We start from the raw sequence: 81,954 nt of genomic DNA, 5'->3' as shown, positions 1-81,954 counted from the left end.
TCGGCGCTCCGTCGCTCCTTCGTCGCTCCGTCGCTTCTCCCTTTCGGCACCGGCGCGGCCCTTCGGCTCGGGGCGGGTTCGGTGCGGGGCTGGGGTCACTACGGGTGGGACGGGGTTGGGGCCTCGGGGCGGGGTTCCGGCTCGCTCGGGGTGTGTTCGGGTCAGACGCTGAGGCGGCGCAGGGCCTCCGCGTGCAGCAGGCCGTTGCTGGCCACGGCGTCGGCGCCGCCCGGGCCGGGGACGCCGTCCAGGCCGGTGAACCGGCCACCGGCCTCCTCGACGATGATGCAGTTCGCGGCCATGTCCCAGAGCGACAGCTCCGGTTCGGCGGCGATGTCCACCGCGCCCTCGGCGACCATCATGTAGGACCAGAAGTCCCCGTAGGCGCGGGTGCGCCAGCAGGCCCGGGTGAGGTCCAGGAACGAATCGAGCCGGCCGCGCTCCTCCCAGCCGGAGAGCGAGGAGTAGGAGAACGAGGCGTCCTCCAGTCGGGAGACGCCGGAGACGTGGATCCGAGCGGCCTTGGTCAGGCTGCGGCCCGCGAAGGCGCCGAGGTCCTTGGCCGCCCACCAGCGGCGGTTCAGCGCGGGGGCGGAGACGATGCCGACCACCGGGCGCTCCACGCCGTCCGGGCCGTCCTCCAGCAGCGCGATCAGGGTGGCCCAGACCGGTACGCCGCGGATGTAGTTCTTGGTGCCGTCGATCGGGTCGATCACCCAGCGGCGGGGGCCGGTGCCCTGCAGGCCGAACTCCTCGCCGAGCACCGCGTCACGCGGCCGGGCGCGCTGGAGCACGCTGCGCACCAGTTCCTCGGCGGCCTTGTCGGCGTCGCTGACGGGGGTGAGGTCGGGCTTGGTCTCGACCTTCAGGTCGAGGGCGCGGAAGCGCTCCAGGGTGACCGAGTCGGCCGAGTCGGCGAGGACATGGGCGAGTCGGAGATCGTCGTGGTAATCGGCCATGGTCGAAACCCTAGCGAGCCCCACCCGATCGGGACAGTCGGGCTCGCGGAGCGGACCCCGCCCGAACCGCACCCCCGCCCCGAGCCGGAACCTTGCCCCGAAGCCCCACCCCCGCGCCACCCGTAGTGAACCCCGGCCCCGCGCCAATCCGCCCCGAGCCGAAGGGCCGCGCCGGTGCCGAAAGGGAGAAGCGCGGGAGCGACGAAGGAGCGACGGAGCGCCGACCGTCGGCGCCGGATCAAGCGGCCCGGAGGCGAGCGGGCGAAGAAACAGCCCGGAGGCGAGCGGGCGACAAACAGGGCGACAAACAGGGCGACAATTCAGTGCGCCGAGCCGCTCAGTTGGAGCCCGATCACACCGGCGATCACCAGCGAGATCGAGACCAGCTTGAGCACCGAGCTGGTCTCGTCCAGGAAGAGCATGCCGTAGATCGCGGTGCCGGCCGCGCCGATGCCGGTCCAGACCGCGTAGGCCGGACCGACCGGCAGGCTCTTCAGGGAGAGGGTGAGCAGGCCGAAGCTGCTGAGGGCGAAGACGCAGAAGCTGATGGTGGGCCAGAGCTTGGTGAAGCCTTCACTGAGCTTGAGGTTGATCGCGAAGCCGGTCTCCAGGAGGCCGGCCAGGATCACCAGGGCCCATGCCATCGCGTGCCCTCCCTGTCGATCGACGGGCCGGGCCGTGATCCGGCCCGACTTTCCTATGATCACCAGGCTGGCCCGCTCCGACACCTCGAACGCGCGAAAACGGCCGGGGCCGCGCCGTCAGTCGCCCTCGCGGGTCTCCTTGCTCGCCAGCAGACGGCGCAGCGAGTACAGCCGGGCCTGCTCCGCGTGGCCGTCCGTGACCCAGGCGTCCAGCGCGCAGTCCGGCTCGTCGTGGCTGCACGCGCGCGGGCAGTCGGCGGTACCGGGCTCCAGGTCGGGGAAGGCGTGGATGACCCGGGACGGGTCGATGTGCGAGAGGCCGAAGGAGCGGAAGCCCGGGGTGTCGATCACCCAGCCCGGGTCGAGCGCCTTCTTCGAGCCCGGCTTGACGCCCGGTGGCGGCGGCAGTCGCAGCGCCAGCGCCGAGACGGTGGTGTGCCGGCCGCGGCCGGTCACCGCGTTGACCACCCCGGTGGTCCGCTGGTGCAGCGGTACGAGGGCGTTGACCAGGGTGGTCTTTCCGACGCCGGAGTGTCCGATGAACACCGTCGAGCGGCCGCGCAGGTGCGCCCGGACGGCCTCGGCGCCCTCGGTGGCCAGCTCGTCCCGGCGGGTCACCACGTAGTTGATGCCGAGCGGCGCGTAGGACTCCAGCAGCGGCTCGGCCGGGGCCAGGTCGGACTTGGTGAGCACCAGGAGCGGCTCCATCCCGGCGTCGTACGCGGCCACCAGGCAGCGGTCGATCAGCCGGGGCCGGGGCTCGGGGTCGGCCAGCGCGGTGACGATGGCCAGCTGGTGGGCGTTGGCGACGACGATCCGCTCGAACGGGTCGTCGTCGTCCGCGGTCCGGCGCAGCACCGAGGTGCGCTCCTCGACCCGGACGATCCGGGCCAGGGTGTCGGCGTCCCCCGAGAGGTCGCCGACGATGTTGACGATGTCGCCGACGACGACGCCCTTGCGGCCCAGCTCACGGGCCTTCATGGCGACGATCTCGCGTTCCTGCTTCGTTCCCGCGTCCAGCAGGCAGGTCAGCCGGCCGCGGTCGACGGTGAGCACCATCGCCTCGGCCGCGTCCTCGTGCTTGGGCCGGATCCTGGTCCGCGGCCGGGATCCCCGACGTGCGGGGCGGTTGCGGATGTCGTCCTCGTCGGAGTCCTTGCCGTAGCGGCGCATGTGCCCAGTCTCCCGCTCAGCCGCCCACCACTGTTCCGCCGAGCAGCTCGTCCCACATCTTCGGGAAGTCCGGCAGGGTCTTGGCGGTGGTGGCCACGTTCTCCACCTGGACGCCGTCGACCGCCAGGCCGATCACCGCGGCGGCGGTGGCCAGGCGGTGGTCCTCGTAGGTGTGGAAGACGCCGCCGTGCAGCTTGCGCGGGCGGATCCGCAGGCCGTCCTCGGTCTCGGTGACCTCGCCGCCGAGGTCGTTGATCTCCTTGGCCAGCGCGGCCAGCCGGTCCGTCTCGTGCATCCGCAGGTGCGCGATGCCGTACAGGTGGGACTCCGAGTCGGCGAGCGCGGCGACGGCGGCGATCACCGGGGTCAGCTCGCCGACGTCGTGCAGGTCCGCCTCGATGCCGTGGATCCGGCCGGTGCCGGTGAACTGCAGGCCCTCGTCGGTGAACTCGCAGACGCCGCCCATCTGCGTGTAGATGTCGCGCAACTGGTCGCCGGGCTGGGTGGTGTGCTTCGGCCAGTCGCGGACGGTCACCCGGCCGCCGGTGACCAGGGCGGCGGCGAAGAACGGCGCCGCGTTGGAGAGGTCCGGCTCGACCACCATGTCGCGGCCGAGCAGCGCGCCCGGCGTGACCCGCCAGACGTCCTTCTCGCCGCCGTCCTCCGGGGCGTCCACCTGGGCGCCGGCCAGCCGGAGCATCTCGACCGTCATCCGGATGTGCGGCAGCGAGGGGACCGGCCCGCCGACGTGGCGGACCTCGACGCCCTGGTTGTACCGGGCGCCGGAGAGCAGCAGGGCGGAGACGAACTGCGAGGAGGAGGAGGCGTCCAGCTCCACCACGCCGCCGTCCAGCGCGCCGGTGCCGTGCACGGTGAGCGGGAAGGCACCGCGGCCGCCGTCGTCGATCCGGGCGCCGAGCGCGCGCAGGGCGTTGATCACGCCGTGCTGGGGGCGCTCGTAGCTGCGCGGGTCGCCGTCGAAGTGCACCGGGCCGTCGGCGAGGACGGCGAGCGGGGGAAGGAAGCGCATGACCGTGCCGGCGTTGCCGACGTCGACGGAGGCCGGGCCGCGCAGCGCGGGCGCGGGGATGACCCGCCAGGCCTCGCCGCCGCCGACGCCACCGGAGTCGTTGTTGACCTGCTCCTCGATGCCGACACCGAGCGCGCGCAGGCCGTCGGCCATCAGCTGGGAGTCCCGGCTGCGCAGCGGGCGCCGCACCCAGCCGGGTTCGGTGGAGAGGGCGGCCAGCACCAGAGCCCGGTTGGTGACCGACTTGGAGCCGGGGATGGTGACGGTGGCGTCAACGGGGGCGGTCGCGACGGGGGCGGGCCACAGGGTCTCGGTCATGGGGCAAGTTTAGGGGCCGTACGGGAACTGTCCGCTCGGGTAGGCGCGGGGCGGCCCTTCGGCGCGGGGTGGGGGCTCAGGGAGCGGGCAGCAGCCAGCTCGCGCCGAGGGCCAGGCAGGCGAGTGCGGTGATCAGGAAGAGGGCGACCCAGGCCAGGCCGGGTACGCCGGTGAGCCTGGCCAGCTGGTCGGCGTCGGAATCCCGGGCCTGGTCGCGCCGGCGCTGGTGCTGCAGCTCCAGCACCGGGCGGACGGCGCCGAGCAGCAGGAACCAGCTGCCGAGGCAGGCGAAGCCGGCCTGGACGTCGGTGCTGCCGAACCAGGAGACCAGGAAGAAGGCGGCGCCGGCGAGCAGGACGGTGAGGAAGCCGAAGGCGTTGCGGATCCGGACCAGCAGTGCCAGCAGCAGGGCGATCGCCAGCCAGAGCAGCAGGGTGATCCGGTCGGCCGCGAGCAGCGCGGCGCAGCTGAGGCCGAGCAGGGCGGGGGCGGTGTAGCCGGCGGCGGCGGTGAGCACCATGCCCGGGCCGGTCGGGCGGCCGTAGGAGAGGGTGAGGCCGGAGGTGTCCGAGTGCAGCCGGATCCCCGCGAGCTTGCGGTTGGTGGCGACGGCGGCCAGGCCGTGGCCGCCCTCGTGGGCGATTGTGATCGCGTTGCGGGCGAATCGCCACAGGGGGCGGGCGGTCACCACGAGCAGCGCGACGGCGCCGGTGGCCAGGGTCAGCCAGCCGGGCGGGGCGGGCTGGGTGCCGGTCACGCGGTCCCACACCTCGCCGATGCTCTGTGCGTCCATGCCTGCTCCCCGCTTTCGTCCGGCCCTGCCCGGGGTGCCCGTGTCGGCCCCGTCCGGGGTGGCAGCCTCCCATGCGGGGACGAGCGGGCGGGAGGGGGTGGTTCGCACTTCGGGATGAGGAAGTGCTGAGAGCGGCGGTCGTGGCAAGCTGACGGCATGTGCGGTCGCTTCGCCTCCAGCAGCCAGCCCGAGGACATCGTCGAGCTCTTCGGAGTCCAGCAGTGGGACCCGGCCGAGACGCTGGCCCCCAGCTGGAACGTCGCACCGACCGAGCGGGCCTTCGTGGTGCTGGAGCGGCAGCGCAGGGGGGAGCCGGCGCCGGTCCGGCAGCTGCGGGTGCTGCGCTGGGGTCTGGTGCCGCAGTGGGCGAAGTCCCCCGAGACCGCGGTGAAGATGATCAATGCCCGCTCGGACACGGTGCACGAGAAGCCGTCGTACCGGCAGGCCTTCGCCTCCCGGCGGTGCATCCTGCCGGTCGACGGCTACTTCGAGTGGCAGACCCTGCCGGGCGAACGCGGCAAGCCCCGGAAGAAGCCGTTCTTCGTCTCCCGGGCGGACGGCGCCCCGCTGGCACTGGCCGGGTTGTACGAGTTCTGGCGCAATCGGGCGGTGCCCGCCGACCACCCGGAGGCCTGGCTGGTGACCTTCACCGTCGTCACCACCGAGGCGGAGGAGCTGCTCGCCCCGATCCACGAGCGGATGCCGCTCTTCCTGGACCGGGAGACCTTCGACGACTGGCTGGACCCGGGGCTGGACGACCCGGACGGGATACGCCGGCTGCTCGTCCCCCCGCCGCCCGGCGCGCTGGTGGCCACGCCCGTCTCGCCGGCCGTCGGCAGCATCCGCAACAACGGTCCGGAGCTGACCCGGCCGTGGGTCGAGGTCGAGCACGAGACCACCCTGTTCTGAGCACCGCCCTTCCGAGTACTGGAGCCCACGCCGTGACGCAGGAACTCGTCCCCACGCCCGCCGGGGACGCCCGGATCAGCTACCACCGGGCGGCCGCCCCGAAGGCGGTGCTGGCGCTCGGCCACGGCGCCGGCGGCGGGACCGGGGCACGCGACCTGGTGGCACTGGCGGGCGCGCTGCCTGAGCGGGGGATCACGGTGGCGCTGGTCGAGCAGCCCTGGCGGGTGGCCGGGAAGCGGCTGGGGCCGGCGCCCAGGACGCTGGACACCGGGTGGACGCCGGTCGCCGAGCGGCTCGCCGGGCAGGGCCTGCCGCTGGTGGTCGGCGGGCGCAGCGCCGGGGCCCGGGTTGCCTGCCGGACGGGCGCCGCCACCGGCGCGGTCGGGGTGGTGGCGCTGGCCTTCCCGCTGCACCCGCCGGGCAAGCCGGAGAAGAGCCGGGCCGAGGAGCTGCTGGAGTCGGGGCTGCCGACGCTGGTGGTGCAGAGCGTGGCGGACCCGTTCGGCGGGCCGGAGGAGTTCCCGGCGCTGCCGGCCGGGCACGAGCTGGTGTCGGTGCCGTACGGCAGCCACGGCTTCGAGGTGCCCAAGCGGGCGCCGATGGGACAGGACGAGGTGCTGGAACTGATCACCGGTGCGGTCGGCGACTGGCTCCTCGGCCTGCTCTGACCCGCTCGGGAACGGGCTGTCCCGGTCCGCTCACCCGGGCGAGTGAAAACCTGCCGGGGGCCGGGAATGCGGGCGCCGTCGGCATGGTTGAGATGGTCGTCAGCTTGAGTCCCGGGTGGAAGGCAGCACAGATGGGTTCGATCGCGTGCCCCGAGCGGCCTGAGGAGCGCGAGGCCGCCACGGCATTCGCCCCCTCTTGGTCGGACTGGCTTGTCGCGGGCGAGAAGCCCGTCAGCCCGATATCCTCCATTTCGGGGCCGCCCGTGGTGGGCAGCCATGCCGAGGAGGTGGGTCCGGTCGTCGGGACCGAGCACGAGGCCGAGCCGGGCCGGGGCCCGGAGGAGAGCCTGCCCGCGGGTGAGGCGCTCACCGGTGAGGAGCTGGCCGAGGCGATCGGTGAGGACACCTTCCGCGTGTCCGCACAAGAGAGCGAGGAGGCCCGGCGGGAGCGCTTCGAGCGCGACGCCCTGGGCTTCCTGGATCCGATGTACTCGGCGGCGCTGCGGATGACCCGCAACCCGGCCGACGCGGAGGACCTGCTCCAGGAGGCGTTCGCGAAGGCGTACGCGTCCTTCCACCAGTTCCGCGAGGGCACCAACCTCAAGGCCTGGTTGTACCGCATCCTCACCAACACGTTCATCAACTCGTACCGCAAGAAGCAGCGCGAGCCCCAGCGGACCGCCGCGGAGGAGATCGAGGACTGGCAGCTGGCCCGGGCCGAGTCGCACATGTCGACCGGTCTGCGCTCGGCCGAGACCCAGGCGCTCGACCACCTCCCCGACAGTGACGTGAAGGACGCCCTCCAAGCCATCCCGGAGGAATTCCGAATCGCCGTGTATCTCGCGGACGTAGAGGGCTTTGCGTACAAGGAGATCGCGGACATCATGGGTACTCCCATCGGTACGGTGATGTCCCGACTGCACCGTGGCCGCCGTCAGCTGCGCGGCATGCTGGAGGACTACGCCCGGGAGCGCGGGCTGGTTCCGGCCGGCAGCGGGGCAGGGCAGGAAGCGAAGGGCTCGGGCTCATGAGCTGCGGCGATCCGCACGACACCGAGTGTGGCGAGGTCCTCGACCACCTCTACGAATTCCTCGACAACGAGATGGCCGAGGGCGACTACGCCAAGTTGCGGGTGCACTTCGAGGAGTGCTCGCCGTGCCTGGAGAAGTACGGTCTGGAGCAGGCCATCAAGGCGCTGATCAAGCGGTGCTGCGGGTGCGACGACACCCCGGCCGACCTGCGGGGCAAGGTCCTGGCCAGGATCGACTCGATCCGGGCCGGGCAGCGCTCCGGCGAGGCGGTGGGGGTCGCCGTCGACCCCACGGCCGAGGCACACGGCGAGGTCTCCGATCAGGGCCGGAAGTCGGCGAAGGCCTCCGCCGAGTCGGTGGCCAGGCCGGGTACGCCGGTCGAGGCGGGCGCACCGGCGGATTGAGCGGGCTGCCCTCCCACGGCGGGCCGCCCACCTGAGGACTCAGCGGCCCCCGGAGCATGTGCTCCGGGGGTCGCTCCCTTTCTGCTTACGTGCGCCGTCACTCGTTCGAGTGAGTTGGTGGTGCGCCAACTGCGGCATTCCGCGATCATGCGTCCCCACGCGGGGACGGCGGCCTATCCTCCTGACGGACACTCACCGCCGGTAGCCCGGCGGGCTGAGCGCGGAGCGGGCCAGGACGGCGGGGAGGTCGAGATCGCTACCGACAGTGGAGACACGGACCTGCCGACCGGCGCGGTGTGCTACCTCGTGGCCGTTCCGGTGGCGGCGTTCTGCTGCCTGCTGCCACTGCTGCCCGTACCGGCCCCGGCGGGCGTGCCGCGCTGGCTCGGCGCCCCCGTGGACTGGCCCAAGGTCGGTCTGCTGGCCTTCCTCCACGGCTGCTGGGAGTCGCTCGCGCAGGGGCAGCCGACACCCTGCCGACGGCTGCTGCGCGCCCTGCTGCGCCGGCCGTCGCCGCCCGCCCGGCCGCCGGCCCGGCCGTTGGCCAACGCCTTCTTCCCGGTGCTGTTCGCCGGGGTGCTGATGCTGGCACCGGCCGCCGCCGCGCTGGTCGCGGTGCCGATCGCCCTGCTGGGCGACACCCGGCCGGAGTGCCGTCGGCGGCAGGTGTGGAACGGCGCGCAGCTCGCCCTCTCCGCCTTCGCCGCCTCGGCGGTCTTCCACCTGCTCGCCGGACCGCAGCTGCTGCTCGGCTCCCGCTTCCCGGCCGCCCTGCTGCCCGGATTCGCCGCCCTGGCCGCGTTCTGCCTGGCCAACGGGGTACTGGTGGGCGGCATGCTGGTGCTGGCCGAGGGTCGGCGGGCGACCGTCCTGCTGCGCGGCCCGGCCGCCGCGCTCGGCCTGCCGGTGCTGGTGCACGCGGCCGGCGGCCTGATGGTCGCGGTGCTCTGGCAGGGCCCGTACGGCGCCTTCGCGGCGCTGCTGGCGCTGCTGCCGCTCTCCATCTCGGCCTGGGTCTTCGCCCAGGGCCACCGCGAGCGGGACGCCCACCAGGCCACCGTCCAGGCGCTGGTCCAGGCGGTCGAGATCAAGGACGCCTACACCCGCGGGCACAGCGAACGGGTCGGCAAGGCGGCGGTGTTGATCGCCGGTCAGCTGGGCATGGAGGCCGAACGGCTGCGCACCCTGCGGTTCGCGGGCATCCTGCACGATGTCGGCAAGCTCGGTGTCGCCACCGAACTGCTGCGCAGAAACGGTCCCCTGGACGAGGCCGAGCGGCGGGCCGTCGAGGTGCACCCGGTGCACGGGTACGAGCTGGTGCGGGAGATCGCCTTCCTCGGCGAGGCGCACGCCGCGATCCTGCACCACCACGAGCGGATGGACGGCCGCGGCTATCCGAGCGGGCTGGCGGGTGAGCAGATCCCGGAGTTCGCGCGGATCATCTCGGTCGCCGACGCCTTCGACTCGATGACCTCCACCCGGTCCTACCGGCGCGGGCGGCCGGTCACGGAGGCGGTGGCGGAGCTGGAACGCTGTTCGGGCAGCCAGTTCGACCCGGTGATGGTCCGGGCGCTGGTCGAGGCGCTCGCCGTGCACGACTGGCAGCCGGTGCTGCCGCCGTCCGACGACTGCATCCGGGCGGTGCCCGACATTCCGCTCGGCGTGCCCGAACCGGTGCGGTCGAGCCCGCGCCGGGTACCCGCCCAGGGCGGCAACGTGCCGACGGCCGGACCGTCGTGAGCGGCGGCCCGCCGGTGGGCGGGGTGGCCGCGGTGCACGCCGGGGCCGTCGTCCTGCTGGCGTTCGCGTTCGGCGCGGTGGCGGTCCGCGGGATGGCCGAGCCCGGGGTGGCCCTGGCCTTCACCGTGCTGATCGCGCTCGGCGAGTGCGTCCGGATCACTCTGCCGGGCGATCGCGAGCAGGCACCGATCGGTGCCGCCGGTGCGCTGGCGTACGCGCTGCTGGGGCCGCTGCGCGGGCTGCCCACCGCGCACGGCGTGCTCCAGGCGGTCGCGGTGACCGGCGCGGGCCTGCTGCTCGCCCTGCTGCCGGCGGTCGCGCTGCCCCGGGGCGTCCGGCGCCGTTCCCGGGCGCCGTGGCGGGACCGGGCCCGGCTCGACGGCGCCGCCCGGCGGCTGCTCGGGGCGGGGTTCGCGGCGGCGATCTTCCAGCCGCTCTACAACAGCGGACTGGTGGACCGGTTCTCGGCCGACGGCCCCGCGTACGGGGTGTTCCTCACGGTGGTGGCCGCGCTGGCCGCCCTGTGCGACGCCACCCTGGCGGCGGTACTGCGGCGGGCCCGGAGCGGCCTGCGGTTCCCGGCGGCGCTGGAGGACGAGCTGCGGTCACTGTTCGGGATCGGCTCGGCGATCGCCGCCACCGGGATGCTGGTCAGCCTCGCGGCGGGCGAGGTCGGGCTCTGGGCGCTGCCGCTGTTCTGCACGCCGCTGCTGCTGGCACAGGTGTCGTTCCGGCGGGCCGCCGCCGTCCGGGCCACCACCGGGCAGACCATCGCCAGCCTGGCCAAGGCCACCGAGGTGGCCGGCTACACCCCGCGCGGCCACGCCCGCCGGGTCGCCGACACGGCGTGCGCGGTCGGGCGCGAGCTGGGCCTGAGCACCCGCGAGCTCGCCCTGCTGGAGTACGCGGCGCTGATGCACGACGTCGGGCAGCTGTCGCTGGTCGAACCGGTGCCGGACGGGGCGACGGCGCTGCTCCCGGAGGAGGAGCAGCGGCGGATCGCCCGGCTGGGCAGCGAGGTGATCCGGAGGACGGGAGTACCGCGACAGGTGGCCGAACAGGTCGCCCGGCTGGCGGACCCCTGGCACGGGCGGCCGAAAGCGGACGAGCCGGCGGTGCCGCTCGCCGCGCGGATCATCCGGGTGGCGAACGCGCACGACGACCTGCTGACGGCGGCGCGGGGGCGCGGGGTGGGAGAGGCGGTCGGGCGCTTGGAGGTGCTGGAGGTGCTGCGACTGGGGCGGGGGAGGGTCTATGACGGGCGGGTGGTGGATGCGTTGGTGAGGGTGCGGGGGTAGTTGCCGGCCGGGGGTGGCGGGGGGTTGGGGTTGAGGTGGGGCGTCGGGGCGGGCAGGCTGGGTAGGGGTGGGGGTCGGGAGCGGGTCGAACCGTGCTTGTGGGAGGCGCGGGCGGTGGCGGGCGTGGTTGGATGCGGTCGTAGCGTGGAACACCGACCCGGGGCACCGGGCCCGTGGCGCGGGAGCGGCTACGGGACTTGAGCGGACGACGACGGCAGGGACGAACGTGAGGATCTTCCACCGGGCACGGCACCGGCCGTCCGCCACCTGGCGGCAGACGACCGATCGGGCTTTCACGCTGATCGGCGACGGCCGGTACGAGGACGCGGGCGCCCTGCTGGTGATGGCGGCCGATCTGGAGCCGTGGCTGTCGGACTCGTGGTTCAACCTCGCGCTGCTGCACAAGTTCCGCCGGGACTGGGAGCAGGCGCGGGCCGCCGGGCTGCGGGCGGTGGCGCTGCTGGACCGGGAGCAGGGTGCCCCCGACTGGTGGAACCTGGGGATCACGGCGACGGCCCTGCAGGACTGGCCGCTGGCGCGGCGGGCCTGGCAGGCGTACGGGCTGCGGCTGCCGGGCGGGGCCGGGGCCCGGTCGGACGGCCCGGTCAGCCTCGACCTGGGGACGACGCCGGTGCGGCTGTCGCCGGACGGGGAGTCCGAGGTGGTGTGGGGGCGGCGGCTGGATCCCGCGCGGATCGAGGTGCTGTCCATCCCGCTGCCGTCGTCGGGCCGCCGCTGGGGCGAGGTGGTGCTGCACGACGGCGCCCCGCACGGCGAGCGGGTGACCGACGGGGTGGCGTACCCGGTGTTCGACGAGATCGAGCTGTGGGCGCCGTCCCCGGTGCCGACCTACGTGGTGCTGCTGCAGGCCGCCACGGCGGGTGACCGGGACGCCCTGGAGCGGCTGGTCGCGGACGCGGGGTACGCGGCGGAGGACTGGACGTCGTCGGTGCGGCTGCTCTGCCGGGCGTGTTCGGAGAGCCGGATGGCGTCCGACGACGGGCACACCGCGCACCACGACCCGCACGACGACGGGGACGCGGCCCACCCGGGGCACCTGAGCCATCTGAGTCAGGGCGCGGGCGGGATGTCCTGGCTGGTGGAGCGGGAGTGCGGGATCGCGGCTCCGGCGGTGCTGGTGCGGACGCTGCTGGACCGCTGGGTGGCGGCGGCCCCGGGGACCAGGGCGTATCGGGATCTCGAAGAAGTCTGCTGAGCGGGCGGCTTACCCTTGATCGGTATACCTCGGTAGTCCACGGAATCGGAAGATAAGCAGCGATGGCGGAGCAGCACGACCACCAGCACGACCACGACCACGAGCCCGAGCAGGGCGAGGCCCAGCCGGTGAAGGTGGTCGGCGAGGAGCCGGACCTCTCGAAGGGCACCGCGCGTCCGATCACCGTGTACGGCAACCCGGTGCTGCACCGGGAGGTCAAGACCGTCACGGCCTTCGACGGCGAGCTGTCGGCGTTGATCGACGACATGTTCCAGTCGATGTACGCGGCCGAGGGCGTCGGCCTGGCCGCGAACCAGGTCGGCGTGGACCTCAAGGTCTTCGTCTACGACTGCCCGGACGACGAGGGCGTGCGTCACATCGGCCACGTCGTCAACCCCGTCCTGGAGGAGCTGCCGGCCGGCGGCAAGCGGGTGCTGGACGACGGCAACGAGGGCTGCCTCTCGGTGCCGACCGCGTACGCCGAGCTGCCCCGGCCGGACTACGCCGCGGTGACCGGGCAGGACAAGGACGGCAACCCGATCCGGGTCGAGGGCACCGGCTTCTTCGCGCGCTGCCTGCAGCACGAGACCGACCACCTGTACGGGTTCCTGTACATCGACAAGCTGTCGAAGCGGGACCGCAAGGACGCGCTGCGGCAGATGGCCGAGGGCACCCCGCGGTACGCGACGGTGTCGAACGACTGACGTCCGACGGCGTGTTGAAGGCCGGTGCGGCGGGTCGCACCGGCCTTCGTCGTACCGGGACGCGGGCTGCTACTGGACGAGCAGCCACTCCGGGCCGTAGGTGAAGCGGGGGTTGGAGGGCAGCTTGACGCCGTTGATCTGCTGGGCGGTGCGGCGCATCGAGCCCATCAGGCCGATGGCCGGGCCGATCGAGTCGGCGCCTGCGTCGCCCCAGGCGTCCTGGAGGGCGTGCAGCATGTCGCTGTAGTGCTGGTTGAAGGTGTGCAGGAGGGCGGCGGTGGTCTGGTCGGGCTCGTTCCCGGGGGAGTTGGCCCAGCCGCCGGCGGGGACGCGGGCGACCGGGGAGGTGTCCGGCAGCGGGACGTCGGGGCCGGTGAACTCGTACTCCCGCGTCTGGTCGTTGCGGACCAGCTTCCTGCCGACGGCGATCTCCTTGAAGGCGTAGTAGTGGGCGAGTTCGTCCGGGGAGCCGGGGAAGGGGTTCAGCGGGGAGGCCGTGGTGCCCTCGCCCTGTTCCTGGATGATGTTGATCGCCTTCAGGACGTCGTCGATGGTGTTCATCGGGACGATGTCATTGCCGGCGCCGTGGCTCGACCCGAGCTGGAAGCTCACCTGTCGCTGCCCGGTGAGCAGGTGCGCGAACCTGGGGAAGACGTTGGCGATCCGCTGGTAGAAGGCGCCGATGGTGTTGCCGTCGGCGGCGAAGGCGAGCGGGTGCTCGGGCTTCTCGATGTCGGAGAACAGGCAGGCCGACTCGCGGGTCAGCCCGCTGAGGAAGACCTCCAGGCCGGGGTTGACGCCGCCGGGGAGTTCGCCAGGGTACTTCGGGACGGTGGCGGGGTCGGTGAGGACGACGGTGCCTCCGATGCTGGTGAGCATGTTGCAGACCAGGCCGAAGTGCGACATCTCGTCGAAGACGATCTCGCGGATGGTGTGGCGGACCGGCTTGCTGTTGTCCGCGTCGGTGATCGACCAGAGCGCGGTGGCGTACGGCGGGATCGTGGAGAGCTCAAGCATGATGGCCCGCTGGAGGGCGTCCTTGAGTTCCTGCTCGGTCCACTCCTCCTCCGCCATGTTCATGAGCTGGACGATGGCGTCGCTCTGGTAGTCGAGGATTCCGGTCGTCACGGTGGGCCCCTTTCGTTCGGCTGTGCGCCGGACCGTAGCCGGGGGCGGATCGTGCACGGAGGTGTCTCGCCGGTGTGGCCCGGGAGTTCATCCGAACGGGCGGGGCGCACCGGGCCCGGGGTGGATCTCGACGACACCCGGCTGATCGGCCGGGCACCCCGCCGCGCCCGCGCAGGAAGTCGGCCTGTCCGACTTCCTGCGTAGGGGCCGCCTCCCCCCGCAGGGGGAGTGGGATCGTGCGGCGGCCGGATTCTCCGCAGGTGCTCACCCCGGAAGACTCGGATCACCTCGCCGAACCCGACGATCCCCGGAGAACCCCATGGCCGCCGTGACCGCCCTCCCGCTGCTCGACCGGACCGACCGCCCTTCCGGGTGGGCCGGTTACGCGGCCGCCGGGGCCGCGCTCGCCTATGCGGCACCGCACTTCTGGTGGGGCGCCGGCGTCGCGGCGACCTTCCCGGGCGACTTCGCTTCGGCGCCGCACGGCACGTGGGCGGCGGCGATCGGATACTGGGGGATGGGGCTGGTCGCCGTATTCGGCGCGGTGCTCTCGCTCGCCCTGGTACGCCCGTGGGGCCGGCGGATCCCAGCCCGCCTGATCGCCGTTCCGGCGGCGGTCGCCTCCGTCGGCATGACGCTCTGGGGCTTCACCTACTTCGCCATGCAGTACCTGCTCGCCGCCGACCGCGTGGTCCCGGCGCCCGCCTTCGCCGCGAAGGACGCCCACCCGCAGGCCGCTTGGGGTCTCTTCTGGTACGGCCTCTTCCTCGCCTGGGGCCTCGCTCTGGGCCTGGCCGCCCGCCACCGCCTTCGCCGTACGACCTGCGCGAACTGCGCGACCTGCGCGGGAGCCTGAGCAGCCGCCACCACGCATGAGAAGTCGGACCGGCCGACCTCCGGGGGAGGCAGTGATGCACCGGAACCGCCTCAGCGGCGGGCACCTACGCGGTGATCCCCCCGGCGCGAACGCCGGGCGGGGCGGAGGAGTTCAGGGCCGGCGCTGCTGTTCGCCGCCGAGGCGTGGGCGGCCTTCCTGACAGGGGTCGGGTGCGGCGAGTTCTGAAGCAACGCGGAGGTGCCCCGCACGGGCCGTGGCCGTGCGGGGCACCTCCGTCGTGTCCGTCTTCCTAGAAGTCGTCGTCGAAGGCGACCGAGCCCTCGACCGCGACCTGGTACGCCGACACCCGGCGCTCGAAGAAGTTGGTCAGCTCCTGGACGTTCTGGAGCTCCATGAACCCGAACGGGTTGGTCGAGCCGTACCGGATCGGCATGCCGAGGCGGGCGAGCCGCTGGTCGGCGACGGCCTGGAGGTACTCGCGCATCGACGCGGTGTTCATGCCGGGCAGGCCCTCGCCGCAGAGGTCCTGGGCGAACTGGAGCTCGGCCTCGACGGCCTCCTCCAGCATCTCGGTGACCTGCTTGGCCATCGTCTCGTCGAAGAGGTCGGGCTCCTCCTCACGGACGGTGTCCACGACCGACATCGCGAAGTCCATGTGCATGGACTCGTCGCGGAACACCCAGTTCGTCCCCGTCGCCAGGCCGTGCAGCAGGCCGCGCGAGCGGAACCAGTACACGTACGCGAACGCGCCGTAGAAGAACAGGCCCTCGACGCAGGCCGCGAAGCAGATCAGGTTCAGGAGGAACGCGCGGCGGTCGTCCTTGGTCCGCAGCGAGTCGATGTGGTCGACCGCGTTCATGTACTTGAAGCAGAACTGGGCCTTCTGGTGGATGGAGGGGATGTTCTCCACCGCGGCGAAGGCCGCGTTGCGGTCCTCCGGGTCCGGAAGGTAGGTGTCGAGCAGCGTCAGGTAGAACTGGACGTGCACGGCCTCCTCGAACAGCTGGCGCGACAGGTACAGCCGCGCCTCCGGGGAGTTGATGTGCTTGTAGAGGCTCAGCACCACGTTGTTGGAGACGATCGAGTCACCGGTGGCGAAGAAGGCGACCAGCCGGCCGATCATGTGCCGCTCGCCCTCGCTCAGCTTGGCGAGGTCGGCGACGTCGGAGTGCAGGTCCACCTCCTCGACGGTCCAGGTGTTCTTGATCGCGTCGCGGTAGCGGTCGTAGAACGACGGGTAGCGCATCGGGCGAAGGGTCAGCTCGAACCCGGGGTCGAGCAGCATCTTCTCGCGGTCGTCGGACATTACTGGCAGGCCTCGCAGGACTCGGGGTTCTCCAGGGAGCAGGCCAGCGCGGCCTCCTCCTCCGGGCTGAGGGTCGGGGACGCCACCGGCACCGGGGCGGCGGCGCGGGCGGTGCCCGACGCGGCCTGCGCGATCCGGGTCGCCGGGCGCGAGCGCAGGTAGTAGGTGGTCTTCAGACCGACCTTCCACGCGTACGCGTACATCGAGCTGAGCTTGCCGATGGTGGGCGCGGCCATGAAGAGGTTCAGCGACTGGCTCTGGTCGATGTACGGCATCCGGGCGGCGGCCAGGTCGATCAGCGCGCGCTGGGGCAGCTCCCACGCCGTGCGGTAGAGCGAACGGACCTCGGCGGGCAGCCAGTTGAGGTCCTGGACGGAGCCGTTGGCGTCGCGCAGCGCGTCCCGGGTCACCTGGTCCCAGACGCCGAGCTCCTTCAGCTCGCGCACCAGGTACGGGTTGACCTGGAGGAACTCGCCGGAGAGGGTCTCGCGCTTGAACAGGTTGGAGACCTGCGGCTCGATGCACTCGTAGACACCGGCGATCGAGGCGATCGTGGCGGTGGGCGCGATCGCGAGCAGCAGCGAGTTGCGCAGACCGGTCTCGGCGATCCGGACGCGCAGCGCCTCCCAGCGGCCGGCCCACTGCGGGGTGGCCGAGCCGAAGTGGTCGATGTGCAGCTCGCCGCGGGCGGCGCGGGTCTCGCCGTAGGCCTCGTGGCGGCCCAGCTGCTCGGCCAGGTCGGCGGAGCGCTCGTACGCGGTGAGCATGATGCGCTCGGCGATGAGGGTGGAGAGGGTCTTCGCCTCGGCGGAGTCGAAGTCCAGGCGGAGCTGGAAGAAGACGTCCTGAAGGCCCATCACGCCGAGGCCGACCGGCCGCCAGCGGGAGTTGGAGGCGCCGGCCTCGGGGGTCGGGTAGAAGTTGATGTCCACCACACGGTCGAGGAAGGTGACGGCGGTGCGGACGGTGGCGTCCAGGCGGTCCCAGTCCATCGCGTTCAGCAGGTCGGCGGCGGTGGCACCGGCGGCGACGTGGGCGCCGAGGTTGACCGAGCCGAGGTTGCAGACGGCGGTCTCGGAGTCGTCCGTGACCTCCAGGATCTCGGTGCAGAGGTTGGAGCTGTGCACCGTGCGGCCGGGCAGCGCGGTCTGGTTGGCGGCGCGGTTGGAGGCGTCCTTGAAGGTCATCCAGCCGTTGCCGGTCTGCGCCAGGGTGCGCATCATCCGGGCGTACAGGGTCTGCGCGGGGATGGTGCGGACGGCCTTGCCGGCCTGCTCGGCCTTCAGGTACGCCTCGTCGAAGTCGGCGCCCCAGAGGTCGACCAGCTCGGGCACGTCGGCGGGGGAGAACAGCGACCAGTCGGCGTTGGCGTTGACCCGGCGCATGAACTCGTCCGGGATCCAGTGCGCCAGGTTCAGGTTGTGGGTGCGGCGCGCCTCCTCACCGGTGTTGTCGCGCAGCTCCAGGAACTCCTCGATGTCCGCGTGCCAGGTCTCCAGGTAGACGCAGGCCGCGCCCTTGCGCCGGCCGCCCTGGTTGACCGCGGCGACCGACGAGTCGAGGGTGCGCAGGAACGGCACGATGCCGTTGGACTTGCCGTTGGTGCCCCGGATCAGGCTCCCGCGCGAGCGGATCCGCGAGTAGGACAGGCCGATGCCGCCGGCGTGCTTGGAGAGGCGGGCGATCTGGGCGTACCGGGAGTAGATCGAGTCCAGGTTGTCCAGCGGCGAGTCCAGCAGGTAGCAGCTCGACATCTGCGGGTGCTTCGTGCCGGAGTTGAAGAGGGTCGGCGAGGAGGTCAGGTACTCCAGCCGGCTCATCAGGCCGTACAGCTCGGAGACCTCGCGCACCGACTGCTCGTTGTCGCCGACCGCCAGGCCGCAGGCGACGCGGAGCAGGAACTGCTGCGGGGTCTCGACGACCTTGCGGGTGATCGGGTGGCGCAGCAGGTAGCGGGACTGCACGGTGCGCAGGCCGAAGTACTCGAAGCGGTCGTCGCCCTCGGGGTCGATCAGCGCGTTCAGGGCGACGGCGTGCTTGCCGACGAAGTCGGCGGTGGCGTCGCCGATCAGGCCCTCGGCGTGGCCGACCGCGATCGAGTCCGAGAAGGTGACCGAGCCCTGGCTGTTCGCCTCGTCGACGATCTCCAGCGCCAGCAGGCGCGCGGCCAGCTTCGAGTACTGCGGGTCCTCGGCGATCATCGACGCTGCGGCGTCCACGGCCAGCCCGCGCAGCTCGGCGAAGTCCGAACCGGCGTGGCGGCCGCGCAGCGCGGCGGCGGCGACATGGCCGGGGTCCACCTGGGGGAGGTCGGTGCTGCGGTCGGTCAGCAGCCGGAGCAGCGTGCCACCGGGGTCGGACACCGTCGGGTCGACGGGGGCGGAGCTGGAACCCTGGGCGGGCAGGGTGACTGAGGCAGCGGTGGTCAAGGCGCTCTCTCCTGGCGGCGATCGGCGTCGGTGGCTCGGGGCCGGGCCGTTCGGGGCAGGGGAGCACGGCGCGACGGCCGGACGGCGTCGCGCGACGGTGGCATCCCCGGCCCGCCCGCGAGGCCCGGAAGTAGTACTGGTGCGAAAGGCCTCTGCGGGGAGGCCAGGCAGCACGCCGTTGGCAGGTACTCGGACTCGCGGGCTCTGTCGGAGCCGCCCGCACACCGCTGCGGGGCAGTCCCGGACTCGCACCGGGTTCCCCTGCGTCGACAGCAGGGTCGAGCATACATCTAGTGGTGTCTGCTCGATGCGACACCACATGTTGTGCGGCATCGCGTGTCGACGTGATGGCCGGTGGTACCGGCAAGGGGCTGTTCCCGGGCTGTTCCGGGGCCGTGTCGGGGCTTTCGCGGCTCTGGCGGCGGGCTGTCCGCGAAGGCTGTTCCGGGGCCGTTTCGGGCCCGTTCCGGGGCCTTCGCGACGCCCTGTGACGGTCGTCGCAGGCGTCCGGGAGCCCGCCGGGTGTTCGGATTCGGAAACGGAACGGCCACCGGGCGGACCCTCCGTCAGGGGCATGCCCTACGATCTCGGCTCATGAGCGAGCGGAGCGAGCGAATCATCAACATCAGCGCGATTCGCGAAGCGACCGCCGAGCGCAGTGAGGTGGGCGCATGAGCGACGGAACGGGCACGCCCGGGGAGTGGGCCGACCGGCCCGCCTCGCCGGGGCAGCAGCCGCCCCCTCCCGCCGGGCCGGGGGGCGCACAGAACCAGCAGCAGCCGGGCACACCCGGACAGGCACCGCAGGGCCCGCCGCCCGGCGGTGGACCTGTCGTGCCCCCGCCCGCGCCGGTGCCGCCGGCTCCCGCGCCGTACCCCGGCGCGCCGCAGCCGGTGCCGCCGGCCCCGGGCGGGTTCGGGCCGCCGCCGGCCTCGTACGGGCCGCCGGTGCCCGCGCCGCAGCCGGCCGTCCCGCCGGTGCCCACGGTGCCTCAGCCGCCCGTGCCTCAGCCGCCGGTGCCGCAGCCTCAGCCACCGGTGCACGTGCAGCCGCCGGCGCCGCAGCCGGTCCAGCACCAGCACCCGCCGGTCCAGCCGCAGCCCCCGGTGCACCCGCAGCCTGTCCAGCCGCAGCCGCAGCCGCAGCCGCAGCCGCCGCAGCACCAGTGGCAGCCGCAGCCCCCGCAGCCCCAGCCCCCGGTGCAGCACGCCGAGCCGGACTGGGCCGCTCTCGCGGACCGCAACGAGGCGGAGGCCAGGCGCAAGGGCCGGACCCGGATCATCGGCGCGGCCGTCGCCCTGCTGGTGGTCGGCGGCCTGGTCGCCGGCGGCCTGCTGTTCATGAACAAGAAGGGCGACGACAAGAAGCCGGTCGCCGAGCCCACGTCCAGCGGTACGGCGGCCACCCAGCTGCCGGCGCCCACGCCCTCCGGCAAGGCGTCCCCGACGGCCACCGCGAGCGCCACGCCCGAGGACCCGTCGAAGCCGCTCTGGGAGGCCACCACCGACCCGGCGCCGCAGGACGCGGCGGCGCTCTTCTCGGCGCTCACCGTGACGGTCAACGGCACCACCTGGAACCGCACCGTGGTCTCGCTCGACTCGCCCTGCTGGGACGGCAACTCCACGGTCGGCGGCCTCGGCAAGGTCCTCGGTGACCAGGGCTGCCGCCAGGTGCTCCGGGCCACCTACGTCTCCGGCGACAGCGCGGTGACGGTCGGCGTCGCGGTCTTCGACCACAAGCAGCAGGCCGAGACCGCGGTGAAGAACTACGTCGGTCACCTCAAGGGCGCCGCCGCCCCCGGCTCCCCGGCGTTCTGCACCACCCCGGGCTGCACCAACACCAAGGGCACCCTGGGCCGGTACGGCTTCTTCACCGTCGAGGGCTCCGCCAAGGGCGGCAACACCGCGGACGCCGCCGCCACGGCGGCCGCCGTGGGCTTCGACGAGCACGTGAAGAACCAGCTGCTCCAGCGCACCAAGGCGGCGGGCGGCGCACCGGCCGCCACCCCGGTGGGCTGACGCCCCGCCCGGACCGGCAGGAGACACGCCCCGGCCCACGGCCGGGGCGTGTCCGCTCGCGCGGGCGCCGGGGAATGTGGCAGGCTCACCGGCTGTCAGTCGTACATGTGTTCCGGTTGTGACGGCGCAGGCCGGTGCCGGTGAGCATCCGGAGGAGTGTCCGTGGCCCTGCCCCGTGCGCTGCGTGCCAGGCCGGCCGTGCTGGCCGCGGCCGGTGTGGTACTCGCCGCCGGCGCGGTGGTGCTGGTCGGCCGGGCTGACGGCGACCGCCGGGACGACGCGCCCACCCGCAGCGTGCTCACGATGAACGGTGCCGGGCGCACCCTGCCGCCGGAGGTCGGCCGCGAGCTGCTGGCCCGCGACCCCGAGGCCTCGCCCAACGCGCGGGCCGTCCAGCAGCTCCTCGCCGACCTGGAGCGCGAGGCCCGCGCCGGCCGCTCCGGCGGGACGGTGATCGGCCAGCACGTCGAGGCGCACAACGAGCTCTACAACCCCGAGTACGGGGACTACCGGGGGACCAAGCCGGTCGGCTACTACTACAAGAAGGCCGCCGACATCACCGGCAAGCTGCCCGGCTTCGTCGAGACCGACCTCGGTCCCGGCTACGGCCAGAGCGGGTGGGGCGTCGGGAACCCGCGCTCCTACTCGGCGGGCCGGTGGCCCGCCTGCGCGGTCGGCTGGCAGTACACCGATGACGCCGTCGACCTGATGACCGCCGTCTGGTCCGGCCACCCGCGCCCGGACGACGGCACCTACGGGGCGTCGGGCACCGGGAAGAACTGCGACGGCACCACCACCGAGCTGCCCGACAACGGCGGCGGCCCGGCCGGGCTGGTCGGGATGTCCTTCCACCAGCCGTACCCGGGGTCGGACGTCAAGTCCTTCGACCGGGTGCTCTGCTCGGCCTCACCCGGGGCGAAGGACCCGGGCTGGTTCGCCCGGGTCGTCGACGGCGCCGGCAACACCCCCGAGTACCGCGCGCTGCTGAAGGACCTCTCCTTCCTGGCGGACCACCTGGAGTACCTCGCGGCCCACGACGTGCCGGTGCTGCTGCGCCCGTACCACGAGATGAACGCGGCCGACTGCGCCCGGGGCTTCTGGTGGTCGGGCCGCAAGCCCGCCGACTACCAGGCGCTCTGGCGGATCACCTACCACTACCTGGTGGAGACCAGGGGTCTGCACAACCTGCTGTTCGCCTGGACCCCGGTCTCCTGGGACGGCGCCCCGGGCGTCGACCCGTGGGACTACTACCCGGGGGCGCGGTACGTCGACGTGGTCGGGGTGGACGACTACAGCGGCAGCCCGGCGCACCCGATCGGCACCGGCGAGGTGTGGACCAAGCGCTACTACGACGGCCTGGCCGGCTACGACAAGCCGCGGATCCTGGCCGAGTCCTTCGCCGTCCCGGTCAACTCCCGCCAGCCGGACACCCTGCGGCGGACGCCGTGGACGATCTGGACGGTCTGGGGGCAGTCGCTGACGGCGGACAACCTGACCCCGGACCAGCCCCGCAACTCCAACGCCGACGTCAAGGCCACCTACGGCAACGGCCTGGCGCTCACCGGCGGCTCCGGTCCGTTCGGCGCGGACGTCGACTGGAGCGGTCTGCACGTCCGTTGAGCCGGCCGGCGCTCCGCAGTGACATCGGCAACATGTCCGCATCGCCTGAACCTGCGGAATTCCGGGTCCGTTCGCGCGTGTGGCATCCTGTGCCCCGGTATCGAACGGGTTGAAGCCGGGTGCGCCCGGCAGGGGCGGGGGTACGGGAGATGACACAGGCGCGTCCTGACCGCCTGGCCGGTGGCCTCGCGTTGGCCTGGGGGGCGGTGCTGCTCGGATGGGCGGTCTACAACTGCTTCTGGCAGGCCGGCTTCACCACCTTCGCCAAGGGGATCTTCTACTACGGCGGCTCCTCGGTGGCCGCCGAGACCGGCAGCCTCAACTTCGGCGTCCTGTACCTGGCTTCCGGCATCCTGCTGCTGCGCGGGCGGGACTGGGCGCGCGGCGTGGCGGTCGGGGTGGCGCTGGTCGAGGGCTACAACCGGGTGCGCAGCCTGACCGGCGCGCTGCTGGACGAGCCGCAGCGCCGCTGGTTCACCGGCACCACGGAGGGGTGGCTGAAGCTGGTGACCTTCGGGCTCGGCGTGGCCGTCACCGCGGCGCTGGCGGTGCTGCTGATCGGCTCGCTGCGGCGGTCCGGATCGCGCTGGGCGCCGGCCCCGGGCCCGTGGGCGGCCGGCGCGCAGCCGTCGCCGTTCCAGCCCCTGCCGGCCCAGCAGCCCGGTCAGCTGCACTGGTCGCTGCTGCAGACGCTCCCGCACGACCAGCCGGCCGGCCACCCGCAGGCCCAGCCCCCGCAGACCTGGCCGCAGCCCCAGCAGCAGCAGCCCGTCCCGCACGCCCGGACGGAGCCCGGCTGGGCCCCGCAGCCGGCCGCCGCACCGCAGCCGCAGCAGCAGCCCCAGTCACACCCCCAGCAGCCCTGGCCGGCCCCGCCGGTGACGCCCGGACCGGTACCGCCGGCCCCGGGGACGCCGCCCTACCAGGGGTAGCGCGCAGGACCCGCCGGCCCGGCCGGCAGGGTGAACGGACAGACGCAACAGACGAGGAACGACTTTCGCCATGACAGCACCAGCACCCGCGCGGACGGTACTCACCACGTCCCGCGAGGCCGCTCGGCTCGCCGACCGGCAGATGTCGTGGAAGCCGCGCATCGTCCCGTTCTACCTCTCCTTCCTGATCATCTTCTGCTTCTCGCTCTGGGCGTACGTGCCCAACCCGACCGCGCTCGGCTGGGCGATCACGATCCTCTGGGGCATGCCGGTCTTCGGCGTGCTGATCGGCTTCCAGGGCGTGCTGATGGTCCGCCGCCGGCTGCGCAAGGCGGACCGGATGACCCCGGCGGCGCCGGTCGACGACGACTACCTGATCGTGCTGGTGCCGACGATCGGCCGGCACGACACCTACCCGGCGCTGGAGCGCTCGGTGCTGTCGTACGTCGACCACCTGCCGGCCTATTTCCCGTGGATGCGGGTGGACATCCTCACCGAGGAGGGCTGCGCGGCCGGCGAGAAGATCGACGAGCTGGCCGGCCGCAACCCGCTGATCCGGGTGGTGACCGTCCCGAAGGCGTACCAGACGCCCAACGGCACCAAGTTCAAGGCCCGCGCCAACCACTACTCGCACGAGCTGCGGATCGAGGAGGGCGAGGCCGAGGACGACGTCTGGGTGCTGCACATGGACGACGACACCGGTGTCGGGCCCGACACCGCCGCCGCGGTGGCGCAGTTCATCAACCGGCAGCGCCGGGCCGGGGACGACGCCAAGCACATGGCGCAGGGCATCCTGACGTACCCCCGGGAGAACGCCGTCTCCACCTTCACCTGGCTCGCCGACGCGATCCGCCCGGCCGACGACATCGCCCGCTTCCGCGCGATGACCGGCACCGGGACGCCGATCGCCGGGGTGCACGGCGAACTGCTGCTGGTGCGTTCCTCGGTGGAGGCCACCATCGGCTGGGACTTCGGCCCCGACACCATCGTCGAGGACGCCCAGATGGCGCTCAACTTCTGTGTGCGCTACCCCGGGCGCAGCGACTGGTTCAACGGCCGCTGCTACGGCGCCTCGCCGGCCGGCCTCAAGGACTTCCTCAAGCAGCGCGAGCGCTGGGCCTGGGGCCTGGTGGCGCTCTGCTTCAACAAGAGCATCCCGCTGCGGTTCCGGCTGTTCATCGGGATGGGCATGGTCAGCTGGGTTCTGGGACCGCTCCAGCACGTCGGCCTGGTGCTGCTGATCGCCTGGTTCACCGGGACGATGAACACCTCGCCGGTGACCCAGTCGGTGGTGCTGGTCTGGTCGATCAACTTCGCCTACGTGATCTGGACGTACTGGGAGGGGCTGCGCCTGAACGTGGTGGGCTCGGCCGACCACCGGCGCAAGTGGTGGGAACCGATGGCGGTGGTCGCGGCCATTCCGCTGTTCTCCCTGCTGGAGGGCTGGGGCGGCATGCGGGGGCTGATCAAGTTCCTGCGCCGCGAGGAGAACAAGTTCGTCGTCATCGCCAAGCCGGCCTGACCGGCGACCAGGGACTGCTGAACCATGAAACGTTTCGTCATCTTCATCCTGCCGACCGCCGTACTCGGTCTCACCGTGGGCGTGCCGATCATCTGGGGCGACCACCCGATCAAGTTCGACCACAAGCGCCCGACCGAGGTGCACTGGGCCGGGGCCGCCAACGAGCAGGGCCGGGTCTGGGGCTTCGGCAAGGACGCGCCGCCGGAGAACACCGGGCCCAAGGTGGCCCGGCCGTGGGCGAAGGGCAGCCCGGAGTGGGGCGTCCAGGTGTACTGGCTGGACGACCCGGCCGACCCGGAGAGCTTCGTCCAGGGCAAGGCGGACCGCATCGTCAAGTACGTGGTCGGCCTGAACGCCAACGCGCTCTCGGTGTCGTTCCCGTTCTACACGGTGGGCAGCAAGTCCAACGCGGTCGCCGCCCGGCCGACCACGCCGAGCCCGGACCGGCTGGCGATCCTGCTGGACACCGCGCACCGGGCGGGCCTGCGCACGACCGTCCGGCCGATCCTGGACGAGGAGTCGCTGAAGCCTGCCAACAACGGCTGGCGCGGCAACATCGCCCCCGGCGACCGGGAGGCCTGGTTCGCCAGCTACTCGGCCTTCCTGGCGCCCTACCTGAAGTCGGCGCAGGAGCACGACGCGACCGAGTTCACCATCGGTACCGAGTTCAACTCGCTGGAGGGCGACCCGCACTGGGCCCCGCTGGTGGAGCAGGCGAAGAAGGCCTTCCACGGCGAGGTCGTGTACGACGCCAACTGGGACAACTGGTCCAAGGGCGCCGTCCCGGTGCCCACCGCGAGCACCGGCGTCGACGCCTACTTCCCGGCCAGGTCGGCCGGGGACGACGCCTCACCGGCCGACCTGGCGGCCAGCTGGAACACCTGGCTGGACAAGCGCGGCAAGGGCCCGCAGCCGACCACCAAGCTGACCGAGGTGGGCATCCCGGCGCAGAAGGGCGCGTACAAGACGCCCGGCGACTTCTACACCAAGCGCGAGCTCAACGAGGCCGTGCAGGCCACCTGGTTCACCGCGGTCTGCCAGGTGGCGCAGGAGCGCAAGCTGGCCGGTGTGTACTTCTGGTCGCTCTACTTCGGCATCGACCCGACCCTGCCCACCAACCAGGACACCCCGCGGATGGACTTCGCCGGGCGCCCGGCCTCCGAGCAGGCGATCCGCGGCTGCTTCGCGCAGACCTACGCCGTCCCGGAGGTCGCGGCCGGCTGAGTGGTCGCCGCCCGGCCGCTCGGGCTCGTGCCGGGCTTGCGGGTCGGCGTGGTGGTGGGCTTGCGGCTCGGGGTGGCGGAGTGGCCGGGGGACGGCTGGTCGGTCGGGGTGGCCGGCTCGGTGGGCACGGCCGGGGCGGTCGGCGTCACCGGCGCGGTCGGGGTGACCTGGGGAGCCGGAGCGGCGTCCGGCGGCCGGACCCCGGCCAGGGCGTCCGCGATCTGCTGCTCCAGCCAGGGCGTCACCAGCCGCATGCCGGCCGGCGTGAGGTGCACGCCGTCGGTGGCGGGGGAGACCAGGTGGCCGTCCCGGTCCTTCCACAGGCAGCTGCCGTCGGGGCAGTAGAAGGCGTTCAGGTCGACCAGCTGGACGGCGCCGCCGGAGGCCTTCACGAAGTCGCCGACCTGCTGGTTGTAGCAGGCGCCCCAGGTCTTGTTGATCGCACCGTTCTGCACCCGCTCGTTCATCAGCAGCACCCGGGCGCCGTGCGCGCGCTCCCGGACCAGGTCCATCGCCTGGGTGAGCTGGCCGGTGTACCGGGTGCGGTAGTCCTCGTCGCAGGGGTTGAGCCAGCTGCCGTCCAGGTACTGCTCGGCGGCGTCCCAGCCGAGGTGCAGGACGACCGCCTGGGCCTGGACGCCGTCCAGGCGCTTCGCCCAGAGCGCGGCGCGGTCGCGGCACTCGTCGGTGGTGTCGAACTCCACCCGGGAGGTGCCGCGGACCTTCTCGGAGCCGAACACGCCGCAGCCGCTGATACCGCCGTCGATCACCCGGAAGCGGTCGCCGTGCCGGTACAGGCCGGTGGCCAGGTCCTCGGAGAAGGAGTCGCCGAGCGCGAGCACCAGCGGCTTGTCGGTGGACCCGGAGCGCATGTCGTGCTCGACCCAGGCAGGCAGGTACCAGGCGCCGGCGGTGGCCGTCAGCGCGGCGGCGGCCAGCAGCGGGATGGTCGGGAACGGCCGCCAGCGCAGCACCCGCAGCCGCTCGGTGCCGGTGTGCAGCAGCCAGGCCAGCACCCAGGAGACGGGCGCGCCGATGGCCAGCAGCAGCGCCGGCGAGATGTCGTCGACGAACCGCTGGAGCAGCCAGTAGACCGGCAGGTGCAGCAGGTAGAGGCTGTACGAGATGGTGCCGGTGAGGCGCAGCGGGGGCAGCGAGAGCAGCCGGACCAGCGGGCCGCGGTCGTGGCAGAGCGAGGCGGCGAGGACCGCCGAGAGCACCGCGACACCGGCCAGCCCGCCCTGGTAGAGCCAGGGCTGGTGGTAGCTGTCCACGCTCAGACTGGCCCAGACCAGCCCGCCCAGCGCGACGGTGCCGAGCAGGGTGAGCACCACGGTGCTCGCCGGGCCCGAGCGGGTCAGCGAGCGCCGCTGGGAGCGGGGCCCCGCGTCCGCGCCGTCCTCGGCCCTGCGGCGCAGCCGTAGGTAGACCACGAAGGCGGCGGCGGCGCCGGCCGCGAAGCCGACCGCGCGGGACTCGGTGCCCAGGTAGAGCCGGTCGCTGTTGGAGCCGTTCCACATCAGCGGGGCGACGGCGGCGGCGCCGGCGAACAGCACCCCGGTCACGATGCCGGCGGCGGTGAGCGAGCGGCGGCAGGCGGCGTAGATGAGCAGCAGGAGCAGCGGCCAGACCACGTAGAACTGCTCGGTGATGCTGAGCGACCACATCGCGGCCAGCGGGTCGATGCCGGCGAAGTGCTGCCAGTAGGCGTCACCGCGCTCCAGCTGCGCCCAGTTGGCGACCTGGGCCAGCGCGGCCAGCGCCTGCGGGCGCAGCTCCTTCACGTCCTTGAGCGGGCTGAGCAGCGCCGAGACGAGGACCACCAGGAGCACGGTGACCAGCAGGCCGGGCAGCAGCCGCTTGGCGCGGCGGCGGTAGAAGACGCCGAGGGCGATGCCGTCGGTGCGGTCCAGCTCGCGGATCAGGACCAGCGTGACCAGGAAGCCGGAGAGGACGAAGAAGGCGTCGACGCCGAACAGGCCGTTCTGGAACCAGTTGGTGTGGTAGAGCAGGACGGACGCGATGGCGAGGCCGCGGAGTCCGTCCACCGCCTTGAAGCGCACCGACGGCGGCAGCGGGCGCGGGGGCGGCGGGGGCTCCGCGGGTATCGCGTACCGGCTGCCGCGGGGGGCGGGGATCCCGCGTGCCTCGCGCATGTCCTGCAGGGTGGGTCCGCCCGCCGCGGAGGGCGCGCCGATGCCGGGCCCGTCGTACATGAGGTGCTGCTCCCCGAATCGATGGGCTACCACGACGTGTCTCGATCAGAGGTTTATATCAAAAGCGCGCTTTGATCGTCCGTCGGCCACCGGAGCAGCCGCCCGACCCGGTCCCTGACCGGTTCCTCTGCGTGGAGGCCGACCGGCTACCGTGCCGGTCGGCTCCCCGTCAGAAGACCATGCTGTAGACCATCAGGTCCATTCCCGGGTACGGCGCCCAGTCGCGTTCCGGCGTCCGGCGGAAGCCGATGCGCTCGTAGATGCGGTGGGCGGCCTTCATGTCGGGGCGGGTGGAGAAGGCCATCCCGGCCAGGCCGAGCTCGCGGCTGCGGGCGAGGGCGGCGCGGACCAGGGCCTCGCCGACGCCCCGTCCGCGGGCGGCCGCCGCGGTGGCGAGCATCCGGATCTCGCCCTCGCCCGGGGCGGCGATATCGGCCCACTCGGTGCCGCCCACCGCGAAGGTCACGCAGCCGAGGACCCGCCCCTGGGCCGCGTCGACCGCGACGAGGAGCTCGGCCTCCCGGGACCGGCGGCCGGCGTCGCGCAGGAGGTCGACGTACTGGCTCTCGGGCGAGGTGTAGCCGTCGCCGACGAAGGCCTCGACGGTGACGCGGCCGGCTGCTTCGAGGTCCGCCTCACCGGCCGGGCGGATGACGATGTCCATCCGGTCAGTGTGCCGGAGTCGCCCTCGGCGACCGGCGCCGGGGCGGTGTCGGGGAGGCCGGCGGTGGCGGCCGCCGCGGGGAGGCCGTTGGCCGGGGCGAGGGAGGTGGTGGCCGGGTCGGCGGCGGGGCGGAGCGAGGCGGCCGGCATGGTGCCGTGGAGCCGGTCGGGCAGGGCCGGGTCGACGGGGTAGCCGCCGGGCCGGTGCCAGTTGTCGCGGCCGGTGGCGGCGTTGCGGGCCACGTCGCGCCCGATCAGGGTGCCGAGCAGGCCGAAGCCGCCGACGGCGCCGACCAGGGCGAGTGCGCTTGCGAGCGTGTCGGAGTCCATGGCTCCACTCTCGCGGCGCCGCGGGCCGGCCACGAGTGGCAGGAATGCCCGATCACATCGAAATCCTGCCATCCGGGCCCTTCCCCGCGAGCACCCCCGGAAGGCATCCTGGGCGGCATGCTGAAGAACGTGGTCGCCGTGGTGCTGGAGGAGATCCACCCCTTCGAACTCGGGGTGGCCTGCGAGGTCTTCGGCCTGGACCGCAGCGAGGAGGGCCTGCCCCGGTACGACTTCGCCATCGCCGGCGCCCACCCCGGCCCGCACCGCACCCACGCGGGCTTCTCCGTGGACGTCCCGCACGGTCCGGAGCGGCTCGCCGAGGCGGACCTCGTCGTCGTCACGGCCACCGGGGTGCGCCCGCAGTACCCGGAGCCGCTGGTGGACGCCCTGCGGGCCGCCGTGGCGGGCGGCGCCAAGGTCCTCTCCATCTGCAGCGGCGCCTTCGTACTCGGCGCCGCCGGGCTGCTGGACGGCCGCCGCTCGACCACGCACTGGCGGCACGCCGCGGAGCTGGCCGCCCGCTTCCCGCGGACCACCGTCGAGCCGGACGTGCTCTACGTGGACGAGGACCCGGTGATCACTTCGGCCGGCACGGCGGCGGGCATCGACGCCTGCCTGCACCTGGTCCGCAAGTTCCAGGGGGCCGAGGTGGCACGGGGGATCGCCCGCCGGATGGTGGTGGCCCCGCACCGGGAGGGCGGGCAGGCGCAGTTCGTCGCCCGGCCGCTGCCCGAGGGGGACGGCGAGTCCCTCGCGCCGCTGCTCGACTGGATGCGCCACCACCTGGACGAGGAGTCCACCGTCGAGCAGTTGGCGGCCCGGGTCCACCTGTCGCCGCGCACCTTCGCCCGCCGCTTCCAGCAGGAGACCGGCACCACGCCGCACCGCTGGCTCACCGGGCAGCGGCTGCTGCTCGCCCAGCGGTTGCTGGAGTCCACCGCCGAGCCGGTCGACGCGATCGCCGCCCGTTGCGGCTTCGGCAACGCCGCCACCCTGCGGCACCACTTCGGCCGCCGCCTCGGCACGACTCCGCTGGCCTACCGGCGTTGCTTCGCCGAACCGGTCGTCGGCTGACGGCCCGCCCGCCCGGCGGACCGGTCGGGCGGGCAGGTGCGCGGGCCGCCCCGGCCGTCAGCCGAGGGCCAGGTGCCCGGTGTCGTTCCAGTGCGCCGGGAGCAGCCGCCCGCCCTCGGCCCGCCAGAGGCTGGTGGAGCAGTTGCGGACCGGCTCCAGGGCCGTCAACTGGGCCTCGGTGAGCCGGTCCAGCGCGTAGCGGAGCATCAGCACCGTACAGTCGTGCGCGACCAGCAGGACCGGCCGCCCGGCCTCCTCCGCGCAGATGTCGCGCAGCACGCTGCGCACCCGCAGGGCCACGTCGGCCCAGGACTCGCCGCCGGGCGGGCGGTAGTACAGCTCGCCCATCTTGCGGCGTCTCGCCGCCTCCTCCGGGTGCTTGGCCTCGATCGCGGCCTTGGGCAGCATCTCCAGGACACCCAGCTCGCGGTCGCGCAGCCGCTCGTCGTAGCGGACGGCGAGCGAGACCGGCACCGCGCCCAGTCCGGCGGCCTGGGCCAGCGCGATCCGGGCGGTCTCGGCGGTGCGTTCGTAGGGGGAGCACCAGACGCTGCGCGGGCGGTCGGCGCTGGGCAGGCCGGCCCACCAGCGGCCGAGTGCCTGGGCCTGCTGCCGGCCGTGCAGCGACAGCGGGATGTCCGCGTCCCGGCAGCTGATCGGCACGCTCAGTGCGCCGGCCGCCTCGGCCAGCTGGAATTCGACGTTGGCGGTGGACTCGCCGTGCCGGGTGGCGATCAGCACGGACGGCAGCGGGCCGGGTACCGCCGCCGGCGCGGTGTGCGGGGCGGGAGACGCCGGGTGGGGCGCCGTGGTGGCCGGCGGTCCGGGCCGGTGGGTGGACTGGTGCTGACCGTTGAGCGTGGTGCCGAGATCTGCCATCGCCGCTGCTCCCCGTGGGTCGATCGGGTGCCGGCCGGACGCCGGTCCGGTCCGGTGGTGCCCTGTGTGTGCGGCCGTTCATACATATGATCGCGCCGCCTCCTCCAGTGTTCACGGAGGAGGCGGCGCGGTCACAGGGCGCGCGGGGGGCGAATCAGTGCGCCGCCACGGGCTCCGGCGCGTTCTTCAGCTCTTCGTCGCCCGCTTCGGCGCTGTAGTCACCGGGCCGGGTCTCGTCCGGGCTCTCCGGTGCCTTGAACGCCTTCAGCGCCAGCGTGAGCACCACCGAGACCACCAGGTTGAGCACGAAGGCGGTCAGACCGATGTAGCCGAGCTCGCCGATGCCGGGGATCTCGGCGGCGTTGCCGCCGAAGTGCTTGGTGGCCGGGCTGGCGATGTCGTAGGCCTCCCAGGTGCCGTAGATCATGCCGACCGCCCAGCCGGCGAACAGCGCCCAGTGGTGGAACCACCGGGTGAACAGGCCGCCGACGATCGAGACGAAGGTCTGCAGGATCCAGAGCCCGCCGAGCAGCTGCAGGTTGATCGCCGCCTGCTTGTCCATGGTGAGCACGAAGGCCAGCGCGCCGACCTTGACCAGCAGCGAGGCGAGCTTGGCGACCCTGGTCTCGTCGGCGGGGGTGGCGGTCGGCTTCAGGAACTCCTTGTAGACGTTGCGGGTGAAGAGGTTGGCCGCGGCGATCGACATGATGGCGGCCGGCACCAGCGCGCCGATCCCGATCGCCGCGAAGGCCACGCCGGTGAACCAGTCCGGGAACATGTTCTCGAACAGCTGCGGCACCGAGAGCTGGGCGTTGAACTTCTTGTCGCCCTTGCCGATGCCGGCCGCGATCGCCATGAAGCCGAGCAGCGCCAGCAGGCCCAGCATCAGCGAGTACGCGGGCATGATCGCCATGTTGCGGCGGACCGTGTTGCGGGACTTCGAGGCCAGCACGCCGGTCACCGAGTGCGGGTACATGAAGAGCGCCATCGCCGAGCCGAGGGCCAGCGTGGCGTACGTCCACTGCTTGTTCTCCGGCACCGTGAGCGAGCCGGCCGCCTTGGGGGCGCTGAACTTCTGGCCGACCGCGTCGAAGATGTGCCCGTAGCCGCCGAGCCGCATCGGGATGTAGATCACCGCGACGATGATCACGATGTAGATCAGGGTGTCCTTGACGAAGGCGATCAGCGCCGGCGCCCGCAGCCCGGAGGAGTAGGTGTAGGCGGCCAGCACGCCGAAGGCGAGGAAGAGCGGCAGGTCCTTGACGAACCAGTTGGCGTTCTCCCCGCCGCCCACGCCCAGGACGTCCAGCACCGCCTGGATGCCGACCAGCTGCAGCGCGATGTAGGGCATCGTGGCCAGGATGCCGGTCAGCGCGACCACCAGGGAGAGCGGCTTGGAACCGTACCGCCCGCGCACGAAGTCGGCCGGGGTGACGTACCCGTGCACCCGGGAGACCGACCAGAGCCGGGGCAGGAAGAGGAAGACCAGCGGGTACGCGATGATCGTGTACGGGACGGCGAAGAAGCCGGCCGCGCCGGTCGCGTACACCGCCGCCGGGACGGCGACGAAGGTGTAGGCGGTGTAGAGGTCGCCGCCGAGCAGGAACCAGGTGACCCAGGTCCCGAAGCTGCGGCCGCCCAGGCCCCACTCGTCCAGGTGCTGGGCGTCGTCCGCCCGGCGCCAGCGCGAGGCGAGGAAGCCCATCACGGTGACCAGGACGAAGAAGAGGACGAAGACGGTCAGGGCCGGGACGTTGACGCCGTTCATCGTGCGCCACCCGCCTTCCGGGCGCCCTTGCGGGCCTTCTCGTCGCGGTTGATCAGCAGGTACGCGGCCACCGTGAAGACGGCCGAGACCGGCACCCAGAGCAGCTGGTACCAGTAGAAGAACGGCACGCCGCCCGTCTCGGGGCCGGTCTTGTCGTACGAGGACACCCAGAGCATCGCGACGATCGGCACGAGCAGGGCGAGCCCGGCGAGCACCCGTTCCGGTGTCACCGCCGGAACGGCGGCCGGACCTGGCGGCTCGGGCACGACGGGTCCGGTGGCAGCAGCATCTGACGACATGGTTCGGCTCCGCTCCAGAGGGCTCACCCCGACGGCGCCGCAGCCCGGAGGTACCGCACGGCCTCCGGAGCCCGCCGAGCAGCACCACTGGTGATCGACAGTCAGTACGGCTGCGAAATCTAGAGCATGGAGTGATCTGTGTCACCGGAAACGACGGAACTTCCCGCATTCCGGACGCGTCGCGTCTTCGCCCGCTCGCCTCCGGGCCGCTCGGGGCGGGTCCGGGGCGGGGCCGGGGCGGGTTCGGGGGAGCGGCCGGAGGCCTACTCGGGGCGCTTGAGCCTGGTGATGAACTTGTACCGGTCGCCGCGGTAGATGGACCGCACCCACTCGACCGGGTCGCCGTCAGCGTCGAAGGAGTGCCGGGCGAGCTGGAGCATCGGCAGGCCGAGGTCGGAGCCGAGCAGTCCGGCCTCGCGCGGGGTGGCCAGGGTGGTCTCGATGGTCTCCTCGGCCTCGGCCACGGTGACGCCGTACACCTCGCGCAGGGCCGTGTACAGCGAGTTGTGCTTTGCGAGGTTGCGCCGCAGGGCCGGGAAGCGCTTGGCGGAGAGGTGGGCGACCTCGATGGCCATCGGGTCGCCGTTGGCCAGCCGCAGGCGCTCGATCCGCAGCACCCGCCCGCCGGGCTTGATGTCCAGCAGCGGGGCCAGCCGGTCGTCGGCGGTGATGTAGCCGATCTCGATCAGCCGGGAGGTGGGCTCCAGGCCCTGGGCGCGCATGTCCTCGGTGTAGGAGGTCAGCTGGAGGGCCTGGGCGACCTTGGGCTTGGCGACGAAGGTGCCCTTGCCCTGGATGCGCTCCAGCCGCCCCTCGACCACCAGTTCCTGGAGAGCCTGGCGGACGGTGGTGCGCGAGGTGTCGAACTGGGCGGCGAGCGCCCGCTCGGGCGGGACGGGGGTGCCGGCCGGCTGGGTCTCGGTGAGCTGCAGCAGGTGGCGCTTGAGGCCGTAGTACTTGGGCACCCGCGCGGTGGCGTCCGCCCCGGTCTGCACGGGGTGGTTCTTCACCTGGGGGTCGTTGACCTGGGCCGTGCTGCCCCCGTCGCTGCTCATCGGACCTGTCTCCCGCTTCTCGCGGGGCCTTTGGGGGCCCCGCCGCATCGTTAACAACTCACATCGTTGCATGTATGGCTACGGAACGAATACCTCATCACGCGATGAACGATGTGCGGTGTCGGCTTGATAACGGGTGGTCCGGATCGGTCGAAGAGCCGTTGACACGCCCATTGGTCTAGGCCAAGCTCCAGGCATCTGGTCTACACCACTAGATCGGTAACTATGAATCCCCCCACCCGTTCGATGGGGTCCGCGGCACCTTTCCTCCCGCTTTACGTGGGTCTGCCGCAGCCACCCGACGGGGGTAACTCAGGCATCCCTCAGGAGGATGGCGTGAAGCGTCAGCTCATCGCGGCGGTCGGCGTCGCAGCAATGGTCGTCGGCCTGGCGGCTTGTGGTTCGGACGCCAAGAGCGACGGCGACAAGGCCGGCTCGTCCTCGTCCGCCGCCAAGAACTACAGCGGCAAGACGCTCAAGGTGTGGCTGATGTCCGGCTCCGCCCCCAAGGGCTGGGACGACGCGGTCAAGACCGAGTTCGAGGCCACCTACCCGGGCTCCAAGATCGAGTACCAGATCCAGGAGTGGACCGGTATCGGCCCGAAGGTCACCGCCGCGCTGTCCGAGGGCTCGGTCGACGTGCTCGAGGTCGGCAACACCCAGACCGCGGGCTACGCGGCCACCGGTGGTCTCCTCGACATCACCAAGGACAAGGCCGCCATCGGCGGTGCCGACTGGAACGCCAACCAGAGCGAGTCCGCGATCCTGGACGGCAAGCAGTACGCCGCCCCGTGGTTCGTCACCAACCGCGTGGTCGCCTACAACAAGGAGATCTGGGGCAAGGCGAACATCACCACGCCCCCGAAGACCCTGGACGAGTTCTACGCCGACCTGGAGAAGGTCAAGGCCGTCCCCGGTGTCGCCGACCCGATCTACATGCCGGGCCAGGAGTGGTACGTCTACTTCGGCCTCCTCACCAGCGAGGGCGGCAAGCTGGCGAAGAAGGACGGCGACAAGTGGACCGGCGGTCTGTCGACTCCCGAGGCGCAGAAGGCCTTCGAGACCTACAAGAAGCTGCAGAGCTACTCGGCCACCGCCGCCAAGGACGGTGACGAGGCCAAGCCGCAGCAGAAGGACGTCTTCGCCAAGGGCGACATCGGCTCGATCATCGGCCTCGGCTGGGAGATCCCGACCGAGAAGGAGATGCCGAAGGAGAAGATCGGCTACTTCCCGCTCCCGGGCAAGACCGCCGACAAGGCCTCCGGCGTGTTCCTGGGCGGCTCCAACCTGGCGATCGCCCAGGCGAGCAAGAACAGCGAGATGGCCAAGGACTTCCTGAAGATCGCCCTGAACGACAAGAACGAGGGCCTGGTCGCCGCCGCCGGCAGCATCCCGAACAAGAAGTCTCTGGACGACAAGGTGGTCGGCGACTTCGCCGCCGCCGCCAAGCTCGGCGCCACCTCCGGTGGGATCACCCCGACCACGCCGAACTGGGCGAGCGTCGAGAACAGCCCGAACCCGATCAAGGAGTTCCTGACCGGCGCCCTGACCGGTGACTACGCCGCCGCCGCCAAGAAGGCCGACGACGAGATCGCCAAGCGTCTGAACGCCAAGCAGTAAGTGGTCGAGCGGCGTCGCTCACCGGTCCCCGGCGGGGGGCCGGTGGGCGGCGCCTGTCCGTCGTGGTCAGGTTGTCAGGAAGAGAGAACGATGGCTGTGCATTCGGAGCGGGTGCAGACACAGTCCCCGGACACAGGGAAGGCTGCTGTGGCCACTATTGAGACGAGCGTCGCCGCGGGCGGCGCCGAGGGCACTCCGAAGAAGAGCACCAGAACGGCGGGCGGACCGGGCTTCGGCACGCGGTTCGCCCCGTACCTGCTGCTGCTGCCGGCCACCGTGGTCACCCTCGGCCTGCTGGGCTGGCCCCTGCTGAAGACCGTCCTGGTCTCGTTCCAGAACCTGAACGCGCGCCAGCTCGTCCAGCACCTGACCGAGTGGAACGGCTTCGAGAACTACACCGAGCAGCTGACCAACTCCGAGTTCTGGGCGGTCACCGGCCGGACGGTCGCGTTCACCCTGGTCAACGTGGTCCTGATCATGGTCGGCGGTTCGCTGGTCGGCCTGCTGCTCAACCGCCTCGGCAAGAAGATGCGGCTGGTGCTCTCGCTCGGCCTGCTCCTCGCCTGGGCCATGCCGGTGGTCGCCGCGACCACCGTCTACACCTGGCTGTTCGACACCCGCTTCGGTGTCGTCAACTGGTTCCTGGACCAGCTGGGGTGGCACTCGATGGCCGCCTACAACTGGACCGGCAGCCAGTACTCCACCTTCTTCGTGATCATCCTGTTGATCGTCTGGGGCTCGATCCCCTTCGTGGCGTTCAACATGTACGCCGGTCTGACCACCATCCCGAAGGAGCTCTACGAAGCGGCCCGGATGGACGGCGCCGGCCCCACCAAGATCTTCACCTCGGTGATCTTCCCCAGCCTGAGGCCGTTCTTCCTGGCCACGACCTTCCTTGAGGTCATCTGGGTCTTCAAGGCCTTCACCCAGGTCTACGCGATCAAGGCGGGCGGCCCCGACTCGCTCACCCGGACCCTGCCCGTGCACGCCTTCCTGGAGGGCTCCGGCGCCCAGCACTACGGGACCGGCGCCGCGATCGCGGTGCTCACCATCCTGATGCTCGGCGTGCTGATGGCGTACTACTTCCGGATCATTCTGAAGCAGGAGGACGAGCTGTGAGGCGCTCGCTCATCGGACGTACCTGGCCGAACGTGATCGCGCTCGTCCTCTTCGTCTTCTTCATCTTCCCCGTCTACTGGATGGTCATCACCGCCTTCAAGGAACAGAAGGACATCGTCAGTCGGACGCCGGTCTTCCTGCCCCTCGACGCGACCCTCGACCACTTCTCGACGGCGGTCAACGCCCCGAAGTTCTGGACGTACGTCACCAACAGCTTCACGGTCACGATCGTCGCGGTGCTGATCTCGCTGGTGATCGCGACCCTGGCGTCCTTCGCCATCGCCCGGATGCGGTTCCGCGGCCGCAAGGCCTTCGTCCTGGTCGTGATGGCGGCGCAGATGGCGCCGTGGGAGGTCATGACCATCGCGGTCTACCTGATCTCCCGTGACAGCGAGATGCTGAACAGCCTCGTCCCGCTGACCGCCTTCTACATGATGATGGTCCTCCCCTTCACCATCTGGACGCTGCGCAGCTTCATCGCCGCCGTCCCGAAGGAGCTGGAGGAGTCCGCGATGGTCGACGGCTGCACCCGCACCCAGGCCTTCGTGAAGGTGATCTTCCCGCTGCTCGCCCCGGGCCTGATGTCGACCTCGCTGTTCGGCTTCATCACCGCGTGGAACGAGTTCCCCCTGGTCCTGATCCTGAACAAGACCGAGGGGCAGACCCTGCCGCTCTGGCTCTCCTCGTTCCAGACCAACTTCGGCACCGACTGGGGTGCCACCATGGCGGCCTCGACGCTGTTCGCCCTCCCGGTGCTGATCCTCTTCGTATTCCTCCAGCGCAAGGCCGTCGGCGGTTTGACCGACGGTGCAGTGAAGGGCTGACGCGACGTGAGCATCCTTGTCCCCACCCTCCCGGCCAGCGACCAGCTGCACCGCGACGCGCTGACCGTCCTCCAGCCCGGCTTCGTCGGCACCGAGCCCCCGGAGTGGGTCCGCCGCCACCTCGCGGCCGGCCTCGGTTCGGTCGCGCTCTTCGACCGCAACGTCACCGGCCTCGGCCAGCTCTCCGCGCTCACCAAGGCGCTGCGCGAGGAGAACCCCGACCTCCTGATCGCGATCGACGAGGAGAGCGGCGACGTCACCCGCCTGGAGGCCGGCTCCGGCTCCTCCTGGCCGGGCAACTTCGCCCTCGGCGCGATCGACGACCCGGCGCTGACCCGTGACGTGGCCCGCGAGCTGGGCCGCGCGCTGGCCGCCGCCGGCGTCAACTACAACTGGGCACCCACCGCGGACGTCAACTCCAACCCGCGCAACCCGGTGATCGGCGTCCGCTCCTTCGGCGCCGACCCGGAGCTGTGCGCCCGGCACACCGCCGCCTGGGTGGAGGGCCTGCAGTCGGCGGGCGTGGCCGCCTGCTCGAAGCACTTCCCCGGACACGGCGACACCGCGGTCGACTCGCACCACGGCCTGCCGGTGATCGACGTCGGCCTGGACGTCCTGCGCGCCCGCGACCTGATCCCGTTCCAGGCCGCGATCGCCGCCGGGACCAAGGCCGTGATGACGGCCCACATCATGATCCCGGCGCTCGATCCCGAGCTGCCGGCGACGCTCAGCCCCCGGGTCCTGCGAGACCTGCTGCGCGCCGCCCCGGCCGACGGCGGCCTCGGCTATCAGGGCCTGATAGTCAGCGACGCGATCGAGATGGGCGCCATCGCCGACACCTTCGGCATGGGTGAGGGCACCGTGCTGGCCCTGGCGGCCGGAGCGGACGCGATCTGCGTCGGCGGCGGGCTGGCCGACGAGCAGACCGTGCTGCTGCTGCGCGACGCCATCGTGGCGGGCGTGCGGGCCGGCAAGCTCCCCGAGGAGCGGCTGGCCGACGCCGCCGACCGGGTGCGCGCGCTCGGCAGCTGGGGCCGGATCGCGGCCCAGGGCGAGCGGCTGGAGCCCGACCTGGCGGTCGGCCTGCGGGCCGCCCGCCGCGCGCTGCGCGTGGTCCGGGCCCCGGGCCGGGAGGCGTTGCCGGTGACCGAGCGCCCGTACGTGGCCTCGTTCTCCGACGAGCCGAACATCGCCGTCGGCGCGGTGACCCCGTGGGGCGTGGCCGACATGCTGGCCGACCGCTTCCCCGGCACCCGCACCCGGGAGGTCGGGCCGAAGGACGCCGCCCCGGAGCAGCTGGACGCGCTGGTCGCCGAGGTGGTGGCCGGCGCCGAGGGCCGCCGCCTGGTGCTGGTGGTCCGCGACGCGCACCGCTACGGGTGGATGTCCGCCGCGCTGTCCCGGCTGGTGGCGGCCCGTCCGGATGCCGCGGTGGTCGAGATGGGCCTGCCGCAGTCCGAGCCGGTCGGCGCGCTCCACATCGCCACCCACGGTGCTGCCCGGGTCTGCGGCCTGGCGGCCGTCGAGGTGCTCACCGGCCAGTCGGGAGCGATCGGCTGAGGCTCCGTCGGACCGTGACCCAGGGTGCCGGGAGGCACCCGCGAAGGGGCCCGTCATGCGCATGGCGCATGGCGGGCCCGTTCCGTTTCCCCCGCGTCGACCTGCGCAGACGCCATCTGTCGGTGTTCCCTCAAATCTGCCTTAAGCCAGCCTTAAGTTCCACTTAGGGTGATGGTTCCGCAACTGATCGCCACGAGGTGCAACGGGTCTGCAACGTCCTTGGCAGCCTGGCCATTTGGCGTTGACACCGTCAGTGGTCTAGGCCAGGCTCCAGTCCATCCGGTTCGAACTTCAATATCGCCGGATGTGGTATAGGCCCTTCCTGAAGCACTTCGCCGTCCCCGCCCGGAGCCCGCTCCCGCGGACGCGCCATCACGCTGCCGGCGGGCACAGGCTCTAGCACCCTCGGAGGATGGCGTGAAGAAGCGTCAGCTCATGGCGACGTTCGGGATCATGGCGCTCGCCGCCGGATTGACGGCCTGTTCCTCGGGCGGCTCGCCGTCGGGGGACGGTAAGGCCGCCACGGTGGACCCGAAGTCCGCCACCGGCACGGTCACCGTCTGGCTGATGGACGACGCCCAGAAGAACTGGCCGGACCTCGTGCAGCGGGTGAACGACGAGTTCGCGGCGAAGTACCCGAACGTCACCCTGAAGCTCGCCTACCAGGGCTGGGCCGAGAAGGTCGGCAAGCTGGACAGGGCGCTCGCCGAGGGCAACGCCCCCGACGTGGTGGAGCTCGGCAACACCGAGACCATGAAGTACGTGCTCTCCGGCGCCCTGGCCCCGGTGGAGCGCTCCACCTTCGACAACTCCGACGCCTGGATCAAGGCGCTCGCCAACACCTGCACCTACCAGGACAAGCTCTGGTGCGTGCCGTACTACGCGGGCGCCCGGGTCGCCATCTACAACTCGGCGGCCTTCCAGGCGGCCACCGGCAGCGCGGACTTCCCCAAGACGGAGGACGAGCTGCGGACGGCGCTGGACCGGGTTGCGGACAAGAACAAGGCCGACAAGAGCTACTCCGCGCTCTACCTGCCCGGCCCGTACTGGTACGCCGCGATGAGCTACGTCTCCGCGTACGGCGGCGCCATCGCCCGCTTCGACAGCGCCGGCAACTGGCACGGCACGCTGAGCGACCCGAAGTCCCAGCAGGGGCTCAACCACTTCGTCGACCTGGTGCGCAAGTACAACAAGGGCGACCTGGCGGTCAACGAGCAGAACCAGTTCGAGTCGATGGCCCGCGGGCACGCCGGGGCCTTCTACGGCAACGGCTACGAGGCCTCCAGCGTGACCGCGCCGGTCACCGGCGACCCCACCCTCAAGGACGCCGTCAGGCTGGCCACCATGCCCGGTCCGGGCGGCAAGCCGCTGCCGACCTTCATCGGCGGCTCGGACCTCGCGGTCACCGCCAAGTCGCCGTCGGCCGCGCTGGCCACCGACTGGGTCCGGATGCTCACCAGCGCCAAGTCCCAGCAGGCGCTGGCGGACAAGGACATCCTGCCGAACAACCTCACCCAGCTGAACCCGCTGAAGAGCAAGCCGGCCACGGCCGCCGCGGCCAACGCGGTGCCGGACGCCTGGTTCACCCCGCTGGCACCGGGCTGGGGCGCGATCGAGAAGCAGAAGATCCTGCCAGACATGCTCACCGCGATCCTCAAGGGCGGCAAGCCGGTGGACCAGGCCGCCAAGGAGGCGGACGCCGCGATCGACCAGTTGATCAACAAGCAGAGCTGAGCCGTGCGGGCCGGACCGGTGGCCTGACGAGAGTCCCTCCCGGGCCACCGGGAGGGACTCTCGGACGTGCTGCGCGGGGGAGGCCCCCGTAGGATTGCCGCAGGAATCACCGGAGCGAGTGTGCGGACTCGCCGCCGTAGAGGTCCCCGCCCGGGCATCCCGCCCGGACGGGGTCGAACCATCTCATCGGAGGCACATCCAGATGTCCGACCCGCAGACTGTCCCCGTCCCCGGCCGGATCATGGCGGCGGAGATGGCCGAGCAGCCGGCCGTCCTCCAGCGCATCCTCGACGAGGGCGCCCCGAAGATCTTCGAGATCGCGGCCCAGATCGCCGCCCGCAACCCACGCTTCGTGCTCCTCACCGCGCGCGGCACCTCGGACAACGCGGCGCTCTACGCCAAGTACCTGATCGAGATCCTGCTCGGCAAGCCCGCCGGCCTGACCTCGATGTCCACCACCACCGCGTACGGCGCCAAGCCGGACCTCTCGGACGTGCTGGTCGTCACCGTCAGCCAGTCCGGCGGATCGCCCGACCTGGTGGCCTCCACCAAGGCGGCCCGCGAGGCCGGCGCCATCACCCTGGCGGTCACCAACAACGCCTCCTCGCCGCTGGCCGAGGTCTCCGAGTTCCACATCGACGTGCTCGCCGGGCCGGAGAAGGCGCTGCCCGCCACCAAGACCTACACCGCCGAGCTGCTGGCGCTCTACCTGCTGGTCGAGGGCCTGCGCGGCGGCGACGGCGCGGCCGCCAAGGAGCTGCCGGCGCTGGCCGCCGGCATCCTGGCCCGCCAGGCCGAGGTGAAGGCGCTGGCCGAGCGCTACCGCTTCGCCCAGCGCCTGGTCATCACCTCGCGCGGCTACGGCTACCCGACCGCCCGCGAGGCGGCGCTGAAGCTCATGGAGACCACCTACATCCCGGCCTCCCCGTTCTCCGGCGCCGACCTGCTGCACGGCCCGCTGGCCATGGTCGACAACGTCTCCCCGGTCATCGCGATCGTCCCGGACGGCAAGGGCGGCGAAGCCCTGCAACCGGTCCTGGACCGCCTGCGCGGCCGCGGGGCGGACCTGGTGGTCATCGGCCAGCAGGAGCAGGTGGACGCCGCCTCGGCGGGCTTCGCGCTGCCGGCCGGTGTGCCCGAGGAGGTCCAGACCATCCTGGAGATCCTGCCGCTGCAGCAGCTGGCCTACGAGGTCACCATCGCCCGCGGCCAGGACCCGGACGCCCCGCGCGCCCTGGCGAAGGTGACCGAGACGCGCTGATTGGTCGCCCGCTCGCCTCCGGGGCTGTTTTGTCGCCCGGCTCGCCTCCGGGCCGCTTGATCCGGTGCCGACGGTCGGCGCTCCGTCGCTCCTTCGTCGCTCCGTCGCTTCTCCCTTTCGGCACCGGCGCGGCCCTTCGGCTCGGGGCGGGTTCGGTGCGGGGCTGGGGCTCGGCGCGGGGTGGGGCGGCCGCTCGGTGTCATGTCGAAGCCCCCGTCCACATGCTGTGGACGGGGGCTTCGACATGGTGAGCGGCGGAAGAAAGCTGTTGGCACTCCCCGGAGGGGGAAAGCACTACGGGCCACGGCGCCGACACGGGACCCTCAACCCGTGCGGCACCGCAGCCCGGAGCTGTCGTCGGGCGCCGGTGTGATCGAGAACTGTGCGGGGTCCTCGTTCGGCGGCGTCCGACCGAGGAGCGGCCTCGCGCGGTCAGGGCAGTTGCGCGGGGGGCCTCTCCTTGGTGCCCTTTCATTGTGGACTAGACCAATCTGGGTTGTCCAGGGCTCCCCGAAAATTGGTCTGGACAACTTGGGTGCCACCCCGCGGCGGGCGGGTGCGGCAGGGCCGCGCCCCGGGTCTGGAGCTACGCTCGCCATGTGCCCTCGCTGAACGAACTCGTCCGCCGCCACACCACCCTGACCGGTGCCGATGTGGAGTGGCTCCACATGCTGGTCTCGGAGTGGCAGCTGCTCTCCGACCTCTCCTTCGCCGACCTGGTCCTGTGGATCCCCACCTGGGACGGCATCCGCTACGTCTCGGTGGCCCAGATGCGGCCCAACACCGGGCCCACCTCCTACCAGGACGACATGGTCGGCCACCTCGTCCCGCGCGGCCGCCGGCCGTTGCTGGACGCCGCCTTCGACGAGGGCCGGATCGTGCGCGAGGGGGACCCGGAGTGGCGTGAGGAGGTGCCCGTCCGGGTCGAGTCGATCCCGGTGCGGCGCGAGGGCAAGGTGCTCGGCGTGATCGCCCGCAACACCAACCTGCTGACCGTCCGCACTCCCAGCCGGCTCGAACTCACCTACCTGCAGAGTGCCTCCGACCTGGCCCAGATGATCGCCGCCGGGACGTTCCCGTACCACGGCGTCGAGCAGACCGACATGGACGCCGCACCCCGGGTCGGTGACGGCCTGATCCGGCTCGACGCCGACGGCATCGTCACCTACGCCAGCCCCAACGCGCTCTCCGCCTACCACCGCCTCGGCCTCACCACCGACCTGGTCGGCAGCCACCTCGGCCGGGCCACCGCCGAGCTGGTCCCGCCTTCGCGGTCGGCGGTGCACGAGGCGCTGGTGAAGCTGGCGAGCGGCTGGGCACCCCGCCAGACCGAGGTCGAGGTGCAGGGCGGGGTGGTGACCCTGCGGGCGATCCCGCTCAAGCCCAAGGGCACGCTGACCGGCTCCCTGGTGCTCTGCCGGGACGTCACCGAGCTGCGGCGCCGCGACCGCGAGCTGATGACCAAGGACGCCACCATCCGGGAGATCCACCACCGGGTGAAGAACAACCTCCAGACGGTGGCGGCCCTGTTGCGGCTGCAGTCGCGCCGGATGGACTCGGAGGCCGGCCGGGCCGCGCTGGACGAGGCGGTCCGCCGGGTGGGTTCGATCGCGATCGTGCACGAGACGCTCTCCCAGGCGCTGGACGAGCAGGTCGCCTTCGACGAGATCGCCGACCGGGTGCTGGCCATGGTGATGGAGCTGTCCCAGGACGGCCGGGTGGCGACCCGCCGCAGCGGCAGTTTCGGCATCCTCTCCGCCGAGGTGGCCACGCCGCTGGCGATGGTGCTGACAGAGCTGCTGCAGAACGCGCTGGAACACGCCTTCGGCCCGTCCGCCTCGGGCAGCCTGGAGGTCAGCGCGCTGCGGGGCCGGGCGCCGGCCACCGGCATGGGCTGGTCGGACAGCTGGAACGGCGGGGCCCGGCCGGAGGAGTACCTGCTGATCACCGTGCAGGACGACGGTCGGGGCATGCCGGAGGGCTTCGACCCGCAGCAGGCGGGCAATCTCGGGCTGCAGATCGTCCGGACCCTGGCCACCGGGGAGCTGGGCGGCACCTTCGACATGGTCGCCGGGCCGAACGGCGGCACCAAGGTGATCCTGGAGATCCCGGTGCCCTGACCCGCCGGGTCGGCCGACGGGGTGCGGCGATTGAGGTGCACCGGAGTGTGACGGGGGCGTGCGGTCGGCGGGAGCGCCGGGTGCACACTCCTGCACCACCGCGCGCGGCTGCGTGAAACGGGGGCGGCGGCCGCAGGGGAACGGGTGCGGAAACAGAAACGAGGCCCTGTCGACCGGGGGGGGGGTGGGTCGACAGGGCCTCTCAACCCGTTCCGGCCGTCGGGGGGAGTCGGCCGGAACGGGGGCTCTGGGTGGTGCGACACCTCACCGATGCGTTGCACACGGTGAGCGCCTCAGCTCCACAATATTGCTCTAAGTGAACAGTATCAAGTGCCTGGGCGGCCCGGTGTCGCAGGACCGTGTCGAGCAAGGTCCTTTGTACGGAAGGCTTCGCCAGGAAGTGCAGGGAAGCCCTTGATCATGTGTTGATCGGTCCTACGGTCACTGCTGGTGTTACGGCGTGTGATCAGGCGGTGCGGGCGCGGTTGCGAGCAGCGCGGCGCTTCATCGCGCGACGCTCGTCCTCGCTCATACCGCCCCAGACGCCGGCGTCCTGGCCGGTCTCGAGCGCCCACTGCAGGCACTGCTCCATGACCGGACAGCGGCGGCACACGGCCTTGGCTTCCTCGATCTGCAGCAGAGCAGGACCGGTGTTCCCGATCGGGAAGAACAGCTCGGGGTCCTCTTCGCGGCAGACAGCGCGGTGGCGCCAGTCCATGGTCGTCCAACTCCTCCTGCCGCGGGGGTTGCCCGGTCGGCACAATCGATGGCTTGTGAATGTGAACGCTTTCACGAATCCCGCAACAGCAAAAGAGACCAAAGGCCCATCGGGCCCGGGTGGTCTGTGCTGGGGAGGGATTCGGCGATTCGAGGGACACCCCGCGGTCGGCACCCGCCAGGGTCTGTGGTTGCCGTCGCTGCGATGTGTCCCGATCGCCATGTAGAGGTTCGCAAACCTCGGGCCCGGATACAACCCCCTTCAGGGAGGAATTTTTGATTCTTCGGTGTCGCCTAGCTCACAGCCGGTACTTCTATGGAGTGAAGGGGGCTTGTGCGTTCGAGAAGAAGGGCGAACCCCCCTTCCGGTCACACAATCACACGCAGTGCCCGCCGTACGCCTGTGAAACTGACGCGACTCCTGTCTCCAAGGTGGTCCCCGTCCACCTGGAATGGGGCCGGTTCCTGCGAAACCAAGGTGAAGTGCCGAGCGTCGTGATAGGAGACGACGTGCTTTCCGGACGGGCCCGCGGGGGTGGTGCCATCGCTCGAAGGTGTGTGCGACCGCAGGATCTGACGGACCGTTCGAGCAGTGCCGAACGCGGTCATCCGGGTGATGCCGAAGACGTCGAGGTCCGTGTCGAAGGAGGCGAGCGGGGAGGGATGGACCGGGCGGTTGCCCAGGAACGTCCACGGCGAGGTGTTGCTGACTATGGCCAGCACCAGGCCGGGGACCGGCTCCCGGCCCGGAAGTTGCAGGGTGACCGGGCCCGATCGGCGCTGCTCACGCTGGGTGACGTAGTGCCGGAGCGCCTGGCCGACGTAGAGCGCGTGAGTGGACTTGCGCCCCGCCTTGCGCTGCTCCTCCACCCGGCCCACCACACCCGCGTCGAAGCCGAGGCCGGCGGTGAAGGTGAACCAGCGGTCCGGCAGCCCCTCGGTCATCGCCTTGCCCAGGCCGATCGGCCGCTCCCGGCGGCGCTCCAGCGCGTTCAGCAGGGCTCCGGTGGCCTCCACCGGGTCGTTGGGCAGCCCCAGTGCGCGGGCGAACACGTTGGTCGACCCCCCGGGCACCACGGCCAGCCGGGGGACCTTCTCGCCCGGGCCGTGCACCAGCAGTCCGTTGACCACCTCGTTGACGGTGCCGTCGCCGCCCAGGGCCACCACGAGGTCGACGGTGCCGTCCTCGACCGCCTCGCGGGCCAGGTCACGCGCGTGGCCGCGGTACTCGGTCTGGGCCACTTCCAGCTTGAGGTCGCTGCGCAGGGCGTGGATCAGGACATCCCTGGTGCGGCCACTGGTGGTGGTCGCTTTCGGGTTGACGACCAGGAGAGCACGCATGTGCTCAGCCTACGGGTCGGTACGGACCAACCGGCCGCTACCCTGCTGGAGTGACCGCAGAATCCTCCGCACCCGTACCCGTGCCCGGCTCCGACCGGCCGGCGGCCCTGACCGCGGGCGCCGCCATCACCGCCCTGGAGGGCGCCGCGCTCGCCGTCGTCGGCGTCTGGGACATGGTGTCCGCCGTGTCCGGCGACTCCAGGCAGCTCGCGCTGAACGAGTTCGGCGGCCTGGTGATCGTGCTGCTCGGCGTGTTGCCGCTGCTGGCCGCCCGGGCGCTGCTCAAGGGGCGTCGCTGGGGCCGCAGCCCGGCCGTGCTGACCAACTCGCTCTGCCTGCCGGTGGCGTACTACATGTGGCAGAGCGGCGGCACCATGGTGGCCGTCGGGGCCGTGATCGGCCTCTTCGGGCTGGTCGGCATCGGGGCCCTGCTCAGCCCGAGATCGACGGCGGCCCTCTACGCTCCGCACGAGGGCTGAGCGCAGAGGGCCGGAGCCGGCGGCCGCCGCTGAGCGGCCGTCAGTCCTACTCCTCCACCAGGAGCTTCTCCCGGAGCTGGGCCAAGGTGCGGGCCAGCAGCCGGGAGACGTGCATCTGGGAGATGCCCACCTCGGCGGCGATCTGCGACTGGGTCATGTTGCGGAAGAACCGCAGCACCAGGATCTTCTGCTCCCGGGGCGGCAGTTGGGCCAGCAGCGGCTTGAGGGACTCGCGGTACTCGACGCCCTCCAGCGCCTCGTCGGTGGCGCCCAGGGTGTCCGCCACGGCCGGCGACTCGTCGTCGCTGTCCGGGACGTCCAGCGAGAGCGTGGAGTACGCGTTGGCGGACTCCAGACCCTCCAGCACGTCCTCCTCGGAGATCCCCAGGTGCTCGGCCAGCTCGTGCACGGTGGGGGAGCGGCCGTGCCGCTGGGAGAGCTCGCTGGTCGCCGTGGTCAGCGACAGCCGCAGCTCCTGGAGCCGGCGCGGCACCCGGACCGCCCAGCCCTTGTCCCGGAAGTGCCGCTTGATCTCGCCGACGATGGTCGGCGTCGCGTAGGTGGAGAACTCGACCCCGCGTTCGTGGTCGAAGCGGTCCACCGACTTGATCAGCCCGATGGTGGCGACCTGGGTGAGGTCGTCCAGCGGCTCGCCCCGGTTGCGGAACCGCCGGGCCAGGTGCTCCACCAGGGGGATGTGCATCCGCACCAGCTGGTTGCGCAGCTCGACGCGCTCCGAGGAGCCCTCGGGCAGCGCGGACAGCCGGACGAACAGCGCCCGGGCCGCCTCCCGGTCCGGCGCACCCGAACGGTGCGGGGCCTGCGAGGGCACCGCACCGCGCAGCGCCCCGGCCGCGTCGTCGCGGGGCGCCGGGGACTCCGGAGCCTCGGACGGGGGCGAGGGCGTGGGCGACGGATCAGACGTCGGCTCGGTCGGCTGGCTCATCCGGTGGGCGTCCTTCGGGTGCGCTTCGTCGTTGGCGGCGAGGCCGGGAACGCTCGCCTGGGTCGGTACGGCAGGGCCCGCCGTCGCGAGGCCGGTACGGTCCAGATCACTCACGGCCATTCCCCCGTTCCGTTCCGGGAGCACCGGGACCTGGGGCGGTCCCGGATTCGTCTCGTTGGTCGTACCGCGTGGTGGGCGGTACCGGGAGCCGTCCGCCGGTCCGGGTGGTGCCGGGCGGACGGCTCTTGTTCGGTGCTGCTGCGGGGGCTCTAATGGGCGGCGGACCCGCCGCGCTTCTTGTGCAGGCTGATGGAGACGGTGTTGTCCTCGGCGACCGAGGACTCCACCTCGCCGGCCAGCGCGGAGAGCACCGTCCAGGCGAAGGTGTCCCGCTCCGGGGCCCGGCCGTCCGTGGTCGGGGCGGAGACGATGACCTTCAGCGAGTCACCCACCAGCCGGAACTCGCAGGAGAGGACCGACCCGGGCACCGCCTGCTGGAGCAGGATGGCGCAGGCCTCGTCCACCGCGATCCGGAGGTCCTCGATCTCGTCCAGCGTGAAGTCCAGACGGGCCGCCAGGCCCGCCGTCGCTGTTCGCAGCACCGAGAGGTAGGCACCCGCCGCGGGCAGCCGGACCTCCACGAAGTCCTGCACTCCGGGCTCGCCGTCGATCTGGGACACCCTCACCTCCTGGGTGACGCGCTGTGCTTCCGGGCCGGTGGCCGCGGCACTGTCTGTTGCTTGGCTCAACTGCTTCGCCCCAACTGTCCAGAGGGGTGGTGCGGTACGTACCGGTCATACCCCGGCAGGGGTGGTCGGACGCCGCGCATCCGCCCGAGACGTTACCGCTATCGGCGGGCGGATGTCGCGATCCGGTCCCGCCTTCACGGGAACGAGCGACACCGGGTGCGAGGGTCACTCATGGTAGGCCCTCGCGACGCAGGGTGGCAGCCCCCGGGCGGGACCGGCTTCGGTGGTCCGGGCGGTCAGCGGGTGCCGGCGACGATGAGCGCCCGGTCGGTGAGCCGGTGGACGGTCCAGTCGTCCATCTGCACCGCGCCGAGCGACTTGTAGAAGTTGATCGAGGGCTCGTTCCAGTCGAGCACCGACCACTCCACCCGAGAGTAGCCGCGCTCGACGGCGATCCGGGCCAGCTCCAGCAGCAGCGCCTTGCCGTGGCCGCCGCCGCGCGCCTCGGGGCGGACGTAGAGGTCCTCCAGGTAGATCCCGTGCGTCCCGCGCCAGGTCGAGAAGTTGAGGAACCAGACCGCGAAGCCGACCGGCTCGCCGGTGGTGTCGTCCTCGGCGATCAGCCCGAACACCGCCGGGGCGGCGCCGAACAGGGCCTCGCGGAGCTGTTCCTCGGTGGCGACCGCCTCGTGCGGCGCCTTCTCGTACTCCGCGAGTTCGCGGATCATGGTGTGAATGACCGGGACATCGGTGACTACGGCGGTGCGGATCATGCCACGAGCCTACTTGGCCTGCTCGTCCTCGTCCCAGGCCTGGATCGAGGTCTGGTCGACGATCCGGCCGTCCCGCAGGTCGGCGACCGAGGTGACCAGCACCTGGACCCCGTCGGGATAGCGGCAGGACTCCATGAACGCGAGGCGGTCGCCGTCGAGGACGACCCGTTCCAGCTTGTGGCTCAGCTCCCGGCTGTAGACGTCGTTCAGCATGGCGCCGATCTCGTCCAGGCCGTGCATCACCAGGGGGTGACTGGGCTGGGTCTTGCGGTCGACCATGCGCAGTTCGGCGTCGTCCGCGTACAGCGCCAGCAGCGCGTCGGCGTCGCTGCGCTCGATGCCCTCGCGCAGCGCCCGGGTGTCGAAGGCGGACGGCGCGGCCATGGTGGTCATGTTCTCGCTCCTCCGGTCGGTTCCGTCGGCTGGTACCTCCGAGCGTACGCCCGCCGTGCGGCGGCTCAGCCGGTCGTCACGCTACGCAGGTACGCCGCGAGCGCCGTGATCGCGGCCGGGTTGCGCGGGCTCTCCACCAGGTCCACGTAGTCCAGGACGAAGATCCGGCCGTCGCGGACCGCGGAGACGCCCGCCAGCGGCGGGAAGGACGTGAGGAACTTCCGCTTGGCCTCGGCGTCGGGGGAGCCGTAGTCGTTGATGACGATCACCTCGGGGTCGCGCTGGACCACGTTCTCCCAGCCGACGGTGGTCCAGGAGTCGGCGAGGTCGCCCGTCACGTTCTCCCCGCCGGCCTTGGCGATGATCTCCTGGGGCGCGGCGAACTTCCCCGCGGTGTACGGCTTGTCCTCGCCGCTGTCGTACAGGAAGACGCGCGGCCGGCGCCCGGGCTGCGGCACGGCGGCGACCTGCGCCCGGAACTCGGCGACCAGCTCGTCGGCCCGGTCGCGGACGTCGAAGATCTCGCCCAGGTTGGCCAGATCGGTGTAGAGCGCGTCCAGCGGGGACATCACCCCGCGCTCGGGGCCTTTGCCGCTGCGGCAGGACTCGCTGAGCACGTAGGAGTCGATGCCGAGGCCGGCCAGCGCCTGCGGGGTGAAGCCGCCGGCCTCGTCGAACCCGTAGTGCCAGCCGGCGAAGACCAGGTCGGCCCGGGCCTCCAGGGCGATCTCCCTGGTGATCTGCCGCTTGGAGAGCCACCTGGTCTGCTGGTAGCCGTCCTTCCAGGCCACCTTGTCGACCTGGCCCTTGTCGTCGGGCATCACGTAGCCGGCCATCCGGTCGGCGAGCCCGAGCGCGAGCATCAGTTCGGTGATGCCGACGTCGTTGGTCACCGTCCGGGCCGGTTTCCGCTCGAAGGTGACCTCGGTGCCGCAGTTGTCGACGGTCACCGGGTAGTGGGCGGAGCCGGCGGCTTCCCCGGCGGGCGCGATCTCGGCGCCGCAGGCGGTCAGTGCGAGGGTGAGCAGGGCGGCGGTGGCAACGGCCTCGGTGCGCATGGGTCTCCTCAGCGGGGGGAGTCGGCGGGGGCGGGGGACGGCCGGTCGAGCCGGTCGAAGAGCAGTTGGACGGCGCCGGTCTCCGGGTGTTCCACGGGGGTCGCGCGGACGCCGAACACCTCGGCCAGCAGGGCGGGGCGCAGGACGTCGGCGGGCGCCCCGGAGGCGACGATCCGGCCGGCCGCGATGACGTACAGCAGGTCGCAGTGGCCGGCCGCCAGATTGAGGTCGTGCAGCGCCGTGAGCACCGTCGCACCGGCCTCCCGGACCAGCGCCAGCACCTCCAACTGGTGGGCGATGTCTAGGTGGTTGGTGGGCTCGTCGAGCACCAGTACGCGGGGCTCCTGGACCAGCGCGCGGGCGATCAGCACCCGCTGCTTCTCGCCCCCGGACAGGCTCAGGAAGCCGCGCCCGGCCAGGTGGCCCGCGCCCACCCGGGCCAGTGCGCCGGCGCACCGCCCGGCGTCCCCGGCGGTCGGCCGGGCGAAGCCGCCGCGGTGCGGCAGCCGGCCCATGCCGACCACCTCGGCCACCGTGAAGTCGAACTCGGCGGAGTGCTCCTGCGGCAGCGCGGCCACCCGCCGGGCGGCCTCGCGCGGGGCGAGCGCGTGCAGGTCCTCGCCGTCCAGCCGGACGGCGCCGGCGGCGGGCCGCAGTGCCCGGTAGACGCAGCGCAGCAGCGTCGACTTGCCGCTGCCGTTCGGCCCGACCAGGCCGACCACCTGTCCGGCGGCGGCGCCGAGCGTGACGTCGTGGACGAGCCGGGTACCGGCCAGGTCGACCGTGACGGCGTCGATCGCGAGATCCATCAGCGGCCTCCGAAGGTGTAGCCGCGACGGCGCATCAGCAGCAGGAAGCAGGGCACTCCGAGGACGGCGGTGACCACTCCGACCGGCAGTTCGGCCGGCGCCAGCAGGGTGCGCGAGACGATGTCCACCCAGACCAGCAGCAGCGCGCCGGCGAGCGGCGCGACCAGCAGCACCCGGCGGTGCCCGGCGCCGACCAGCATCCGGGTCAGGTGCGGCACCATCAGGCCGACGAAGCCGATCGCGCCGCTGACCGCGACCACGGTGCCGGTGACGGCCGCCGTCACCACGAACAGCTCGCGGCGCAGCCGGTCGCCGTCCACCCCGAGCGAGGCCGCCGTCTCGTCGCCCATGGCGAGCGCGTCCAGCCGCCCGGCGGCGCAGGCCAGGTAGGCGAGGCCGGCCAGCACGGTGGCGGCGGCGATCGGGACGGACCCCCAGGTCGCCCCGCCGAGGCTGCCGAGCAGCCACATCATGGCGCTGCGGGCGGCCTCGCCGCGGGCGGCGCCGAACACCATCAGCGCCGTCACCGCCGAGAAGCCGTAGGACATCGCGGTGCCGGTCAGTACCAGCCGCAGCGGAGTGAGCCCGTGGGCCGTCCGGGCGGCGGCGTACACCAGGACCATCGCCAGCAGTGCGGCGGCGAACGCGGAGACCGAGATCGCCCAGACCCCGAGCGAGGCGAAGGCGCCCAGCAGCAGGACGGCGTTGGCGCCGACCGAGGCGCCGGAGGAGATGCCCAGGACGAACGGGTCGGCGAGCGCGTTGCGGACCATCGCCTGCACCGCGACCCCGGTGGTCGCGAGCCCGGCGCCGACCACGGCGGCCAGCACGGTGCGGGGCAGCCGGATCTCCCAGACGATCGCGTAGGCGGCGGCCTCGCCGGCCTCCAGCCGACCGCCCGTCAGCCCGGCGCCCAGCAGCCGCAGGACGTGCGCCCAGCCGAGCGCGGAGGAGCCCAGGGCGACGCCGCAGACCAGGGAGAGCAGCAGCGCCGCGACCAGGCCGGCGGCCAGCGGGACGACGGGTGTTCGACGGGCCGTCCGTTCGGGGGCCGGTGCGGTCACTGCGGTGCTCACGGGCGGCGCGCCTTCGCCTCGGGCCACGGGCGGCAGCGAGGCGGCGCGCCCGGGCGGCAGGGCTGCCGGGGCGCCATCCCCTCGCAGTCCACGGCGAGTTGTCGGGAGATCGGCGTCCCAGGGCGATCGGGCTCGCGGGCACAGGGCTCCGCCCACCGTTGCGGGTCAGCGCCGGATTCACACCGGACTTCTCCCTCGGACGCCCGGGCAGCATAACAAGCGCTAGGGCTTATCAACCCTTACCGGTGGTCCGGGGGCCCGAACGCGCGACCGCCCCCGTCCGGCGGTCCGGACGGGGGCGGTCGGCGGTGCCTGATCGGGGATCAGGCCTGCTTGGTCTCCCAGAAGATCTTGTCGACCTCGGCGATCAGGTCGAGCAGGGCCTGGCCGGTGGCCGGGTCCGTCGACGCCTTGGTGGCCGAGGCGGCCTTCAGGGTGTCGTTGATCAGCTGGTGCAGCTGCGGGTACTTCTCGAAGTGCGGAGCCTTGAAGTAGTCGCTCCACAGGACCGAGATGTGGTGCTTGACGGCCTCGGCGCGCTGCTCCTTGATGATCAGGGCACGGGTGCGGAACGCCGGGTCCTCGTTGGCCTGGTACTTCTCCTGGGTGCCCTTCACCGACTCGGCCTCGATCCGGGCCTGGGCGGGGTCGTACACGCCGCAGGGCAGGTCGCAGTGGGCGTGGACGGTGGCGCGCGGTGCAAACAGACGAGAGAACATGGGAGTCCTTCCTTAGATCGTCTTCCCGCGCCCGAGATTACCCTTCCGGCCACCGGGTTTCGCGGCCGGGCGGCGGGCCTAGGGCAAAAGGTGGAGCCGGAACCGGGCCAATTCGGGCATCGGTCGACGGCGGTCCGTACGGCAGACTGGGACGCGGCGAGCCGGGAGGAGCAGGCGTGGCGCGGATGGCGGAACCGGAGGGCGGCACCCCGGGGGGTGGCGCGCCGTTCGGGCTGATCGACGTGGCGGGCCCCTCGATGGTGCCGACCCTGCGCGAGGGTGACCAACTGCTGGTCCGGTACGGCGCGCGGATCAGACCGGGGGCGGTGGTGGTGTTCCGTCACCCCCTCCAGCAGGACCTGCTGGTGGTGAAGCGGGCCGTGGCGCGGCGGGCGAAGGGCTGGTGGCTGCTCTCCGACAACCGGCCGGTCGACAGCGACAGCCGCAGCTACGGCGCCGTCCCGGACGAACTGGTGCTCGGACGGGTGCTGTTGCGGCTGCGCCCGCGCCCGGCCTGGCTGGCCCCGGGCCGCCGGCTGGAGCGCCTGCTGCTCACCGGTCGGCCGGCCCGGATCCCGGGCCTGGCCCGCCGGCTGGGCGTCTGGGTCGACCCCGACGAGTTCTAGGCCCCGGGTCGGCCGGTCAGCCCTGGCCGGCCGGCGCCGATGCCTCCTGGGCCTCCTGCCGCTTGCGGGCCCGGTACGCGGCGACGTTGGCGCGGGTGGCGCACCGGTCGGAGCAGTACCGCCGGGAGCGGTTGGTGGAGGTGTCCAGATAGGCGTTGCGGCAGGGGGAGGCCTGGCAGATGCCGAGCCGGTCGGCGCCCAGCTCGGTCAGGTGGACGGCCAGCCCCATGCAGGCGACGGCGCTGAAGTGGGCGGTGGCGGTCGCCGAGTTCTCGGCGAGGTGCAGGTGCCAGCGCGGCCGGCCGGCGTCGTCCAGGTAGTCGTGCCCGGAGACCAGCGGGCTGACGGGGTACTCCATCAGCAGGCTGTTCAGCAGGTCGACGCCGCGGATCTCGTCCCCCTCGGCGGCGGCCTCGAAGACCCCGCGCAGCCTGGTCCGGACGGCCCGCAGCCGCGGCAGGTCCGACTCGTCGGCGAGCGCGGCGGCCCGGGAGGATTCGGAGAACAGTGACCGCACCGCCTCCACCGAGGTCAGCGAGTCGGTGCCGCGCTCGGGCTCCTCGGTGTTCACCAGCCGGACAGCCCTTTCGGCGTACGAGGCGAGCTCCACGGTGGTCCTTCCAGGTTCGGTAACGGGCTGATTGCCTCCAGCCTATTACCCGGGCGGGGAAAACGTCGGCGCCCGGCAGGACCGGCCTGCCGGGCGCCGTGCGGCTGCGCTCAGAGCACCTTGGACAGGAACGCCCGGGTGCGCTCGTGCTGGGGGTTGGTGAGGACGTCGCGCGGGTTGCCGGACTCGACCACCACACCGCCGTCCATGAAGACCAGCGCGTCGCCGACCTCGCGGGCGAAGCCCATCTCGTGGGTCACCACGACCATGGTCATGCCCTCCTCGGCGAGGCCGCGCATGACGTCCAGGACGTCGCCGACCAGCTCCGGGTCGAGCGCCGAGGTGGGCTCGTCGAAGAGCATCAGCTTGGGCTTCATGGCGAGCGCCCGGGCGATCGCCACCCGCTGCTGCTGGCCGCCGGAGAGCTGCGAGGGGTAGTTCTTCGCCTTGTCGGCCAGGCCGACCCGCTCCAGCAGCGCCATCCCGCGGTTGCGGGCGTCCGCCTTGGACTCGCCCTTGACCTGCACCGGCGCCTCGATGACGTTCTCCAGGGCGGTCATGTGCGGGAACAGGTTGAAGCGCTGGAACACCATGCCGATGTCGCGCCGCTTGAGCGCGACCTCGCTCTCCTTGAGCTCGTAGAGCCGGTCGCCCTTCTGCCGGTAGCCGACCAGCTCGCCGTCGACCCAGAGCCGGCCGGCGTTGATCTTCTCCAGGTGGTTGATGCACCGCAGGAAGGTCGACTTGCCGGAGCCGGACGGGCCGATCAGGCAGAACACCTCGCCCTGCTTGACCTCCAGGTCGATGCCCTTGAGCACCTGGACCGTGCCGTAGGACTTGTGGACGTCCTCGGACCGGACCATCGGGCCGCCGTTGCCGGCGTCGGCGGGGGTCTTGGTCAGATCGGTCATACGTGACCACCTCCCTCGAGCCCCGGGACCACGTCGGCGGTGGTCTTCGGGGTGGGCTTCCCGGCGAACAGTCTCCGCAGCCGCTGGATCGGCGTGGGCGGGAGCGTCCGGTTGGAGCCGCGGGCGTAGTGCCGCTCGATGTAGTACTGGCCGATGGTCAGCAGCGACGTGAAGAACAGGTACCAGAGGCTGACCACGATCAGCAGCGGGATGTTCTGGTAGTTCCGAGAGTAGATCACCTGGCCGGCCCGGAAGATCTCCTCCAGGGAGATCACGCTGACCAGCGAGGTGGTCTTGAGCATCGAGATGGTCTCGTTGCCGGTCGGCGGGATGATCACCCGCATGGCCTGCGGCAGCACGATCCGGCGCATGGTCTGGAAGCGGCTCATGCCGAGCGCGTGTGAGGCCTCGCTCTGGCCCTCGTCGACCGACTGGATGCCGCCGCGGACGATCTCCGCCATGTAGGCGGCCTCGTTCAGGCCCAGGCCCAGCAGGGCGGCGACGAAGGTCGGGATCAGCACGTTGGTGGACTCGGACCAGAACTCCGGTCCCCACGGCACGCCGATCGAGAGCTTGGCCCAGATCAGGCCGAGGAAGTTCCAGAACACCAGCTGCACCAGGACGGGCGTGCCGCGGAAGATCCAGATGTAGATCCACGCGGTGCCGGAGAGCAGCGGGTTGGGGGAGAGCCGCATCACCGCGAGGATGATGCCGCCGACCACACCCATGAGCATGGCGAGCGCGGTCAGCTCCAACGTGACGAGCATGCCGTGCACGATGCTGTCGTGGAAGAGGTACTTCCCGACGATGTCCCACTTGAAGGCGGGATTGGTGAAGAGGGCGCTCAGCAGCATCGCCGCGAGCAGGGCGATGACGACGGCGCCCGCCCAGCGTCCGGGGTGGCGGACGGGGACGGCCTTGATGGTCTCAGGCCGTCCCTTCGTCGCCTTCCCCTTGTCCAGAGAGTTCACGGTGTGGCCTCGGGGGAGAGAGAGTCAGACGGAGGGTCAGCTGACGGCGCCGTTGACGGTCGACTTGTCGATCGCCCCGGCCTCGACGCCCCACTTGGAGAGGATCTGCTTGTAGGTGCCGTCGTCGATCAGCGACTGGACGGCGGACTGGACCGCGGGGGTGAGCGCCGAGCTCTTGGCCAGCGCGATGCCGTAGGGGGCGGCGTCGTAGGTGGCGCCGAGCTTCTCCAGCTGGCCGCCGGACTGCTTGATCGCGTAGTCGACGACCGGGGAGTCGGCCATCATGAGCTGGTCGCGGCCGGAGACCACCGCGTTGGTGACGTCGGTCTGCAGGTCGAACTTGTCACCGTCGTTGACGATGCCCGGCTTGCCGGCCTTGGCACAGGCGGGGTTGCGGGTGTCGGTGATCTCCTGCGCCTGGGTGGTGCCGGTCTGGACGGCGACCTTCTTGCCGCACAGGTCGTCGGCGTTGATCTTGTCCGGGTTGCCCTTCTTCACCGCGATGGCACTGCCCGCGTTGAAGTACGTGACCATGTCGACGGTCTGTTCGCGTTCCTTGTTGTCCGTCAGGGACGACATGCCGATCTGGAACTTGTTCGACTGGATGCCGGGGATGATCGCGGTGAAACCGGAGTCCTGAACGTCGACCTTGAGGCCGAGCTTGGCCGCGACGGCGGTGATCAGGTCGACGTCCATGCCCTCGATCTTGCCGTTGTCGGCCTTGAACTCGTTGGGCGCGTACGAGGCGTCCGAGCCGACCGCGAGCTTGCCGGCGGACTTGATGTCGGCGGGGACGAGGGCGACCAGCTTGTCGTCGGCCTTCACCTCGTTGACGGTCGCGCTGGCGTTGGGGGCGCCGGTGCTCTCGTCCTTGCTGCTGCTACAGGCGGTCATGGCGAGGGAGACGGACGCGAGTACCGCGCCGGCGGCGAAGAGACGGGTGCGCGGGGTACGGGCGGTCATGAGGGGGATCTCCTCCTGAGGGAGAGGTCGGGCGGAGCGCGCCGCGGGGAGCGGCACACCGGGGCAGCAGGCCGTACGGCGCTGTACGGGGTGTATGTCGCTGTACGTCGTCGAACGGGCAGAGCCGGTCGTGCTGAGCCTGGGCAGGGGTCGCGCAGGGTGGTGCGTGGTGCGTCTTCCGCCACCCTCCGCCGAGGTGGACGTTGATCGAACCGCCTCGACCAGTGGCCGGCCCGATCGGAGATGGGGGGAATCCTGCCATCTGATGACGGTCGGATGGCCCTCATTCAGATCAAAATCGGATAACGGGGGGTCACGCTGTCCGCTATTCGGACTAATAAGGTGCCCCTGTCACCCTGCGTATAAGTATGCAGATCTCCCTGCGCTCTGCCCGGAGGCCCGCCCGTGTGACCTCCGGATGGGGCCGCCGGGTTGGAGCCTCCGGGTGGGGCCGCCCGCGTCGGCCGCTCAGATCCCGCCGTTGACCACCGCGTTCTGGGCCGCGCCCGCCGCGACGCTCCACTTGGCGAGGATCTTGTCGTACTCGCCGCTGCGGATCAGCTGGTCCACCGCCTTGGCCAGCACGTCGCGCAGCTCGGTGTCGTCCTTGCGCACCGCGATCCCGTACGGGTTGGACTTGGACTGCGCGCCGGTCACCTCGAAGCGGTTGCCGCCGTCGGTGGTTTTGGCCGCGTAGGCGGCCACCGGGAAGTCGTTCAGGCCGGCCGCCGCCGCGCCGGAGGCGACCTCGGCCAGCGCCTTGGCGTCGCTGTCGAACTTGTGGACGGTCAGCGGCTTGCCGCTGCGGCCGCAGGCCAGCACCTGCCGGGTGACGATCTCGTCCTGGGTGGTGTTCTGCTGCACCGCGACGACCCGGCCGCACAGGTCGTCCAGGGTGCGGACGCCCTTGGGATTGCCCTTCTGGACCACGATCGAGGTGCCGGCGATGAAGTAGTCCACGAAGTCCACGCCCGGGCTGACCTGCTTGCCCGCGTCGTCGAGGCCCTCGCGGCGCTGGCGGACGTCGCTCAGGCCGGACATCGCCACGTCGAACTGCTTGGCGTGCAGGTTCGGTATCAGCTTCTCGAACGGGGTGTCGACGGTCTCGATCCGCAGGCCGAGGATCTTGCCGACGGCATTGGCGATGTCGGGGTCGATGCCGTCCGGCTTGCCCTCGACGCCCCGGAAGTCCACCGGCGCGTAGTTGAGGTCCGAGCCGATCCGGAGCACTCCGGCACTGTGCTGTGCCTTGGGGATCCTGCTCCGGAGCTCCTGGACCGGATCCTTCGCGGCGGCCTGCTCGTCGCCGCCGCAGCCGGTCAGCAGCAGGGCTCCCGCCGTGCTCAGGGAGAGGGCCGCGGCGGCCGGTCGGCGGGGGTGGGCACGGTGGGGCATGAGGGTGCTCCTGTGGGAGGTACGTGGTGTCGCCGCGCCGTCGCGGAGGTGTACGCGAGACGGCGGAACAAGGGATCCTCCCATCCCGACCTGCCGGTCCCGGCGGCGGGTGTGTCAGAATTCGGTACCGGGTGACCCCCGATGCTCGAACCGGACCACCGAGTCGCGACAGGCTCGGGGTGCGAAGGAACGGAAGTCCACGACGCCGACTCCGTATCCGAGGCACCGCCTCCCCGTCGTGTCCGGGTCCACTCCTGCGAGTGCGCGTGCTCGTTCGCCGTTCGCCGCCACCGGAGCCCGGTGTGCCGGACGCCAGGCGCCGACTTTTGGCCGTGGTGCGGATGACGGGCGCGCGACGAGGACGAAAAGGCATAGGTGCGATGCCGTCGTCCGACCTACGCTCGGCCGGGAAGAAGTAGCAGTACAGCTCAGGCTCAACAGGTACAAAAACCCTCACCCGAGGGCGCGGCCCCGACGGCGGCGCCCCGATCCAGCCCATCCCGGGTCCGCCTCGGCGTACCCGGTTTCAAGTTTCCGGCCGGGTCGTCCGCCCGTCGGCCACGCGTTCTCGCTGATCAATGACGAAGAGGTCATCGTGGCAGCGGAGATCATCCACAGCAGCACCCAGGACACCGACGATCCGGTCGACGCCGTTTTCGCGCTCCACCGCGGCGGCAAGATGGAGGTCCGGGCGACCGTTCCGGTGCGCGACGCGGACGACCTGTCCCTCGCCTACACCCCCGGCGTCGCGCGCGTCTGCACGGCCATCGCCGAGCAGCCCGAGCTGGTGAACGACTACACCTGGAAGGCCAACACGGTCGCCGTCGTCACCGACGGCACCGCCGTGCTGGGCCTCGGCGACATCGGCCCGGAGGCCTCGCTGCCCGTCATGGAGGGCAAGGCCATCCTGTTCAAGCAGTTCGGCGGTGTGGACGCCGTCCCGATCGCGCTCGCCTGCACCGAGGTGGACGAGATCGTCGAGACCGTCGTCCGGCTGGCGCCCTCATTCGGCGGCGTCAACCTGGAGGACATCTCCGCACCCCGTTGCTTCGAGATCGAGCGTCGCCTCCAGGACGCGCTGGACATCCCGATCTTCCACGACGACCAGCACGGCACCGCGATCGTCACCACCGCGGCGCTCTGGAACGCCGCCCGGGTGACCGGGCGGGAGATCGGCACGCTGCGTGCCGTCATCTCCGGCGCCGGCGCGGCCGGGATCGCCATCGCCAAGATGCTGGTGGCCGCCGGCATCGGCGACGTGGCGGTCTGCGACCGCCGGGGCGTCGTCCACGAGGGCCGCGGCGACCTGACCGACGTCAAGGCCGAGATCGCCGCGCAGACCAACCGGACCGGCCTCAAGGGCTCGCTGGCCGACGCGCTGGCCGGCGCGGACGTCTTCATCGGCGTCTCCGGCGGCACCGTGCCGGAGGAGGTCGTGGCCACCATGGCCGAGGGCGCGTTCATCTTCGCGATGGCCAACCCGACCCCGGAGATCCACCCCGAGGTCGCGCACAAGTACGCGGCGGTCGTCGCCACCGGGCGCAGCGACTTCCCGAACCAGATCAACAACGTGCTGGCCTTCCCCGGCATCTTCGCCGGCGCGCTCCAGGTCCGGGCGAGCCGGATCACCGAGGGCATGAAGCTGGCCGCCGCCAAGGCGCTGGCAGGCGTGGTCGCCGACGAACTGACGCCGCAGAAGGTGATCCCCTCGCCGTTCGACGAGCGGGTCGCCCCGGCCGTCACCAAGGCCGTCGCCGAAGCCGCCCGGGCCGAGGGCGTCGCCCGGCGCTGACGCGTGCACCGGGAGCGCCCCGCCGTAAGGGGCGCTCCCTCCCGGCCCCCGCTCCTCCCCCCGAGCCAAAGGCGAGTGGGGGCGAGTGGGGGCGATCGCGGTCCGGGACGCGCGTCACATTCACGCGTGGTTCCGGGCCCCGGCCGTCGCGGCTATCGTCCGGACCATGTTTGCTGCCTACGCCGCACGAATCGACGCCGACGACCCGCTGAGCGGGCTGGAGCTGGGCGAACTCCCCGAACCGCAGGCGCGCCCCGGGTGGAGCGTGGTCACGGTCAAGGCCGCCAGCCTCAATCACCACGACCTCTGGTCGCTGCGCGGGGTCGGTCTGCCCGCCGAGAAGCTGCCGATGATCCTCGGCTGCGACGCGGCCGGCATCGACGAGCACGGCAACGAGGTGGTCCTCCACTCGGTGATCGGCCAGAGCGGCCACGGGGTGGGCCCGGACGAGCCGCGCTCGATCCTCACCGAGCGCTACCAGGGCACCTTCGCCCAGCGGGTGGCGGTGCCGACCTGGAACCTGCTGCCCAAGCCGGCCGGGCTCAGCTTCGAGCAGGCCGCCTGCCTGCCCACCGCCTGGCTGACGGCCTACCGGATGCTGTTCACCAACGCCGGGGTGAAGCCCGGCGACACCGTCCTGGTGCAGGGCGCCGGCGGTGGCGTGGCGACCGCGCTGATCGTCCTCGGCAAGGCCGCCGGGCTGCGGGTCTGGGTCACCGGCCGGGACGAGGCCAAGCGTGCCCGGGCCGTCGAGCTCGGTGCCGACGCCGCCTTCGAGAGCGGTGCCCGGCTGCCCGAGCGGGTGGACGCGGTGATGGAGACGGTCGGCGCCGCCACCTGGGCGCACTCGGTGAAGTCGCTGCGTCCGGGCGGCACCGTCGTCATCTCGGGGGCCACCTCCGGCCCCAACCCGAAGACCGCCGAGCTGAACCGGATCTTCTTCCTGGAGCTCAGGGTGGTCGGCTCGACCATGGGCACCAAGGAGGAGCTGGCCGGGCTGCTCTCGCTCTGCGCCACCGCCGGGGTCCGGCCGGTGATCGACTCGGTCCTGCCGCTCTCCGAGGCCCGGGAGGGCTTCGCCCGGCTCGCCAAGGGCGATGTCTTCGGGAAGATCGTGCTCACCCCCTGAACGCCGCGGGCCGGCGCTCCCGCAGGAGCGCCGGCCCGTGCCGGTCGGCGCGGCAGCCGCTCAGCCGAGCAGTCGCCGCAGCCGCTCGCCGGCGGTGCCCAGCACCGAGCGGGCCTCGGCCAGCCGCTCGGCGCTCACCCCGCCGTCCCGGGCCGCGTCGCGGACCTGGTCCCGGAAGCGGTCGAGCAGCCGCTCCAGCTCCCGGGCCGGATCGCCGGCCGGGTCGGTCGCCGCCCACGGCGGCAGGTCGGCCGGGGCGCCGCCGGCCGGCTCGTCCTTGTCCAGGTCGATCCGGGTGACGGTGACCTTCTCGGCGGGTGCGTCGGTGCCCTGCGCCGAGTGGCCCCAGCGGGCCGCGTCGGCCAGCCCGGCCAGGCCCTTGGTGAGCTCGGAGAGCCCCTCGGCCAGCCCGGTCGGCCAGTCGCCCCGGGCCGCGTGGTCGCGGACCTGCTGCTCGACCCGGCGCTTGATCCGCAGCGCCTCCTGCTGGGCCGCCGTCCGGGCCGCCCGGGACTGCTCGCGCAGCCTGCGGGCCTCCTCCTCCGCGGCCTTCGCCTTGGCCTTGGCCGCCTGCTCCTGCTCCTTGGCGCGCTTGGCCTGCTCCTTGGCCTGCTTCTTGAACTGGGCGAACTCCTCCTTGGCGCGCTGCCAGGCGTCCTTGTCGCCCCACGGGCCGGCCCATGGGTCCCCGCCGTTCCCGGCGCCCTCCGGCCGGGGCGCCTGCTTCGCCGCGCCCCACAGCTCCGCGCGCAGGTTCTCGGCGCCGTCCCGGACGTCCTCGCGGATCGCCCCGGCGAGCTGGGCCACCGAGTCGCGGATCTCCAGCTCCAGCGCGTCCAGCTCGCCCTGGCGGGCCGCCAGCTCGCCGCGGCCGGCCTCGGTGAGCCGGTAGACCTTGCGGCCGCCCTCGGTGCTCTGCGTCACCAGGCCCTCCTGCTCCAGCTTGGCGAGCCGCGGGTAGACGGTGCCGGCCGAGGGCGCGTACAGGCCCTGGAAACGCTCCTCCAGGAGGCGGATGACCTCGTAGCCGTGCCGCGGCGACTCGTCGAGCAGCTTCAGCAGGTACAGGCGGAGCCGGCCGTGGCCGAAGACGGGCGCCATCTCAGGCCTCCTTGGTGAGGTCGGGGCCCTTGCCGAGGTCGGGGCCGGCCGGGAGTTCCTTGACGACCACCGGGTCGTCGTCCTCGGTGTCCGGCCGGCGGAGCACGGTGACCGCGCCGGAGACGGTGGTCACCACCAGGTTGCCCTGACCGGAGCCGAGCTTGCCGGAGAGCTTCTTGGCACCCCAGGAGCCGCCGACCTTGAGCTGCTCGAAGGTGCTGGTGACGTCCCCGCTGTTGGTGCCGGCCTCGACCTTGGTGTCGACGAGCGAGGGCAGCCGGACGCCGACCGAGCCGCTCACCGTGGTCACCTTGATCTCCGACGGGGTGGCCACGTCGAGGTCGAGGGTGACGTCCCCGTTGACCGAGTGGACCTGCACGTTGTCGGAGACGCCGGCCAGCAGGGTGACCCGCCCGGAGGCGGTGTTGACCTTGAGGTCGCCGGAGAGCGACTGGGCGTCGACGTCCCCGGAGACGGTGTTGACGTCGGTCCGGCCGGTGAGGCCGACCAGGGTGGCGTCACCGGCGGCGCTGCGCACCGAGACCGGCGCGCTGATGCCGGAGACGGTGGCACCGGCCGAGACGGTGCCCGCCCTGACCTTGGCGCCGGCCGGCACGGCCAGCGAGACCACGGCCCGGCGGGTGCGCCGCAGGCCGCCGAAGAACGACTTGAACGACTGCACCGACTTGACCGACTCGCCGAACTCGCTCCAGCTGAGGTCCTTGTAGGTGACCGTCAGGACCCCCTCGGCGAGCGTGACGTGCAGCGGCTCGCCCTCCAGCTCGGTGACCTCCAGCCGGGCAGGGCCCTCGGTGGCCACCACGTTCACGGCGCCTCCGACGATCCGTACGTGGAGGGTGTCGACCTCCCCGTCGATGGTGATCCTGTCGGGGCCCTCGACCGTCCACTGGCTCATGTCTGCCGCCTCCCGTTGCGATTCGCGATGTATCGCGTCCTCTTCCAAAGACGATATATCGCGTGACGGCGAAGTCAAGGGAACCGGCCCGGACCCCGACCCGGAGCGGACCCGGAGCGGACCCCGAGGCGTCCCCTACGGGGCGGGGCACGCGAAGGGCCCGGGAGGCGTCGCCTCCCGGGCCCTCGATCACGGCCTACCGCGTCACTCGTCGTCCTCGTCGTCGAGCCGGGCCAGCCAGGTGGCCAGCCGCTCGACCGGGATCTCGAAGTCCGGGTTGAGGTCGACGAACTCGCGCAGGCGCTCGGCCAGCCACTCGAAGGTGACCTCCTCGTCGCCGCGCCGGCTCGCCAGCTCCTCGATGCCGCGGTCGGTGAAGTACACGGTTCACTCCGGTCAGGTGGGGGTTCGACCTGGTCAGGATAGTCCGGAGCGGTCAGGCGTCGTTGCGGAAGTAGGTGAGGGAGAGCTTGGTCAGGCCGCTGGAGTTGCCCTGCGTCAGGACCTTGGCGACGACGATGCTGCCGCTGGCGCGGTGGCGCAGGCAGAACAGCCGGCCGGGCGGGAGCGCGTCGTACTTGAGCGCTCCGACCGGCTGGCGGTCGATGGCGGCCGAGCACTGCTCGGGCGTCAGCTGCGCCTCGGGGGTGATGTAGGCGTCGGCACCGCTCCAGTCGAAGGAGCTGTAGCCGGTGTTCAGCTCCCAGGCGGGGTTGGCCGAGGAGTTCACGACCTTCCCGTCGGCCAGGTCGTAGCTGTAGTTGGAGTCGGGGGTGCCGAGCTCCCGGTCCTGGTAGACGGCCGTGTACACGGCGGGCCGGGGGGTGGTGGGGCCGGCGGACGGCGACTTGGACGAGGTGCTCTTGCTCGGGCTCGGCGAGGGGCTGTCGATCGGAGCGGCGGCGGACTGCGACTGCGTCGGCGTGGGCTGCGGGCTGGTCGGGGCGGGGGCCGGCCCCCCCGACGAGGCGCTGCTGGACTTGTCGTCCGACTTCTTGTCCAGCTGCTTGACCAGCACGATGCCGCCCGCGGTACCGCCGACCGCCATCACCAGGGCGACGGTCAGCAGGACCTTCCAGGAGACGCCCTTGCGCTTCGGTGCCGGCGCCGGGGTGTCCGTCACCACCGGGCCGGGCGGCGGGGTGTCGTAGGACGGCGGCTCCTGGCGCAGCTGCACGGTCGGCGGCGAGGGCAGCACCGGCGCGGTCGGAGCCTCGTAGCCGGGCTGCGGCGGGCCGTACGCGCCGAGCGGCGGCGGGTTGAAGCCGGGCGGCGGGGTGACCGGCTGCGGCCGGGGGGTGCCGTGGTCCGGCACGCCGAAGGAGGGCGCGGTGGCCGGGTGGGTCGGCTGCGCGAAGGGCGCCGGCGGGACCGTGGGCGGGCCGCTCGGGGGCGGGGTCGGCGCGGTGGCCGGCGCGGCGGGCAGCGGGGTCGGCGGGGTCTTCGGCAGGTCCGAGCGGCGGGTGATCTCGGTGTTGACCTGCTTGGGCAGCCAGTCGTCGGAGAATCGCAGCTGCCCGCCGACCGACGGGTGGTTGCGGGCGATCTCGATGATCTCGGCGGGCTTCGGCCGGTCCTCGGGGGACTTCGCCAGGCAGCGCATGATCAGCTCGCGCAGGTCGGCCGGGACGGCGTCCAGGTCGGCCTGCTCGTGCACCACCCGGTAGAGCACGGCGGTGTCCGGGCCGTCGCCGAACGGCGCGGTGCCGCCGGCCACGTACGCGGCCAGCGCGCCGAGCGCGAAGACGTCGGTGGCCGGGCTGACCGGACGGCCCTGGGCCTGCTCCGGGGACATGAAGGCGGGCGAGCCGATCCGGTAGCCGGTCCCGGTCAGCGCGGTGGCGTCGGCGGCCCGGGCGATGCCGAAGTCGATCACGCGCGGGCCGTCGCCGGCCACCAGCACGTTGGCCGGCTTGAGGTCGCGGTGCACCACCTCGACGCTGTGGATGGCCTGCAGCGCCTCGGCGATGCCGCCCATCAGCAGCAGCACGGTGCGCACCGGCAGTGCGCCGTTCTCGCGGACCACCTGCTGCAGCGACGGGCCCGGCACGTACGCGGTGACCAGCCAGGGGGCGTCCGAGTCCAGGCCGCCGGAGTCGATCACCTGGGCGGTGTAGAGCCCGTGGATCCGCTGGGCGTTGCTGACCTCCTGGGCGAAGCGGCGCCGGAACTCGCCGTCCTCGGCGAACTCCGGGCGGACCACCTTGAGCGCCACCGGGCGGCCGCCCGGGGTGTAGGACAGGTAGACCCGGCCCATGCCGCCGGCGCCGAGGCGGGCGAAGAGCCGATAGCCGCCGACCTCCCGCGGGTCGTCCGGGTGCAGCGGCTGGAAGACCGGCGGGAGCGGCGAGGGAATGGCGTCCCGTGGTGTGTCGGCGGTCATGTGGCGGTCCCCCTGGGAGAGCGGTGAGGTCATCCGGCGGGCACGGGCGCGGTGGGCGCGCCCGGGCGTCGGTCCGGCGAGGCATAACCTATCGACCCGTCAGCTGTGCTCGCAGGTCGGTAGCCGTTTGGTTGCAGAGCTGGGACCTTGCCACGGCGTCACCGCGCGGCCTCGGTCCACCGCAACGGCCCCGGGCCCCGCGCGGTGTGCGCGGGGACCGGGGCCGTTCGAGCCCGACCGGAGTCGGAGCGGGCTCAGATGGTGAAGATCTCCTCCAGCAGCGCCTGCTGCTCGGCGGCGTGACGCTTGGCCGAGCCGACCGCGGGGGCCGAGGAGGCCGTCCGGGCGACGCGGCGCAGCCGCGAACCGTTGGCGCTGCGGCCGACGACGACCTGCAGGTGGTCGACCAGGTTCATCGCGATGAACGGCCAGGCACCCTGGTTGGCCGGCTCCTCCTGCGCCCAGACGAACTGGACGTCGTCGCCGTAGCGGCCCAGCTCCTCCTGGAGCTCGGCCACCGGCAGCGGGTAGAGCCGCTCGACCCGGACGATCGCGGTGTCGGTGACCCCGCGCTCGGTACGGGCCGCCTCGACGTCGTAGTAGAACTTGCCCGCCGTGATGACGACCTTGCGGACGTTCGCCGGGTCGACGGTGGTGTCACCGATGACCGGGCGGAACGAGCCGGACAGGAACTCCTCGGTGGCACTCGCCGCGGCCTTCAGACGCAGCATCGACTTCGGGGTGAAGACGACCAGCGGCTTGTGGTGCGGGTTGTGCGCCTGCCAGCGCAGCAGGTGGAAGTAGTTCGACGGCAGGGTCGGCATGGCGACCGTCATGTTGTTCTGCGCGCACAGCTGCAGGAAGCGCTCCGGGCGGGCGGACGAGTGGTCCGGGCCCTGGCCCTCGTAGCCGTGCGGCAGCAGCAGGGTGACGCCGGAGTGCTGGCCCCACTTCTGCTCGGCGGAGGCGATGTACTCGTCCACCACGGTCTGCGCGCCGTTGACGAAGTCGCCGAACTGCGCCTCCCACATGACCAGCGAGTTCGGCCGGGTCAGCGAGTAGCCGTACTCGAAGCCCATCGCCGCGTACTCGGACAGCAGGCTGTCGTACACGGTGTAGCGGGCCTGGTCCTCGGTCAGGTACAGCAGCGGGGTGTAGTCCTCGCCGGAGACCCGGTCGATCAGCACCGCGTGGCGCTGGCCGAAGGTGCCGCGTCGGCTGTCCTGGCCGGCGAGGCGGACCGGGTGGCCCTCCATCAGCAGCGAGCCGATGGCGAGGGTCTCGCCCATCGCCCAGTCGATGGTGTTGTCCTCGACCGAGGAAGCGCGGCGCTGCAGCTGCGGCAGCAGACGCGGGTGGACGGTCAGCCAGTCCGGCAGGTTGACCTGCGAGGCGGCGATCCGCTTGACCATCTCCTGGGAGATGCCGGTCTGGATGTTGACCGGGAAGTCCGCCTGCGGCTTGCCGTTGGCGGCCGGGGCCGGCGTCTGGGCGGCGTCGCGGACCTCGGCGAAGACCTTCTCCAGCTGGCCCTGGAAGTCCTGGAGCGCCTGCTCCGCCTCTTCCATGGTGATGTCGCCGCGACCGATCAGGCCCTCGGTGTACAGCTTGCGCACCGAGCGCTTCTTGTCGATCAGGTCGTACATCAGCGGCTGGGTGAACGACGGGTTGTCGGCCTCGTTGTGACCGCGGCGGCGGTAGCAGATGAGGTCGATCACGACGTCCTTGTGGAACGCCTGGCGGAACTCGAAGGCGAGCCGCGCGACGCGGACCACGGCCTCCGGGTCGTCGCCGTTCACGTGGAAGATCGGCGCCTCGATCATGCGGGCCACGTCGGTGCAGTACATCGACGAGCGGCTGCTCGCGGGCGCGGCGGTGAAGCCGACCTGGTTGTTGACCACGACGTGCACGGTGCCGCCGGTGCGGTAGCCGCGCAGCTGCGACATGTTCAGGGTCTCCGCGACGACGCCCTGGCCGGCGAAGGCCGCGTCGCCGTGGATCTGGATCGGCAGCACCGGGAAGGTGGTGCCGCCCTGGTCCAGGATGTCCTGCTTGGCGCGGGCGATGCCCTCGACGACCGGGTCCACGGCCTCCAGGTGGGAGGGGTTCGCGGCGAGCGAGACCTTGATGGTCTCGCCGTCCAGGCCGGTGAAGGTGCCCTCGGAGCCGAGGTGGTACTTCACGTCGCCGGAGCCGTGCATCGACTTCGGGTCGAGGTTGCCCTCGAACTCGCCGAAGATCTTGCCGTACGGCTTGCCGACGATGTTGGCCAGCACGTTCAGGCGGCCGCGGTGGGCCATGCCGATGACGGCCTCGTCCAGGCGGTGCTCGGCCGCCGAGTCGATGGTCGCGTCCAGCAGCGGGATGAGCGACTCGCCGCCCTCCAGCGAGAAGCGCTTCTGCCCGACGTACTTGGTCTGCAGGAAGGTCTCGAAGGCCTCGGCCGAGTTCAGCCGGCGCAGGATGCGCAGCTGCTCCTCGCGCTCCGGCTTGGTGTACGGCTTCTCCAGGCGGTCCTGCAGCCACTTGCGCTGCGTCGGGTCCTGGATGTGCATGTACTCGATGCCGACCGTGCGGCAGTAGGTGTTGCGCAGCAGACCGAGGATGTCGCGCAGCTTCATCATCCGCTGGCCGCCGAAGCCGCCGACCGCGAACTCGCGCTCCAGGTCCCACAGGGTGAGGCCGTGAGTGGTGACGTCCAGGTCGGGGTGCTTGCGCTGCTTGTACTCCAGCGGGTCGGTGTCGGCCATCAGGTGGCCGCGGACCCGGTAGGAGTGGATCAGCTCGATGACGCGCGCGGTCTTGTTGACCTCGTCGTCGTGCGTGGTCGCCACGTCGGTGGCCCAGCGGACCGGCTCGTACGGGATCCGGAGCGACTCGAAGATCTCGTCGTAGAAGCCGTTCTCGCCCAGCAGCAGCCGGTGGATCTCGCGCAGGAACTCGCCGGACGCCGCACCCTGGATGACGCGGTGGTCGTAGGTCGAGGTCAGCGTCATGATCTTGGAGACGCCGAGACGGGACAGCGTCTCCGGGGCGGAGCCCTGGAACTCGGCCGGGTACTCCATGGCGCCGACGCCGACGATGGTGCCCTGGTTCTGCATCAGGCGCGGCACGGAGTGCACGGTGCCGATGCCGCCGGGGTTGGTCAGCGAGACCGTGACGCCGGTGAAGTCGTCCATGGTCAGCTTGTTGGCGCGGGCCCGGCGGACGATGTCCTCGTAGGCCTGCCAGAAGCCGAAGAAGTCGAGGGTCTCGGCCTTCTTGATCGCCGCGACCACGAGCTGGCGGTCGCCGTTCGGCTTCACCAGGTCGATGGCCAGGCCCAGGTTCACGTGCTCGGGCTTGACCAGGTACGACTTGCCGTCCTTCACCTGGTAGCTGTGGTTCATGCCCGGCGAGGCCTTGATGGCCTGGACCAGGGCGTAGCCGATCAGGTGGGTGAAGGAGACCTTGCCACCACGGGCGCGCTGCAGGTGGTTGTTGATGACGATGCGGTTGTCGATCAACAGCTTGGCCGGTACGGCGCGCACGGAGGTCGCCGTCGGCACCTCCAGCGAGGCGTCCATGTTGGTCGCCACCGCCTTGGAGGGGCCGCGGAGCTGGACCAGCTCGGGGCCGGTCTCGGCGGGCGCGGCCGGCGCCGGAGCGGCGGCCTTGGGGGCCGGCGGCGCGGCAGGAGCTGCGGCGAGGGGCGCGGGTGCCGCGGCCGCAGGGGCCGGCGCGGGCGCGGCCGGTGCTGCGGGGGCGGGTGCGGCCGGAGCAGCAGCGGCGGGCGCGGGGGCGGCAACGGGGGTCGGCGTGGGGCCGACCTGGGTCGCGGCCTGGGTCACTGGGGTCACCTCGGTACCGGGCTTGTAGTCGGCGAAAAAGTCCCACCAGGCTCGGTCGACCGAGTTCGGGTCCTGGAGGTACTGCTGGTAGATCTCGTCGACGAGCCACTCATTGGGGCCGAAGCCAGTGGAGCTTGCCGAGCTGTTGGGGGTTTCTTGGGACTGTGGCGACACGGCGGCAACCGCCCTCTTCCGCTTCCTTTTGGGATGTTTGGACAGCGGGGATTAAGGCTACGCCCCTGACCAGTGATCGCGCAGTCCCCAGGGCTCAGGCGTCGCCCAGATCACAGTCCTGACCTGCAGGTTGGCTGAAAATGTACGTTAGAAAGCCGCCTCGGAGGGGAAGCGATCACTTCCGATCAGCCACCATATCCGGATGAAACCGGACAAATCATTGTCCGGGGCCTCCTGGATCGTCCGTCTACGTCTGTGTCGGTTCTGTGACATGCGGGCGAAGTCCGTTCGACGCGGATCGCCGCCCGGGCGCCGGGTGCCGGCCCCGGGCCGGCGCCCGGTCGGGCGCTACCGCGGGCCGGGCAGGCGGACCTCGATCCGGCAGCCGGGCGCGGCCTCGGCCACCTCGATCCGCCCGCCGTGCAGGTCCACCGCCCAGCGGGCGATGGCCAGCCCCAGGCCCGTGCCGCCGTCGGAGCCGGACCCCTGGGCGGTGGCGGTGCCACTGCGGCTGAACCGCTCGAAGACCCGGGTGCGGTCGGCAGCCGGGATGCCCGGCCCCTCGTCCTCGACCTCCAGCAGCAGGGCGCCGGGCTCGCCGCCGGGCCGGGCCCGGACCGTCACGGTGCCGCCGGGCGGGGAGTGCTTGCAGGCGTTGTCGACCAGGTTGGCGACCACCTGGTGGAGCCGCTCCGGGTCCGCCACGCCGGTCAGGCCGGCCGGGCTGACCTCCAGGGCCAGCCGGACGTCCCCGCGCCGGGAGAAGGCCCCGCCGGCCGTCGCACCGTCCACGGTGACGCCGCGCAGCACGCCGTCCAGGAACTCGCGCACCTCGAAGGGCCGCGCGTCCAGGTCGACCACCCCGTCGTCGATCTTGGACAGGTCGAGCAGGTGGGTGACCAGCCGGCCGAGCCGCTCGGTCTGTACCAGTGCGGCGCCCAGGGTCGCCGGGTTCGGCTGGACCACGCCGTCGACCACGTTCTCCAGTACGGCGCGCAGCGCGGCGATGGGCGTGCGCAGTTCGTGGGAGACGTTGGCGACCAGCTCGCGGCGGTGCCGGTCGGCGGCCTCCAGGTCGGCCGCCATCTGGTTGAAGGCGGCCGCCAGCTCGCCGATCTCGTCGCGGGAACCCACCTCGACCCGGCGGCTGTAGTCGCCCGAGGCCATCGCGCGGGCGGCGGCGGTCATGTCGCGCAGCGGGGCGGTCAGCCCGTGCGCGAGGAACTGCATGAAGAGCAGTGAGGCGATCATGGAGAAGACCATGATGATCCGGATCTGCGTCTCGGAGCGGATCGCCACCACGACCATGCCGGTGGCGAGGAAGACCGAGACGATCACCAGGAGGGCGAGTTTGCCCTTGATCGATCGGACCGGGTCGAGCGGCCGCATGTCGGCCCAGAGCCGGTGGGCGGCTCGGGCGGCCAGCGTGGGCCGGCGGGCGCCGTCGGCGTCCCCGTTGCGTTGCTGTGGAAAGGTCATTGGTCCCCTGTGATCCCCGCGGGCTGTGGTTCCCCGCGCGGGCACGGCGGTTCGGGACACGGGCCCCCCGGAGGCCCGTCGCCCGAGGCGCCGCTATGAGAGCGGAGCTTCCAGCGCGTAGCCGACCCCGTGGACGGTGCGGATCCAGCTGGCACCGATCTTGCGGCGCAGCGCCTTGACGTGGCTGTCCACGGTGCGGGTGCCGGACGCGTCCGTCCAGTCCCAGACCTCGGCCAGCAGTTGCTCGCGGGTGAGTACCGCGCGCGGTTGTGCGGCCAGGCAGGCCAGCAGGTCGAACTCGGTCGGCGTCAGGTGGACGTCGCCCGAGGCCAGCCGGACCCGGCGCTGCACGTGGTCGATCTCCAACTCGCCGAAGCGCAGCGAGCCGAGGGCCGGGGTGCGGGCCGCCTGCTGGGCGCGCTCGACGCGGCGCAGCAGGACGTTGACACGGGCCGCCAGCTCCCGCATGGAGAACGGCTTGGTCATGTAGTCGTCGGCGCCCACGCCGAGGCCGACCAGCAGGTCCGTCTCGTCGTCGCGCGCGGTCAGCATCAGGACCGGTACCGGGCGTTGGGCCTGGATCCGGCGGCACACCTCCAGGCCGTCGAAGCCGGGCAGCATGATGTCGAGCACGACCAGGTCGGGCTGCCAGGTGTGGAAGCCGTCGACCGCGCCGGGGCCGTCGTGGGCCACGGCGACCTTGAAGCCCTCCGCGCCCAGCCGGGCCGCGATCGACTCGGCGATCGTGGGCTCGTCCTCCACCACCAGCACTCTGCGCTGGCTGCTCACCGTGCCGCCGCTGTTCTGGTTGTCCTGCTGAATTTCTGTCACGGTCACGCCACCGCCCCCAGGGCTGCGGGCCGGCCACCTGTGGGGATGGCGAGGCTCCGCTCGTAGTCTTGTTCCGTCGTGGACTGTGCCGGGTCCGCCGTCCCGTAGCGCCTGCGGAATCGAAGGACAGGTGTGGACTGCCCGCCTCTTCCGCACACTTCGCAGCGTACGGACACCACGTGCTTCCCGGCAGGTGGACCGGACGTTTCCGGCCCCCGGGGCGGCTGTCGAGCCGCCCGTCGGACCCACTCGGAAGTGGGCACGGGCCAGTACCTTACCCGGCGATTTTTCACTGCGTAACGGTACGTATGCACTCCAGTTGACGCCGAGCCGCCGGTCAGAGCCGCTACTCGTGTGTAGACGGAGTGCAGGTCTGTACCAATCCGGGAGTGCCGCGCCACTCGATGTTCACGGGGTATTCCCAGCTGGCTCCCAGGAGCCGGACGTACCGTGGTCACGACAAGTCGCACAGGTGGGATTTCCGGCACGCGCCGGTACGTTGAGGACCGGACGGGGGCCGGAAGCTGCGGGTCGGGAGCGGAGGCGGCATGGCGGAGCGACGCAGGAGCGCTGTGCGGAGCGGGCCGCGCCCGGGACCGCCCTACGGGATGCTGCGGTTCGGCCTGCGGGCCGGGCTCGCCGAGTGGGTGCTCGCCCGGGTGCCGACGCCCCGGCGCAACCCCTTCGCGCTCGGCTACCTCGCCGTCGTCGTCGCCACCACCACCTTCGCCAAGCTGGCCGACCCCGGGCTGGTGCTCCGGTTGCAGGAGGCTTCCAGCTCGGACGGGCACAACCTGGTGTGCCATCCGCTGCGCGCGCTGCTGTTCAGCGGCTTCTGGGTGGCCGGCACGATCTGGATGCCGTACCTCTGGGCCTTCGCCCTGACCGTCGCACCGCTGGAGCGCCGGGTGGGCTCCGTGCGGGCGGCGGCGGTCTTCGCGATCGGCCACGTCACGGCGACGGTGCTCTCCCAGTCGGTGGTCATCGCCGCGGTGGCGACCGGCCGGATGGAGTCCGGGGCATTGGACTCCCTGGACATCGGTGTCAGCTACGGCGTCCTGGTCAGTCTCGGTGCGCTGGCCGGGCTGCTGTCGCCGCGCGGGCGGCTGCTGGCGCTCGGCGGCGCCGCCGTCCTGCTCGCCGAGCAGATCGCCGGCGACCGGGACCTGGTGACCGGGATCGGCCACCCGGTGGCGGTGCTGACCGGAGTGGCGCTCTGGCGCTGGCTCCGGCGCGGGCCCGACCGCCGGTGGCGCCGCTCCGAGGCGGCCCCGGCCGCTTCCCCGGGTGCGGCGCAGGCCGCCGGCGGGCCGGCCGCCGTGCTGGATCGCGCGTAGCTCCGCGGGTGGCCCGCGAGGCGTTTTTGACAGACCCCCCGATGGCCCTCCCTGTTCGCTCATGGCGAACGGCCCGGAGGGAACATTCGATGCCCGTGCAACCTTAGTCAGGTCAACTCAACTTCGCTGACTGGGGAGAGATCATGGCATCGACGTCCACACCGCTCACCCTGCCCGTGCTGCCGCTCGACGACGAGGTCGTGCTCCCGGGCATGGTGGTCCCGCTGGATCTGAAGGACACCGAGGTGCGCGCCGCGGTCGAGGCTGCCCGGGCCGCGGCCACCGGCACCGCGAAGCCCCAGGTACTGCTGGTTCCGCGGGTGGACGGCTCGTACGCGGCGGTCGGCGCCCTCGCCACCGTCGAGCAGGTCGGCCGGCTGGCCGACGGGGAGCCGGCCGCGCTGGTCCGCGCCGTGCGCCGGGTCCGGATCGGTGTCGGCACCACCGGACCGGGCGCCGCGCTCTGGGTGGAGACCACGCCGTTCCGGGAGTCCTCGGTCGGCGCGCCGGTGGCCGGCCGCGCCGCCGAGCTGGTCAAGGAGTACAAGGCGCTCTCCACCCAGTGGCTGCGCAAGCGCGGCGCCTGGCAGATCGTCGACCGGGTGGCCCAGATCGAGGGCGTCGGCGAGCTGGCCGACAACATCGGCTACGCGTCCTTCGCCACCGCCGAGCAGAAGCTCAAGGTGCTGCTGGAGGCCGACCAGGTGGCCCGCCTGGAGTACGCCCTGACGCTGCTGCGCGACCACCTCGCCGAGGAGGAGGTCAACGACACCATCCGCAAGGACGTCGAGGAGGGCGTGGCCAAGCAGCAGAAGGAGTTCCTCCTCCGTCGCCAGCTGGAGGCCGTCCGCAAGGAGCTGGCCGAGCTGAACGGCGACCCGGCCGACGAGGAGGGCGACTACCGCGCCCGGGTCGAGGCCGCCGACCTGCCGGAGAAGGTCCGCGAGGCCGCGCTCAAGGAGGTCGACAAGCTGGAGCGGGCGTCCGACCAGTCGCCCGAGGGCTCCTGGATCCGCACCTGGCTGGACACCGTCCTGGAGCTGCCCTGGAACGAGCGCACCGAGGACGCCTACGACATCGCGGGCGCCCGCGCCGTACTGGACGCGGACCACGCCGGGCTCGGCGACGTCAAGGACCGCATCGTCGAGTACCTCGCGGTCCGCAAGCGCCGGGCCGACCAGGGGCTCGACCTGGTCGGCGGCACCGGGGACGGGCAGCCCGAAGCACTCCCCAGGAAGGGTGGCGGCGGGCGACGGGCGGGCGGCGCGGTGCTGGCCCTGGTCGGGCCGCCCGGCGTCGGCAAGACCTCGCTGGGCGAGTCGGTGGCCCGGGCGATGGGCCGCAGCTTCGTCCGGGTGGCGCTCGGCGGCGTCCGGGACGAGGCGGAGATCCGCGGCCACCGGCGCACCTACGTCGGCGCGCTCCCCGGCCGCCTGGTGCGCGCCATCAAGGAGGCCGGCTCGATGAACCCGGTCGTCCTGCTCGACGAGATCGACAAGGTCGGCTCCGACTACCGGGGCGACCCGGCGGCCGCCCTGCTGGAGGTGCTGGACCCGGCGCAGAACCACACCTTCCGGGACCACTACCTGGAGGTCGAGCTGGACCTCTCGGACGTGGTCTTCCTCGCCACCGCCAATGTGCTGGAGGCCATCCCCGAGGCGCTGCTCGACCGGATGGAGCTGGTCCGACTGGACGGCTACACCGAGGACGAGAAGGTCGTCATCGCCCGGGAGCACCTGCTCCCGCGCCAGCTGGAGAAGGCCGGGCTGAAGGGCGAGGAGGTCCGGGTCGAGCAGGAGGCGCTGCGCCGGCTCGCCGGCGAGTACACCCGCGAGGCCGGCGTCCGCACCCTCGAACGCTCGATCGCCCGGGTGCTGCGCAAGGTCGCCGCACAGGTCGAGCTGGGCGAGCGCGAGCTGCCCGCGCAGATCGGCGCCGAGGACCTTCGCGCGCTGATCGGCCGGCCGCACCACGTTCCCGAGGCGGCCCAGGAGCCGGCCGAACGGCGCACCGCCGTTCCCGGTGTGGCGACCGGCCTGGCGGTGACGGGCGCCGGCGGCGACGTCCTGTTCATCGAGGCCTCGCTGGCGGACGCCGAGACGGGCGGCACCGGGCTCACCCTCACCGGGCAGCTGGGCGACGTGATGAAGGAGTCCGCGCACATCGCGCTCTCCTACCTGCGCTCGCGCGGTGCCGAGCTGGAGCTGCCGGTCACCTCGCTGCGCGACCGGGGCGTGCACCTGCACGTCCCCGCCGGGGCCGTCCCCAAGGACGGGCCCAGCGCCGGCATCACCATGACCACCGCGCTGGCCTCGCTGCTCTCCGGGCGCCGGGTGCGGACGGACGTGGCGATGACGGGCGAGGTGTCGCTGACCGGGCGGGTGCTGCCGATCGGCGGGGTGAAGCAGAAGCTGCTCGCCGCCGACCGGGCCGGGGTCAGCACGGTGATCATCCCCAAGCGCAACGAGGCCGACCTGGACGACGTCCCGGCCGAGGTGCTGGAGCGGCTCACCGTCCACCCGGTCGCGGACGTGCGGGAGGTGCTGAAGCTGGCCCTGGAGCCGGCCGAGGTGCTGGTCGCGGCCTGACGGCGGTGCGGAGCGGGCGGCGGCCCGGCGGAGCATCAGGCTCCTGCCGGGCCGCTGCCCGTCCTCCGGAGCGTCGGCAGCCCCGGTGCGGGAGACTGCGAAGATGCCGTCCCCCACTCAGCGCGCCCTGGCCAAGGTGCCGGCCGGGTTGCGTCCGTTCCTGGTCAAGCACCGCAGGCTGGTGAAGGTCCTGCTGGTCGGGGGCACCTGCTTCGTGCTGACGACGGTGATCAACTTTTCGCTGAAGTTCACCGTGCTGGAGCACAAACCGGTGGTGGCACTCACCATCGCGACCGTGGTGGCCACCGCGGTGTCGTACGTGCTCAACCGCCGGTGGGCCTTCCGGGCCCGGGGTCACCGGCGTGAGGTGCTGCTGTTCCTCCTGGTCAGCGTGGTGGCGATCGGCGTCAACGATCTCCCGCTGGTCGTCTCGCGCTACGTCCTGGACCTGCGTGAGCCCCAGGTGACGGCGCTCACCCAGGAGGTGGCCGACTTCCTGAGCGGGATGGTGGTCGGCACCTTCGTCGCGATGCTGTTCCGCTTCTGGGCGATGCAGCGCTGGGTGTTCGTCCGCTTCGCCGAGCCCGCCGTCACCCGCGTGGAGCAACCGCAGCGGATTCCCTAGCGGCCCGGCGGAGCGGGCGGTCGGACCGGACGGCCGCTCGGTCCGCGCCCGCCGGGAACGGCCGGCCGAACGCGGTTACGCTGCAAACGCCTGTCCGGAACTGCGGGACCCGCCCACCGGCGAGGCGGGCGGAAGCTGAGCGGGGTGAGCGCGATGCGCGAGACGGACGGCCTCCGGGCCGGACCGGCCAGCCAGCAGGGCATGCGCCGGGCCAATCTGGCGCTGGTGCTCGGCGTGATCGCGAGCGCCCCGCGCTCGCGCGCCGAGGTGGCCGCCGAGAGCGGGCTGACCAGGGCGGCGGTGTCCTCGCTCGCCGAGGAGCTGATCGCGGCCGAGCTGGTGGTCGAGGAGGGCCCGGCCGCGCCCAGCGGCAAGGTCGGCCGGCCCGGCACCGCCCTCGGCCTCAATCCCGAGGGACCGGCCGGTCTGGGCGCCGAGATCGGTGTGGAGCACCTCGGCGCCTGCGTGGTCGACCTGCGCGGCGAGGTCCGCGCCTGGCACCGTCAGGAGATCCGCAACCGGGACCGGCGGCCGGCCGCCGTGATGGCCGACCTGGCCGAGCTGCTGCGCCGGGCCGTCGCCGACGCGGGACTGCGCCCGGTCGGGCTGATGCTGGCCGTGCCCGGGCTGGTCGGGGACGGCGGCGGGGTGCTCCAGCACGCTGCCAACCTCGGCTGGCGGGACGTCTCGCTGGCCGCCGAACTACGGCTCGCGCTGCGTGCGGCCGGCGCCGAGGGCCTGGCCGAGCTGCCGGTGAGCGCCGACAACGAGGCCAATCTGGGCGGGCTCGCCGAACTCTGGCTGGGCGGCGCCCCGGAGCACTTCCTGCACGTCTCGGCCGAGGCCGGCGTCGGCGCGGCGATCGTGGTCGGCGGCCGGCTGATGCGCGGGGCGCACGGCTACGCGGGCGAGCTGGGGCACGTGCCGGTCCACCCGGACGGACCGCGCTGCGCCTGCGGGGCGCACGGCTGCCTGGAGCAGTACGCGGGGGAGACGGCGGTCATGCGGGTGGCGGGTCTGAAGGGGATCCGGGGCGACTGGGTGGCGCTGCTCGCCGAGCGGGCCGAGGCCGGGGACGAGGACGTGCACCGGGCGCTGGGCGGGGCCGGTTCGGCGCTGGGGATCGCTTCGGCCGGGGCGGTCAACCTGCTCGACCCGGCCGAGGTGGTGCTGGGCGGCGGCTACGCCCGACTGGCGCCCTGGCTGCTGCCGGGGATGCGGGCCGAGCTGGCGGCCCGGGTGACCGTCCGCCCCTGGTCGGACGAGCGGCTGACGGTCTCCCGGCTGGGGCGGCGCGGTCCGCTGCTGGGGGCGGCGGTGGGCGTGGTCCGGGCGGTCGTCGCCGACCCGGGCGGGCTCGACGCGTAGCGGTGGCCGTGCGTCGGGCCGACCCGGGCCGGGGCGCTGGGCTATGAGGGGTGCACCAGCTCGCGGCCGCCGCGCGGGCGGCGCAGGACGGCGGCGAAGGTGACCGCGACGCCGATCAGCGCCCAGACCAGCAGTACCAGCAGGGGCATGCCGAGGTTCGTCGCACCGAAGTAGGCGATCGAGCGGGCCGCGTCCGTGCCGGCGCCGTTCGGGATCCAGGCGCCGATGGCCCGCCAGAACGGGGGCATCATCGGCGGCGGGAAGACCCCGCCCGCGCTGGGATTGCCCAGCACCACGAAGATCAGCACCGCGACACCGATGCCGATGATGTCGAACAGGCACTGCAGCGCCATGGTGAACGCACCGACCGTGAACACCACGAGGGCGCCCAGAGCGGACAGGCCCCAGAACGAGCCGGGCAGCGCGTTCAGTGCCGGGCCGACGATCACCGCGCCGCCGATGCCGGCCGCGATCGAGTACAGGGCCAGGGTGGCGAGCCGGATCAGCGCCCGGTAGGCGTTGGCGGGCTTCGCGCCGGCGCTGACGCCGAGGATCGAGGCGACCAGGTAGCCGCCGACGCACCAGCCGATCACCAGGTAGAAGGAGGAGAGGCCGTTGGTGTCGCCCTTGGCCAACGGAATGGTGTCCACGGTCCGGACGGTCCGCCCCTGGCTGCGGTCGATCGCCGTGACGATGCTCTCGGCGGCCCGGGCGGCGGCCGGACCGCGGGCGTTGGCGACCAGCAGGGTGTCCTCGGTGCCGGCCGGGTCCACCACCATCGCGGCGTAGATCTTCTGGTCCTTGATCTGCGCGGTGGCGGTCTGCGCGTCGGGCGCGGTGACGGCCTTCACCGCGTCGTCGGGTACCGCTTCCAGCGCCTCGACCAGCTTGGGGGAGACCTGTGGCGGGGCGACCACCGCGATCGAGAGCTCGTGCGGGGTGGGGCTATGGAGGGCGCCGACGTACGAGGTGATGAAGCCGAGCTGGAGGAGAAGGACGGCGATCACCAGCAGCGCCGCGCGGGGGGTGACCGCCCCCTTCAGTTCGGCGACGAGCCCGGTCCTCGGTCCCTGCCCTGGGGAGGTCATCCACATCTCCTTGCCTATCGGGGAAAACGGGATAATTCATACCATCAACTAGTCGGCCTTCCCGATTTCCCGCGCCGCATTCGGGTGCGGTGTGCTGCGGGATACTTGCGCGGTGAGTGCGGCGAATGACGAGGAGCCCCTGCTGGCGGTGGAGCGCGAGGTCGCGCTGATGTTCCGCCGGGGCCGGGCGAGGGTGGCGGAGCTCTCCCGCCGGGTCCACCCCAGCCTGGAGGGGACGGCGTACAGCATGCTCGGCTACATCGAGCAGGCCGGGCGGGTGCGGGTGACCGACGTCGGCGTGCACTTCGCGGTGGGCAAGGCCACGGTGAGCCGGCAGGTCCGGACGCTGGAGGAGCTCGGCCTGGTGGCCCGGGAGGTGGATCCGCAGGACCGCCGGTCGGCGCTGGTCTCGCTCACCGAGGACGGCCGGCGGCGTTACCTGGGGGCGCGGGACGCCCGGATCGAGCGGGTGCGCGAGCTGATGGCCAACTGGTCGGAGGAGGACGTGATCCGCTTCGCCGGGCTGTTGCACCGCTTCAACGACGTGGTCGGGGAGGCTGTCGGGACCTGAGGGCGGCGGGCCGGGGCGGGTCGCGGTGCGGGACTTTACTCGGGCTTGAAGAAAGTTGCCTTAAGCAACCATCGATCCTATGGTTGCCTAAGGCAACGATTCCCCGCTTCCCGTCTGCCGCCTCCCGCTCCCCCGCACCCGCCGAAGGACCCAGATGACCGTCGCCACCCGAACCGCGACCGGAGCCGCCACCGCCGACGACCGACCCATGACGCACCGGCAGGTGATGGAAGCGCTGTCCGGCCTGCTGCTCGGCCTCTTCGTGGCCGTGCTGTCGTCGACGGTCGTCTCCAACGCCCTGCCGCGCATCCTCACCGACCTGCACGGGGGCCAGTCCGCCTACACCTGGGTCATCACCGCCACCCTGCTCACCCTCACCGCCTCCACCCCGATCTGGGGCAAGCTGTCCGACCTCGCCAGCAAGAAGCTGCTGCTGCAGATCGCCCTGGTGATCTACATCGCCTCCTCCGCGCTGGCCGGCCTCACCCAGAACACCGGTGAGCTGATCGCCTGCCGCGCGCTGCAGGGCATCGGCGCCGGCGGTGTCACCGCGCTGGCCCAGATCTGCCTGGCGGCGATGGTCCCGCCGCGCGAGCGCGGCCGGTACAGCGGCTACTTCGGCGCGGTCTTCGCCCTCGCCACCATCGGCGGACCGCTGATCGGCGGCGTCATCGTGGACACCTCCTGGCTGGGCTGGCGCTGGTGCTTCTACGTCGGGATCCCGTTCGCGCTGGCCGCGATCGCGGTGCTGCAGCGCACCCTGAAGCTGCCGGTGGTCAAGCGCGAGGTGAAGATCGACTACCTGGGCGCCCTGGCCATCACCGGAGCCGTCAGCCTGCTGATGATCTGGATCACGCTGGCCGGCAAGAACTACGCCTGGCTCTCCTGGCAGACCGCGGCCATGGTGGGCGGCGGCCTGCTGCTGGGTGCGCTCGCCGTGGTGATCGAGAAGCGCGCCGCCGAGCCGATCATCCCGCCGAGCCTCTTCCGCCACCGCACCGTCACCCTGGCGGCGCTCGCCAGCGTGCTGGTCGGCATCGGGATGTACGGCGCGACCACCTTCCTCAGCCAGTACTTCCAGCTGGCCAGGGAGAAGTCCCCGACCATCGCCGGCCTGATGACACTGCCGATGATCCTCGGTCTGGCCGTCGCCTCCACCGTGGCGGGCCGGCTGATCACCAAGTACGGCCGGTGGAAGGCCTACCTGGTCGCCGGCACCCTGATGCTGGCCATCGGCTTCGGGCTGCTCGGCACCGCCCGGGCCGACACCGACTACGGGCTGCTCTCCGTCTACATGGCGATCACCGGCATCGGCCTCGGCCTGACCATGCAGAACCTCGTGCTCGCGGTGCAGAACACCGTGCCGCGCCACGAACTCGGCGCGGCCAGCTCGGTGGTCACCTTCTTCCGCACCATGGGCGGCGCGATGGGCGTCTCCGCGCTCGGGGCCCTGATGACCGACCGGGTCGGCCACTACCTGACCGAGAACCTGGCGGCCGCGCACGTCCCGGCCGCCGGCGCCGCGGCCGGCGGCGGGATCCCGGACCTGCACACGCTGCCCGCTCCGATCGTCCCGCTGGTGACGGACGCCTTCGGGCACGGTGTGGGCGTGGTGTTCCTGGTCGCCGCGCCGTTCGCGCTGCTGGCCTTCGTCACGGTGCTGTTCATCCGCGAGACGGTGCTGCGCACCGGTCAGCAGGACTGACCGGCCGGGCGGCGCGGGTACGGCGAGGGCCGGGGAGTGGAATAAGGTGGAGGCCGTAGTCGGTGCCCGCGCCGAGGTCGTTCGACTCGGTGAAGTAGCACATCACGTACGCCGCATCGGCCGCGTGGGCGGTGC

Annotated in this window: 69 protein-coding genes and 2 riboswitches; of the genes, 32 read left to right on the top strand and 37 right to left on the bottom strand. The window is 72.1% G+C overall.

Annotated features, from left to right (window positions below; translation table 11 throughout):
* Positions 1–161: 161 nt before the first annotated feature.
* From hisN to AB0J08_RS25250, 5 genes are all read right to left on the bottom strand, one after another.
* On the bottom strand, positions 162–959 hold the full coding sequence (hisN, locus tag AB0J08_RS25270) for a histidinol-phosphatase (RefSeq protein ID WP_360638541.1): 798 nt from the start codon (positions 957–959) through the stop codon (positions 162–164).
* 320 nt (positions 960–1,279) lie between these two features.
* The gene (locus AB0J08_RS25265) at positions 1,280–1,603 is read right to left on the bottom strand and encodes a multidrug efflux SMR transporter (protein ID WP_360638538.1); all 324 of its coding nucleotides are present in this window, start codon (positions 1,601–1,603) and stop codon (positions 1,280–1,282) included.
* A gap of 117 nt (positions 1,604–1,720) precedes the next feature.
* Entirely contained in the window at positions 1,721–2,776 is a 1,056-nt protein-coding gene (rsgA, locus tag AB0J08_RS25260; RefSeq protein WP_360638535.1) for a ribosome small subunit-dependent GTPase A, read from the bottom strand.
* Positions 2,777–2,792: 16 nt separating this feature from the next.
* Complete coding sequence (gene aroA / locus AB0J08_RS25255) at positions 2,793–4,124, bottom strand: 3-phosphoshikimate 1-carboxyvinyltransferase (protein WP_360638532.1); 1,332 nt, start codon at positions 4,122–4,124, stop codon at positions 2,793–2,795.
* Between the two features lie 76 nt (positions 4,125–4,200).
* Positions 4,201–4,917 carry a M50 family metallopeptidase gene (locus AB0J08_RS25250; protein WP_360638529.1) on the bottom strand — a complete coding sequence of 239 codons (717 nt, stop codon included), beginning with the start codon at positions 4,915–4,917 and terminating at the stop codon, positions 4,201–4,203.
* 156 nt (positions 4,918–5,073) lie between these two features.
* Here AB0J08_RS25250 and AB0J08_RS25245 point away from each other — a divergent pair, with 156 nt between their 5' ends.
* The 8 genes from AB0J08_RS25245 to def all read left to right on the top strand — a co-directional run bounded on the left by AB0J08_RS25245 (position 5,074) and on the right by def (position 12,887).
* Positions 5,074–5,826, top strand: coding sequence for an SOS response-associated peptidase (locus AB0J08_RS25245; RefSeq protein ID WP_360638526.1), 753 nt, complete (start codon positions 5,074–5,076; stop codon positions 5,824–5,826).
* 32 nt (positions 5,827–5,858) lie between these two features.
* The gene (locus AB0J08_RS25240; RefSeq protein ID WP_360638523.1) at positions 5,859–6,494 is read left to right on the top strand and encodes an alpha/beta family hydrolase; all 636 of its coding nucleotides are present in this window, start codon (positions 5,859–5,861) and stop codon (positions 6,492–6,494) included.
* 392 nt (positions 6,495–6,886) lie between these two features.
* Positions 6,887–7,525 carry a sigma-70 family RNA polymerase sigma factor gene (locus AB0J08_RS25235; RefSeq protein ID WP_360638553.1) on the top strand — a complete coding sequence of 213 codons (639 nt, stop codon included), beginning with the start codon at positions 6,887–6,889 and terminating at the stop codon, positions 7,523–7,525.
* Positions 7,522–7,929: a mycothiol system anti-sigma-R factor gene (gene rsrA / locus AB0J08_RS25230; RefSeq protein ID WP_360638519.1), complete on the top strand. Its 408-nt coding sequence runs from the start codon at positions 7,522–7,524 to the stop codon at positions 7,927–7,929. The genes AB0J08_RS25235 and rsrA overlap by 4 nt, the downstream gene beginning before the upstream one ends.
* A gap of 306 nt (positions 7,930–8,235) precedes the next feature.
* Complete coding sequence (locus tag AB0J08_RS25225; RefSeq protein ID WP_360638516.1) at positions 8,236–9,669, top strand: HD-GYP domain-containing protein; 1,434 nt, start codon at positions 8,236–8,238, stop codon at positions 9,667–9,669.
* 92 nt (positions 9,670–9,761) lie between these two features.
* Complete coding sequence (locus tag AB0J08_RS25220) at positions 9,762–10,967, top strand: HD domain-containing phosphohydrolase (RefSeq protein WP_360638550.1); 1,206 nt, start codon at positions 9,762–9,764, stop codon at positions 10,965–10,967.
* Between the two features lie 226 nt (positions 10,968–11,193).
* A complete protein-coding gene (locus AB0J08_RS25215; RefSeq protein WP_360638513.1) occupies positions 11,194–12,183 on the top strand; it encodes a hypothetical protein in 990 nt (329 codons plus the stop codon).
* Between the two features lie 62 nt (positions 12,184–12,245).
* Positions 12,246–12,887 (top strand): peptide deformylase, encoded by a 642-nt coding sequence (gene def, locus AB0J08_RS25210; protein WP_360638510.1) that lies wholly within the window; start codon positions 12,246–12,248, stop codon positions 12,885–12,887.
* A gap of 69 nt (positions 12,888–12,956) precedes the next feature.
* On the opposite strand, the gene AB0J08_RS25205 is transcribed toward def, so the two are convergent.
* Positions 12,957–14,015 carry a ferritin-like protein gene (locus AB0J08_RS25205; protein WP_360638507.1) on the bottom strand — a complete coding sequence of 353 codons (1,059 nt, stop codon included), beginning with the start codon at positions 14,013–14,015 and terminating at the stop codon, positions 12,957–12,959.
* 319 nt (positions 14,016–14,334) lie between these two features.
* Here AB0J08_RS25205 and AB0J08_RS25200 point away from each other — a divergent pair, with 319 nt between their 5' ends.
* Complete coding sequence (locus AB0J08_RS25200; protein WP_360638504.1) at positions 14,335–14,871, top strand: DUF3995 domain-containing protein; 537 nt, start codon at positions 14,335–14,337, stop codon at positions 14,869–14,871.
* A 271-nt stretch (positions 14,872–15,142) separates the two neighbouring features.
* Here AB0J08_RS25200 and AB0J08_RS25195 read toward each other — a convergent pair whose 3' ends face one another.
* Together AB0J08_RS25195 and AB0J08_RS25190 are read right to left on the bottom strand one after the other, a co-directional pair.
* Positions 15,143–16,159, bottom strand: coding sequence for a ribonucleotide-diphosphate reductase subunit beta (locus AB0J08_RS25195; protein ID WP_360638501.1), 1,017 nt, complete (start codon positions 16,157–16,159; stop codon positions 15,143–15,145).
* Complete coding sequence (locus AB0J08_RS25190) at positions 16,159–18,564, bottom strand: ribonucleoside-diphosphate reductase subunit alpha (RefSeq protein WP_360638547.1); 2,406 nt, start codon at positions 18,562–18,564, stop codon at positions 16,159–16,161. Before AB0J08_RS25190 ends, AB0J08_RS25195 begins: the two co-directional genes overlap by 1 nt.
* 186 nt (positions 18,565–18,750) lie before the next feature.
* A riboswitch (cobalamin riboswitch) is annotated at positions 18,751–18,891 on the bottom strand.
* 734 nt (positions 18,892–19,625) lie between these two features.
* On the opposite strand from AB0J08_RS25190, the gene AB0J08_RS25185 reads away from it, so the two are divergent.
* The 5 genes from AB0J08_RS25185 (at position 19,626) to AB0J08_RS25165 (ending at position 25,904) form a co-directional block, all read left to right on the top strand.
* Complete coding sequence (locus AB0J08_RS25185; RefSeq protein WP_360638498.1) at positions 19,626–20,606, top strand: hypothetical protein; 981 nt, start codon at positions 19,626–19,628, stop codon at positions 20,604–20,606.
* A 162-nt stretch (positions 20,607–20,768) separates the two neighbouring features.
* Complete coding sequence (locus tag AB0J08_RS25180) at positions 20,769–22,226, top strand: glycosyl hydrolase (protein WP_360638496.1); 1,458 nt, start codon at positions 20,769–20,771, stop codon at positions 22,224–22,226.
* Positions 22,227–22,375: 149 nt separating this feature from the next.
* A complete protein-coding gene (locus AB0J08_RS25175; RefSeq protein ID WP_360638493.1) occupies positions 22,376–23,158 on the top strand; it encodes a hypothetical protein in 783 nt (260 codons plus the stop codon).
* A 70-nt stretch (positions 23,159–23,228) separates the two neighbouring features.
* Positions 23,229–24,680: a glycosyltransferase family 2 protein gene (locus tag AB0J08_RS25170; RefSeq protein WP_360638490.1), complete on the top strand. Its 1,452-nt coding sequence runs from the start codon at positions 23,229–23,231 to the stop codon at positions 24,678–24,680.
* A gap of 24 nt (positions 24,681–24,704) precedes the next feature.
* Complete coding sequence (locus AB0J08_RS25165; RefSeq protein WP_360638487.1) at positions 24,705–25,904, top strand: hypothetical protein; 1,200 nt, start codon at positions 24,705–24,707, stop codon at positions 25,902–25,904.
* On the opposite strand, the gene AB0J08_RS25160 is transcribed toward AB0J08_RS25165, so the two are convergent.
* Complete coding sequence (locus AB0J08_RS25160; protein ID WP_360638484.1) at positions 25,874–28,120, bottom strand: acyltransferase family protein; 2,247 nt, start codon at positions 28,118–28,120, stop codon at positions 25,874–25,876. The two genes, AB0J08_RS25165 and AB0J08_RS25160, sit on opposite strands and share 31 nt — an antisense overlap.
* Before the next feature lie 169 nt (positions 28,121–28,289).
* Complete coding sequence (locus tag AB0J08_RS25155; RefSeq protein ID WP_360638481.1) at positions 28,290–28,784, bottom strand: N-acetyltransferase; 495 nt, start codon at positions 28,782–28,784, stop codon at positions 28,290–28,292.
* A 446-nt stretch (positions 28,785–29,230) separates the two neighbouring features.
* Between AB0J08_RS25155 and AB0J08_RS25150 the strand changes: the two genes are divergently transcribed.
* Positions 29,231–30,187: a helix-turn-helix domain-containing protein gene (locus AB0J08_RS25150; RefSeq protein ID WP_360638478.1), complete on the top strand. Its 957-nt coding sequence runs from the start codon at positions 29,231–29,233 to the stop codon at positions 30,185–30,187.
* A 57-nt stretch (positions 30,188–30,244) separates the two neighbouring features.
* On the opposite strand, the gene AB0J08_RS25145 is transcribed toward AB0J08_RS25150, so the two are convergent.
* The 4 genes from AB0J08_RS25145 to AB0J08_RS25130 form a co-directional block, all read right to left on the bottom strand.
* On the bottom strand, positions 30,245–31,066 hold the full coding sequence (locus AB0J08_RS25145; RefSeq protein ID WP_360638475.1) for a histidine phosphatase family protein: 822 nt from the start codon (positions 31,064–31,066) through the stop codon (positions 30,245–30,247).
* Between the two features lie 154 nt (positions 31,067–31,220).
* Complete coding sequence (gene mctP, locus AB0J08_RS25140) at positions 31,221–32,834, bottom strand: monocarboxylate uptake permease MctP (RefSeq protein WP_360638472.1); 1,614 nt, start codon at positions 32,832–32,834, stop codon at positions 31,221–31,223.
* Positions 32,831–33,133 (bottom strand): DUF3311 domain-containing protein, encoded by a 303-nt coding sequence (locus tag AB0J08_RS25135; protein WP_360638469.1) that lies wholly within the window; start codon positions 33,131–33,133, stop codon positions 32,831–32,833. The genes mctP and AB0J08_RS25135 overlap by 4 nt, the downstream gene beginning before the upstream one ends.
* A gap of 263 nt (positions 33,134–33,396) precedes the next feature.
* The gene (locus tag AB0J08_RS25130) at positions 33,397–34,188 is read right to left on the bottom strand and encodes a GntR family transcriptional regulator (RefSeq protein WP_360638466.1); all 792 of its coding nucleotides are present in this window, start codon (positions 34,186–34,188) and stop codon (positions 33,397–33,399) included.
* 336 nt (positions 34,189–34,524) lie between these two features.
* Between AB0J08_RS25130 and AB0J08_RS25125 the strand changes: the two genes are divergently transcribed.
* From AB0J08_RS25125 to AB0J08_RS25095, 7 genes are all read left to right on the top strand, one after another.
* Positions 34,525–35,808, top strand: a complete 1,284-nt coding sequence (locus AB0J08_RS25125; protein WP_360638463.1) for an extracellular solute-binding protein — start codon at positions 34,525–34,527, stop codon at positions 35,806–35,808.
* A gap of 147 nt (positions 35,809–35,955) precedes the next feature.
* Entirely contained in the window at positions 35,956–36,927 is a 972-nt protein-coding gene (locus AB0J08_RS25120; RefSeq protein WP_360638460.1) for a sugar ABC transporter permease, read from the top strand.
* Positions 36,924–37,751: a carbohydrate ABC transporter permease gene (locus AB0J08_RS25115; protein ID WP_360638457.1), complete on the top strand. Its 828-nt coding sequence runs from the start codon at positions 36,924–36,926 to the stop codon at positions 37,749–37,751. The genes AB0J08_RS25120 and AB0J08_RS25115 overlap by 4 nt, the downstream gene beginning before the upstream one ends.
* A gap of 6 nt (positions 37,752–37,757) precedes the next feature.
* Complete coding sequence (locus tag AB0J08_RS25110; RefSeq protein ID WP_360638454.1) at positions 37,758–39,311, top strand: glycoside hydrolase family 3 protein; 1,554 nt, start codon at positions 37,758–37,760, stop codon at positions 39,309–39,311.
* A gap of 417 nt (positions 39,312–39,728) precedes the next feature.
* Positions 39,729–41,045, top strand: a complete 1,317-nt coding sequence (locus AB0J08_RS25105; protein ID WP_360638451.1) for an extracellular solute-binding protein — start codon at positions 39,729–39,731, stop codon at positions 41,043–41,045.
* A 202-nt stretch (positions 41,046–41,247) separates the two neighbouring features.
* Positions 41,248–42,306, top strand: a complete 1,059-nt coding sequence (locus tag AB0J08_RS25100) for an SIS domain-containing protein (protein ID WP_360638448.1) — start codon at positions 41,248–41,250, stop codon at positions 42,304–42,306.
* Between the two features lie 599 nt (positions 42,307–42,905).
* Positions 42,906–44,426: a PAS domain-containing sensor histidine kinase gene (locus AB0J08_RS25095; protein WP_360638445.1), complete on the top strand. Its 1,521-nt coding sequence runs from the start codon at positions 42,906–42,908 to the stop codon at positions 44,424–44,426.
* A 466-nt stretch (positions 44,427–44,892) separates the two neighbouring features.
* Here AB0J08_RS25095 and AB0J08_RS25090 read toward each other — a convergent pair whose 3' ends face one another.
* Together AB0J08_RS25090 and AB0J08_RS25085 are read right to left on the bottom strand one after the other, a co-directional pair.
* On the bottom strand, positions 44,893–45,144 hold the full coding sequence (locus AB0J08_RS25090) for a WhiB family transcriptional regulator (protein WP_014138019.1): 252 nt from the start codon (positions 45,142–45,144) through the stop codon (positions 44,893–44,895).
* A gap of 368 nt (positions 45,145–45,512) precedes the next feature.
* Entirely contained in the window at positions 45,513–46,484 is a 972-nt protein-coding gene (locus AB0J08_RS25085) for a diacylglycerol kinase family protein (RefSeq protein ID WP_360638442.1), read from the bottom strand.
* Between the two features lie 50 nt (positions 46,485–46,534).
* Here AB0J08_RS25085 and AB0J08_RS25080 point away from each other — a divergent pair, with 50 nt between their 5' ends.
* On the top strand, positions 46,535–46,963 hold the full coding sequence (locus tag AB0J08_RS25080; RefSeq protein WP_360638439.1) for a hypothetical protein: 429 nt from the start codon (positions 46,535–46,537) through the stop codon (positions 46,961–46,963).
* 46 nt (positions 46,964–47,009) lie between these two features.
* Here the strand turns inward: AB0J08_RS25080 and AB0J08_RS25075 are convergent, their stop codons facing one another.
* The 8 genes from AB0J08_RS25075 to sodN all read right to left on the bottom strand — a co-directional run bounded on the left by AB0J08_RS25075 (position 47,010) and on the right by sodN (position 53,426).
* Positions 47,010–48,023 (bottom strand): RNA polymerase sigma factor SigF, encoded by a 1,014-nt coding sequence (locus AB0J08_RS25075; RefSeq protein ID WP_360638436.1) that lies wholly within the window; start codon positions 48,021–48,023, stop codon positions 47,010–47,012.
* 155 nt (positions 48,024–48,178) lie between these two features.
* Positions 48,179–48,589: an anti-sigma regulatory factor gene (locus tag AB0J08_RS25070; protein WP_093860582.1), complete on the bottom strand. Its 411-nt coding sequence runs from the start codon at positions 48,587–48,589 to the stop codon at positions 48,179–48,181.
* Positions 48,590–48,894: 305 nt separating this feature from the next.
* Positions 48,895–49,371, bottom strand: a complete 477-nt coding sequence (locus AB0J08_RS25065; protein ID WP_360638433.1) for a GNAT family N-acetyltransferase — start codon at positions 49,369–49,371, stop codon at positions 48,895–48,897.
* Between the two features lie 9 nt (positions 49,372–49,380).
* Positions 49,381–49,764: a nuclear transport factor 2 family protein gene (locus AB0J08_RS25060; RefSeq protein ID WP_360638430.1), complete on the bottom strand. Its 384-nt coding sequence runs from the start codon at positions 49,762–49,764 to the stop codon at positions 49,381–49,383.
* Positions 49,765–49,829: 65 nt separating this feature from the next.
* Entirely contained in the window at positions 49,830–50,822 is a 993-nt protein-coding gene (locus AB0J08_RS25055; protein WP_360638427.1) for an ABC transporter substrate-binding protein, read from the bottom strand.
* Between the two features lie 8 nt (positions 50,823–50,830).
* On the bottom strand, positions 50,831–51,631 hold the full coding sequence (locus AB0J08_RS25050; RefSeq protein ID WP_360638424.1) for an ABC transporter ATP-binding protein: 801 nt from the start codon (positions 51,629–51,631) through the stop codon (positions 50,831–50,833).
* Positions 51,631–52,707 carry an iron ABC transporter permease gene (locus tag AB0J08_RS25045; protein WP_360638421.1) on the bottom strand — a complete coding sequence of 359 codons (1,077 nt, stop codon included), beginning with the start codon at positions 52,705–52,707 and terminating at the stop codon, positions 51,631–51,633. Before AB0J08_RS25045 ends, AB0J08_RS25050 begins: the two co-directional genes overlap by 1 nt.
* 103 nt (positions 52,708–52,810) lie before the next feature.
* Positions 52,811–52,929, bottom strand: a riboswitch (cobalamin riboswitch).
* A 101-nt stretch (positions 52,930–53,030) separates the two neighbouring features.
* Positions 53,031–53,426: a superoxide dismutase, Ni gene (gene sodN, locus AB0J08_RS25040; protein WP_360638418.1), complete on the bottom strand. Its 396-nt coding sequence runs from the start codon at positions 53,424–53,426 to the stop codon at positions 53,031–53,033.
* A 185-nt stretch (positions 53,427–53,611) separates the two neighbouring features.
* On the opposite strand from sodN, the gene sodX reads away from it, so the two are divergent.
* On the top strand, positions 53,612–54,052 hold the full coding sequence (gene sodX, locus AB0J08_RS25035; RefSeq protein ID WP_360638544.1) for a nickel-type superoxide dismutase maturation protease: 441 nt from the start codon (positions 53,612–53,614) through the stop codon (positions 54,050–54,052).
* 16 nt (positions 54,053–54,068) lie between these two features.
* On the opposite strand, the gene AB0J08_RS25030 is transcribed toward sodX, so the two are convergent.
* From AB0J08_RS25030 to AB0J08_RS25010, 5 genes are all read right to left on the bottom strand, one after another.
* Positions 54,069–54,662, bottom strand: a complete 594-nt coding sequence (locus AB0J08_RS25030; protein WP_360638415.1) for a CGNR zinc finger domain-containing protein — start codon at positions 54,660–54,662, stop codon at positions 54,069–54,071.
* Between the two features lie 110 nt (positions 54,663–54,772).
* Positions 54,773–55,573 carry an amino acid ABC transporter ATP-binding protein gene (locus AB0J08_RS25025; RefSeq protein WP_360638412.1) on the bottom strand — a complete coding sequence of 267 codons (801 nt, stop codon included), beginning with the start codon at positions 55,571–55,573 and terminating at the stop codon, positions 54,773–54,775.
* Positions 55,570–56,544 carry an amino acid ABC transporter permease gene (locus AB0J08_RS25020; RefSeq protein WP_360638409.1) on the bottom strand — a complete coding sequence of 325 codons (975 nt, stop codon included), beginning with the start codon at positions 56,542–56,544 and terminating at the stop codon, positions 55,570–55,572. The genes AB0J08_RS25025 and AB0J08_RS25020 overlap by 4 nt, the downstream gene beginning before the upstream one ends.
* A 36-nt stretch (positions 56,545–56,580) precedes the next feature.
* On the bottom strand, positions 56,581–57,507 hold the full coding sequence (locus AB0J08_RS25015; protein ID WP_360638406.1) for an ABC transporter substrate-binding protein: 927 nt from the start codon (positions 57,505–57,507) through the stop codon (positions 56,581–56,583).
* 468 nt (positions 57,508–57,975) lie between these two features.
* The gene (locus AB0J08_RS25010) at positions 57,976–58,902 is read right to left on the bottom strand and encodes an ABC transporter substrate-binding protein (RefSeq protein ID WP_360638403.1); all 927 of its coding nucleotides are present in this window, start codon (positions 58,900–58,902) and stop codon (positions 57,976–57,978) included.
* A 595-nt stretch (positions 58,903–59,497) separates the two neighbouring features.
* On the opposite strand from AB0J08_RS25010, the gene AB0J08_RS25005 reads away from it, so the two are divergent.
* Both AB0J08_RS25005 and AB0J08_RS25000 read left to right on the top strand, forming a co-directional pair.
* Complete coding sequence (locus AB0J08_RS25005) at positions 59,498–60,694, top strand: NADP-dependent malic enzyme (RefSeq protein ID WP_360638400.1); 1,197 nt, start codon at positions 59,498–59,500, stop codon at positions 60,692–60,694.
* 166 nt (positions 60,695–60,860) lie between these two features.
* On the top strand, positions 60,861–61,823 hold the full coding sequence (locus AB0J08_RS25000; RefSeq protein WP_360638397.1) for a zinc-binding dehydrogenase: 963 nt from the start codon (positions 60,861–60,863) through the stop codon (positions 61,821–61,823).
* A 60-nt stretch (positions 61,824–61,883) separates the two neighbouring features.
* Here the strand turns inward: AB0J08_RS25000 and AB0J08_RS24995 are convergent, their stop codons facing one another.
* The 7 genes from AB0J08_RS24995 to AB0J08_RS24965 all read right to left on the bottom strand — a co-directional run bounded on the left by AB0J08_RS24995 (position 61,884) and on the right by AB0J08_RS24965 (position 72,537).
* Positions 61,884–62,924 (bottom strand): PadR family transcriptional regulator, encoded by a 1,041-nt coding sequence (locus AB0J08_RS24995; RefSeq protein ID WP_360638394.1) that lies wholly within the window; start codon positions 62,922–62,924, stop codon positions 61,884–61,886.
* Between the two features lies 1 nt (position 62,925).
* Positions 62,926–63,840, bottom strand: coding sequence for a DUF4097 family beta strand repeat-containing protein (locus tag AB0J08_RS24990; RefSeq protein WP_360638391.1), 915 nt, complete (start codon positions 63,838–63,840; stop codon positions 62,926–62,928).
* 204 nt (positions 63,841–64,044) lie between these two features.
* Positions 64,045–64,224, bottom strand: a complete 180-nt coding sequence (locus AB0J08_RS24985; RefSeq protein WP_073926358.1) for a DUF6104 family protein — start codon at positions 64,222–64,224, stop codon at positions 64,045–64,047.
* A gap of 52 nt (positions 64,225–64,276) precedes the next feature.
* Positions 64,277–66,223, bottom strand: a complete 1,947-nt coding sequence (locus tag AB0J08_RS24980; protein ID WP_360638388.1) for a serine/threonine-protein kinase — start codon at positions 66,221–66,223, stop codon at positions 64,277–64,279.
* 254 nt (positions 66,224–66,477) lie between these two features.
* The gene (locus tag AB0J08_RS24975) at positions 66,478–70,227 is read right to left on the bottom strand and encodes a multifunctional oxoglutarate decarboxylase/oxoglutarate dehydrogenase thiamine pyrophosphate-binding subunit/dihydrolipoyllysine-residue succinyltransferase subunit (RefSeq protein WP_360638385.1); all 3,750 of its coding nucleotides are present in this window, start codon (positions 70,225–70,227) and stop codon (positions 66,478–66,480) included.
* A gap of 348 nt (positions 70,228–70,575) precedes the next feature.
* Positions 70,576–71,706: an ATP-binding protein gene (locus AB0J08_RS24970; protein ID WP_360638382.1), complete on the bottom strand. Its 1,131-nt coding sequence runs from the start codon at positions 71,704–71,706 to the stop codon at positions 70,576–70,578.
* Positions 71,707–71,799: 93 nt separating this feature from the next.
* Entirely contained in the window at positions 71,800–72,537 is a 738-nt protein-coding gene (locus AB0J08_RS24965; protein ID WP_209411241.1) for a response regulator transcription factor, read from the bottom strand.
* A gap of 548 nt (positions 72,538–73,085) precedes the next feature.
* Here AB0J08_RS24965 and AB0J08_RS24960 point away from each other — a divergent pair.
* From AB0J08_RS24960 to AB0J08_RS24945, 4 genes are all read left to right on the top strand, one after another.
* Entirely contained in the window at positions 73,086–73,874 is a 789-nt protein-coding gene (locus AB0J08_RS24960; RefSeq protein ID WP_360638379.1) for a rhomboid-like protein, read from the top strand.
* A 143-nt stretch (positions 73,875–74,017) separates the two neighbouring features.
* Complete coding sequence (gene lon, locus AB0J08_RS24955; RefSeq protein WP_360638376.1) at positions 74,018–76,462, top strand: endopeptidase La; 2,445 nt, start codon at positions 74,018–74,020, stop codon at positions 76,460–76,462.
* Between the two features lie 103 nt (positions 76,463–76,565).
* Entirely contained in the window at positions 76,566–77,087 is a 522-nt protein-coding gene (locus AB0J08_RS24950; protein WP_360638373.1) for a GtrA family protein, read from the top strand.
* A 153-nt stretch (positions 77,088–77,240) separates the two neighbouring features.
* Entirely contained in the window at positions 77,241–78,455 is a 1,215-nt protein-coding gene (locus tag AB0J08_RS24945; RefSeq protein WP_360638371.1) for an ROK family protein, read from the top strand.
* A 41-nt stretch (positions 78,456–78,496) separates the two neighbouring features.
* On the opposite strand, the gene AB0J08_RS24940 is transcribed toward AB0J08_RS24945, so the two are convergent.
* Positions 78,497–79,543: an ABC transporter permease gene (locus AB0J08_RS24940; protein ID WP_360638368.1), complete on the bottom strand. Its 1,047-nt coding sequence runs from the start codon at positions 79,541–79,543 to the stop codon at positions 78,497–78,499.
* A 112-nt stretch (positions 79,544–79,655) separates the two neighbouring features.
* Between AB0J08_RS24940 and AB0J08_RS24935 the strand changes: the two genes are divergently transcribed.
* Both AB0J08_RS24935 and AB0J08_RS24930 read left to right on the top strand, forming a co-directional pair.
* Positions 79,656–80,114, top strand: a complete 459-nt coding sequence (locus tag AB0J08_RS24935; RefSeq protein ID WP_360638365.1) for a MarR family transcriptional regulator — start codon at positions 79,656–79,658, stop codon at positions 80,112–80,114.
* Between the two features lie 154 nt (positions 80,115–80,268).
* A complete protein-coding gene (locus AB0J08_RS24930; protein ID WP_360638362.1) occupies positions 80,269–81,819 on the top strand; it encodes an MDR family MFS transporter in 1,551 nt (516 codons plus the stop codon).
* The last annotated feature ends 135 nt before the right edge of the window (positions 81,820–81,954 follow it).

The organism is Kitasatospora sp. NPDC050463 (genome assembly GCF_040655255.1).
Lineage (GTDB): Bacteria > Actinomycetota > Actinomycetes > Streptomycetales > Streptomycetaceae > Kitasatospora.
The sequence above is the reverse complement of the archived record's forward strand: the minus strand, read 5'-3'. Positions and strand labels throughout refer to the sequence as shown.

Excerpts from the sequence above, each read along its gene's own strand:
- AB0J08_RS24930 (WP_360638362.1), top strand. The coding sequence starts at position 80,269 with ATGACCGTCGCCACCCGAACCGCGACCGGAGCCGCCACCGCCGACGAC.
- AB0J08_RS24950 (WP_360638373.1), top strand. The coding sequence starts at position 76,566 with ATGCCGTCCCCCACTCAGCGCGCCCTGGCCAAGGTGCCGGCCGGGTTG.
- AB0J08_RS25085 (WP_360638442.1), bottom strand. The coding sequence starts at position 46,484 with ATGCGTGCTCTCCTGGTCGTCAACCCGAAAGCGACCACCACCAGTGGC.
- aroA (WP_360638532.1), bottom strand. The coding sequence starts at position 4,124 with ATGACCGAGACCCTGTGGCCCGCCCCCGTCGCGACCGCCCCCGTTGAC.
- AB0J08_RS25195 (WP_360638501.1), bottom strand. The coding sequence starts at position 16,159 with ATGTCCGACGACCGCGAGAAGATGCTGCTCGACCCCGGGTTCGAGCTG.
- AB0J08_RS25135 (WP_360638469.1), bottom strand. The coding sequence starts at position 33,133 with ATGTCGTCAGATGCTGCTGCCACCGGACCCGTCGTGCCCGAGCCGCCA.
- AB0J08_RS25010 (WP_360638403.1), bottom strand. The coding sequence starts at position 58,902 with ATGCCCCACCGTGCCCACCCCCGCCGACCGGCCGCCGCGGCCCTCTCC.
- rsgA (WP_360638535.1), bottom strand. The coding sequence starts at position 2,776 with ATGCGCCGCTACGGCAAGGACTCCGACGAGGACGACATCCGCAACCGC.
- mctP (WP_360638472.1), bottom strand. The coding sequence starts at position 32,834 with ATGAACGGCGTCAACGTCCCGGCCCTGACCGTCTTCGTCCTCTTCTTC.
- sodN (WP_360638418.1), bottom strand. The coding sequence starts at position 53,426 with ATGTTCTCTCGTCTGTTTGCACCGCGCGCCACCGTCCACGCCCACTGC.
- AB0J08_RS25000 (WP_360638397.1), top strand. The coding sequence starts at position 60,861 with ATGTTTGCTGCCTACGCCGCACGAATCGACGCCGACGACCCGCTGAGC.
- AB0J08_RS25220 (WP_360638550.1), top strand. The coding sequence starts at position 9,762 with ATGGCCGAGCCCGGGGTGGCCCTGGCCTTCACCGTGCTGATCGCGCTC.
- AB0J08_RS25065 (WP_360638433.1), bottom strand. The coding sequence starts at position 49,371 with ATGATCCGCACCGCCGTAGTCACCGATGTCCCGGTCATTCACACCATG.
- hisN (WP_360638541.1), bottom strand. The coding sequence starts at position 959 with ATGGCCGATTACCACGACGATCTCCGACTCGCCCATGTCCTCGCCGAC.
- AB0J08_RS25050 (WP_360638424.1), bottom strand. The coding sequence starts at position 51,631 with ATGGATCTCGCGATCGACGCCGTCACGGTCGACCTGGCCGGTACCCGG.
- AB0J08_RS25055 (WP_360638427.1), bottom strand. The coding sequence starts at position 50,822 with ATGCGCACCGAGGCCGTTGCCACCGCCGCCCTGCTCACCCTCGCACTG.
- AB0J08_RS25015 (WP_360638406.1), bottom strand. The coding sequence starts at position 57,507 with ATGACCGCCCGTACCCCGCGCACCCGTCTCTTCGCCGCCGGCGCGGTA.
- AB0J08_RS24945 (WP_360638371.1), top strand. The coding sequence starts at position 77,241 with ATGCGCGAGACGGACGGCCTCCGGGCCGGACCGGCCAGCCAGCAGGGC.
- AB0J08_RS25150 (WP_360638478.1), top strand. The coding sequence starts at position 29,231 with ATGCTGAAGAACGTGGTCGCCGTGGTGCTGGAGGAGATCCACCCCTTC.
- AB0J08_RS25165 (WP_360638487.1), top strand. The coding sequence starts at position 24,705 with ATGAAACGTTTCGTCATCTTCATCCTGCCGACCGCCGTACTCGGTCTC.
- AB0J08_RS25265 (WP_360638538.1), bottom strand. The coding sequence starts at position 1,603 with ATGGCATGGGCCCTGGTGATCCTGGCCGGCCTCCTGGAGACCGGCTTC.
- AB0J08_RS24970 (WP_360638382.1), bottom strand. The coding sequence starts at position 71,706 with ATGACCTTTCCACAGCAACGCAACGGGGACGCCGACGGCGCCCGCCGG.
- AB0J08_RS25160 (WP_360638484.1), bottom strand. The coding sequence starts at position 28,120 with ATGTACGACGGGCCCGGCATCGGCGCGCCCTCCGCGGCGGGCGGACCC.
- AB0J08_RS24990 (WP_360638391.1), bottom strand. The coding sequence starts at position 63,840 with ATGAGCCAGTGGACGGTCGAGGGCCCCGACAGGATCACCATCGACGGG.
- AB0J08_RS25175 (WP_360638493.1), top strand. The coding sequence starts at position 22,376 with ATGACACAGGCGCGTCCTGACCGCCTGGCCGGTGGCCTCGCGTTGGCC.
- AB0J08_RS25200 (WP_360638504.1), top strand. The coding sequence starts at position 14,335 with ATGGCCGCCGTGACCGCCCTCCCGCTGCTCGACCGGACCGACCGCCCT.
- AB0J08_RS25025 (WP_360638412.1), bottom strand. The coding sequence starts at position 55,573 with ATGACCGATCTGACCAAGACCCCCGCCGACGCCGGCAACGGCGGCCCG.
- AB0J08_RS25155 (WP_360638481.1), bottom strand. The coding sequence starts at position 28,784 with ATGGACATCGTCATCCGCCCGGCCGGTGAGGCGGACCTCGAAGCAGCC.
- AB0J08_RS25060 (WP_360638430.1), bottom strand. The coding sequence starts at position 49,764 with ATGACCACCATGGCCGCGCCGTCCGCCTTCGACACCCGGGCGCTGCGC.
- def (WP_360638510.1), top strand. The coding sequence starts at position 12,246 with ATGGCGGAGCAGCACGACCACCAGCACGACCACGACCACGAGCCCGAG.
- AB0J08_RS24940 (WP_360638368.1), bottom strand. The coding sequence starts at position 79,543 with ATGACCTCCCCAGGGCAGGGACCGAGGACCGGGCTCGTCGCCGAACTG.
- rsrA (WP_360638519.1), top strand. The coding sequence starts at position 7,522 with ATGAGCTGCGGCGATCCGCACGACACCGAGTGTGGCGAGGTCCTCGAC.
- AB0J08_RS25145 (WP_360638475.1), bottom strand. The coding sequence starts at position 31,066 with ATGGCAGATCTCGGCACCACGCTCAACGGTCAGCACCAGTCCACCCAC.
- AB0J08_RS25090 (WP_014138019.1), bottom strand. The coding sequence starts at position 45,144 with ATGGACTGGCGCCACCGCGCTGTCTGCCGCGAAGAGGACCCCGAGCTG.
- AB0J08_RS24960 (WP_360638379.1), top strand. The coding sequence starts at position 73,086 with ATGGCGGAGCGACGCAGGAGCGCTGTGCGGAGCGGGCCGCGCCCGGGA.
- AB0J08_RS24980 (WP_360638388.1), bottom strand. The coding sequence starts at position 66,223 with ATGACCGCCGACACACCACGGGACGCCATTCCCTCGCCGCTCCCGCCG.
- AB0J08_RS25100 (WP_360638448.1), top strand. The coding sequence starts at position 41,248 with ATGTCCGACCCGCAGACTGTCCCCGTCCCCGGCCGGATCATGGCGGCG.
- lon (WP_360638376.1), top strand. The coding sequence starts at position 74,018 with ATGGCATCGACGTCCACACCGCTCACCCTGCCCGTGCTGCCGCTCGAC.
- AB0J08_RS25250 (WP_360638529.1), bottom strand. The coding sequence starts at position 4,917 with ATGGACGCACAGAGCATCGGCGAGGTGTGGGACCGCGTGACCGGCACC.
- AB0J08_RS24995 (WP_360638394.1), bottom strand. The coding sequence starts at position 62,924 with ATGGCGCCCGTCTTCGGCCACGGCCGGCTCCGCCTGTACCTGCTGAAG.
- sodX (WP_360638544.1), top strand. The coding sequence starts at position 53,612 with ATGGCGGAACCGGAGGGCGGCACCCCGGGGGGTGGCGCGCCGTTCGGG.
- AB0J08_RS25245 (WP_360638526.1), top strand. The coding sequence starts at position 5,074 with ATGTGCGGTCGCTTCGCCTCCAGCAGCCAGCCCGAGGACATCGTCGAG.
- AB0J08_RS25170 (WP_360638490.1), top strand. The coding sequence starts at position 23,229 with ATGACAGCACCAGCACCCGCGCGGACGGTACTCACCACGTCCCGCGAG.
- AB0J08_RS25130 (WP_360638466.1), bottom strand. The coding sequence starts at position 34,188 with ATGAGCAGCGACGGGGGCAGCACGGCCCAGGTCAACGACCCCCAGGTG.